Source organism: Flavobacterium sp. Arc2, assembly GCF_041431385.1.
GTDB lineage: Bacteria > Bacteroidota > Bacteroidia > Flavobacteriales > Flavobacteriaceae > Flavobacterium.
Window position 1 is genome coordinate 57,672 of the sequence record NZ_JASMRH010000004.1, and the last position, 115,343, is coordinate 173,014.

The following is a 115,343-nucleotide window of genomic DNA, read 5'->3' on the forward strand; positions in this document are numbered from 1 at the left end:
AAGCAGTAGTACTTTACAATTCAAGACGCTCAAATGGGTATGAAAGACAGCATCCTAATAATAATTTCTCAAGAAGAAACTCGAACGTTTCAAATCGTCATGAATTAGAACAAAGAAGAGATACTCGAAATGTAGCGTCCAGAAGCGAAGTAGGTTATTCTCAAAACAGAAATCAATCACCAAGAGCGACTGAATCTCGAAGAAATACAAATCAAAGAGACTATTCTCAAAACAGAGGTACTACTTCAAGAGAATCTACTCCGGAAAGATCAACAAATCAGAGAGATTATTCTCAAAACAGAAGTGCGACTTCAAGAGAAAATACCTCACAAAGAACTGGACCAGAAAGAGAAAATACGAAAAACAGATCAAATACTTCAAGAGAAAATGCCCCACAAAGAACTCAAACGCAGAGAGACAATTCTCAGAACAGAAATAATTCTTCTAGAGAATCTGCTACAGAAAGAACTAATGCGCAAAGAAGCGACACTCAAAACAGAGTTAATCAATCTAGAGAAAGTGCACCACAAAGAACTGAAACGCAAAGAGACTATTCTCAAAACAGAGCAAACACTTCTAGAGAAAGTACTCCACAAAGAACTCAAACTCAAAGAGGAGATTCTCAAAAGAGTGCTCCACAGCGAACCGAATCAAGAGGAGAAGGTTCTTCCCGAGGAGACAATAGACGATCTTAAAAACAGTGAAATAAAATGATTTTAAACACGCTCAACTGAGCGTGTTTTTTTTTTGTCTTTTTCTAAATAAACAGGCCTTTTATATTTAAAAAGAGTAAATTTGACACGTTTTTTAAAAGTACTACATGAGCGCATCGCATAAAAACCTACATTCCAAATTATCATTAGGCGGATTATTGATTACATTGGGAATAATATATGGTGACATTGGAACATCCCCACTATATGTAATGAAAGCCATTCTTGGCGAAAATATTATTGATGCCGATATTGTTTTAGGAGGAATTTCAGCAGTATTTTGGACTCTTACCTTACAGACTACCATAAAATATGTGATCATTACTTTAAGCGCAGATAACCACGGTGAAGGTGGAATCTTTGCTTTGTATGCCTTGGTAAAAAAAACAAAAATTAAGTGGTTAATCGTGCCCGCCATTATTGGTGGTAGCGCATTGCTTGCAGACGGTATAATCACCCCTCCTATTTCCGTTTCCTCTGCGGTGGAAGGAATTAAAACCTATTACCCTCAAATAAATACAATACCTATCGTTATAGGCATTTTGTTTGTGCTATTTAGCATCCAACAATTCGGGACAAAATTAGTCGGCAAGTTTTTTGCGCCCATGATGCTTATCTGGTTTAGTATGCTTGCTGTCCTTGGTTTAATACAAATCACAAAGCACCCTGAAGTTTTTAAAGCATTTAACCCCTATTACGCCTATCATTTATTATCGATACATCCCGACGGTTTTTTCGTTTTAGGTCTTGTATTCCTATGTACGACAGGTGCCGAAGCATTGTACTCTGACATGGGACACTGTGGAAGAAAAAATATTCGAATCAGTTGGATTTTTGTAAAAACTACTCTAGTGTTAAATTATTTTGGGCAAGGCGCCTATTTAATCCATCACGAAGGAGAAACTTTGACTAGCTTAGGAGGGCCAAATGGTAATCCGTTTTATCTGATTATGGCGGATTGGTTTCAACCTATAGGTATTGTAATCGCAACACTTGCTGCCGTTATAGCCTCTCAGGCGCTTATTAGCGGTTCATTTACATTAATAAATGAAGCAATGCGCTTAAATTTCTGGCCAAAAGCAAAAATAAAATACCCCACAGAACTTAAAGGGCAATTGTACATTCCATCTATAAACTGGTTGTTGTTTTTTGGGTGCGTTGGTATAGTTTTGCATTTTGAGGAATCTGCCAACATGGAACATGCTTACGGTCTGGCCATAATTCTATGCATGATAATGACTACTATTTTACTTAACTTTTATTTAATTATGAAAAGAGTAAAGTTATATTTTATTGTTCCTTTGATAACCGTTTATCTTTTGATTGAGTTCAGTTTTCTAGCGGCTAATATTACAAAATTTGCTGACGGAGGTTATGTTACATTGATTATTGCTTTAATGCTAATCTCAATAATGACCACTTGGTATCTAGCCAAAAAAATAAGTAAGAACTACACTAAAATAGTTAAGATTGCTGATTATCAAAAAGTCTTAATGGAGCTTAGCGCCGATTTATCAATTCCAAAATATGCGACACACTTAGTTTACATGACTAATGCTAACCGTGTTGATGAAATTGAGGAAAAAGTAATGTACTCTATTTTACAAAAAAGACCGAAAAGAGCCGATATATACTGGTTTGTACATGTTAACATTTTAAGCGAACCTTATAAAACAGAATATAAAGTAACTGAAATCCTTAAAGATGATTTGTACCGCGTAGATTTTAATCTAGGATTTAGAGAGCCTACTAAAATCAACTTAATGTTTAAGGAGGTAATTAAGGATATGGTTAAAAAAGGAGAAGTCGATATTACAAGTAGATATGAATCTTTGAATAAAAATAATATCATTGGTGACTTTAAATTTGTACTATCCGAAAAATTCCTTTCAAACGATAGTGACATGAGATGGGACGAAAAAATTGTAATGAATTCCTATTTCTTAATCAAAAAACTAAGCTTATCAGAAGAAAGTGCCTTTGGACTTGATAGTAGCTCTGTCAAAATAGAGAAATTCCCGATGGTATTACATGCACCCGAAAACATAGGATTAACCCGAATTAAATAGTTCGGTTTACAATAAATTAAGAAAAACACTGTGTTATTGCAGTGTTTTTTTTTGATAATGAAAATATAAAACAACATTCATTATTTAAAATTTAAGTTTCGACCAATTAATAGTACCTTTGCACCTCAATTATTTAAAATGAGATTACACAGAAATTTAGTTTATACCACCATTGATTCCCTAAATGCAATATTTAACGAAGGGGAATATGCAGATAAAGTGGTTGCAAGAGCCTTAAAGAAAGACAAACGTTGGGGAAGCTCTGATAGAAAATTTGTTGCCGAAACCATCTACGAAGTAGTACGATGGAAAAGATTATATGCTGAAATTGCAGAGGTAAAGGCACCTTTCGATAGAGATAATATTTGGAGAATGTTTGCGGTATGGGCGGTTTTAAGAGGCTATCCTATTCCAGACTGGCGCCAATTAGAGGGAACTCCGGAAAGAAAAATAAAAGGACGCTTTGATGAATTATCAAAAGTAAGAGCATTAAAAGAATCTATTCCAGACTGGATGGATGAGATGGGCGTAAAAGAATTAGGAGAAAAGGTATGGGCTACAGAAATAACTGCTCAAAACCAACCCGCAAAAGTAGTTCTTAGAGTAAACACACTTAAAACTACCAAAGAGGTTTTAAGAGCGATCCTTATGGATTTAAACATCGAAACAGATTATTTAAAAAATCAGCCCGATGCTTTAGTTTTAAAAGAAAGAGCTAATGTCTTTATGACTGATGCTTTTAAACAAGGCTTTTTTGAAGTTCAAGATGCCAATTCACAACTAGTTGCTGCTTTTCTTGATGTTAAGCCAGGAATGCGCGTAGTGGATACTTGTGCAGGTGCAGGTGGTAAAACATTGCATATTGCAGCTTTGATGGAAAACAAAGGGCAGTTAATTGCTATGGATTTATACGAAAGTAAATTAAAGCAATTAAAAATAAGAGCTAAAAGAGACGGAGCATTCAACATTGAATATCGCATTATTGATACTACAAAAGTGATCAAGAAATTGCATCAGAAAGCAGATCGCGTTCTTATTGATGCGCCATGTAGTGGTTTAGGAGTTCTTAAAAGAAACCCTGATGCTAAATGGAAATTGCAGCCTGAGTTTATCGATAATATTCGCAAAATACAAGCAGAAGTTTTAGAAAGTTATTCTAAAATTGTAAAACCAGGTGGAAAATTAGTTTATGCTACTTGTTCTATATTACCTTCTGAAAATCAAGAGCAAGTTGCTCGTTTTTTAACAACAGATATCGGAAAAGAATTTAACTTTATTAAAGATCAAAAAATTCTAGCTGCTGAGTCTGGTTTTGATGGATTTTATATGGCGCTTCTAGAAAGAAAAGAAGAAGCAGTAAAACCAAAAGAAGCTAAAGAAGCAAAAAAAGATACTAAAGAAATAAAGGAAGAAGTAAAAGAATAACATTTACTTCCGCCTTAATACGACAAAAAATGCCTTCACTACGAAGGCATTTTTTTATTAACAGAATAATTATCTAAAATAAAAATCCACTAAATAGTAAATTACTATTTAGTGGATTTTATGTTTGAAAAATAAACTAATCTATTTTCTTAATTCTATACTCTGCCTTAATCGTTCATAGAGATTAAAAACTCTTCATTATTTTTAGTTTGTCTAAAACGATCGTTTATAAAACTCATGGCTTCGACAGGATTCATATCTGATAGGTATTTTCTCATGATCCACATTCTTTGTAATGTTTTTTGATCTAATAATAAATCATCACGTCTTGTACTAGAAGATGTCAAGTCAATTGCAGGGAAAATACGTTTATTAGCAATTTTTCTATCTAATTGTAATTCCATATTACCAGTACCTTTGAATTCTTCAAAGATCACTTCATCCATTTTAGATCCAGTTTCCGTCAATGCAGTTGCAATAATACTCAAAGACCCACCATTTTCCACATTACGAGCAGCTCCAAAGAATCGTTTTGGTTTTTGTAGCGCATTAGCATCTACTCCCCCACTCAATACTTTACCTGATGCCGGTTGAACCGTATTATATGCTCTAGCCAATCTCGTAATAGAATCTAGAAGAATCACTACATCATGCCCACATTCTACTAATCGCTTTGCCTTTTCAAGCACGATATTAGCAATTTTAACGTGTTCTTGAGGCTCTCTGTCAAAAGTAGAAGCAATCACTTCACCACGCACACTACGTTGCATATCTGTAACCTCTTCTGGACGTTCGTCAATCAATAAAACAATAAGATAAACTTCAGGATGGTTAGCAGCAATTGCGTTTGCAATTTCTTTCAGCAACATGGTTTTACCCGTTTTTGGCTGAGCGACAATCATACCACGCTGTCCTTTTCCTATAGGAGAAAACAAATCAATAATTCGAGTTGAAATTGTACTTTGTCTCGCCGCTAAATTAAATTTTTCTGAAGGAAAAACAGGTGTTAAATGTTCGAATGAAACTCTATCACGAACAACCTGCGGGTCATGTCCGTTTATTTTTAACACTTTTACTAAAGGGAAGAACTTCTCGCCTTCTTTAGGAGGACGCACCACACCTTTTACAGTATCTCCGGTTTTAAGTCCGAATAGTCTGATTTGAGAAGTTGATAAATAAATATCATCTGGTGAAGCGAGGTAATTATAATCTGAAGAGCGCAAGAAACCATAGCCATCAGGCATCATTTCAAGAACACCTTCACTTTCTATTATTCCATCAAATTCAAAATCAGAATCTCTAAAGTTACTTTTCTTACTTTTAAAATTCGGGTTTTGATTTTGTTTATTTAATTGATTTGGATTTACTTTTTTTGCAGGAGCAGCAACTTCTGGAACTTCAGTAGGTTCAGTAGGTTCAGTAGCGACAACCTCTTCCGTTTCTTTATTTAATTCTTTTGCCTCTTCTTTATCCTTTTTTAAAGCAACTTTCTTTTCGTATGCTGATTTATTAAACTTAATAATCTTACCTACTTTTTTTTCTGGCACTGAAGATTCTTTTACTGACTCAGCTTCATTAACAGCTTCTACTTGAGAAAGTACTTCTGCAGGAACATCTATAGTCGCCTGAAGATCTGTATCGACTGTAGCATCTTCTTTAGTAGTAGGAGTTATTTTTGCTTTTTGAATGGCCACTTTTTTAACAGGAACGATACGCGCTCTTTTAGGCTTATCGTCCTCCGCAATGGATTCTGATTTTAAATCTAAAGTTGGCTCAACTTTAGTCGTTTGATGTTCTAAAATGTGACCTATCAAGGTCTCTTTTTTAACACCGTTAAACTTTATGGTTTTAGCTGCTTTAGCTATAGCTTGAAGCTCAGAAAGCTTCATTTCTTTTAATGCAGAAATATCAAACATGAATGTTCTATTAGTTTAATTAATTTGGATAATACTAAAAAGATAGGTAGTAATTATTTATCTTGAACTGACCGCAGTATGAAGTGCTTACGGTACTGTTATGCAATAATACGAATAAAATTTAATGATACAATAGTATTTTAAAAAAAGAAAATATATTTTTGTACAACAAATTAAAAAAAATGATACAAAGAATTCAAACGATATATTTATTTCTTGCTTTTGTCGTGACAGGAATATTGCCTTTTTTATTTCCACTATGGACAATGAATGATGGAAGGGAATATTTTTTTGTGCAAAATCAGATTTATGTTATACTTTTGGGTTTAACCACGACACTTTCAATAGTGAGTGTTGTTTCCTATAAAAAAAGACAAAATCAATTTGTAATTGGCAGATTGAATATAATTTTAAATTTAATTTTATTGGGATTATTTGTATATCGTTCACTAAACATATCTGGAGAATCAGTTCTTGTTTCTGAGAAAGGTATTGGGATGTTTCTACCTATTGTCGCTATCGTATTATTAGTATTAGCTAATAAGGCCATCAAGAAGGATGAAGATCTTGTAAAATCTGTGGATAGATTGAGATAAACCCATAACATTAGTTTATTAGTGCGAAGAAAACCCGAATTAATTTTCGGGTTTTTTTGTGCTTATTAATGAGAATAACGCAACAAATAAAACTTTTTAAACATATTATTGTCGTTTTTTTTCATATTTTTGATCCATCTCTATATAATATGACAAATAAGATACGAATACACCTTGCAGATGATCATCAAGTACTAATAGACGGTATGCGTACACTATTAAATACGATTTCTAATTTTGAAGTAATCGGCTTTTCTCTAGATGGCAGCATGCTATATGATGATTTAACAAACAATAAAGCTGACATTCTTATTCTTGACATTAGCATGCCAAAAAAAGACGGCATACAGGTAATTAAAGAGTTTTCTAAAAAAGGATATCCTTGTAAAGTGATTATCCTATCTAGTTATGACGACTTAAAGATTATCCAAGAACTCATGAAATTAGGAGTAAGCGGTTATTTAACCAAACAATGTGCTGGAGAAAATATCGTAGAAGCGATACAAGCAGTTATAAATGGAGAAGAATATTTCTGCAATACTGTGAGAGAGAAAATATTTAACTCAGCAACCAAAGACAATTCAAAATTAAATAAGCAAAATCCAGTAGCAGATTCCATCTTGACTGGAAGAGAAGTTGAAATCATCACTTTGATTGCTCTAGAGCATAGCGGGAAAGAGATTAGTGAAAAATTATTTATTAGCACTAACACCGTTGAAACTCACCGTAAAAACATAATGAAGAAGCTAAAAGCAAAAAACACCATAAGCTTGGTCAAATTTGCTATTAAAAACAAATTGATTAAATGATAGATCGGTCTAAAAAAAAAACCTACACAATAATAAATCGTTCCTCATCATTCACTTTTAACAATGAATAGGACATACAAAATACTACCCTTCTATCTATGTTAAAAATCCGATTATTGTTTTTGTTATCACTTTTATGTCTTTCTTGTTCTCCTTTATTTTCTCAAAAAAAAATTCCATCAATAGAAGAAATTACAGCGCTAACAAATGAAGCTACCACGCTGATGCACGCTGGGAAATTTGAAAGATCTTTAATAAAATCAAGAAAAGCTTTAAAATTTGCCATCATTATTAAAGACGATAATAGTATCGCCACTTCTTATAATACTATTGCAGCAAATTTTGATGAACTGAGTGAATATGACAAAGCTTTTTTCTATTACCAAAAAGGACTCGTCTATGCAGACAAAACTAATAACAGTGAATTAAAAAATTGGCTTTACAACAACTTAGGAAACATCTATTGTTTTGATAAAAAAGAATACAAAAAAGGCATCTATTATTATAAAAAGTCACTTGATTATAGCGGAAAAATTGGCGATTCAGTCCAAATAGTTTTTACAAACCTGAATATTACGTGGGCCTATTTTGATATTGGAGATTTTAACTCAGGGGAATCACATCTAAAGTTGATTAATAAATACCATTCAAAATTTGGTGACGAATCAACAATTGTAGCCTTAAACATGCTGAATGGAATGTATTATGGTTACAAAAACGAAACTAAAAAAGCAACTACATTCTTTGAAAAAGCTCTTCTACTAGGCAATGAAGGGAATGAAAAATCAGACTTATCATTTGCACATCAAGAATATTCTAAGTTTTTATTAAAAAATGGTGACTTTGAAAAAGCATATCAGAATCTAGCATCTTACAATACAATCACGGCTTCCCTAAATTATGAAGAGAAGCTAAAAAAAATCAATGTTGCAGGAATAAATCTCGAATTAGATGAGTATAAAAGAGAGATCGATAATATCGAAATAAAATACAAAACGAAGCAAGAGTATCTGATAGAAAAACAGACCAAAAACAAACAAATAAGCATTATAATTATCTCTATACTGCTATTTGCAATTATTCTTTTCTACTTTTTCTTTCAAAACACAAAACTGAAACAAAAAAATAAACTCAACGACATCCAGAGTCAAATTCAGGAAAACATGATCACCGCATCCATCAACGGTCAAGAACTAGAACGAAAAAAAATAGCCAATTTTTTGCATGACAACATAAGTGCTTTGCTTTCATCGGCTGGCTTACATTTAAGCGTATTTACTTCTAAAAACAATATCGAGTCAGAAGAAATAGTAAAAACGAAAGCCATTTTAAAAGAAGCTCATGATAAGGTACGCGATTTATCACATGAACTTTTGCCTTCATTATTAGCGCGTTTCGGATTGTTCTATGCACTTAATGATTTGTGCGAGAAAAACTCAAATTCCAATATTCAGTTTGAATATTCTAGTACTATAGATGAAAAGACACCTTACAATGATGAATTTGAAATGAAAATGTACTTTATAATTACGGAGCTACTCAATAATATCAATAAACACAGTGGTGCAAACAACGCAACACTAAACTTACAAGAAATAAATAACACACTAATAATCCATGTATGGGACAATGGAAAAGGCTTTGACACCAATGAATACAATACCATTCAAGGTTTTGGACTAAATCAAATTCATGCCAGAATAAACAATATGAAAGGCGAAGTAGTTGTAGAGTCCACGCTAAACGCTGAAACGTCGATACATATAAAAGTACCTATTTTACATACTTTATAGTTATACCCTCTTTTCAATTTCAATAATTTCCAAGTCTTTTATTTTATCCCCCTCAATCACAAAACGTAGCATGGTGCGTACTTGATGAAACCCACTTTTCCCACAAGCACCTGGATTCATATGCAGCAAATTGTTTTTCTTGTCAAACATAACCTTCAGAATGTGTGAATGCCCACAAATAAATAATTTAGGAGGATTAGCTACCATCTCCGTTTTAATAGCAGGATTATATTTCCCCGGGTAACCACCAATATGTGTGATCCAAACATCTACCCCTTCACACATAAAACGATTGTGCAGCGGAAATTCCAAACGTGCTTTCGCATCATCAATATTTCCATAAACCGCCCGCAACGGCTTTAGTTTTTTCAACGTATCCGTTACAACTAAATCCCCAATATCTCCGGCATGCCAAACTTCGTCAGCCTGAGCAACATATTTCAATATCGTTTCGTCAATGTGACTGTGTGTATCAGAAAGCAAAAGAATTTTTTTACTCAACATTTTATGTTTTTTACAGGTGTTTGTGGAATTCGAAATTTATTTTTCTGGAGCTAATCCAGCTATCCGCTACTATCTTTTTATTTTTTGAAAGAAAAAAAATAAAAAGGATAACGCTTCTATCTGGGCTAGAAATTCCAGTAAAATTAGACATTCCTATTCCAAATAAAAAATAAGTTTCAACTCAAAAACATTCTGACTTTGCCTCTACTTGAAAAAAATTAAATAAGTATCTTTGCTTCTTTAAATATGTAAACACGATTTCCTTCGGCGCAATATGATTCTGAAGTACAGTAGGGAAATCTGAAAGATCAAATGAGGTATTTTATAAAATTAGCATATAACGGAACTCTTTACCACGGCTGGCAATACCAACCGAACGCCTCGTCAGTTCAAGAAACACTGAACAAGGCAGTTTCTACTATACTCAACTCAGAAATCAGTATTATGGGAGCTGGACGGACAGATACCGGAGTCCATGCAAAGGAAATGTATGCTCATTTTGATTTTGAAACCTCTTTTGATATTCCGAGTTTAATCCATAAACTCAATTCTTTTTTACCAAAAGATATCGCAGTTTATGATATTATTGCAGTTACAGATGAAGCCCATGCTCGTTTTGATGCCTTAAAGAGAACCTATGAATACCATATTAACACTTTTAAGGATCCATTCTTGCAAGAGCAAAGTTGGTACTTTCACCAAAAATTAGATGTTGAGTTGATGAATAAAGCAGCAGAAATATTGTTTAATCACATCGATTTTCAATGTTTTTCGAAGGTAAACACAGACGTAAACACCTTTGATTGTACGATTTTTGAAGCTAACTGGAAACAAAATAAGAACCAACTTGTATTTACGATTTCGGCCAATCGTTTTTTGAGAAATATGGTTCGTTCCATTGTGGGAACACTTGTAAATGTTGGGTTGCATAAGATTACAATTGATGATTTTAATACCATCATACTAAATAAAAATAGAGAAAAAGCTGGGTTTTCAGTACCGGCACATGGTTTGTATCTGACTGAAATAGAATACGATTATTTATAATATAAATGGAGTTGAAAAACCATTTGTAAATTAGGAACACTAAATACGCTAGCCCTGATAGCAATGAAAATCCTTAATATTTTTTCTTTAAAAACATTAAGATTGAAATGAATAGCAGGAATAGCTTCAAATAAAAACTGAAATAAATTCAGCTTAAAAAAAATGAAAGCAAAAGCATTCGACACCCGATTATTCAAAAGAATATTACAATATACCAAACCGTATCAATGGCGTTTTAACGGCGTAATTGTGTTTGCCATTTCCTTATCAGTATTTGCTGCCTTACGCCCGTATTTACTGAAACAAACCGTAGATGGATACATTCAAACCGAGGATGCCAAAGGTCTATTATACTACATTACCTTGATGGGTATTGTGTTATTATGCGAAGTTTTCTCCCAATTTTACTTTGTTTTTTGGGCAAACTGGCTAGGTCAGGATATCGTTAAAGACATTCGAATTAAATTATTCAAACACATATTAAGTTTCAGAATGAAATACTTTGATTTGGTACCAGTAGGTCAACTGGTAACTCGATCTGTATCTGATATTGAATCAATTGCACGAATTTTTAGTCAGGGATTATTTATGATTATCAGTGACTTAATGAAAATGGTAGTCGTTCTGATTTTTATGTTCTACATGAACTGGAAACTAACTTGGATTGTGATTGTTGCGATGCCTGTTTTAGTATTTATCACTAGAATATTTCAACGCAAGATGCAAGTGGCTTTTGAGGATGTGCGAAACCAAATTTCAAACATGAATTCCTTCGTACAGGAACGTGTGACGGGAATGAAGATTGTACAACTGTTCAACAGGGAAGAAATTGAAGCCGACAAATTTAAAGAAATCAATGACAAACACAAAAAAGCGTGGATAAAAACAATCCTTTATAACTCCATTTTCTTTCCAATTGCCGATATTATTTCGTCGTTAACCCTTGGTTTTATTATATTTTACGGTGGAATCAAGATTCTAAACGGTGATAATTTCACCACTTTTGGAGATTTATTTTCGTACACGATGTTTATTGGGATGTTATTTAACCCTTTGCGCCAGATTGCTGATAAATTCAATGAGATGCAACTGGGAATGATTGCTGCCAATCGTGTTTTTGCCATTATCGATACCGAGGATCAAATTCAGGATACAGGAACTGTTGAAGCACCAGTTTTCCTTGGAAACATTTATTTCAAAGACGTTCATTTCAGCTACATCCCTGATGAAGAGGTAATAAAGGGAATTGATTTAAATGTCAAAGCGGGAGAAACAGTTGCTATTGTAGGCTCTACAGGTGCTGGAAAATCGACTATTATCAATTTGTTAAATCGTTTTTATGAAATCAACAGCGGTACCATTTGCATCGATAATGAAAATATTGAAAACTACACTTTAGGTTCACTGCGTAAGCAAATTGCGGTAGTACTGCAAGATGTATTCCTATTTGCTGACACTATTTTCAACAACATAACGTTGAACAATCCTGAAATTACAAGAGAAGATGTTTTGGCTGCGGCCAAAGAAATCGGTGTGCATGACTTTATCATGAGTTTGCCTGACAATTATAACTTTGATGTAAAAGAACGCGGTGTTATGTTGTCTTCTGGACAACGTCAATTGATTGCTTTCTTAAGAGCTTATGTGAGTAACCCAAGTATTCTTATTCTGGATGAAGCGACTTCTTCGATTGATACCTATTCTGAAGAATTGATTCAACGTGCTACCGAAACCATTACAACTGGAAGAACTTCGATTGTGATTGCCCACAGACTGGCAACGATTATCAATGCTGATAAAATTGTGGTCATGGACAAAGGATTGATTGTAGAACAAGGAACGCATCACGAATTAATCAATAAAGAAAACGGTTACTATAAGAACCTATATGATTCTCAATTCTCTGTTGCTAATTAATTTTATTAACCGCGAAGAACACAAAGATGTCGCAAAGGCTCCATTTTTGTCTTCTCTAAATATTGAGAATAAACTATGCTTCACCCCTTCCGTCGAACTTTTATAATTTCAAACAGAAAGAGACTTTATCTCTTTATTGATTAAGCATCTTTTGCGTTTAAATAAGGTTGCTATTTAATGACATGAAGAATGAGATGACTTTAAAACGATATAAGCCATCTATGTTTCTCTGTGTTTTTACAAAGAAAATCTAACCACATATATCGTGGATGAAACCAATCTTTTTAACACATAGGCCGTTATTATTATTCCTATATTGATTAGGAAGGAAAATTTCTAAAACTTATATGACTTCTAGGTTTTTATGTTTTCTAACGTCATTAAAGCTAAATTCATCATTTTTACGCAGCTTCACCCCCTCTTTTACCCCACTACCCTTCCTTCAAACCCACTACTAAACCTCTCTTTTTCAATCTTTAAAACTTTGTTACTCCTAATGTTTCCAAAAACAGAATAAATCCTTAAATTCGCCAAATCAATTAATTTAGAAAAACTTGTAAAATGAAATACGATATCATTGTTTTAGGAAGTGGGCCAGGCGGATATGTTACTGCCATTAGAGCATCGCAATTAGGCTTTAAAGTAGCCGTAATTGAAAAAGAAAGCTTAGGTGGTGTTTGTTTGAACTGGGGTTGTATCCCAACCAAAGCATTACTAAAATCAGCTCAGGTTTTTGATTATCTAAAACATGCTTCTGATTATGGATTGACAGTTTCATCATTTGACAAAGATTTCCCTGCCGTAGTACAACGCAGTAGAACTGTTGCTTCAGACATGAGCAAAGGAGTTCAATTCTTGATGAAAAAAAATAAAATCGACGTAATTAATGGTTTTGGAAAACTAAAACCAGGTAAAAAAGTTGATGTTACTGATAAAGACAATAAAGTTACAGAATATAGCGCAGATCATATTATCATTGCTACCGGAGCTCGCTCTCGTGAGTTGCCAAGCTTGCCACAAGATGGCGTAAAAGTGATAGGTTACCGTCAAGCAATGACTTTAACTACCCAACCAAAATCGATGATTATAGTTGGTTCTGGAGCAATTGGAGTAGAATTTGCACATTTTTACAATTCAATGGGTACTGATGTAACTATTGTTGAATTCATGCCTAATATTGTTCCTGTTGAAGATGAAGACATCTCAAAACAAATGGAACGTTCAATGAAAAAAGCTGGAGTAAAAATCATGACCAACTCTTCTGTTGAGAAAATTGATACTACAGGAGAAGGTGTAAAAGCATTTGTAAAAACTGCCAAAGGAGAAGTAGTCCTTGAAGCAGACATTTTACTTTCAGCTGTTGGAATTAAAACCAACATTGAAAACATCGGACTGGAAGAAGTAGGAATTGCTACTGACAGAGATAAAATTCTTGTAAACGCATACAATGCAACTAACATTCCTGGATACTACGCCATTGGTGATGTTACACCTGGACAAGCATTAGCTCACGTAGCTTCTGCTGAAGGAATCAACTGTGTGGAAAAAATTGCAGGAATGCATGTAGAGCCTATCGATTACGGAAACGTACCGGGTTGTACTTATGCTACTCCTGAAATTGCTTCTGTAGGTTTAACTGAAAAACAAGCTAAAGAAAAAGGATACGAATTGAAAATTGGTAAATTCCCTTTCTCAGCATCAGGAAAAGCAAAAGCTTCTGGAACACCAGACGGATTTGTGAAAGTGATTTTTGATGCTAAATATGGCGAATGGTTAGGATGTCACATGATAGGTGCTGGGGTTACTGATATGATTGCTGAGGCAGTTGTAGCACGTAAACTTGAAACTACAGGACATGAAATCCTAAAATCAATTCACCCTCACCCTACAATGAGTGAAGCAGTGATGGAAGCAGTTGCTGACGCATATGGAGAAGTGATCCATTTGTAGGTTAAAATTTAAAGTTATGGAGTAAAAAAACACTCCTCTTAAATATAGAAATCCGATTGGTGTACGCCAATCGGATTTTTTTATGTCTGGTTCTATTGGGCATATCACCAACACTCCGTTGCAGCTAGGTCTGGCTATGCGTTATAATCTCTTTTACTATGGTGAAGTTACTCTATGCGGGAATGCATTTTTTTAATTATCAGTAAGTAAAATCTAAATTCGTTAAATTGCGCTATACTAGCTATATCATTTATCCATATGCAACTACAAGAAAAAAGCCTTAGTAACACTAACCAATTCTTTAGTCTGTTCGGGTAAATCTGATCCTAAACAAGGATGTGAGCCTCCAAAAACATGATTTGCCTCTGCAATAACATGACTTTTTGCTTTACTAAAATGTTTCTTTAGCAAATTGAATTCTTCCATTTTAACCGCTTGGTCATCTGTTCCTTGAATAATGAGATACGGGATCTGGAGGCTTTGACCTGCATTTATCAAACTGTACTTTTCTTTATTGGTTTCCAAATCCATTAAAACCGAAGGGTCCAAAGGCATCATTTGATTGGTTCTCGCATTTTTAATATATTGGACACCATCAGCTCTCCACTTGTCTATAAATTTTGAGTTCCAAGAACGGTGAAAATCAAACGGACTCGCCCATGTACATACTTTCTGGATTTTAGTATCATATTGTGTGCAATACAATAATGCGGAAACGCCTCCTTTACTATGACCGATAATAAAAATTTTATCCGTGTTAATTACGGGTAAAATCGCTGGTAATTCGGTGACTATAAATTGCTCCACACTCTTGATATCTTCCATTTCCTTTCCTAAAGTATTAGTAGCAAATTTATCAAGATCCGTAAATTCGACTGAATCTTCTAGTCCCATTCCGTTATGCGAAAAATTAAACTTTAAGAAAGCAAAGCCATTTTCTACGAAATAGTCGGCGACCATCTGCCAACAACCCCAGTCTTTAAAGCCTTTAAATCCATGACAAAAAATGATTACCCCTTTTTGTTGCAGAGATTCAGAATAACTAAAATCCACTGCAAATTTTTGCTGTAATGCTCCTTCTAGAATAAATTTTCTATTTAATATCATGATTTTTATTTTTAGACTTCAATAAAGTAGTCTAACAAAGATAAGAAGTTGATGGTGATTTTTTTTTATTAACCAATGGTTTTTAATGACCTAAAAAGACAACGTTGTATTAACGCAATTACCTTTCGTTTCAGCTTTTCGTAAAGCAAAAAAATTAGTAGTTCCATAGCTCATAACCTCACCAATCGCCAAAAAAGTGGTTCCTACCACCGCTAAAAAAACAAACAAAACAATTCAATAGTATAACCATTGTATTTAGTAACTTTGCGATTAATTATGAAAGGAATAACAATCATATTATCGCTGATAATACTTTTTTTGTCAATAAAACCTTGTTCTGACCTCAATAATGCGGAAGACCAACACCAGGACGAAATAAGTGTTAACCACAATCATCAAAACGACAGCGATGATTCATGCCCTGTTACTTGCATTTGCAGCTGTTGTGGGATGTCAATTACTTCTGAACCTATTATATCTTTTAATTTTGAAGTAAGTACAGAAATTTCAACAACAGTATTTTCTTCTTATCAATCAATCTACCGATTTGATTTAGATTCTAATATTTGGCAACCGCCACAATTGACTAGCTAATTAACTGACTATAAAGTCAAAAAATAATTTAGTTAATCAATTTATATCTTCAATGAAGAAATACATCTTGAGCGTAATGCTTATAATTACAGCGTGCTTTTCATTAAAAGCGCAAACGTCGGACGTGCAAATAAATGTAATTACAGCAACCGAAAACGAACCCTTATTAGGAGCAACAGTTTATTTTGAAGAATTAGAAAAAGGAGCAATAACCGATAGTGACGGAATAGCCAATTTTACCGAAATTCCAAATGGCCAACACATAATTACAATTTCTTATTTAGGCTATGAAACCCTAAAAACAAGTATTCTTACACCTAGCGTAACACCTTTACTTTTTAAATTAACAACTGACCACGATCAAGAACTGGACGAGGTTGTGGTACAATCTTCGAGAAGTACAAGAACCGTTAGAAAAATTCCAACAAGAATCGAATTTATTGGTGGAGAAGAATTGGGTGAAAAAGCGGCTATGAATCCAACCAATATTTCGATGGTACTTCGAGAAAGTACAGGAATACAAATGCAGCAAACTTCCTTAAGCAGCGGAAGTACAAATATTAAGATTCAAGGTCTTGATGGGCGATACACACAACTTTTAAGAGACGGATTTCCACTATACGGAGGATTTTCAAGTGGTTTGAGTATTTTGCAAATCCCACCCTTGGACTTGCAACAGTTTGAGATTATTAAAGGAAGCTCTTCTACGCTTTATGGCGGTGGTGCTATTGCAGGTTTGGTAAACATGGTATCAAAAACACCTGGTCACGAAGCTGATTTAGACATTATGCTAACGCAAACACAGGCGTTAGGAAGTACCGCCAATATATTTTATAGTAAAAGGAATGAGAGGTATGGTGTTTCTTTATACGGTTCAGGCCATTATCAAAAAGCATACGATACAGAAGACGATGACTTTAGTAATTTACCTCAAACGAAATCCATTTCATTTAATCCTAAATTCTATTACTACCCATCTGAAAAAACTACTTTTTGGTTTGGATTAAACGGAACTTACGATGATAGAATCGGTGGAGATATGACAGCAATTAAAAGCGGGAAAAATGGGATTCACCAATATACCGAAGAAAACATTTCAAAAAGACTGAGCAGTCAAGCAGTTTATCAAACTCAATTGGATTCAGTAAGTTCTTTTCATATTAAAAACAGCATTTCTTTTTTTGACCGTAATCTTACCGTTCCTGATTTTAATTTTGATGGCAAGCAAACCAACACCTTCACCGAAGTTAGCTATCAAAGAGAATCTCAAAGTACAGAATGGATTTTTGGAGCAAATTTATACTCCTCAAATTTTGATGAAAATGATAATGCTCCACTACAGCGCGATCAAAACGACCTTAGCTATGGAATGTTTATCAACAACATTCATGACCTTTCAGACAATTGGATTTTAGAAACGGGCTTAAGAGGTGATTACAATACTGATTTTGGATTTTTTCCACTTCCAAGGTTATCTTTACTATACAAAAATAACAGTGGATTTTCGAGCAGAATTGGTGGTGGTTTAGGCTATAAAATTCCTGATATTTTTACTGAAGAAGCCGAATATATTAATTTCAAAGATGTACTTGCTATCGATAAATCAATACTAAAACCAGAGCGTTCCTACGGTGCTAATTTTGATGTAAACTATAAAGCAAACTTATTTGGTGAAGTAGGTTTTTCCATTAATCAACTATTTTACGTCACAGCAATTAATAACGCATTGCTATTGAACAGTACAACCGATGGCTTTTTTAGCTATGAAAATGCAAAAGATAAAATTCTAAGCAAAGGAGCTGAAACTAACATCAAGTTCAGCTACAAAGATTTTATATGGTTTCTAAATTATGCGCTAATTGATACCAAATTAAATTATTTAGAAGGAAATCCACAAAAACCTTTAACTGCAAAACACAACGGAGGAAGTGTATTTATGTACGAATCAGAAAAATGGCGCATCGGCTTCGAAACCTTTTATACAGGAAAGCAGTTGTTATCAAACGGAACAGAGACAACAGATTTTGCTACATTGGGTTTATTACTCATGCGAAATTTCAAGTTTACCAGTGTTTTCGTTAATTTTGAAAACTTTACCGACAGAAGGCAAAGTAGATTTTCGCCAATTATATTACCTACACACGAAAATCCTGTATTTCCCAAGCTATACGCACCAACTGATGGGTTCATATTTAGTTTAGGAATTATTATAAAACCTTTTGGAAATGAAGAGCATTAGAACTAAATCGAGTTAGCAAGCTTAGAAGATAGCACGAAAGTATTTGTGTGCTAACAATCTCATCCCATAATTACAACAATCCGATTTGTGAAAGCAAGTCGGATTGTTGTATACTTTGCTTTTTATACATAAACTTTTCCCGTAAATCTTTTCAGGATAAGGTCGGGCTTCCTGATAACGATTTGTACTTTTTTATGTTTATATTAGCTTAATAGGTAACTCTGGGTTTGCAGAGCGCTACGCAAGTGAGATGTAATAGAAAAACAATCCTTAGAAATAAATGAAAATAGTATTATTCCTTAACAAGGATCTTCAAGCAAATATTGCTTATAACCTACTTAAATCAGAACTTTTAAAACATAATGTTCGAATTTATTATTCTGATACTGTTGGGAATTCAAATAACAAACCTTCCGATTTAATAAAACTAGAGTATTATGAAAAAGGATTTCTATTCGGCAAATTATCTAAATTCATAAATAAAAATAAAATTGACCACTCTTTCGAGTTCTTTGATTCTAATTTCAAATCTTTTCCATTTGAGAAGAGCTCTAATGTCAATTCTGTAGAATTCATAAATGAAGTGAAAGGTTTTAATCCTGATTTATTTATTTCAATTCGTTTTGGTAAAATTTTCAAGGATGAAATAATTAAAGTTCCAAAAAACGGTTTAATAAACCTACATTCTGCTATTTTACCTGACTATAGAGGAATTATGGGAACTTTACATGCTATTAAGGAGAAAAAAAGCAAAATTGGGTGTACTCTTCATACTATTCCGAATAGCGGAATTGATACAGGAGAAATAATAGAAATCGCTACGCTTGATATTAATCCTGAAAAATCACTGTTTTGGAATATTATTCAACTCTACCCTTTGGGAACTGAACTTATTCTTAAAAATTTAAAAATAATTGAACATAATAAATTTCTTAAAACTCAAAAACAAAATCTTCAAGAAGGGAGTTATTTTTCAGTACCATCAAAAAGTGATTTTGAACAAATCGAGAGTTTAGGAATAGAAATAATTTCAATAGAAGACTACACCCATGTTTTGACAAATTATATTTTGAAAGACTTATCTGAAATCGATAGAGTACAACTCATAAATTTTATAAAAAGTAGCTGGTAAAAGTTTCCCGAAACGCTGTTACTTATTTATAAAGACATTAGATAAACTTAAAAATAATTTTATTTAAACGAGCTCACCAAATTGTTAGATTCCCTTTAGATGGCAATAATTGAAAACTTAACGTTATAGTAAGTTGTATAAAACATTTGATTTGTTCTTCCAAAAAAATCTTATCTTTAACCAAAGTAAATCATACTAAGCGCACCTGAAACGTAATTATCTATAAAGCCTTAATGTTGCTATTAAAGTAAAATTAGCTATCCACCTAAATCAAAACAATGAAAATAATATATATCTCACTTGGAGTACTACTCATAGCCTTTATTGTCATACAAATTTATGTTACGAGGGAGCAAAAAAATATTGAAACCTATCCTTATGTTGTCGATAAAAAATATGACACATTTGAAATTCGTAGCTACGAGGCCAGTTTGTTTACCTCTGTCAAACTCTCCACAAAGGAATACAAAGAGGCATCCAGTAAAGGTTTCTCCATTTTAGCAGGGTATATTTTTGGCGGTAATGAAAGAAACGAAAAAATATCCATGACCTCACCTGTAGCGATGTCTCTCGAAGATTCTATGACGATGATGTTTTTAGTTCCAAAGAAATTCAAAAAAGAAACACTTCCTCAGCCTAGCCAATCGCAGATACAATTCATAGAAGAACCCGCAAAAACTGTTGCTGCAATACACTTTGGCGGTTGGGCTAATGATAAGAAAATAGAAAAGTATAAAGAAAAACTAAAGGCAGCTTTAGACGCCGAGGGAATAAAATACACTAACCGATTTTACTTTTTAGGATACAATCCTCCTTTTGAAGTTTTTAATCGTAAAAATGAAGTTATTGTCGAACTAAAGACAATCTCAAATTAGTAGTGCAAAAATCTGATTTTTGAAGGCAAGTCCGATTTTTGAAGTAATGATGTTCTGGGCGTATCCCCGCTTCCACTGCGTTTCAGCGCGGTCTGACTGTTTGCTATATCTTTTATTTCATTACATTCCATAAAAGGCTTCCATCCCTAACGCGAGGCCAGAACATACTAGATGACTTGTACTTTTTTATTTATATATTATCTTTTGGATTTAGTCTGCTTACTATGAGACTTATACTCCAGTTGCTTAAAATTTTGTCGGAAAACCAAAATTACAACGAAATCATATGCATATAAATACGTTTTGGAAAATTGTTATCAAGTCAATTGGATTATGGCTTTTGATAAATTGTGTTTGGATAATTCCTCAATTTACGTCAACTTTAAATTTTGTAGACGGTGAAATTGATTGGAATAGTTTGATTTTGGTCTGGTTTATGTCTCTTATAACTTTACTAATTTATGTTTTGGTTGTGAGGCTATTTTTATTTAAAACGGAATGGATTATTAAAATCTTAAAACTAGATCAAAAATTCTTAGACGAAAGAATTGAATTAGAACTTCCTGCGCAAACAGTTTTAGCAATAACCGTAACTATAATTGGAGCAATATGGTTTTTAAAATCATTTCCAAGTCTTGCTACTTCAATATTTGACTTTTTAAAACAAAAGGAACTGATTAGAAATTACCGTGAAACGGGCTATCTGATTTATTATTTCTTTTCAACAGTAATCGGATTTTTGATAATGACAAATGGAAAATCAGTAAGTAATCATATTTGGAAAGACATTTCAAAAAATAAAAAAAGCTAGTAACAAAGTACTAGACGACAGTTCCTGTAAAAGGCTTTAGTGGAATTATCGTCTCGCAACGATATCTATGTTAACCTAAAAGCGATGGGTTTCCACACCCTTGTGAATCGTGTACCTTTTCAACGTTAGCAGTAATTTAAAAAGAGGGTTGAAGCATGTGGAGAAAATTATAATTTGAAATTTTTATTTGTCTCTTCAATTATGTTATTTGCATGCTTTTGGTTTATTTTAGGACCTATAAAACGCGTGCTTTGAATAGAAATAAATACCCAAGAAATAAGAATACTAACATTCTATTTTCTGAAACAAAAATTAGCATAAGCACTTTTGATACTTTTAAAACTTTAATTGAAACATCTAGGGCGGTAAGATACGGAGCAGTGTATTTGATGAAAAATAAAAAAAGTCTGGTTCTTATATCCGAATTCCACCTAGCGAATTATAGAGAATTGAAAAGCTCTATTGAAACAAAAATAAGCAATTTAGGATATGTTCTTTTCTGTTTTTTTCCTGATTGGAAAACATATTAGTAAAAACAACCACCCACAGCTAAGGTGCAGTTGTACTCCAAAAGTTAGTACCCGAGCGATAGTGAATAAACGAAGTAATAATCTTTTATTGAACCCTCCACGGCGGTTAGAGGTCGCCAATAATACTTCCTTGTGTTATAGTAATCAGAATTTAAAGTATACAAGAGGCTCGAATACCTCTTCTTTTTTAGGGAAGACCTTAATAGCATGGTTTCCTTCTTTTCTTGGTATGCCCGTCTTAACCATTGCGTCAGCTTCTACACAGAAACCCAACTTAAACATTAAAAATTGCCATCTTTAGAATAAGATATGACTTTCCAGGATTAAGAATCGTTGAGAAAATGGATTAGTAAATAAATAAACTACTAATAATGAGACAAGTTGTGCCTAGGTTTTTGAAAGCCATTTTACCTCTAAAATGGGCTAATTTAAGAACAAGCGCTAGTACCTATTAAGTATCAATATTATATTTTGTTTAATTATTAATTATAAATGTTAAACAAAACATATAAATGTTTATCTTTGAATATCTTAATTTAATTTAAACTTAAAATATTAGCTATGAAATTAGTAAAAACAATTGGTGCATTTGTATTAGTAGGGTTAATAACTGCTTCTTGTGGTCAAAAAAAAGAAGCTGAATCGACCGAATTGATTGATTCAACAGCAGTAGCAGTGGAGACAACGGCAGTTGTTGAGACTCCAAACATCGTAGGTGTAGCAGCTGCAAATGCAGATTTCTCAACGCTTGTAACAGCAGTAACAGCTGCAGGATTAGTTGAAACTTTAAGCGGAGATGGGCCTTTCACCGTTTTTGCCCCAAATAACGCTGCATTTGCAAAGCTTCCAGCCGGAACTGTAGATAACTTATTGAAACCAGAAAATTTGGAAAAACTGAAAGCAGTATTGACTTATCACGTTGTGGCAGGAAAATTTGACGCTGCAACAGTAATTGATGCAATAAACAAAAATAACGGAAAATATAGTGTTACAACTGTTCAGGGAGGTACAATCGTTTTAAGCTTGAAAGACGGAAAAGTGATGTTGACTGACGCAAATGGTGGAACAGCGACAGTTATACTTGCCGATGTAGCTGCTTCAAATGGAGTTATTCATGCAATCGATACCGTGGTAATGCCTAAATAAAATTTTAACTTCTTCATTTAAAAACCGTTGCAGCAGTGTAACGGTTTATTCTACCACTAAGGTTGTATGTAAGTTGTTCGATCATACAACTCATTTGGCTAAATAAACTGGTATTATCATCTCATATTAAAGCAATCGCTTTAAAACGTGGAGTCCAGAACCCACTAAAAAAAACGGGGCGTCATCCCACAAGCCATACATGTAGGACTAAAATAATTAATAAAATATGTTTTATAAATTTAACTTGACTGATAAGTTGCTATTTATTGCGGCCTTTGCTTCATTAGTGTACTCTGAAATTTTATTTTTTAATGGCCACGAAAATCATGCGATTTTCATCGGACTTTGGGTACCCTCGATACTTTGTTTTGGCATTTACTTACATCTAATAAAAAGAAATAAAAATGACTGATTTTATACCCTATTTCGCAGGAATAATCACCTTATTGTTTGGTGTTGCATTTGCTTATGCTTTAACAAGTACTAGTGAAAAAGACGCAGAACTGGAAAAAAAGATTAAGGATAGTAAACTATAAACCAGTATATTAGAGGGCTTTACTTAACAATGAGTGAAGCACCTCTTTTATACCATCTTACAAAATTTGACATCGCAGTATCCTATCAACTAATTACACAAAATGTAGCTTTACGCTAATATGCGGGACGCTGTAAAACCAAACTATGAAAACGAAATCAATTCGTCCTTTCATTGGTGCTAAAGACTTTGAATTATCACGCCGCTTTTATCGTGAACTACGCTTTGAAGAAACCATTTTAGGCAATACGATGTCACTATTCAAAAGGAGGAATTAGCCTTTTATTTACAAGATGCTTACGTTCAGGATTGGATAGACAATTCTATGATTTTTTGAGGAAGTGGATAATGTCGATGATTTTTGGACCTCTCTTTTAGCGCTAGATATTACTACTTAATATACAGATGTAAAACTTGTTCCCATTCAGGAATACGATTGGGGAAAAGAATGTTTCTTACATGATCCCTCTGGTATCCTATGGCACATTGGAGAATTTTTTACTTATTAAAACTAAACAACGCACTTGAGTTGTACTTTCACTTTATTATTTCAGTAAAATTGGAACAAAAAAGATAATTTTTCCTATCATTCCCTACTTTTACGGTAAATGATCTTTTTGCTTAAGAATACAGTTATTCGATATCCTAAATCATAAAGAAAATGCACAACAAAAACAGGATAGCAGTATCCAATACAGTTACACTTACACCAATTTCAATTAATGACCGAGAAAAATTATTCTCGCTAATGACTAGAATATACCTACCCGAATACAGCCATTTGTGGTTTGATGCCGGTAACTGGTATATGAATAAGATATATTCCTCCGTTAATCTGGAAAGAGATCTTGCCACCCCTAATTCTTCCTATTATTTTGTTGATTATCAGTCTGAAACCATTGGTATATTAAAATTAGTCGAAAATGTTCCTTTGGTTGGATTTAAAGATCAAAAATCAGCTAAACTGGATCGAATTTATCTTGACCCCACTTTCCATAGTAAAGGCATCGGAAAAACCCTTATCCATTGGACAGAAAATAGAGTGGCCTCTAGTGGTTATACGATTCTATGGTTGGAAGCGATAGATACTCAGGAAAAAGCCCTGGCATTTTATGAAAAAATGGATTATAAAATTTGTGGTACATTCAAATTAGAATACGAATTAATACATCCCACTTTGAGAGGAATGTCCCGGATGTATAAAACTATTTAAGCCATAACAAAACAAATTCAGGAGGTAGCCTTCATCTTACATCTGTTAAAATACTGACCTGCAGACTACGACATCTATATTTTTTCCATAACTTTGTAAAGCAGTTAAGTCTGCTCCAAATCAAATACCTACATCAGTTACAAGGTAGCGGTACAAATAAAAACAATCTTAATTCCCCTACAGAATGAGAAAAATACTCTTTATTTTACTATCAATAGGTCTCTTCTTTTATAGCACTAACAGTTTTGCAAAAAAAGTTGATATCAATTCCTTTGGCTATTCTGAATTGAATAGTGCAACTGAAGAAAAACTTTTACAACACGTAAAAAGGATTAGGGACTTAGTCAGTCATAGTTCTAACTACAATCAAGAAATCGCCTTCTTCATAGATATGGAAGTGAATTCTGGAAAAAATAGGTTTTTTGTTTATGATTTAAAAAATGATATGCTACTAGATCAAGGATTGGTGGCACATGGTTTTGGTTCCCGAATAAAAAGCGATGGCATACAAAAATTTAGCAATGAAAGTGGCTCCCTTTGTACTTCTTTAGGTAGCTACAGTATCGGAAACAGTTATAATGGACAATTTGGTAAAGCATACAAGTTACATGGCTTAGACGCGACTAATAATAAATCATTCGCCAGAAATATTGTCTTACATAAAAGTAGCGATGTCCCTTATGAAGAACAGGGAAATCAAATAGGATACAGTTTTGGCTGTCCGATGGTAAATGAACAATATTATCAAAGAATTGAAAAACTAATTGATAATTCAAGAAGTCATATCATTTTAGATATTTACTATTAAACTACGCTATCGCAGCTTTTCTTAGCCTTCTATACACTTTTCTATATACCTAATTTATATACACTCCTATTGAGGACTAGTATTACCCTGATGTGTGAATCATGTAATTTATTTTTGGTTATATGTAATACTTTCCATCCAAGAATACTTAAATTTACATAATAACAAATTCAATGTGAAGAAGGCATTGCATCAAAAAATGCGGTAGCAAATTTTCTGTATTAGAGTGACAAGATATTATTCTAAATTGTAAATAAATAAATGAAGGAAAATAATATCTTCTTACTTTGAATACCTTCTTTCAACCAAAAAATTAATAACAAAAAAAGTACATTTATGACTATTCAATTAAATTCAGACAACAACTTAACATTACACGAAGCATTCAGAGTACAATTAAATACCCTACTAACTGAAGAATTAAGTAGATTTGGTGCACACATCACAAGGATCGAAGCTCATTTTTCAGATGAAAACGGACACAAAGAAGGTCAAAACGATAAACTGTGTAAACTTGAAGCACGTCTAGAAGGAATGAAACCAATCGTTGTCTCAAATCATGCAAACAATCATGAATTAGCCGTAAAAGGTGCAATTAGTAAGTTAAAAACGTCACTTGACAGCACACTTGGTCGTTTGAATAATCATTAATTGATCATTGTGGATCTTACTAGTTTTAAATACTACAAAGAACTACATCTTAATATTGAGGTACTTAAGCAGTTCCTTAATCTATAAAAAAGCGAGCTCATTTATTAAAGTAAATGAGCTCGCTTTTTTTTCTATTATCTCAACCTAAAAAAGTTTTACATATAAAAGTTAATAGTGCATATCTAAAGAGTTATTCGATTTTTTTAAAATCCATAACCATGTTAAATCATTTGACACAAATCCTAAATTACTTCGGATTTAGTTAGCAGCCACTTTATAAGTAGGATCCTCGATGATATTAATGTCAATTACATCGTCTGCAGCATGTAGCAACTGACGGCAGTCAGCACTTAAATGTCTCAGATGAATCTTTTTACCCACTTTTGCATAGCGTTCTGTTAATTTATGAACGGCGTCAATTGCGCTCATATCGGTAATTTTGCTTTCTTTAAAATCAACAATTACTTCATCAGGATCATCAAGCACATCAAATTTTTCGGCAAAAGCAGTAGTGGAACCAAAAAATAATGGTCCGTATATTTCATAATGCTTAACACCTTTCTCATCGATATATTTTCTAGCACGAATGCGTTTTGCACTTTCCCAAGCAAAAACTAAAGCTGAAATGATAACCCCGATTAAAACGGCCAAGGCTAAATTATGCAACATAATAGTAATTATTGCCACTAAGACTCCAACAAATATATCATGTTTTGGCATTTTATTTATTATTCTAAAACTAATCCATTCAAATGTACCTATCGCCACCATAATCATAACCCCAACCAAAGCTGCGATTGGCAATAGTTCAATTACTGGCGCTCCAAACAAAATAATAACAAGAATTGCTAGTGCAGCAACTATACCTGATAAACGAGCTCTGGAACCAGCAGAAAGGTTTACTAAAGTTTGGGCTATCATTGGGCAACCTCCCATTCCGAAGAAAAAACCATTTAAAACATTAGCACTTCCTTGAGCAATACATTCGCGATTTCCTTTCCCTTTTGTCCCAGTTATTTCATCCACTAGGTTTAAGGTCAGTAATCCTTCTGTTAATCCTACTGAGGCCATAATTAAGGCATATGGAAAAATTATTTTTAACGCTTCTAAGCTTAAAGCAATCTCAGGAATATGAAATGGTGGAAATCCACCGCTTATGGAAGCAATGTCAGCAACTGTTTTTGTTTCAATTCCCAATCCTAAAACCAATCCAAAAACCACAATAATCGCTACTAGCGAAGCTGGAACAGCTTTAGTTATTTTAGGAAGAAATATAACAATGGCAATGGTTAACGCCACCAAGCCCAGCATAATATACATAGGACTTCCTGACAACCAAACACTTTCACCATTTACAACCGTTTTAAATTGCTCCAGCTGCGACATAAAAATAATGATCGCTAAACCGTTAACAAAACCAAACATTACGGGTTGTGGTACTAGGCGTATAAACTTGCCTAGCTTAAACAAGCCTATCAAAATCTGTATTACCCCAGCCAAAGCTACCGCTGCAAAAACATACTCTAAGCCATTTGACTTCATTAAAGCAATTAAAACAATCACTGTTGCCCCAGCTCCACCCGATACCATTCCTGGTCTACCTCCAAATATAGCGGTCACTAAACCCATTATAAATGCCGCATACAACCCAACTAAAGGTGGAAATCCTGCTAATATTGCAAATGATAATGACTCTGGAATCATGGTCATTGCAACTGTTAAACCGGCTAAAACTTCGGTTCTGTAATTTACTTTTTGTGTAAAGTCGAATAAGTTAAAATACTGTTTCATTTTATTTTATAAAAGAATTGTGAGATTATGGTCTGGAAAGGAATTAGCAAAAACACACCAACTTCTAAAACCGATAAAAAAATGACAGTTAAGTCAATTAACGAAATCGCATAATCAATGCGTGCCTTTTAACAAAAATTATTTTTGCCGTTTAGTTTGCAAATGTACTTGTTTTTTTTTCGTGTTCAAAAAGGAATGTCGAAATGTAAAACAGAATAAATATTAAAACAGCACTTAGTACAAAAATAGCAATACAAACAAATAGATTACAGACACTTACAACACATCCGACTATTCCATTTTTTTTCATTTCTATTGAGCATAAAAAAAATCGTTACTTATCGTAACGATTTTTTAGTCTATATGAAAGGATTAGTGTTGAGCTACTCGCTACGACTATTCTCTATACTTTTAACATAAGTCTCCTTATCCTGACTATTAACTCGTTTGGACTAAACGGCTTAGTTATAAAATCATCTGCACCTAATTCAAAAGCTTCCAAGACCGTTTTCTCAAGACCTACACCAGACAATACTATTATAGGAATGTTTAGTTTCAATTCGGCTTTTACTTTTCTGACCATTTCAAGTCCATTAATTAATGGCATCATAATGTCAGTAATTATTACATCTGGATTTTCCGTTTTAATTTTTGTAATTGCTTCTTCACCATTGGCACAAGCAATTACAGTAAATCCTTCTTTTTTTAGCTTAAACTCCATTGTTTTAAGCATCATTACATCATCTTCGGCTATTAGAATTTTCATTTGTCTTAATTTAATTATTATTTGGGGGAAATAATTACATAAAAACTGATTTATATACAGCTATCTCTAGAGTACACTTTTTAAAATTAGCATTTGTAGGTTATTAATTTTAATGGCTTCGAAATAAACGATCTCGATAATTCTGGTCTATATCATTCTAGTCGCAAAATTAAACTATATTTTTGAAAAACCATGCAATGACTCCAATTCAGTAAAAACAGATTGGCAAATTTCATTAAGGCGGTTCACTTCTTCTTTTCTCTTTTTTCCATGTGGATTAGTATTAATCTCTTCCTCAATAATTTCAATACTTTGTATTGCTGAACTAATTCCTAACAAATTGATAGAAGATTTCAATTTATGTACTTCATTTTTTAGAACATTTAGCTCGTCTGCCTCGTTTGATTCTAGTATTATGTTTAATGAGATTGGCGAATTTTCCATAAATAGATGCACCATTTGTTCCATAAAATCAGTGTCTCCATCAGTAAATTCATTTAAATAGGTAAAATCAATTAAATTTTCAGTTTCAACTTTATCCAAAACTTTATCAGAAGAAACAGTATTGTTTTTTTTCATTAAGTTTTTATTTAATTTTTCTAATAACTCGTCAAAATGGAAAGGTTTTGATAAATAATCATTCATACCATTTTCTAAACAGCGCTTTTCTTCTTCTAATGTAGCATGTGCCGTCATCGCAATTATTGGTATATTTGATTTAGCTCCCATTTCAGTTCTAATATATTTCGCCAGTTCATTCCCATCCATTTCTGGCATTTGAATATCCATTAAAATAATATCATAATTGTTTTTTTCAATTTTATCAATGGCTATTTTACCGTTATTGGCAATTTCAATTTCTTTGTTCCATTTCTTAAAAACTTTTACGGCTAAAAGTTGGTTTAGTTCATTATCCTCAACCAATAGTACCCTAATATCTTTTAAGAAATCATAAGTCAGCTTTTTGCTTTCTACAATAGAGACATTAGCTATTCCTTTTTTATCTTTTGGGTATTGAATTAGGAATGAAAATTCACTTCCTTTTCCCATTTCACTTTTTACAACAATCGTCCCCCCTTGAAGTTCAATCAGTTTACGGGTTATCGTTAATCCTAACCCTGTGCCTCCAAATTTTCTGGACGTTTCATTAGAAGCTTGATTAAAACTTTCGAAAATCGAATCAATTTTGTCTTTTGGAATACCGATTCCTGTATCAGTGACTGTAAACTTTATAAAAGTATCTGTTTCAGATTCTCTTTCTTGCGAGACAACTAACTCAACATATCCTTTTTCAGTAAATTTCAAGGCATTGCCTAATAAATTAATTAAAATTTGGGACAATCTTGTGGGATCTCCAATCAACGAATTATTAATTTCGGGGTCAATTTCATGAAGTAATTTTACGTTCTTTTCTTCAGCAATTGTAGAAAGTAATTCTACAACACTTTTTATATTTTTTGATAAAGAAAATTGCACTTCTTCAATTATCATTTTATCAGCTTCAATTTTTGAAAAATCAAGGATGTCATTAATAATAACCATCAAGTTTTTTCCTGCCCTTTTTATCGCTTTTACACTTTGTTCCTGATCGCTATCTAAATTTGTTCCTTCCAGGATTCTTGCAAAACCTATAATACCATTCATTGGCGTACGGATTTCATGACTCATGTTAGTAAGAAACTGCTCTTTTATTCGTACCGATTGTTCTGCCAGTTCTTTTGCTTTTATAAGTTCCGTTTCAATATGTTTTTGATCGCTAACATCTTGAATGGTTCCTAAAATCTTTAAAGGCTGATTATATTCATCATTCAAGCACTTTATGTACTGATTAATGTATTTAACTTTCCCGTTTTTAGCTGTTAAACTATGACTGAACTTAACTTCTGAATTATTCTTTTCAACCAAGCTAAGTTTACCTTCAAAGAGTTTAATATCCTCTGAATTAATTAAACGAGATTTTAAAAGAGCTAACGAAGGAGTACTGTCTTTCTCTATTTCAAAAATGCTATAAAATTGTTCTGAGAAAAAAACTTTCTCATCTACTAGATTTAATTCCCAACTTCCAATTTTGGCCAGTTTTTGAGCCTCTGAAAGTCTATTCGAATTAATTTTTAACTCTAATTCTGTTTTCTTTCTTTGTTCAAGGCTTTCGTGAAGTTTAAGTGCGTTTCTTATACTTTGCGAAACACCATCAGGAGTCAATAATGATTTTGGTATGTAATCTGATGCGCCTCCCAAAATAGCCTGACTGGCAATTTTTTCATCTCCTTGTGAGGTGACAAAAATTACCGGTGTCGCTATTCCTAGACCCTTCAATATTTTGAGAAATGAAATCCCATCACTGTCTGGCATCAGGTAATCCAAAAAAATCAAGTCATAACTGAATGATTTAATCTTTTCGATTCCATCTTTGGCAGAAAAAGCACTTTCCACATTGGCTAAGATGCCAGAATGCGAAATAGAACGAATTATAGTAATCAAATCAACCTTGTCATCGTCGATTACTAATATATTTAAGGCTACAGCCATATTATTTTATTTTTTTTCACTTGAATACTCAATAATATTCCAATAATTATATAGGATTGAAAAAAAATCAATCATTTCATCGTTACCAATTGGTTTATGTAGGTAACCTGCGATATTTAAATCTAAAGCATCGATTCTATTTTTTTCATTATCAAAACTCGTAATTACAAATATTAATATTGATTTTAAATCGGAGTGGTTTCTTATCTTATTAATTAAAGCGATACCATTAACCCCTTCCTGATTAATATCAATCAAAATAATTTTTGGTATGGGAGAAATTTTATGATCCCCCTGAAGCTTATTCCATGCCTCCAAATCATTTTCAGCAAAATGTAAAACGGTCTCAAGACCTAGAGTTAAAAGCGCTTTTTTTGCGTTTTCAACATAAACCTTACAATTATCTACTAACAAGATGTTTGAGTTGATCATAATTCACGATTATTGCTATTCTATGTTACATTTCACACAAAGACCAAAAGTCTTTTAGCGTGGCAACTGATTCAATAAATTTTTCAAAAGATAATGGTTTTAAAATATACCCAGCAACATTAAGGTTATAGGCATTGATTTTATCACTATCCTCGTTTGAAGTAGTCATTACAAATACAGAGATATTTTTAAGATTATCATCTACTCTCAATTCTGTAAGGAATTCTATGCCATTCATCTTAGGCATATTAATATCTAATATGATAATTCGCGGTAAGGGAACAATAGAGTTACGTAACATTTCCAGTGCCTCAACACCATTTCCAGCTACAAAGAGGTCATTCTTGATATCATTTTTTGAGAATGCTCTTTTTACATTCATTACGTCTACCTCATCATCTTCGACCAATAAAATATTTACCAATTTCTGCATCATAATTTAATTATTTATTGTTATTGTTTTAGGCCAATTAAACTTAAAAACGGAACCTCCATTTAATCCAGGAGTATATTGTATTGTTCCTCCTACCATTTTCAATATTTTATCACATATTGCTAAACCCGCTCCAGTTGAGTCGACAACATCCTTAGAACTAACAGTATAGAAAATAGAAAATATCTTACTTTTTACCTCTTCTGGAATACCAGGTCCATCGTCGCTGATTGTAATTTCAAAATCCATTTCATTTTCACTTACTTCAATAGACACATTCTTTTTTTCTTTGTCATTAAATTGAATGGCATTATGGAGTAAACTGTAAATTACTTTTTCTAATTTTTTTCCTAAAGTAATGCATTTTTCATCAATTAAATTATAACTAATATGAAATTCTAGGTTTGTTTTATCACCCAGCATTTCAATACAGTCATTTACTAATTTTGGAATACTTACTTCAAATAGCTCCATTTTTGTTCTATTAACATGTGAGAGCTCTAACAAAGCATTCATCATGTTTTCCAGACGCCCCACTCTATTTTTTAATAGACTAAAATTATCTAAAATATCCTGATCTACATTTGCGCCTAAATCATCTTCAATCCAAGTAGCTATGTTTACAATAGCTCTCATTGGTGTTTTTATATCGTGAGAAACAATGTAAACAAAATCTTCATATTCCTTCTTGAGGGCTTTTAATTCCTCTTGACATTTTTCTTGCGATTCAATCATTTTCTATTTTTTAGGAATTGTAAAGATAAAACTTGCGCCTTTATCTTCTTCTGATTCAATACGAATAGTTCCTCCCATTTCTTCAATTATTTTTTGTACAATTGACAACCCAACACCTGTACTTTCTTTTTTATCTCGAGCTTCAATAGTTTGAAAAACTTTAAATACTTTTTCATGGTATTTTTCAGCTATTCCTGGGCCGTTATCTTTTATGGTAAATTGGTAAAAGTTAGGTAATGATTCATATTGACACTCTATTTTTCCTATTGGTTTGTCATTATACTTTACTGCATTACTAATTAGGTTAGCGAATATCTGCTCAAATAGTATTCTTGCAATTTTTATTTCAGGAATAGTATCTGCAATATAAACTTCATATCCTTCAGTAGGAACAACCGTTTCAACAATCTGATGTAGCATTTTTTTCAAGTCCGTCATCTGCCCTTCAATTGACGTTTTACCAATACGGGAATAATCTAAAACTCCATTAATTAAATTCTCCATACGCATAATACGACCTCGTAACAATCCAAAATTAGCACTTACGTCAGCCGGCATCTCAGGCATATCTTCCATAATCCACTCCGAAAGATTATTAATAGCTCTAAGAGGAGCCTTAAGGTCATGTGAAACGACATAAGCAAACTGATCTAATTCTTTATTCTTTTTTTCAAGATCTGTTAATGCATTGTTTAAATTTTTCTGCGCTTGTTTTTGTTCTGTAATATCAGAACTTATCGCAATATATTGATAGGGCTTTCCTTCACTGTTTAAAAAAGGAACAATTGTTGAATGGACCCAATACCACGATCCGTCTTTGGCGACATTCATAATCTCACCCTTCCAAATACGCCCATTACCAATAGTTGTCCATATATTTTTAATGAACCTATTTAATTTGTAATGTGGATTATCCAGATAATGATAGTAACCTAGAAGTTCTTCTTTTGGATATTTAGAAATGGAACAAAATTTATCGTTCACAAAAGTAATAATACCTTGATGATCTGTAATTGTTACTATCGAAGATTCATCTAAAGCTGACCTGACATCATTTATTTCTTTAGCTTTCTCGATTATAATTTGTTCGGCGAGTGTTTTCTCGGTAATATCCTGGACCGTACCTTGAATACTAACAACTTCTCCCTCCTCATTTTTATATGCTTTTCCTATTCCAATCAGATATTTAAAACTACCGTCAGGCAGCAAAAATCTGTGATTGTAATGCAAATTATCTCCAGTTTTTAATGTATGTGCAATAATATCATCCAAAGCCGCTAAGTCATCTGGATGAATTCGATCTCTATATGCACTAAAAAGTTGATCAGAAGGTAATTCTTCTAAACCAAAAATTTGATAATGCCCTTTAGACCATGTTAAATCATTGGTGATTAAATCAAGTTTCCAACTTCCAATCTTAGCTATACTTTGAGATTCGTCTAATAGTTTGTTACTGTTAATTAAATTTAACTCTGCTTCTCTTTCCTTTGTAATATCTTGGATTGTCCCCTGCATTCCTATTATTTCCCCTTTTTTATTCCTATAGGGTTGGCCTATTTCTAAAATTTGTTTTACTCTATTATCTGGAAATAATACTCTGTAACTAATTTTAAAATCATTCCCTGTTTCCATCATAATTTTATCAGACTCTTCAAGTACTGATAAATCATCTGGATGGATTCTTGATTTAGAAATAGCGTTGAGCTGATTTGGAGGTAATTCCTCTAGCTCAAAAATTTGATAATGTCCTTTTGACCAGTACAAATCGTTTGTAACTAAATCATATTTCCAACTTCCAATTTTAGCAATGGTTTGTGATTCGTCTAATAGTTTATTGGCATCTATTAAATTCTGTTCGGCAGTTTTTTCATCAGTAACATCCTGAATCATCCCTTGCATTCCCACTACTTCACCCCTTCTATTTTTATAAGGTTGGCCTATTTCTACAATTTGCTTTATTCTACCATCGGGTAAGACTATTCGATAGTTAATTTTAAAATTATCACCAGTCTTAACGACAATGTCACTTAACTCATCTAAAATTATCAGATCCTCGGGATGAATGCGACTGCGATACGCATCGTTAAGTTCATTTTTAGGTAAATGAGGAAGCTCAAAAATAGCATAATGCCCTTCTGACCAAACCAAATTATTTGTTGCGATATCATATTTCCAACTTCCTATTTTCGCTATCCGTTGGGATTCATCTAATAACATGTTACTGTTAAGTAAGTTATGCTCTGCTTCTTTTTCCTTTGAGACGTCCTTGGCTATTCCTAAGTAGCCCGTTATTTCCCCTAAGCTATTTCTTATGTCTGTAACTGATAATTGTACTGGAAAAGCACTACCATCTTTACTTAAATAAGTCCAATCCTGAGTATCTGCAATTCCAAATTTTAAAGCTTTAGTAAAAAACACTTCAAATCCTGGTTCAATAAATTCACCAAATTCCTCACTTAATTCCTGGGAACGTTGTACAACCTCATTTACCATATGAAAAAGAGTTACTGATTCTTTTCCTACAACTTCCTCTGCTTGATAACCTAGTAAATTTTCAGCTCCCTTATTAAATTGCTTCACCGTCCCGTGAAGGTCGGTTGCTATTATTGACAATTCAGAGGAATTAAGTATCGCCTTTAATTCATTTTTAGTTTGTACTACAATTTCTTGCTGCTTTCTATCAAAAGTAATATCTCTTGCAGTGCAATATAGATTACCTGTTTTAGGGTCAGGTGATGTATTCCAACTTAACAAAACATACGCTCCATTTTTACATAGGTAACGATTTTCAAAACTAATCGTTTTGTGTCCAAGTGCGAGTTTTTCTATTTGTTTATAAGTTTTATCTAAATCATCGGGATGAATATAATCTAGAAATGACCCTCCTTCTAATTCCTCTTTAGCATATCCCAGAACAGTTGTAAAAGCTGGATTAACTTTTTGAAATGTACCATTTACATTAGCAATACAAAGTAAATCTTTTGAGAGTTCAATAAAATTTTTAAATTCTAGTTGAGTGGTTTTAAGATCTACATTCTTTTTTCGCAGATCCAATAATAAAATCACTTGATTCGCCAACAATTTTAAAGCACTTTTCTGTTCTTTAGAAAGTATCCTTGGCTTCGTATCAATAACGCAAAGTGAGCCCAAATTAAATCCATTAGCATCATGCAGTGGAGCACCTGCATAAAACCGAATATCAGGGTATCCTGTTACCAAGGGATTATTAGTGAAAATCTCATTTTCTTCTGCATTATTAACTTCATAGACATCCTCTCCCATAATTGTATATTGGCAAAAGGAGATATCTCGTGGAGTTTCAGTAACCCCTACCCCTATACTTGATTTAAACCATTGTCGATTCTCGTCTAATAAAGTTATTAACGCTATTGGAGTACCACAAATGTAAGAAGCTAACTGTGTAATGGAATCATACTCCTCTTCAGGTAAAGAATCCAAAATCGAATAACTTTCAAGGGCCTTGATTCTTTCTGATTCATTTAATGGCAATATAGGTTTTTTCATTATTTTGATGGGGGTATTCATTTGAGGTTAATCGTTTAAAAAAGCACCTTTTTTGCACTTATTTACAATGCTTTCTTTACAAAAAGCATACTCACGATATCTTACAAAAATAAAATAATAATTTAATTAAACTCTTTTTTAACTGTTAATTATAGTACTATACGATGCGCCTTATAGCACTATCTTACTATCGTAATTACAAAAAAACTAGTGATAACTCTAAAATTTAACAGAAACAATGCTCTGCTTTATTAAAATTAAAAAAAGATAACGCTCACAAAACAAAAACGCAAACCACTGTTAACTAATTAATTAAATTTAAATAATTTTAAAATAAACATACTTTCTGTGCCTAAAATATTTTTTTTTGATTAAATTAGTAGTACACTAAAATATTAGTATGAGAGCACACCTACATTGCTCTCTCTTTAGTTCCCAAATCGTACTTGTAATTCTCAAAATGAGTTTAAAAATCATTTTGAGGTTTCGAATAATAGAATCCTACTATTACTATTTTTCAATTGCATTTATGAAACATAGACAGTCGTCTGTTAAAAAGAAAATATAAAAAAATGGAAAATTATAAATACATCTTGTTTTTTAACCAAATTGACATTAATGCAATAGATCTGGTTGGTGGTAAAAATGCCTCACTTGGTGAACTATATACGCAATTGAATCCTATTGGTGTCAATGTTCCTAATGGATTTGCTGTTACCGCAAAAGGGTATCGTCTGTTTCGAAAGCAAAACAATTTAGAAAAATCATTGGCTACTGTATTGAATCTATTAGACACAAAACAGTACACTAACCTGTCTGAAATTGGCGAAAAAGCAAGAGCATTAATTCTATCAGCAACTATTCCTGACGAAATACGTACGGAAATTAGTACTGCGTACCAATCGCTAAGCAAACAAAGCGAGACAAAGAATCTTGGGGTAGCCGTTCGAAGTAGTGCTACAGCAGAAGATTTGCCATCTGCAAGTTTTGCCGGACAAATGGAGTCTTTCCTTAATATTAACGGTGAAAATCAATTAATTGACGCAGTACATCGCTGTTATGTATCTCTATTTACAGATCGTGCTATCAAGTACCGCAATGATATGGGTTTTACAAATCTAGACATCGCAATCTCTGTAGGTGTGCAACAAATGGTACGAAGCGATAAAGCGGCTTCGGGTGTTGCTTTTACTATCGATCCTGACAGCGGTTTTCATAACACAATAATCATTAACGGTAGTTGGGGTCTTGGCGAGAATATTGTCCAAGGTACCATAACACCAGATGAATGGATGGTATTTAAGCCCACTTTAGAAAATTCAAAACTAAATCCCATTCTAAAAAGGCATTGCGGCCGAAAAGAATTTACGATGATTTATGCCGAAAGCAGCGAAGAAACCTCATCTCAACATACCATCATAAATACCCCTACAACTGTAGAAAAACAAAATCAGTTTTCCTTAAGTGACAAAGAGGTCATCCAACTTGCACACTGGTGTTATACAATTGAAAAACATTATAAAAAACCCATGGACATCGAATGGGCAAAAGATGGACTAAATAATCAGCTCTATATTGTTCAAGCCCGTCCTGAAACGATTTACGGGAAAGATATAAAACAAGTCAGAGAGATTTATAAACTCACAGAAAAAGGTAACCTTATTACAAAAGGTATAGCATTGGGCGATAAAATAGCTACAGGAAAAGCACGCATACTCAATAGCCCAGAGGAAGGGAATCAATTATTAGAAGGAGAAATTCTCGTTACTGATTTAACGAATCCCGATTGGGATCCAATTATGAAAAAGGCAGCCGCCATTATTACTAACAAAGGGGGACGTACCAGTCATGCTGCTATTGTAGCACGCGAACTGGGCGTAGTTGCTGTAGTAGGTTGTGGAGATGCCACTACAGTAATAAAAAACGGACAGCAAATTACCGTATCCTGCGCTGAAGGTAAAGATGGGAATGTTTATGATGGGAAATTAAAATGGGAAATAACAGAACATGACTTCAGTCAATTATCCATGCCAGAAACTGATCCTATGTTCATTCTTGCAGATCCTGATAAGGCGTTTGAATTGAGCAACTATCCCAATAAAGGCGTTGGTTTGATGCGATTGGAATTTGTCATTTCTAATAGCATTAAGATTCATCCGCTTGCACTTCTTGAACCCGATAAAATAACTGATAAAGCGGTAATTAATCAAATATCTGAATTAACTAAAGGATATAAAGACGGTAAAACTTATTTCATTGACAAACTAGCGGAAGCTGTTTCAATAGTCGCAGCCGCTTTTTATCCAAAAGATGTAATTGTGAGAATGAGTGATTTTAAAAGCAATGAATACGCCAATCTAATTGGCGGAAAATACTTTGAACCTCATGAAGAAAATCCGATGATCGGTTTTCGAGGGGCTTCCCGTTATTACAGCGATTTTTATAGAAATGGCTTTGCCTTAGAATGTGAAGCTATGAAAAAAGTACGAAACGAAATGGGATTTCACAATGTAAAATTAATGATTCCTTTTTGTAGAACTATCGAAGAAGGCCAAAAAGTACTTGCAGAGATGGCTACCAATAAATTAGTGAAAGGCGAAAATGGTCTTGAGGTATACGTTATGATAGAAATACCAAGCAATGTGATATTAGCAGATGAATTTGCCCAACTTTTTGACGGGTTTTCTATTGGTTCCAATGATTTAACTCAACTCACCCTTGGCCTAGACCGTGATTCTGCATTAATTAGTTATTTGTTTAGCGAACAAAATCCAGCAGTAAAAGCTTTAATTAGGGAAACAATACATGCCGCCAAAAGAAATAAAATAAAAGTAGGATTGTGTGGTCAGGCACCTAGTGATATTTCAGAATTTGCACAGTTTCTAGTGGAGGAAGGAATCGATAGCATTTCATTTAATCCTGATGCCATTATCAAAGGCATTGAAAATATTTTGGCAACCGAAATTAAAAACACAGTACGGCTATGAATAATTTTTAAATAAATCAATTATGGAAACTGAATTCAAAAATAAAGTGGCAATCGTGACCGGTGGTTCATTCGGTATTGGAAGGGCAACCGCTCTGGCTTTTGCCAAAAAAGGAGCAAAAGTCGTTGTGGTGGATTGGAAAGAAAATACCGAAACAATTGACCTCATCAAAAAATCGGGAGGAGAAGTCCTATTCGTTAAATGTGATGTGTCAAAATCTTCAGATGTAAAAGCGATGATAGCCACAACAATTGCCACTTTCGGACGATTGGATTACGCTTTTAATAATGCAGGAATTGAGGGCGAATCTGCTCCTGTCCAAGAGTGTTCAGAAGAGAATTGGGACAAAACGATTGGGGTTAATCTAAAAGGAATTTGGCTTTGCATGAAATATGAAATTCACGAGATGCTAAAAAAGAGTAAAGGAGTGATTATCAACTGTTCCTCAGTAGCTGGATTGGTTGGTTTTGCAGGTTTACCAGCTTATGTAGCGTCAAAACATGGTGTTATAGGCTTAACTAAAACTGCAGCTTTAGAATATGCAAAAGATGGAATTAGAGTAAATGCAGTTTGTCCAGGTGTAATAAAAACGGCTATGATGGACCGCTTAACTGGAGAGAAAAAAGAGGTCGAGGAAGAATTTATTAGTTTAGAACCTATGGCCCGCATGGGAAAACCTGAAGAAATTGCAAATACTGTATTATGGATGTGTTCTGATGAAGCTTCATTTGTGACTGGACATGCTATGGCTGTAGATGGTGGCTTTGTCGCTCAGTAACTAATTTTTTAAAATCGATTTTAATCATGACTACATCTAGCAAAATGAATTTGAAAACTAACAGATTTTATCTGTTTATGATCTTTCTGATCTTTCAAGGATGTCAGGCCCAAAATAAAGAAAACGAAAAAGGTACTGAAACGATTCCGAATTCAGCAACTGGCATTACCGCTAAAATATCTTACACTGGGATTGTAGATTTTAGATATGCTGCAAAAATAGCCACCCCCACCGTAGTCAATATTAAGAGTCTCTTTAAATCTAAAGTACCACAAAATCAAAATGGTGATGAAAACGAGTTTTATAATTTGCCTGACCCTCTAAAAGAGTTTTTTCAAAGCGATCCTTTTTTAAGACAATTTAAATTTCAGACCCCTAATTCGTCCGAATATAATTCGATGCCACGAGTGGGAAGTGCTTCAGGAGTACTATTGACCGCTGACGGATATATAGTAACCAACAATCATGTGGTAAAAGGTGCTGACGAAATTAATATCACCTTGTTTGATGGACGTACTTATACCGCTAAAATAGTGGGCACTGATCCCCTTACTGATTTAGCACTCCTTAAAATCGATGAAAAAAATCTCTCCTTTATATTATTTGGCGATAGCGATGTAATAGAGATTGGAGAATGGGTCGTTGCTGTTGGAAACCCATTTAATCTGGCATCTACGGTCACAGCTGGAATTGTAAGTGCCAAAGCGCGAAATATCAACATATTACAAGATCAAGGAGCCATTGAATCCTTTATACAGACTGATGCAGCAGTTAACCCCGGAAATAGCGGTGGAGCATTGGTAACATTAGAAGGGAAACTGATTGGAATAAATACAGCCATAGCAACACCTACAGGAGTTTATGCAGGATATGCTTTTGCTATTCCTGTGGACATTGTAAAAAAAGTCACCAATGACCTAATGAAGTACGGCGTTGTTCAAAGAGCTGTTCTGGGAATCAGCATCAGAGATTTAAACAGTGAACTTGCCAAAACGATCAACATTAACCGTGCTAATGGTGTATATGTAGATGCGGTAATGGACAATGGAGCCGCAAAACAGGCTGGAATCCGAGCCAAAGATGTAATTGTCAGTATTGATAATATCGAAACGATTACGTCCTCAAAATTACAAGAGATTATCTCGCGTAAACGTCCAGGAGATATGGTTAGCATTATGGTAATCAGAAATGGCAAAGACAAAAAAGAACTTACCGTAATACTAAAGAAATATACTCCCGTACCCATTGTTCTAAGTGCCGATTTATTGAAAGAATTAGGTGTCGAACTACAAGAAATCAGCGCAGACGACAAAACCAAATATAATGTTAGAAATGGACTAAAGGTCAAGAAATTATATGATGGAAATTTAAAAGAGTATACAAACATTCGAGAAGGTTTTGTGATTACCGCTGTCAATAAAATACCCGTTACTACTGTAAAATCTTTCATTGAAGTGTTACAGAACCACCAAGGAGATATAATGATTCAAGGAAAATACACTGGGGACCCTACTTTCTATTATTATGTATTTGGGATGTAAAAAATTAACAAATGATAGTGTATTAGTATATTGAAAGCCATTGAAAAAAAAATCCTTGTAACGGATTAAACTAGATTAAAAACATATCAATTGAACTCTTAAAATCAGAAATTATGGAACCAAAAATATTATGTCAAAGTTGTGGAATTCCACTTGACAAAGAAAGTTTAAAAGGAACCGAAGCAAACGGTTTAAAAACGGATAACTATTGTAAATTTTGTTACGATGCAGGTTCATTTGTAAAGCCAAATATGACGTTCGGCGATATGAAGGAAACGGTAGAAACCCAAATGAAGAAATTGAAACTGTCTGAACATGCTATACAAGATACTATAAACATTCTACCCACTTTAAACCGTTGGAAATAAAAAACACATCATGAAAATTTTAATGTACAGCATATACGAATTCGACAAACCATTTATTGAGAATGCCACACACGGGAAATTAGAAATAGAATATACCAACCAACCTTTAAATGAAAATACTGCGAAACTAGCAGAAGGTTATGAGGGTATTTCTCTATTTACACCTGATAATGCCTCTGATACCGTACTTGAAAAATTATATTTCTACGGTGTTAGATATATTGCCTTACGCTCTGTAGGCCATGATTACATTGATTTAAAAAAAGCCCGAGCTTTAGGAATCAAAGTAACCAATATAACAGCATATTCTCCTTACTCAGTAGCGGAGCATGCGGTAACATTATTACTAGCGTTAAACAGGAAAATTATTCTGGGTCAAAAACTCATGCAAATGGGTGACTACCGTCTTGATCATTTAGTTGGTTTTGATTTGCATGGTAAAACGATTGGGATTATTGGAACTGGAAGAATAGGTACTGCTTTCGCAAAAATAATGCTTGGTTTTGGTTGCCAAATTTTGGCCTACGACTCACATAAAAATGAGGAATTACTCCAGCAAACAGCTGTCACTTATACCACACTCGAAAATCTTTGTGCAACTTCAGATGTGATTTCTGTTCATTGTGCACTTAATCATGAAACAAAATACATGTTCAACAAAAGCAGCTTTAACCTGATGAAAAAAGGAGTTATCTTTATTAATACTGCAAGAGGAACTATCGTGAACACGGAGGATTTAATAGATGCAATTAAAATTGGACATATTGGCGCAGCAGGTTTAGATGTTTATGAAAATGAAAACACAATCTTCTTTGGTAACCACATTAATAAAAAAATTGAGGATCATATGTACATTATACTTCGCTCCTTCCCTAATGTTTTAATTACAGGACATCAAGGTTTTTTGACCAAAGAAGCATTAGAGAAAATTGCGCACGACATCATTGCTAATTTTAATGCTTGGGCATACAATGGCGTCTCTCAAAACGAGATCTATTGATTTGTTTAGAATAAAAAAAAACTTCGAAAAATAAAACATATACACTTAATAAACAATAACTTAATGTCAAAATTTATTTTTCCCTCCGAAAGAAGTAAATCTCCATTTTGTAAAAATTTACTTTTAGAATTTTGAATTCTTTATCTACTTACTAATATAAATATCTTTAAATAATTACCTTTTTGGGTTTAATTAATCCTTATCTTGATTGAAATTTAAAAACGAAAGAACGGTTAATTAAAATAAAGTCAGATGAATATGAATTGGCATTTACTTTCTCTTTCTGAAGTGTCCGAAAAGTTGGAGACATCCGCAACAGGCCTAGATGAAAAAAATGTTAAAGACTGCCAGGCCAAGTATGGTAAAAATAAGATTGACTTTAAAAACAAGAACTCTGTTTTACGGATGATACTTCATCAATTGTCCAATTTTATGATTCTGATTCTTATCCTAGCGGCAATTGTCTCAGGTATAATGGGTGACTTAACTGATACTGTTATTATTCTTATCATCATTATTGTCAATGCCGTAATCGGTTTTGTGCAAGAATACCGAGCTGAAAAGGCGATGGAAGCGCTTAAGAATATAATTCCTGAAGAAACAAGGGTAATTAGGGCGGGAAATACTATAAACATTGCTTCTACTGAGATAGTTCCCGGTGATTTGGTTTTGCTTGAAGCCGGAAACAGGATTCCAGCTGATGTTCGTTTTATTGAAACCCACCAATTAAAAGTAGATGAATCAACGCTTACGGGCGAATCAAATACCATTGATAAAATGGCCGAAAAACTGCCTGACGGTGACTACTCCATTGGGGAGCGCAGCAATTTAGGCTTTAAAGGTACTTTTATCACAAAAGGACATGGCAGCGCCTACGTTACGACAATTGGTATGGAGACAGAACTTGGTCACATTGCCCAGATGATTCAAGTAAATGAATCACAAACTCCACTGCAAATACGGTTAGCAGCATTTGGCAAGCGGTTGTCCATAGTAATCTTAATAATTTGCACCTTGATTTTTATGATAGGCTGGTTTAATGGCGAAAATATATTAACCATGCTATTAACATCTATCTCTCTTGCTGTGGCTGCCATTCCAGAAGCCTTACCAGCTCTTGTTACAATTGCACTTGCCTTTGGTGCCAAACGACTTGCAAAAAATAATGCTTTGATAAGAAAACTTCCAGCCGTGGAAACACTAGGGTCGGTGACGTACATCTGCACTGATAAAACAGGAACGCTGACTAAGAATCAAATGACCGTTGAGCAAGTTTATGTGACTCCCAATGTAAAAACGGAAACTCTGTTTGTTGAAAACACTGCCTTACTCACTGCAATGGTATTAAATAGTGATGTCTCAGAAAAAGAAGACGGAAGTTGGCATGGCGATTCAACGGAGATCGCTTTAGTACAATATGCATTAAGTAAAAACAGGAATAAAAAGGACTTGGAAAAAGAATTTCCAAGAGTGGCAGAATTTCCATTCGATTCTTCAAGAAAATGCATGACAACGCTACATCAAACAGAAAAAGGAATACTCGTTATCACTAAAGGGGCTGTCGATGTACTGTTAAATAAAATCGCTAACGAACAAGAACCGCTTATTTCTGAGTTTGATCAAAAAGCAAATGAAGGCTATCGCGTTATTGGCTATGCCATAAAAGAAATGAAAAACTTGCCAGAAACTTTAAATATAGATGAAATAGAATCATCATTAACCTTTATAGGATTTGCAGGAATGATTGATCCGCCTAGAAGTGAAGCAAAGAACGCAGTTTCAGAATGCAGACAAGCTGGAATTATCCCAGTAATGATTACTGGCGATCACAAACTCACCGCAAAAGCCATTGCAAAGCAGCTGGGTATTATCACCTCAGAAGAAGATATTATATTGAGCGGAACAAAACTGGCAACGCTATCAGAAGAAGAGTTTTCAGATATGGTTGAACATGTTCGTGTTTATGCTCGTGTGAACCCAAAGCAAAAATTAAAAATCATTAAAGCACTACAAGCAAAAGACCAATTTGTAGCGATGACCGGTGACGGAGTAAATGATGCACCTGCCCTAAAAAGCGCAAATATTGGGATTGCTATGGGAATCAATGGAACAGCCATTACCAAAGAGGCAGCTGATATGGTTTTACTTGATGATAATTTTGCTACCGTTATGATTGCCGTAAAGCATGGTCGAGTTATATTTGATAATATTTTAAAATTTATAAAGTACATTATGACGGGGAATTTTGGAGAAATCTGCGCGATTTTCCTTGCCCCTTTCTTTGGCTTACCCCTTCCTCTACTCGCCATTCATATTTTATGGATTAATCTTGTAACGGACGGGCTACCAGGTTTGGCATTGGCTTCTGAACCAGCGGGAGATAGTATAATGAGCCGCCACCCAAGAGATCCAATGCAAAATATTTTTGCAGGAAAGATGGCATTACACATACTAAGTGTTGGCCTGCTAATGGGCTTGGTAACTCTGGGAATTCAATACTGGGCAATACAAGCAAACATTCAACACTGGCAAACCATTGCTTTTACGGTTCTTTGTTTTAGTCAGATGGGACATATTATGGCAATTCGTTCAGGACGCGAATCTCTATTTAAAATTGGAGTTTTTTCGAATAAACCTCTTTTAGCGGCACTGCTGCTAACTGTTTTACTCCAAATGATGATTATCTACGTTCCTTTCTTTAATATGGTTTTCAAAACACAACCGTTGTCGTGGTACGAGTTACTAATAACATTACTAGCATCAAGTATCGTTTTTTGGGCCGTAGAAATAGGGAAATGGATCATTAGAAGTAGTAAATAAATGTAATACGAGCATACCCCTTAGGTTTAAGATCGAGACAAAAAAACTTGTCTGTCCTATATTACCTTTAGTATCATTTCTTCAGAAAAAAAATTGTACTTTAGTGTAAGAACAAAACCCCTTCCCTACACAAATTAAATAATACTCTGATTTTTAAATACTTAATAATAATTATATTGAAATTTATAATATTACTAAACAAGGAAAAATGAAAGGAAAATTCAAAATTGGAAAAGTAGCTGGTATTAATCTTTTTGTGCATTGGACATTTTCGTTACTTATTGCCTTTATTATTTTTATAAACTATCGAACAGGTTATAATGCCGTTCAGATACTGTGGTCAGTAGTTTTCGTTCTATGTGTTTTTATCACGGTTATAATGCATGAATTAGGGCATGCGTTAGCCGCTAAAAACTATGGAATACAAACTAAAGACATCACTTTATTACCCATTGGCGGTTTAGCACGATTAGACAGAATGCCTGAAAAACCACTAGAAGAATTAGTAGTTGCTTTTGCCGGGCCAATGGTAAATATTTTTTTAGCAATAATAACAGGTATTTTCATAACTCTTCCAGACTCTCCGGAGGCACTTGCAGCACAATTATCAGCTGGCGTAAATGCAAGTAATTTTTTCCTTAATTTCTATATTGTAAACATTGTATTAGCCGTTTTTAATTTGATTCCGGCCTTTCCTATGGATGGAGGACGAGTTCTTAGGGCATTACTATCCTTTAAATTTAAAAGACATGTAGCGACCAGAATAGCAGCAAGAATTGGTCAATTTATAGCTGTGGGGTTTATTTTTTTAGGATTTTTTTCTAATCCTTTTCTAATTGTCATAGGGCTGTTTGTTATTATAGCTGCCCAAATGGAAACAGAACACGTAGCTTCCAAATTTATTCTCAAGGGGTTTAAAGTGCGAGATGTAATTATGAAACAATATCAAACTATCGATGCAGATGAGCCGATCAAAAAAGCTATTGCGTTACTACTGGACAGTCAGTCCAAGATATTTATGATAGTCGAGAACAAAGAACCCGTTGGAACTCTAAATCGGGATCAAATTATAGCAGCTCTTTCTGAAAAAGGAGAGAATCTTGCTATACGCTATGCAATGAACAAAAACTTAATCTATTTGGATGCAGAAACTCTTCTGGAAGATACCTTTGAATTGGTGTCTGCTAATAAATCTAACTTAATGCTGGTTATGGAAAATGGCCAACTTATTGGGGTACTTGACACTGAAAATCTTTTGGAGTTTCTTTTAATAAAAGGGGTTAAATCAAAATAAGCATATGCCTAAAACACAAAATACAACCGATCCCGATTACCTAGAACTAGTGTATAGTGGTGAAGACTATTTTACCCGACTCGAAAAAATTATTGAAAATGCGAAATATGAGATTCATCTTCAATTTTATATTTTTGAAAACGATGCTACTGGAGCCAAGATTATAGAAAAACTGAAGGAAGCGGCAGCGCGTCGTGTGGAGGTATATCTATTATTGGACGGCTTCGGTTCCCTTTTATTTCCTAAAGAAGTAGAGGAAGAATTAAGAGAAAGCGGAATTCACTTTCGCTTTTTTTCTCCTTTTTTTTCTGCTAACTCTTTTTATATCGGTCGAAGACTGCATCATAAAGTTGTAGTTGCGGATGCACAGATACTATTAATTGGCGGAATAAATATTGCCGATAAGTACTATGGCAAATCTGGAAAAGAACCATGGTTAGATTACGCTGTTCAGATAGATGATTTGATAATTGCAAAGAAACTTCAATCGGTATGTAGAGACCTCTTTTTAAAAAAAAAATATTTTTTCAAAAAGAAGAAACAAGCGCCTTTAAATACAAAAGAGGGAATGGTAGTCAGTATTATTCAAAATGACTGGCTGAAAAGAAAAAATGAAATCTATGACGCTTATATTAATGCGTTTTCTGCAGCCAAAAAGGAAATCGTCATCGTAGGAAGTTACTTCCTACCTGACCGAAAGATGAAAAATGCACTGAAAAAAGCAGCAAAAAATAAGGTTAAAATTAAATTAATCCTCGCTGGCATCTCAGATGTTACACTTTCTAGACGCGCAACTTATCATATATACGGTGCTCTTCTGGCCAATAATATTGAATTGTACGAATGGAATAAAACTGTTTTACATGGAAAAGCGGCAGTGGTTGATGATTATTGGTCTACCATTGGTTCCTTCAATCTCAACAATTTAAGTACCTACGGGAGTCTGGAAATGAATGTAGAAATTAAATCTGCCACATTTTCTAGTGTCTACTCCACACATCTCAAAGAGATCATTACACACTGCCAAAGGATTACTCCGGAATCCCTTAAAAAAAGGAACACCATTTCTTCCGGTTTCATCAACTGGATATCCTATTGGACTGCAAGAATGATATTAAACATTATGACCTATTTTCCTCATAAGCGACTCAAAAAGTTTTACTAATTCATCTGATTGATTTTTCATTTCTATGGATGAATGCACGAACGAGTCTTCTAATTAGTATATCACTTTCTAATTAAATAGGAATAAGTCTTGCTCCTATTTTTCTAAAATGGTAATGTAAATGCGGTAATAGCGCAATACCTAACATGATAAAAAATATCACAAGTCCCATATAATAATAGTAATCTCTAGCAAACAGAATATTAGTGTGGTTCGCTACCGCTTTACCAAGCATTTTTTTAGCCATTACTTTTGATTTTAGTGTTGAAGCTCCTTTTGCTAAAGCGATATTTTCATACAATTGCAAACGTTTACTTGATTCTATATTTAAAGTAGTGACAGTATTTCCTAATTCATGATAATGCACGCTTGTTTGCCTTAAATTCATAAAAGAAATCAACGCTAAACTGATCGTAAAAGAAAAAAAACGAAAAGAAACCCCACTCAAAGAAGCTGAAAAACTTTTGCTTTCTGGTACCGAAGTTATCAAAAAGAGAACAATTGAAAGCATAAGGATTCCGTTTCCCATTCCTTGAAAAAATAACGGCAACAACACATTTTGCTCATTGGCCTCCGAGCCAAAAACATAAAACATTTGAATATGATAGATTAATAAAAAAGCAAAACCAGTAAGCCAAATTAAGCGCATATTGCGTTTTGTTAAAATAAATCTTGCTGTTATACTTATCCCTATAATGATCCCTAAGGCATTAAAAAACATGATATAAGCATAATGATAAGAGTCTAGATGCATCTTTTCCAAAAAGAAATTATTAGCTACACTTAAATCTCCTTTGCAAATGTAATATAACATAAGCAACAGTGCTCCTAACCTAAAATTACGGGATTTATAGATTGCTAAATCAATGAATGGTCGTTTACTCCTAAGTTGAATGGTAATAAAAATAGTTAGCAATCCCACAATTATAGCGACGCAAATCCAAATGCGTATACTATCAAACCAGTCGTAATATTGACCATACAAAATCACGTAAGCAATTAAAATTAACACTGTAGTGTAAATCAAAAAACTCCTCCAGTCTAAATTAAACAAAGGCAGTCTTTTAGTAAGCAAACGCATGTTTCTTTTTAGACAAAGGAAAAGCAGTAAAACTCCCGGAATTTGAATGTAAATAATAGCTAAATACAGTACATTAAAATCAAAATTTTGAAATATATAAGCATTAAGCAAATAGGTAAAAGCATTTGCAATTAATAATGTTCCGTAAAAAACGGCATATCCCAAAACTCGTGATCTCTCGGAGTGATATTGTGCAAAAATTAAATTTAGAGAAACACTAATTAAAGCGACTGTAACGGCTCCCCCTAGATAACGAAAAACCATAAAAATCATTACGTTATCAGTAAGATAAAGCGTTAAATTTATTGCTGTAAACAGCAACACGCTCATCAAAAAATACGACTTAGAAGCAAAATAGCTAAAAAACCTTCTTTCTAATGGAAAAAAACTAGCAATCCCAATATAGTATAAAACAATCGAAAACTGAATATCTGTAGGGTCTAAACCATAATAACTCGCAGCACTACTTATTCCGCCAATGTAACCTGCCAACATAGAAACTGCAGGTAAAATTGTCAAAAAAATAATAGCTTTAATGCTCCACTTGGGAACCCAACTTTTAAATATACTTGCTGACTGATCCATATTAGTTATAATTTAGGAACCAAAACCTCAGCATTCATTCCTGCGCGAAGATTTTTTGTTTTTGCAACAGCATCAGTCAAAAGTATTCTTACTGGAAATCGCTGAATAATTTTCACAAAATTACCAGTTGCATTATCTGGAGGTAAAAGTGAAAAACGAGATCCTGTAGCGGGAGCAAGAGATTGTATTCTACCATGAAAAGTTTCATTTGAATACGCATCTACATTAATTTCTACCTCCTGTCCTTCTTTCATATTTGCGATTTGGGTTTCCTTAAAATTAGCTACAATCCATTTCCCTTGCTCTTGGTCTACAATAAAGCCTAAGGTCTGTCCTTTTTGAATCAACTGCCCCACTTGTAACGTCTTATCCCCCATAATCCCGTCAGCAGGAGCAGTAATTAAAGCATACGTTAAATTAAGTTTTATACTGGCTACACTAGCTTCTCTTTGTTGGACAGTCGCTTTGGCTACAGCCAACTGAGAATCGGCATCATTAATTTTTCCTTTTGCCGTTTTATACGAGTTTTGAACCGCCTTATATTCTGCTTTTGCAATGTCAAAACTAGTTTTTATAGCTTCAAAATGTTGTGGTGTTACGGCTTCCTCAGCTAATAATTTTTTGTAACGATTGTATTCCTGTTCTTGCTGCCATAGTTTTGCTTTGGCGCCAGCAATACTTGCTTCACTAACTGACGCGCTACTTGTGGTAGTTACCGCATTACTTTCTAAAACTAACAAAGATGCTTTTGCGGAGCTCAACGTCGCTTCTGCTTCTTGCAATTGCATTATGGTTTCATTTTTATCAATTACTAATAAAGTATCTCCTTTTTGTACTTTTTGATGGTCTCTAAATTTAATTTCTTGGACAAAACCAGTTGTTCTGCTAAGTATTGGATTAATATATTCTTCTACTTGCGCATCATTTGTTTCTTCATAACGATACATTTTTACCAATGTAAAAGCGCCGTAAACCAATAATAATAGTAATACCACAGCAGCAATACTGTACGTTATTTTAACTGTTATTCTGTCTATGCGTTCGTGTCTTTCTGTTTTTGTAGCCATGATTATAGGTTTCCTGTATTTTTTTGTAGTTGATAATAATGTAATTGTTCTGAGATTCTGGCTGAGATAAGTTCAAATTGTGCTTGTAATAATTGCCTATCGGCGTCAAGTAAATCAGTTATCAAGGAAAGTTGATTAAAATAAGTCTGGTTGAGAATGCGGTAATTCTCTGTAGCTTGTTTTATATTCAATTCTAACTCTTCAATTTTTTCTTGATCTTCCTGATAGCGTTTGTACGCTTTATTAATGTCTTTTCGCAAATTATCCTGTACATTCTCTTGTGCTAATTTTTGTTCTTCATACAGTATTTTTGCCTCTTCCTCTTTATGGAAATCATGATAAATCGATGAGATATCATACGACAATTTTACCCCTACAACACCTAATAAGTAAGGCGCATTTGCATAAGGATACAGCTTAATTTGCGGATAAGAATAATTATAATCTCCAAACAAACCAATTCTTGGCAATTTATCCGCTTTTAATCCTTCTATATTTAATTTGCTTAAGGCTACTTTTTGCTTTGCAATTTTCTGCAAAGGCGATTTCTTTATTGCTTCATCAATATATTCATCATAACTCAGAAATTTACGACTGTCTATCAAACCTATTTCATCAGTAGGCTTCAAGAGTTGCTCATCAGGGTCACCCATGAAAATATTCAATTCTTGCATGGTTAATTGTTCATTATTGCAAATAGCAGTTAAAGCCGTTTTTTGTTTAGACAATTGCAGTTGTGCTCTGAGCACATCACTTTTTAAAACCACACCTCCATTATATAGTTTTTGGATTAGTTTTAAACGTTCTTCGTTTTGATGAATATTCTGCTTTACTAACTTCTCAAATTGTAAGTACAGTTGTAACTTTAGATATGATTCGGCAACTTGATAATGAATAGTCTCTATCGTTTCTTCTTCTATATACTGAGACAGTTCTTGTTTTACAGCTTCTTTTTGAATGTTTGTTTTAAGCTTATGGCCGTTATAAATATCAAAATAAGCATCAAGAGTAGCACCATAAATGGAATGATCTTCCAGCGGAATAAAGTCGGCTTTGTTCAAAATTCCATTAGTAAAAACTGGAATATTTGCCAGTTTACCATAATTAGCATTAAAACCTATTTCTGGTAATTGTTTGCTTTTTGCGTTTTTCACCGCTTCGGCACCAGAGGCTGTGTGCAAATGGTTTATCTTGATTTCTTTGCTATTTGCCGCCACTTTTTCCCAGACTTTTTCTAAAGAAATAGGAATACTATCTTTAACAACTTCCTGACTCTGGGCTACAGTTGAGCAAAGTGCAAATAAGAATGAAGGCACTACCGTTTTATAACAATTAAGATGCATATTTTTCTCTTAAATTAAAAAGCAAAATTGCGACATATTTTTAGGTCTTATTTTCTCAAATAAGCCATATATTTGTTAATTCGAGCCAAATCAATCTAAACGCTATGCCAGCATCAAAAACCCTGAGTTTTTTAGAAAAAGTGAACCAATATCCTAAGACTACTTATATCTACCATACTAAGATTGAAGAGCGTCTTGCAATGCACAGTCATAATAAACATCAACTTACCTACGTAGAAGGCGGCATGGCTTATCTAAAGACCAATGACAATTCCTATTTTTTACCTGCCAGACATTATGTGTGGATTCCTGCGGGTATGGAGCATTTCATCGATTTAAAAACACAGGTAAGTATGATACGTAATATATATATATCCCAACTCATATTTTAAATAGCAATGAATTTTATTCGAAAATGGGAATTTATCCTGCCTCAAATTTGATCATGGAAATGATACTGTTCACCGAAAATTGGAGTGAAAATATTTTTAAAAAAGAAAAAAGCAAATACCAATATATAAAAACTCTAGGAACCATTATTGCAGAAATCAGTAAAAATCCGCTGCCTGTAGTTCTTCCCACAACAACAAACGAAAGATTAAGTCCTATCTTACAATACATCCATCTCAATGTACACCAACCTTTACTTTTAAAAGAAGTTGCAAAATTATTTGGTTTAAGCAGCCGAAGTCTTTCGCGCTTATTTAAAGACACTTTAGATATTTCATTCTTGCAATATGTAAAACTTACACGAATCATTCGCAGTATGGAAAAACTATTACAAACCCAAATGTCAATAAGTGAAATTGCTTATTTATCTGGATACAATAGTCCTGCTACTTTTAGTAATACTTTCTATAAATTAATAAAGCTAAGGCCCGTGGATTTTAGAAAAATCAATCGAGAGATTTCAGAATAAATTAGTTAACTGCTTTTAATCTTTAAAAAGCAATTACATAACTGAGACCAATTTCAAAATAAGATTTATTTATAACAGAAAACCCTATAACACTCCATTAATAAACTGAAATAAAACATTTTATTACAATTTATCATCTAAAAATTGAGTAAATTTGATAGTATAAGATATCCACTATCCGTTTGCTTTTAACATGCATAATAGGAAGCATTATTGAATATCAATAACTAAAATAGTAATTGAAAATAATTTAAAATGGCATTTATAGACTATTACAAAGTATTAGGGGTCGATAAAAAGGCAACGGAATCCGAGATAAAAAAGGCATATCGTAAAATGGCCCGAAAATACCATCCGGACTTGAATCCAAACGATAAAGAAGCCGAAAGAAAATTCAAGGAATTAAATGAAGCCAATGAAGTATTGAGCAATGCTGAAAATCGTAAAAAATACGATGAACATGGCGAAAACTGGCAACATGCTGAACAGTATGAACAACAGAAAAGGCAACAGCAACAATACCAAGGAAGTGGACAACAAGCCAATTATGGCGGTGGTTTTGGCGACGGTGGAGATTATTCAGACTTTTTTGAATCCATGTTTGGCGGGCGATCTGCAAGAGGTGGTGGTGGCCGTACTGCGCAATATAAGGGGCAGGATTTTAATGCTGAATTGCATCTTGACTTAAAAGATGTTTACACTACCCACAAACGTACCCTTACTATTAACGGCAAAAACATTCGACTAACTATTCCTGCAGGAGTAGAAAATGGTCAGGTTATAAAAATTACAGGACATGGTGCTGCAGGATCTGGAGGTGGCCCAAAAGGAGATTTATACATCACTTTTACCATAGATAATCACACTGCTTTTAAACGCGATAAAGGCAACCTCTATGCAAATGTAGATTTAGACTTATATACAGCCATTTTAGGAGGAGACATTACTATAGACACTTTTGATGGACAAGTGAAATTGAAAGTAGCACCTGGAACTCAAAATGGAACAAAAGTAAAACTGAAAGGAAAAGGATTTCCTGTTTATAAAAAGGAAGACCAATTTGGGGATTTATACATTACCTACGAACTAAAAATTCCAACAAGTCTTTCTGAAAAAGAAAAAGAATTATTCACTGAACTTTCTAAGCTAAGAACCTTATGAATACAGAAAATTTCATTCCCCTAGAAACCTTACGTACCCATTATAACGTTGAATTATCCTTTTTCTCTAATTTAAATGAAATTGGATTGATCGAAATCCAAGTCGTTGAACAAACCCAATATATTCACCAGGATTCCATTTATGAAATTGAGAAAATGATTCGAATGCATCAAGAATTAGATGTTAATCTCGAAGGTATCGATGTGGTTTTTAATTTACTACAAAAAATAGATTCTTTACAAATCGAATTGGTCGCGGTCAAGAACAGGTTGCGCCTATACGAAAAATGAAAAAACAAAGAAATAGCTGCCCTCTCTTTTGAAATATGCTATGGCAATTAATTCGAGCCCTTCCCTAACGTCTAATTTTAAGATTATATATTGAACTCAATACTTAGTCGCAGCATACAGTACTTTTTAACCCTTTAGCACTGCCTTCTTTTATTTAAGCTTTAATTCTCATTTAAATTAATTAGAATGGAAACCACATTTAATACTCTAAAATTAGTTCATCTTGGTATTGATACCCAAAGGGAACATGTGGTTTTCATGCGTAAAGATTGTAATATCTGTACATCGGAAGGTTTTGAAGCGCTAAACAGAGTATTAGTAACCGTGAAACAAAAATCTAAAATAGCCACTTTATATATTATTACAGATGGAATTTTAAAATCCGGAGAAGCAGGATTGTCAGAAAGCGCTTGGAATGATTTAAATGCTAAAGAAGGAGACGAAATTAGTTTTTCACATGTTCAGCCTGTAACCTCAATGAGAAGTATTAGAGCCAAAATGTATGGCAATCAACTGAAGTATGAGGACTTGCAAAATATTATAAACGATATTGTTAAAGGCGAATATTCTAATATTGAGATTGCAGCATTCATAACGGCTTGCGGTGGAGATAACCTCAACATTCAAGAAATCATAGGGCTTACCAAAGCGATGGTGGGTGCGGGACAAAAACTTTCCTGGAACAAAAAAATTGTGGTTGACAAACACTGTGTGGGAGGTCTTCCTGGAAATAGAACAACCCCTATCGTTGTAGCTATAGTAGCCGCCTTTGGACTTACAATACCTAAAACTTCTTCCCGAGCAATTACTTCCCCCGCTGGTACCGCTGACTGCTTAGAAACGATGACAAAAATAGATCTTACCATCCAGCAAATCCAAAAAGTTGTAGAGTTAGAAAATGGATGTTTTGTATGGGGTGGCTCTATAAAACTAAGCCCTGCAGATGATATTATAATCCGTGTAGAGAGAGCGCTTGATGTAGATAGTGAAGGTCAAATGATAGCTTCGGTTTTATCTAAAAAAATTGCTGCGGGTTCCACACATGTGGTTATCGATATCCCTATAGGAAAAACGGCAAAAGTACGAACTGAAGAAGATGCCGAAAAACTAAAATATTACTTCAATGTCGTAGGAAAAGCAATGGGCATCAAGGTAAATGTTATTTTTACTGATGGCACACAGCCCATTGGTCGAGGAATTGGCCCAGCACTAGAAGCTATGGATGTGTTGAGTGTTTTACGAAACGAAAAGGATGCACCTAAAGATTTAAGAAATAAAGCATTACTTCTTTCGGCAAGTATTATTGACATGGTACATGGCACAAAAATTAAAAGTGGATTAGAGCTTGCAAAGGAAATTCTATCATCAGGAGAAGCATACAAGAAGTTTCTTGCGATATGTCATGCACAAGGTGGCTTTAGAGAACCTGAATTTGCCATTTATAAAGAAGAAGTGAAAGCTGAAAAATCAGGCATTGTAACTGAAATCGACAACAGGAGGCTTGCCAAAATCGCAAAACTTGCCGGCGCCCCGCACGACAGTAAAGCGGGAGTATTACTGAACACCCCCTTAAACACAAAAGTGCAAAAGGGTGATGTATTGTACTGTATTTATTCAGAAACAACAGGTGAACTGAAATACTCGATAGACTACATGAAATCACAAAAGAATATTATTTTAATTCAATAAAGGTTATGAAAAAAATATATTTTCCTTTACCTGGAAATGAAGATTTGACAGAAATACTTATTCATAAAGAAAAGGCTGAAAAAGGTATCGTTACCATACGCTCTTTTCCTGATGAAGAAACGTATTTGCGAATTCTATCTGATGTCAAGGATAAAGAAGTGTTTTTAGTTTGTACCCTTCATCAACCAGACACTAAATTATTACCGCTTTACTTTTTGGCGAAGACCGCAAAAGAATTTGGTGCAAAAAGCATTTGTCTGATCTCACCTTATCTAGCCTATATGCGTCAAGACAAAGCCTTCAATACGGGAGAAAGCGTTACTTCAACCTATTTTGCAAATTTGATTTCTGGATTTGCAGACACATTAATCACGATTGACCCCCACCTACATCGAAGAAGTTCTTTATCTGAAATATACAGCATACCTACAACAGTTTCACATGCCGCAGCTCATATTTCAGCCTGGATAAAGTACACTATTGAAAAACCAATTTTAATTGGTCCTGATAGCGAAAGTGAACAATGGGTGTCTGAAGTTGCAAAAAATGCCAATGCACCTTATGTAATTTTAACCAAAGTTCGTCATGGTGATAGTGATGTAGAGGTTTCCATACCCCACCTCGAAAAATACAAAGATTACGTTCCCGTTTTAGTTGATGATATTATTTCAACAGGACGAACTATGATTGAAACAATTAGTCATTTAAAAAATGCCGGAATGAAACCACCTATTTGTATCGGCGTACATGCAGTATTTGCTAAAAATGCTTTTGAGGAAATTAAAAAGGCTGGTGCCCAAGAAATTATTACCTGCAACACAATACTGCATGAAAGTAATCGCATTGACATCAGTGATTTGTTGATTCTTTAATATAGAAATTACAAAATACTCGCCGTCGCTATCCTAATAATGAGTTTGTTCTTCTACTTTTTTGAATAAACACCTCTCCCTTTATTATTAGGATTAAGCAAGCCCTTATGGCTTCATAATCGCTGCAATATTTAAAAAACTAATTCCCTTTAAATACAAACTTCTGTTTTTACGCTTTTTATAAGAGTGCATTTACTAAATATGAAATTATTCAGGCAAAAGATTCTTTTTCCTCGATTAAATCATCAATAAATCAGTTTTACAGCATTTCTAACATCTGATAATCAATATAATAGTTGTATATTTGAGTAGTTCCTTTTTGCGAAAATTAATTCATGATACCTATGAATACTATTTTTAAGATAATTAAATTAATCAAATCTTTCTTACTTGAAATAGGCGAACTCTCCTATTTTGCCAGTCGCTTTTTCAGAGAGGTTTTCAGACGTCCTTTTGAATTTAAAGAGTTTCTTCGTCAATGTTATTATATGGGGAATCGTTCTTTATTGTTGGTAGCTGTTACTGGATTCATCATAGGTTTGGTTTTTACTTTACAATCACGCCCTACTCTACTGGAGTTTGGTGCCGTTTCTTGGATGCCATCTATGGTGAGTATTTCAATAATTAGAGAAATAGGTCCTATTATTACAGCTTTAATTTGTGCAGGACGAATAGGCTCTGGTATTGGTGCTGAATTAGGCTCCATGCGCGTTACGGAACAAATTGATGCGATGGAGGTCTCTGGTACCAATCCATTTAAATACTTAGTGGTTACTCGAATTATGGCTACTACTTTAATGCTACCGATACTCATTTTTTTTGGCGATGCTATTGCTCTATTTGGATCGTATTTAGTTGAAAATGTAAAAGGGCACGTCTCTTTTTTATTGTATTTCAATCAGGTATTTAATGCTTTGGAATTTGGAGATATAATACCCGCCACAATCAAAAGTTTCTTTTTTGGGTTTGCTATAGGACTAGTGGGGTGTTTTAAAGGATACTATTGCAAAAAAGGAACAGCAGGTGTGGGTATCGCAGCAAACTCTGCAGTAGTTTATACCTCCATGCTCCTTTTTATTATTGATTTTATCGCTGTTTTTGTAACTAATATATTTTATGATTTATAACTAATTATGAATAGCACTATCCAAAATAAAAAAAATATTATAGAGATTAAAGACTTGAAGAAAAGCTATGGAGACAATCATGTCTTAAATGGTTTTAACATGACTCTATATGAAGGTGAAAATTTGGTCATTATGGGAAAATCAGGCTCTGGTAAATCTGTAATGATTAAATGCCTCATTGGATTAGAAAAGCCCGATAGCGGTTCCATATCGGTCATGGGAAAGAAAATTGCAGACCTCAACCGAAGCACATTAGATGAACTCCGAACTGAAATTGGTTTTCTTTTTCAGGGAAGTGCCTTATATGATTCCATGACCGTTAGAGAAAATCTAGAGTTTCCGTTGCGTCGTCACACTAAAAAATTTGGAATACTAAAAGACACCACACCTTTAGTTATGCAAGCACTTGAAAATGTTGGACTAGCAAATGCCGTAAACTTGATGCCTGCAGAACTTTCGGGCGGAATGAAACGTAGAATCGCATTAGCGAGAACACTAATTCTACAACCCAAAATCATTCTTTATGACGAACCTACCACAGGATTAGATCCCATTACGTCCAAAGAAATATTAATATTGATGAAATCAATTCAGGAAAAATACAACACATCATCAATTATCATTACTCATGATGTCGATTGTGCCAGAGTGATTTCAAACCGAATGATCTTACTGATTGATGGTATTAATTATGCCGAAGGTACTTTTGATGAATTAATAGCTTCGACAGACCCAAAAGTGCAGGCTTTTTTTAAATAAATTTAGATATGGAAAAAACGACAACACAAAAAATAAGATTAGGCCTTTTTGTAATAATTGGGTTACTTATATTCATATTAGCTACCTATCTTATTGGTGACAAGCAAAAAATGTTTGGAAATACAAGTCATTTGGAGACTATTTTCAGTAATGTAAATGGTTTACAAATAGGGAATAATGTACGCTATTCTGGTGTAAATGTGGGGACGGTCCGCGCGATAGAAATGATCAATGACACAAACATTAAAGTGGACATGATTATTGACAAGACCATCTTTAAACACATAAAGAAAGATGCAGTAGCAACGATAGGTTCTGATGGGCTAGTGGGAAGTATGATTATAAATATTCTACCAGGAAAAGGAACCCAAACGCCTGTTGAGCCAGGAGACGAAATTAGCTCTTTAAACCGCGTCAGTACGGATGATCTTTTAAAGACCCTAAGCAAAACCAACAATAACGCAGCGCATCTTACAGAAAATTTACTCACAATCACAGAAGAAATCAATCAAGGAAAAGGAACTCTAGGACTCTTATTAAATGATGCTGAAATAGCAAGAGATTTAAAAGAAACCATGAACTACTTAAAAATCTCAGGTAGAGAAACTTCAAATGCCACAAAAAATTTAAATAACCTTCTTGAAGCGCTGAACAGTAATAACAATGTAATAGGCGTTTTAAAAGATACTGCTGTTGCCAATAGTATAAAGAAGATCGTTAATAATTTAGATACTTCAAGTGTAGAAATAAGTAAGGTCGTGACTAACCTTAACAAAACTATCTTAAACATTAAAGACGGTAAAGGGGCACTGAACTATCTTTCTAATGACCCCAATTTAGTGCGCAAAATTGACTCTACCATGACTAATGTCAATCAATCCAGTGCTAAATTGAACGAAAATCTAGAAGCCTTAAAACACAATTTTCTGTTTCGAGGATACTTCAGAAAATTAGAAAGAGAAAAAATAAAAGCAAAAAAAAAGTAGCACGCAAAAAATGTAGAAAAGAAATTATAAAATAGTCCATTATGATTACTATAGAAAAGTTAGGAGTAATTCTTAGTCCCACCAATTTAGAATTTGAAAATAGCGGCGTGATAAACCCCGCTATTTATCAAGATGGAAATACAGTCCATATTTTATATAGGGCCGTACAGGAAGGAAACTTATCTACCATTGGCTATGCAAAAATGGAAGGACCTACGAAAATAGTGGAAAGAATGGAAACGCCACTTATTTCTAGAGAATTTGATTATGAAAAACAAGGAGCCGAAGATCCTAGAGTTGTAAAAATTGAAGATACCTATTACATCACCTATACCGCTTATGATGGCGTTAATGCTATGGGAGCATTAGCTACTTCCAAAGATTTAATTCATTTTGAAAAGCATGGAATAATCACACCTACCGTGAACTATGAGGAATATGAAAGTCATGTAAATAAGTGTAATGCCGCCAAGCTAAACCCAAAATACCACCAATATTATAATCTTTTCTCCCAAATTGGGTTAGTTGGTGATGAAACCCGTTTATTACGTGATAAAGATGTACTACTTTTTCCAAGAAAAATAAACGGACAATTTGTTCTTTTACATCGAATTTGGCCAGGAATTCAAATTGTTAAGTTTAACAAGTGGGAAGACCTAACCAAAACCTTTTGGGAGGATTATCTAATGCATCTCACAGATCATATTATTCTGGACCCTAAAGATCCTTATGAAATTAATTATATAGGAGGTGGTGTGCCTCCCATTGAAACTCCTTGCGGATGGTTATTAATTTATCATGGTGTACAGGAGACTACGACCGGAAAAATGTATCATGCTAAGGCTGCTTTACTGCATTTAGAAAAACCTGAAATGGAACTGTCGAGATTACCTTACCCTCTCTTTTCGCCTACAAAAAAATGGGAAAAAGAGGGTATTGTTAATAATGTTGTATTCCCTACTGGTTCTGCATTGTTTGAAAATGACCTTTATCTCTACTACGGCGCCGCTGACAAACATATTGCAGTCGCAAAAATGAATATCAATGAATTACTTCTTGAATTAAAAAAACAACCATAAATATACTATTGTCATGAGATTAGAGAAAGGATTAAAAATGCTGATTGTAAGTTCTTATCCGCCTCGGGAGTGTGGATTAGCTACTTTTTCAAATGATATCATTAACGCCGTAAAAATCGTCTTTGGGGACACTCTTCCTCTTGAAGTATGCGCCTTACAGAATAATGAAACTGAAAATAAATACAGTCAAGAAGTAACTTACACCCTTTCGGCAGCTAATCTGGATGATTATCGGTCCGTAGCTGAGAAAATAAATAAACGCAAAGACATTGGTCTTGTTTGTATCCAACATGAGTTTGGCCTTTTTGGAGGTGAATACGGTGATTACATCCTTGCCTTTATATTAGCTTTAAATAAACCAATTGCCACGATATTTCATACTGTTCTCCCTAATCCTGATGAAAAGAGAGAAAAAGTAGTTAATGCTATAGTTGATCTATCAGACTTAATTATTGTTCTCACAAAGAAATCAAAAGAGATTTTGACGATTTTTTATGACTGCCCCACTACAAAAATTCAAGTAATTCCTCATGGCAACCACAATGTATTGTGGGAACAAAAACAGGAGTTAAAAGACAGCTACAATTATTCTAACAGGATTGTGCTTTCCACCTTTGGACTTATCAGTGAGAATAAAAATATCGAAACAACCTTGTCAGCATTACCTCAAATCGTAAAAAAACATCCCAGTTTACTCTATTTAATAATTGGGAAAACACATCCCGAAATCATCAAAAAAGAAGGGGAAAAATACCGCAAAAAACTGGAGAAGATTGTGGAAGAAAACGATTTAGAAGATAATGTGATTTTTATTAATGAATACGTGGAGCTGAAACAACTGTTGGAATATTTGACATTATCTGACATCTATTTATTTTCATCGAAAGATCCAAACCAAGCTGTCAGTGGAACCTTTGCTTATGCCATGAGCTGTGGTTGTACTGTAATATCAACACCAATACCGCACGCAGTTGAAATGCTCTCGGATAGTACAGGAATTTTACTAACTAAATTTGACGACTCCGAAGAATTTAAAGAAGCAATATTAAGACTTATTGAAAATAAAGAGCAAAGGATTAATATGGGTAAGAATGCTTTTTCTGAGTCACACAGTACCTCTTGGGAAAATATTGCAATTCAATACAGGCTGTTATTTGACAAATTGACTAATAAAGAAGAGGACTTAAACTTCTGTTTTCCACCAATAAAATTGGATCATATAATAGAAATGACAACTGATTTTGGCATACTCCAATTTTCGAAATTTAGCCAACCTGATCCTGAATCAGGATACACATTAGATGATAATGCAAGAGCTTTAATAAATATGGTAATGTATCATAAAATTAAGCCTGACGATGAAACCTTGTCATTAGCAAACACCTATTTAAAATATATAGAAGGGATCCAAAGACCAAACGGCTGGTTTGATAATTACAAAGACTATAACAACGAATTAACCAGTCAAAATTATGACGTCAATCTCGAAGATGCCAATGGAAGAGCTTTATGGAGTCTAGGAACGACCCTCGCACATAAAAACACACTCCCAGTGGAAATAGTTGTAAGAGCAAAAAGATGTTGGGACAAAGCGATTGTACAAATCGATGAATTCAGTTCTCCAAGAGCAATAGCTTATGCTCTAAAAGGTCTTTATAACTACTATTCTGTTTATAAAGATCCGGAAATTGAAAAAAAAATAGGGAACCTGGCAGACGAATTATTGCGCCATTATCATATTAATTCAGATGCAAATTGGTGTTGGTATGAAGATTATATGACCTATGCTAATAATGTATTACCTGAAGCAATGATGCATAGTTACCTAGTTACCGGAAAGATGAAGTATAAAAAAATAGCACTAATTACATTTGACTTTCTGCTATCCCATTATTTCATGAAAGGACAACTTAAGGTAATCTCAAACAGAGGATGGTTTAAAAAACAAAACGAAAGAAATTTTTATGGAGAACAACCCATTGAAGTAGCGACTACAATTATCGCTTTAGATTTATTTTATGAGGTTACCAAAAATACAAAATACAAAGATCAACTAAAGTTAGCGTTCGTTTGGTTTTTAGGTAATAATCACCTGAAACAAATTATGTATAACCCAGAAAATGGCGCTTCGTATGACGGACTTGAAGACAAACACATCAATATAAATCAAGGGGCTGAGTCAACCTTGTGTTTTTTTAAAGCTCGTTTAATAATGGAAAAACATGCTTAATTATAACTACCTTTAGTTCTTTATGCAAAAAGAAGCGATTGCATAATTTAGAAACTAGAGTATTCACTTACAGTTTATTAGTCTCAAAAAACAAGACTAATCCACAAATATATCATTATATTTAAAAATATATTTATGTTTTGACAAGCTAATGTATTATATTTCAGAAAATAGATCTCCATTATCACTAGTGGAAACCATTAAAAATTAAAAAATATAATTAATTTTCTATGACAATTATAATTTCACTTTGCCTACTGTTGCTTATCGCATACTTATTTGACCTTACGGCATCAAGGACAAAAATACCTTCAGTTATATTACTGTTACTGCTAGGCTGGGTCGTTAGAGAAGCAACACTTTTACTTGATATAGATTTACCTGACCTTTCTGCTACTCTACCTGTATTAGGTACAATTGGACTTATACTAATTGTATTGGAAGGCTCATTGGAACTGGAACTCAACAAATCTAAAGTGAGTTTGATAAAAAAATCATCTATAGGTGCTTTCCTTCCTTTGATTGTATTAGCTTTTTCTCTTGCCTACTTACTGCAGTATTACGGAGGATATTCCTTTAGATCCAGCCTGATCAATGCGATCCCATTTTGTGTGATTAGTAGTGCCATTGCGATTCCAAGCGTAAGAAACCTTTCTTCGAGCCAAAAAGAATTTATCATTTACGAAAGTAGTTTATCTGATATTTTTGGTGTGGTTTTTTTCAATTTCATAGCATACAACACCAGTTTTGGCTTAGAAACATTTGGCTATTTTTGTTTAGAAATACTAATTATAATTGCAATCTCTTTTGTAGCAACGATATTACTGTCGTTCCTTCTAAATAAAATCGAACATCATATTAAATTTGTTCCAATCGTGCTGCTAATTATATTAATTTATGAAGTATCAAAAATATTCCATTTACCGGCACTTATTTTTATTCTGGTATTTGGATTGTCAATTGGTAATTTAGATGAATTAAGACACTACAAATGGACTCAACAGTTTAGACTTGACCTATTGAACAAGGAAGTTATTAAGTTTAAAGAATTGATAATTGAAGCGACCTTCTTAGTTAGAGCATTATTCTTTCTTTTATTTGGGTATTTGATTAAAACTACTGAAATTGTAAATCCAGATACGTTTATCTGGGCTCTAGGAATTGTAGTAATGCTTTTTATTTTACGTTTCATTCAGCTAAAAATTTCTAAAATGCCTTTATTTCCTTTGCTTTTTGTAGCACCTAGAGGGCTTATTACAATCTTGCTATTCCTAGGTATAGCTCCAGAACATTCGATCTTGTTAGTTAACAAATCATTGATTATTCAGGTAATCCTGATTACGGCAATTATAATGATGATTGGTTTAATGATAACAGCTAAAAAGAGAAAAACAATTCTAGAAGAAAAAAGGAAAGCAAAAGAAGCCGAACTTGGTGAAAACGTAGAAGTATAAAACATAAAAATCCGCCACTTGGCGGATTTTTTCATTTAAATACTTTTTAAAGCATCTATCAATAAATCTATATCTTCTTTAGAATTGTAATGACTAAAAGAAATGCGCAAACTTGGTTTTCTTAAGTCTTCATCAGAAAGCATTTCAGCTAATACATGAGAAGCTCTAATACTTCCGCTCTGACAAGCACTTCCTCGAGACACTGCAATGCCTTTCATATCTAAGTGAAATAATATCATAGCCGTTTTTTCCTTAGTAAAAGGCAATAAAACATTCAGCATATTGTAAAAACCGTCTTGACTTCCATTGACAATAAATCCAGGAAAATCTATTTCAAGTCGTTCAATTAAATACTTCTTCAATTCGGAAATATGAGTTCTTTCGGTCTCTAAATTGGTATAAGAAACCTCCAAAGCTCTTGCCATACCCGCAATTTGGTGCACTGCTTCTGTCCCTGCACGCAATCCCTTTTCTTGCTCGCCACCATAAAACAAAGGCTGTAAACCCGAATTTTTTCGCACAAATGCAAATCCCACTCCTTTTGGTCCGTGGAATTTATGAGCACTAGCTACCAAGAAATCAATAGGTAACTCCTGCAGGTCAATTTCTTTCTTTCCAATGGATTGAACTGTATCAGAATGCAACAGCGCATTGTATTGCTTGCATATAGGCGCGACTCTACTTAGGTCTAAAACGGTTCCTATTTCATTGTTAACATGCATTAGACTCACTAGAGTCTTCTGATTTTGTGACAACAATTCTACCAAATTGGTGATATCAACTTCTCCATTTGGCTTGACCGCGACATAATCTACTTGAATATCAAATTCTTTTTGCAAAGCCTGAACCGTATATAAAACGGCATGATGCTCAATTTTACTGGTTATAATCCGTCTTACTTTCAAATCTGCTACAGCAGATCGAAGGATCCAATTATTAGCTTCCGTACCACAAGATGTAAAAATAATTTCTTGTGCAGCAGCATTCAACTGCTTGGCAATTGATTTTCTAGAAAGTTCTAAAATACTTTTTGCATTCCTACCAAAACTGTGTGTTGAAGAAGGATTTCCAAAATCTTCTGCCATTACTTTCATCATTTCTTGAATGACTTCAGGTCTTATAGCTGTCGTTGACGCGTTATCGAGATATGTTTTTTTCATTACTGCAAAGTTATGAAATATCAATTGTGTATTCTCCAATATCAATTGTCATTTTTTTAGCTATTTTTGTAAAAATATATTTTACGATGAAAAGAGTTTTGAGCCTATTGGTTTTTGTGTTGTTATTAAATGGTTGCGATGACGGTAATTTAATTCAAGAAGACATTGATTTTGAAGATGTAACAACCCAAAGTTGCACTGATAACAATCTTATTTACAAATTAAATGATAAAGAAGCACTGATTCTTGATATTCCTTCTACCTCATTTACAACTGAACCTTCAGCCACAGATACCCCAACTATAATTGATATAAGCTCAACAAATAGAGTTGTTTACCGACTTTATAACGGTACAGTCTCTACAGATAACATTTGCGAAACAATTCCTGCCGCAACTCCTTACGTAACAGAACAATGGAGTGCAACAGCTGGCAAAATACAAATTTTCACCACGGCGGTAAAAACAGTAAACACAACGACAAATAGCACCCGAATTACAGGCTATAATCACAACATCGTTTTCAAAAACATCACTTTTGCTACCACTAACGGGAACCAAGTTTATGAAACATTCGCTTTTGGAGATTACGTAACTACAGCAACAACTTTACCTTTACTTTTTGATGAAACTGTAGAAAAATGCAGCTCTTCTAATTTAGTTTACAACTACACTACTAGCGAAGCATTAATGCTTAATATAGACCCAAGTCTAATTGTTAACGAAGTAACACCATTAAATACTCCACGCACAGGAATTATTGGAACGACTAAAAACATCCTTACCTACCGTTTATTTTCAGGGTTACTAACCTCCTCTTATTTTTGCAATACAACAACTCCTACTACTCCTAGTGTAAGTCAAGAATGGAATGGTGTAGCTGGTGTTACAGGAACAAGTGGTATCATAGAAGTAACTACTACAACGAATGGACCTGGAAATTACAAACATACTATTATCATTAAAAAAGCAACTTTAAAGAAAGGGACTAATAGTTTTTTATTGGGTGATAGTTTCACTTACGGAGTCTTATTAACCTCTAATTAACTGACCTGTTTTACCCTCAAAAACAACCATAAAAAAGTTCCGTTTGTACATTACAAACGGAACTTTTTTATTTAAAAGGTAGCGCTTTATTTGCTGTTTTGCTTAATAAAAACCTCGGTGGCACCCTGTCCATATTTTTGATAATTACCTTCCTGAAAAGCAATATTGTCATAACGACCTAATAAAAAATCCAGCTCTGCTTTTAGCACTCCTTCACCAACACCATGAATAAAAACAATTTTCGGAATACGGTTGCGAATAGCAAATTCGATATGACGTTTAGCAGTTTCAGATTGCAAAGTAAGAATGTCATAATTTGACATCCCATGTTTGTTAGGCACTAGTTTTTCAATGTGTAAATCGAATTCTGGCGCTGATCTTTCGTTTTTATCTTTGCGTTCTTTAACAAAACTTCTCGGTTTTGGGATCGCTTTTTCCCTTTCGATTTCATCTCTACTAATTCTTCTAATAGAGTCCATTAAATTACTGGTTTCGTTCATGTTAAGTAATTCATTGACAAAAAATGTCATCATGAATCCGTCCTCTGTTTCGATCGTAACTTCTTTATCTTTCACAGATACGACTACTCCATTTATGGCTTCGTCAAGTACTGAAACTTTATCTCCTTTATTAAACATCTTTATCTTCTTTATCTTCTTTATCTTCTTTATCTTGATTTTTACTTGGCGTTTTAGCACTCAGTTGCATCATGCCAAACATAAACACAGCAATTGCTACTACGGTTATATAAACATTTTTTTCGGCACTTACCTGCTCAAAGAATGCAACAAGTATTGCAATAATCATCATTGGAATTATTAATTTTTTCATTTCTTTACCTATCAGATTCCAAATGTAATAAATTAAAAATTGACCCTCTTTTTTATTAAATGGTTTGCTGAAAATTTGTAAATTGTAAAAAAAATAAAACCCTTGAATTTAGAAAAATATATGATTCCTTGTCTAAGCAAAACACTCTTTGGAGTGGAGTGTTTGGGTTGCGGTTTTCAACGTTCATTCTTATTACTTTTACAAGGAGATTTTACCGCTTCTTTCCAAATGTATCCTGCCCTATTTACCTCGCTTTTATTTCTAGGTCTTCTTGGTTTTCATCTTATTTACAAAGGAATTATTTCTCAAAAATTAATTCTAGTCGTGGCTCTTATTAATGTTCTATTTATGATTGCTGGTTACTTTTACAAACACTTTTAAATAAGTTCGAATGCCAACAATTCATCTCCTTTATTTACTGACCTTATTAAAAATATTATTCCTCATCTCGATTTGTATCTTTTGAATTTCTATTAATTCTTCTTGTGGGTGTCGGATTAAGTGATTCAGTTTTTCGTGAAGCATTCTAAATTCAAGTTCCAATTTTAGATTAATCATTTAATCCCTTCTCTGGCTTTCCCAGTCTTTTCTTCTTGGTGGTTTTACCTCATCATAATAACACGAGCTTGCAAATTAGCTAAATCGCTTGAAATCTATTTCTCCATAAATAGATTCAGTGCTGTAGCAAATAAAGATAGCACCTTCGTAAAAAGTGGAAAGTCATTTTGTATTAATGATAAAATTGGATTTTGAATTATTTCCCCTGATTTTTAATCTTCTAAAGGGAATTCGACATTTGAGAAATCACAACCAAAAGCAGAAATACTTGACATCTTTGTTTTTTTTTACTGGGATAATTTAAGTATTTTAAAAATAACAGCTCCTGCACGTATTAAAACTTAAATCAGCACTCTTCTACTCAGACTATGAGTCGTTATTAGAGTTTAATTCAAAATAGTTCAATATATTTGTTTCGTCTAATTTTTTTAAGATAAAAAAAACAAAATAATGAGCAACAAGCACCTTCATTTTCACTTTAGCCTATCAATTTCTTTAGGAAATTGTTGTTGCCGTTACTAATTACGTCGTACTTTAGGCCTTTTCTATTAACCATTCAATCTCATAATCATGACAAAAGATCTGATTATTAAAAATATAATCTCATTAAAGAAGCATTCCTCAATTAATTATGGAATCAAAACAAAAATAGAAAATTTTACTGAAAAATTATTCTATACTTTATTCGATTCTAATGCTCATTTGAGCGAAAGCATTGACGAACTTGAAATTTTTTTCAAAGAAATTTCAATAATTGCCTGTAAAAAACCAAAAGGAATCTGTGATTCCATATGGGATCAGTTTTTGGAAAAATTGCCTTTAGTTCTTGAAAAGATAAATCAAGATGCTAATTTTTTTCTAGAAAATGACCCTGCCTCTAATAGCATCGAAGAAGTATACCTTGGCTATCCTGGATTCTATGCCGTTGCGATTTATAGACTGAGCCACGAGCTCTATCTTCTAGACCTACTCCTGTTTTCCAGATTGATGAGCGAATATGCGCATCGAATTACTGGAACGGATATTCATGCTGGTGCCAGCATAGACTCACCCATTTTTATCGATCATGCCACTGGTATCGTCATTGGAGAAACAACAGTCATTGCAAAATATGTAAAAATATACCAAGGAGTTACCTTAGGGGCACTGAGTGTCAGCAAAGACATGAAAAATGCAAAAAGACATCCTACGGTGGAGGAAAACGTTTGTATTTATGCTAACGCTACCATATTAGGAGGAAACACCTTAATAGGTAAAAACAGTATCATTGGTGGAAACTCTTGGGTTACTAAATCTATTCCAGAAAATTCACTCGTTACAAACACTACAACTACAGAAGTAAAAATAAAAGAATTAAGATAGCATGGACCCTAAAAAACTATTAGACCTGATTGGCAATACCCCCTTGGTAGAAAGCGTCAATTTGATTAAAAATAAGAATGTGAAATTATTGTTGAAGCTCGAAGGAAACAATCCTGGAGGTTCTGTAAAAGATCGTGCTGCCTATAATATGATTGTATCCGCTTTAGAAAGAGGCGACATCAAAAAAGGAGATAAATTGATTGAAGCCACTAGTGGAAATACGGGAATCGCATTAGCTATGATTGCCCAATTACTAAATATAGATATCGAACTCGTATTACCCGAAGATTCGACTAAAGAACGTACTCAAACCATGCGTGCTTACGGCGCAACAGTAATCCTTACTCCTGCCAAAGAAGGAATCCTAGGCTCTAGAGATTATGCTGACAAAAAAGTAGCTGAAGGCGGTTATATCATGTTAAACCAGTTTGCTAATGACGACAACTGGAAAGCCCACTATAAAACGACTGGTCCAGAGATATGGAATGATACACATGGTACCGTAACTCATTTTGTTGCTGCCATGGGGACTACAGGTACCATTATGGGAACGTCTACCTATTTGAAAGAACAAAATTCAAATGTACAGATAGTTGGTGCACAACCGAGCGATGGTTCTCAAATTCCGGGTATTCGAAAATGGCCTCAGGAATATTTGCCTAAAATATTTGATGCTTCAAAAGTAGACCGTGTTATGGAAGTAAGCGAAACTGAAGCACGGGCAATGACTAAGCGTCTCGCACTCGAAGAAGGTGTTTTTGCAGGTATGAGTAGCGGGGGTTCTGTGGCAGCAGCCGTAAAAATAGCCGAAGAACTAGAATCAGGTGTGATCGTAGCTATAATCTGCGACCGCGGCGATCGTTATTTGTCTTCTGATTTATTTGACTAATAGCCACATTTCATGATCCAAATTATACGAACAACTCCAGATAATCCTGATTTTATTAAATTAATTGCGCTTCTTGATAAAGACATTCAACTTCGAGATGGCGAAGACCATAGTTTTTATGATCAATTCAATAAAACCGACAGTATAAAAAACGCAGTAGTTGCTTATGAAGATGATAAAGCGTTAGGCTGTGGTGCTTTTAAAGTATATGAGGGCAGCACTGCCGAAGTAAAAAGAATGTTTGTCATTCCAGAGAGTCGCGGCAAAAATATCGCCTCTAAGGTATTGGCAGAATTAGAATCTTGGGCCAAAGAATTATCGTTTTCCAGTTGTATTCTGGAAACAGGTAAAAAGTATCCGGAAGCTATTGCCTTATACAAAAAGAACGGTTATTCTATTACCACTAATTATGGTCAATATAAAGATATAGACGATAGTGTTTGTTTTAGCAAATCAATCTCCTAAAAGGTTTTCCAATAAAAAAGTCTCCATTTAGTAAAATGGAGACTTTTTTTCTTATAATTTAAACTACTATTTTACAACAACGTGGCAGTTGTAGAAATGGCAGCGTTCAGTAATTTAGAAATTGGGCAATTTTTCTCTGCTTTTGTAACGTGTTGTTGAAAAGCATCGTCAGAAATCCCTTTTATTTTAGCGCTTACCGTTAAATGAGAACTAATAATTGCTCCATCCACTAAATCAATATCGCATTTAGTCTCAATACTTTCAATTTCAAAACCTTCTTCTGTAATATAAGCAGAAAGTTGCATTGTAAAGCAACCAGAATGAGCCGCAGCTACTAATTCCTCAGGATTCGTCCCTACTCCTTCTTCAAAACGGGATTTGAATGAATATTGTGTATTTTCTAATGTTTTACTTTGTGTTGTCAATTTTCCAGCTCCTTCTTTAAGAGAACCATTCCATACTGCTGTTGCGTTTCTTTTCATAATTCTGATTTTTTTAATTTACTCAAATTTAAGACTTTAAAAATGTAGTACTTTAACTTAACTATTATTTTAACTAAATTTTAAAAGTTATTAAAAACCAAAACTGACTAGAAGCAGATTAGCCCTTACAATAAGCGAATCACTTAATCACCTTAATTATTTTTATAGCGGTGAAAGCAGTTCTAAAAGAATTTTGAGAGAATCAACAACTTATCCATCAAAGGATATTGTAAAAATTGCACCTTTATTTTTGCCTCGACTTGAAGCCTCAAGTCGTCCTAGGTTTTTTTCTATAATTTTGCGACACAAATACAGTCCTATTCCCGTTGATGCTTCATTTGAAGTTCCCAGCTGGCTCATCATCGTGAATTTCTTGAATAACTCCTCACTTTTGCTTTGTTCAAAACCGATACCATGGTCCATAACGGCGACATATAACTTTTCTTTCTCGAAATAGATTCTCAGAGTAATAACGCTATCAGGAAAAGAGAATTTTATAGCATTATCAATTAAATTAACTAAAACACGAATTAATAATTCCTGATCAATTTTTAGCTTCAATTTGTCAACTTCTATAAATGTGTTCAACTTGATTCGTTTTATCTTTAATAAACGAGCTACTTGACTCTCTACATAAGCTACCACACTATAAAAACGTATTGTTTTGTTTTCTACGGGACCTTTCAAAACCTCATCTTGTTCCTTCAATAATTTTATTATATTTTCGATATACTGAAACTGCTGATTACCCGATTGATATATTAACTCAGCTAATTCTTTAATGGATTCTGATGGATTCTCCTCTAAAATAAGCATTGCTAAAGACTGTGGATTTCCTGCAAAATTTTTAAGATCATGAGAAAGCAAATAGATTAAATCCTGTTTCTCCTGAATGAAGTTTTCATTATCCTGAATCGTTTCGTTAATATTGCGCATTAACAAACCGGCTTGATCATAATATTTAGCAGGTAAAAAAGAGAACGTTCTATCCTTCCTGTATTCTTCTAATGCAGTTGAAGCCAACCCTATTGGTTTTATCAAGCGCTTTAAAAGAAACAACGTAATTCCGGAGGCAACGATTGTAACAACCAATGAAAAGATAAAAATAGTATTCGCTGACACTGTGAAATTCCCATAAAGAATAAAAAACAACATCATGATCAACGGAAGGTGAATTCCAACAAAAGCAACAAAAAGAAATTTAGAGGCATAACTTTTCTTCAAAAAGCGAATTTTTGATAGTTTTTTATAGAAGCTAAGGTTGTCCATCTGTATTTTGATTTACTTAAAGAGATGTACGATAAAAGAAACCTTTTAGATTTAGCACCCATAAAAATTATTCCACTAAAAGTATTAAGTTTGTTTATCAAAACACATTGTTTAATGGCAACTAACTAAATTGTTTCCTATGAAAAATTTCAACTCTCTTTTTGCAATTCTACTTTTAACTTTCTTTATGACACAAAAACTAAAGGCACAAGATTGGCCCAATTTAAACAAATACCAAAAAGAAAATTTAGCATTGTCAACACCCACAGTGGGACAAAATAGAGTTGTATTTATGGGAGACTCAATAACAGAATTTTGGAGCACTGTTGACGGAACTTATTTTCAAGGAAAACCTTATGTAAATCGAGGTATCAGCGGACAAACAACACCGCAAATGCTGATTCGATTCAGAGCTGATGTTATTGACTTAAAACCAAGTGTAGTGGTCATTCTGGCTGGAATTAATGATATTGCCGGAAACACGGGACCAGCAACCTTAGATATGATTACAAACAATATTTTTTCTATGGTAGAATTGGCGAAAGCCCATAAAATTAAAGTTGTACTTTGTTCCGTTTTGCCTGCTTTTGATTTCCCATGGAAGCCTAATCAACAACCCGCTGATAAAATCACCGCATTAAATGAAATCTTAATCAATTATGCTGATACAAACAACCTTGTTTATCTTGACTATTATGCTACTATGGTTGACGAACGTAAAGGTTTACAAGCTGAATATTCTGAAGATGGAGTACACCCAAATAAAAGAGGTTACCAAGTAATGGAGCCTTTTGCAGATAACGCCATTGCACTGGCACTATCCATGAAATAATTATTTATTATTTTTATTGTTTTTATTAAGAAAATTACTAGTTTTGAACCTGCTAAAATCAGCCAATACAAAATAACCTATTTATGAAAATTTTAAAAATTATTCTCTTATCATCTTGTGCTTTATTATTAAATAGCTGCGCATCAAGCTTCCATCCCATCAATCCTCCAAGTTTGAATTATCTTTCAAAAAACACAAATAGCGGAGTCACTTTTGAATATAAATACAATTTGCTGGAAAAAAAATACGCCAAAAAGGAGCACAAAAAAAACGTAAAACTAGTTGCAATTAAAATCACTAATAATACAGAGAATGATTTAGTCTTTGGAAGGGACATTACCTTAACGTATGACGACAATACTATGCTTTCTATAATGGAAAAAGAAACAGTCTACAGAATGTTAAAACAAAGTCCTACTTCTTATTTGTGGTATTTACTTTTGGCTCCAGTACAATTTATGAAAACCGAAACCAATTCCTACGGCTATAGCGAAACCAAGAGTTCGTTTCCTATAGGTTTAATTCTTGGACCAGGTTTAGCAGGTGGAAATATGATTGCTGCAAGTTCTGCCAATAAAAAATTCAACACTGACTTGAATGACTACAACATCAATGGAAAAACTATAAAAAAGGGAGAAACTACCTATGGCTTAATTGGTGTCAACTCTACCAATTTTGATTCTATAAAAATAAAAATGTAGTGGTTCTAAATGGTTAACTACAATCTTAATCGCTATTTTTAAAATAAAGCATAAAAGCCCAAATCACACGATTTTGGGCTTTTATATTTTAAACCAATGTGCTTTAAAATTGGTTTATAACATCGTTTTTTGAGAAACAATACTTTTACAGTCGTTACTGACTAGAAATTAAAACCTCCTAAAAACAAAAACCCAATCCGTAATGAAAAGGATTGGGTTTTTAGTATAAAAATCATTTGCTATTATTTCACAACAGAAAATATAATTTTAGAATCATCATATACACGTTGTGTTTGCTTTTTAAAATCTTCTGGCTTTGCATAAAAGATATTCTCTACATAAGTTTGCGGATTCAAGTCTATCAATGGAAACCAAGTGCTTTGAATTTGGATTTGAATTTTATGTCCTTTCTTGAATGTGTGCATCACATCTTGCAATTTGATATTCACCGCTGTTTTTTGATTTGCTATAAAAGGTTCCGGATTGATGAAACTATTTCTAAAACGACCTCTCATCACTTCGCTGCGCACCATCATATGGTAATTACTCATTTTTAAATAAGGAGCTACTTCTGGCGTTTCTGGTTCATCATTAGGAAAAACATCAATTACTTTTACAATCCAGTCAGAATCTGTTCCTGTAGTAGAAACCTGCAATTGTGCTAAGATATCGCCGGCCAAAGTCATATTGTTTTCTAAAACCTCGGTTTCATATACCAAAACATCAGGGCGACGTGCGGCGAAACGCTGGTCATCGGTCATGTATTTTCTTGGCGTGATTCCTTTTTGATTGATATCTTCGGTAAACGGAACTGGTTTTTTAGGATCACTGATGAACTCTTGAAGACCAACACCATTTTGTGATGCGGTCATTAATTTATCCTGTGCCAAATAAAAGCTTTCTTTAGCTGCATTTTTTGGTGGCCAAACATTATACGATTTCCAATCTTTAGATCCAGTATCAAAAACATAAGCCTCCGGTAGCGTGTTTTCTCCTTTGCCATTGTCTTTTAAGAAATGACGGAAAAATTTAGCTTCAATATTTTTTTGAAAAAATCCAGAAATACTATCCCCAAAGTTTATGTTACCAATAACAGCTTGCGCTCCATTTCTTGCCCAGTCACCATGACTCCAAGGTCCCATAACAATCGTATTGTAGTTTTTACTACTTTTTTCAATCGCCTGGTACGTATTTAAAGGACCGTATAAATCCTCGGCATCAAACCAACCTCCTACAGTCATAACTGCAGGTTTAATATCTTTTAAATGTTGCAGAATCCCACGCTTTTGCCAAAAATCATCATAACTAGAATGGTCTTTTAGCTGTTGCCAAAATTCATTGTCTTTGCCATAGAATTTATCTAAGTTAGACAAAGGTCCTGCATCCAGAAAAAACTGATAATCATCTTTAGTTCCTAAGTCAGGCAATTGGTACCAAGATTTGCTGGTTTTTTCTGATTTTTGGATACCAAATAAAGGTGTCGCTTTCCAATAGCTCAATAAATAAGCGCCATTGTGATGAAAATCATCAAAAAAGAAATCGCTAATACAAGCCTGAGGCGAAACTGCTTTTAAAGCAGGATGATTACTCAACAACGAATAAGTAGAGTAAAATCCAGGGTATGAAATTCCCCAAACACCTACATTCCCGTTATTGTTTCCCACATTTTTAACTAACCAATCGATCGTATCATAAGTGTCTGACGCTTCATCTATTTGGCTTTTTCCTTTTTTATTAGGGATAAAAGCACGCATGTTATCATACAAGCCATCGCTCATCCAGCGCCCGCGTACATCTTGATAGACCACAATATACCCTTCTTTCATCATGGTTTCACTGGGACCTATGCTCTTTTTAAATTCATTTTCCCCATAAGGAGCGCAGCTGTAAGGCGTACGTTGCATAATGATTGGGTACTTTTTTGAAAGATCTTTTGGTGTGTAAATGGCCGTAAACAAAGTAGCTCCGTCTCGCATTTTTATTTGCACCTCTTTCTTAGTGTAGCTTTCGCCAACTTTGCTTGGTGTATTGTCTTGGGCAAAAACGCCAGTTGTAATTGCGAAAAACGCAATGAATAATAGTTTTTTCATGTAAATAGTAGCTAATTATAGAACCGTAAAGATATTTAGAATAATAGTATAATAAAACATCCTGTGAGAGAATTTTGAGATATCATTAAAAGTGGGTATTGTGGGAGTGGTTTTTAAATTGTCTATTTACGTTTAAGTAAATAATGTATTAAAACACGTATGTTCTTGATGTTATTTACGAGTTACCAGCAAGCAAAAAAAAAAACAGACGTACGTCCAAAAATTATAAAAATGAGTATTAGACATTTTGATATTGAAATTGAATCTGGAAATCCCTTCGCTAACTGTAAATTAGATAGACAAAAATACGCAAATGTATTACTAGATTTAGTTAACTCTTATTCAAGTGGTTTTGTTTTAGCTATAAACAATAAATGGGGAACTGGAAAAACTACATTTATAAAAATGTGGGAGCAAGATTTAAAAGATAAAGAATACCAAACTGTTTACTTTAACGCTTGGGAAAATGATTTCGAAAACAATCCATTAACAGCTTTAATGGGCGAGTTAAAAAATATCACAACTACATCCACTGAACCTAAATTTAAAGTTGCCTTAAAAAATGCTTCCATATTATCAAAACACATTGCTCCTATTATAGTACAATCAATTGCTGATAAATACATAAATACAAAGGAAATTAAAGATGCCATAGTCAATGTTACAAAAGGTATAAATGATGTTTTTGAAAATGAGGTTAACGATTATGCGAAAAAGAAAAAAGGAATTATAGATTTTCGCAAAAGCCTTTCAGAATTTATTACAAAGACAAATAAGGATAAACCACTTATATTTTTAATTGACGAACTTGATCGTTGCAGACCAGATTATGCCGTTTCTATTTTAGAGCAAATAAAACATTTTTTTTCAGTACCAAATATTGTTTTCGTACTATCAATTGATAAAATTCAGCTTGGAAATTCAGTCAAAGGAGTTTATGGAAGTGACCGAATTGACGCTGATGAATATTTAAGACGATTTATCGATATTGAGTATTCTATTCCCGAGCCTGAAAGTGAAATATTTCATAAATATTTGTATAACTACTTTGAATTTGATCAGTTTTTTATTTCTGAAAACCGAAAAAAATTCAGAGAACTTGAAAATGATAAAAGTAATTTTCAAGGAATCTGTTCTGTGTTATTTTCAAATGGTTTAATATCATTACGCCAACAAGAAAAAATATTTTCACATTCAAGACTAGCTTTACGTTCATTTGAAAGTAATAACTACGTCATCCCACAACTTTTTCTATTTTTGGTGTATATCAAAACAATTCATGAAGATTTATATCAGAAAATAAATAGCAAAGCATTAACCATTGAAGAATTACAAAAAGATTTTTTTGAAATTATAAAAGGAAAAACTAATGACGATAATGAGAGAAAAGTTATTCAACTTGAAGTTTATTTAATAAATACCTACAATAATTATATAAGCTTTCCATATTCAAGAAAAAGGATATATGAATATGATAATAGTACAAATAAGAATAAACTTTTAATTAAGTCAATAATAGATAAAACAGAAAATGGAGATTATTTTTTAAGTATACTAGAGAATATGAGTAGATATGAAAGTATTGAAGGTGTAAGTATTGAACACCTTTTAAAAAAAATAAATTTAACAGAAGTATTTAAGTAACGCCCTAATTGCCAGCTGGTAACCGCCATTTTGATATAGCTGGAATTTAGTGGAATTATCGTTTCGCATCAAGTTTTCGTTAAGCCGAAAATTGAGCGGTTACGAACTTCCAGCCATCTCAAAGTGGCATAACGTTGGCAATAACATTAACCCCCGCTACCACACGAATCCTTTAGTGTGGTACGTTGTCAGAAAACAAAGTATTACTTTATATGAGACAATGTCATTAAGGTGACGAATAAATAATACTGATTATGCGATTTCTGCTGATGGTCAAAATTACAAATAAACCTCTAATGCGTAGAAATACAAATATAACGACATCAATGATTTTCAACTTGTTGCCAGAAAAAAGCACGTAAAATGCTGTAACAAAATAGCCACAACTTCGTCTTGTTTATAAATAACCTCTTACCTATGAAAACTACGTTAATTTCTACATTTTTTACTTTGCTTTTGTTCCAACTAGCATTAGCACAAAATACAAAAGGTAAAATCATTGATGCGGCAACAGGAGAAAGTATTCCGTATGCTAATATTAAGGTAAACGAATCGGAGAACTTAGTTTCTAATGGTGAAGGCTATTTTACACTCTCAGAAAATAACAGTCAAGATGCAACGCTGCTTACAATTTCGTATTTGGGTTTTGTTAATCAACAATTAACTGTGGCCGAATTAAAAAAGCTTGATTTTACAATTAAACTCCTGCCTGGCGTTTACGAACTGGATGATGTTGAAGTGTCTAACAAAAAACCAAATCCCTACGAGATTATGGCAAATGTAAAAGCCAACTTGAGTCGTAATTATACAACTGGGGAGAAAGGGTCTAAAGAAATGTTCTTTTATAGAACCTCTAGTTATTTTAATCCTTCTATCATTGATGTCGAAATTGACAAATCAACTGGTTTTAACAAGCAAGCATTATCAAAAATCAACAATGACCTGCAGTCTTTTTCTACTAAATTAATTAAGCATCCACCAGTATCATTTACTGATATCCTTTGTAATTACTATTCGGTTAAAACAAAAAAAGCAGATAAGTTTGTGTTTACCTCAAAACTAGATGTTTTAAAGGCAACTGTTTTAAAAAATGAAGGAGAGTCTACTTCCTTAGACGATTTAGAAAAAAAAGGAAGAAACCTGATGCTACAGCACCTCGATACTACTAAATTTTACCGCATAAAAAGCGGACTTATAGGATCAAGAGATACTATTTCGCTACGTAAAGACTTCAATAGAAAGAAAAAAACAGGTATTAATATAGAAGTAAGCAGCCAGCTAACTGCTACCAAAAGTAATCTGAACAGCTTTATGTATCAAAACAATTTGTTAAACAACAAGAGGTTTGATTTTATACAAAAACCAGAGTTATATGACTATACTTTTGAAGGCACGACCTACACTAATGAAAATGAATTTGCTTACGTTCTAACTTTTAAACCTCGAAGAAGCAAAGCCATGTATGTGGGTAAACTCTATATTTCTGAAACTGATTATGCGGTACTACGAACCGATTATGTCCTAGACGAAGGAGAAAAGGTGCATAATTTTAATATGAAGTTTCTTTTGGGAATTAAAGTATCTGAGAATGTTAGTAAAGGAACGATTATTTACAAAAAAAGAGCCGAAGACGACAACTACTACATGCAGTATGCCGCTACCGAAACTGGAAATTACTTTTATCTCAATCGTCCATTGAAGCTTATAGAGTTAACCAGCGGCGAAAAAGATGTATTGGCCCTTGATTTTAAAATAGAAGCCAATACTCGCAATAAAACAGAATTCCTAAATATGTCGCGTGCTGAAGCAACAGTTGCTGCCATTGAAAAAATTAAGGAACAGGACTTCAATTTTATAACTATTAAATCGTATGACCCAAAGATTTGGAAAGACTACAATGCTATTGAACCGTTACAAGAAATGAAACAGTTTAAAGCAATTAATTAAATTTAGCGACAGCATTAAAATCAAATACACTAATTTGAAAAATTAAAACAGCATAAATGATTTAGGGTCAAAAACCTAATCAGACAACAATCTTCACTTGAAATCTTATAAAATCAAACCTTTCTTGTAACAAAACATCCAAAACTTAAATAAAATGAAAAAAAGTAACTTCTTTCTAACTCTATTTATTATTGTTAGCATTTCGATTGTTTCTGCCCAAAAAAAGGAAGTTTATGTAAATGATGATTTAGAGTTGATCAGTAAACAAGAATACGACCGCAATTCAGGGGATGATTATTTTAATTTAAAATTTGATGCTGATTCTATTTACTTAAATGTTAGCGTTAAAAGAATTAAAAAAAATAAAATAAGTAACAGTCAACTCAATGCATTAAAATCAAATTTAGCCACTAGTTCTGCCTATTTTGATAAAGACGATATAATAGTTATCAATTATTACCCTGGTCAAGATGCCTATAATAGTAGCGGGGACAAAGAAATGACGAGAAAGAACTATCAAGAATACTTAAAAAGGCTTAAAAAGAACCAAAATATTAAACAGTTTTTCGTCTACAAATCACCCGAAGGAACAGCAGCATATGGAAATATTAACTGGATTAAGGATAAAAACAAATTAATAGAGACCATTTTTTTTGCCATTCATTACCCTTGTAATAGCACAGTTATAATAGATTCTAACGGTAATTATTATTCACATCGCGGAGAAAATAACGTTAGTGCAGTTTTTAAAATTTTGAAAGAAAAGAAAACATTCAAAAACACGGCAAACTGAATAACAAGTAAATTCACACCCTGTTTTAAAGTCCTTAAATCGTTTTCTTACAATTATAAAGTAAAAAGCAGTCTGTTCTCCTACTGCAGATATACTTTTAACTAAGTCGTATTGTTGTTTAAGTTGTTCATTTCTGATTATTATTGTCTTCCTTTTTTTCTCAATACTTTTTAAAGAGTTTTTAAAATTATGGATTTTTTTTATATTTATAAGGTCTATTTCTGTGTACACGACTTAGATATTAATCCATTATTTTCCATTGATGATACAACGAGAAGAAACACTCTTACTAGTTTTTCTCTTTCGATAAAAACTAATTTCAATTGTTGAATCTCCCTTTCTGGAACTGATGAAAGATTTAATTTTTCAAATCGTATGACCCAAAGATTTGGAAAGACTACAATGCTATCGAACCGTTGCAAGAAATGAAACAGCTTAAAGCGATTAATTAACGTGGTGAAATAGCTCACACTAACAATCTGGATATTCCGCTGCAAAGGTCGCCACGATTCCGCTACAAAGTACGCCACCCATTCCGCTACAAAGGTCGCCACGATTCCGCTGCAAAGTACGCCACTTATTCCGGAGCAAAGTACACCACTTTACTCCTGATTTAATACTTGTAAAGGACTGACATTCCGACACAAAGTACACCACTTTTCACAAGTCCATTATCTTACTAAGTAGAGATTTAACCGCCATTTAGCATAAGTTTGGTTTATAATCAAAAAACCGCTTGCATTATGGCAAATAAACCACTTAGTATGATTAAAATAAGGCAGATACTCTTATTCTTAGAGCGCGGTGTTTCACAGCGTACAATAGAAAAAGAAGTCAGGATTTCTAGAAAAACAATCGCCCTTTATTTGCTAAAATTTACGCAAACAGGAGTTGATTTTAAAGAATTATTAAAGCGTTCAGATCAGGAGCTTGTACAAATACTAGGCCTTTTAAAGCCTGTTGTATCGGAAAATACTGATCCCCGAAAAGTTCATTTTAATAATCTGATCGGTTACTTTAGCAAGGAACTTAATCGAACTGGTGTAACACGTCTATTACTTTGGGAAGAATATATTAAAGAATATCCTGAAGGTTTTCAATATTCTAGATTTTGTGAACTCTTACAGGATCAGGAGAAGGTAAACAATGCTGTAATGCATTTTGTCCATACTCCTGCAAAGCTGCTTGAAGTTGATTTTGCTGGGGATATGCTTCATTATGTTGATACTTCAACAGGTGAACTAATTGCATGCCCTGTATACGTTGCCATTCTTCCTTTTAGCGGTTATGGCTACGTAGAGGCTTTACCTGATGCAAAACTACCTCAAGTAGTTAAAGCCTTGAACCATACCATTGAATACTTTGGAGGAGTTCCCTTAACTGTTAAATCAGATAACATGAGGCAATGGGTATCCAAAAGTTGTAAATATGAACCTGTATTTACTGATATGCTCGAGCAATGGGCCAACCACAATAACATTGCTCTGCTCGCTGCCCGCCCGTATAAGCCCAAGGACAAGCCCTCTGTTGAGAATAATGTAAAGATTACCTATAGACGTATTTATGCCAGTCTACGAAATGATACTTTTCATAGTCTTGCTGAACTCAACAAGGCCATTAGAGAAAAACTTGATTACCATCATCAACTGAACTTTCAGAAGAAGGTATACAGTAGGCTTGAGTTGTTTAATAGTCAAGAGAAAACACTACTACAACCCCTTCCAGAATCCCCATACAGTATCAGACATTATACCAAAGCAAAGGTTCAGAAACATTACCATGTACTGGTGGGTGAAGACTGGCACTTTTATTCTGTTCCCTACCGCTACATTGGGAAGGAAGTACGTATTGCTTATGATCAGGATGTCGTAGAGATCTATTGCGATGCACAAAGGATTGCTGTACACACCAGGAATTATACCAGCCATGGTTATAGCAGCATCACAGAACATATGCCCGAGAGGCATAAGATCATTAAGAATCAACGAGGATGGAGTCCTGAATATTATCTCAAAAAAGCAGAAGAAAACGGTCCTTATACTTTTGATTTTTTTAAAAAAGTGATGAACAGTAAGCTTATAATTGATCAGGCTTATACAGCTTGTTTGGGGCTGTTGAGACTCATGAGTTCCTATGGTAACATTCGAATGGAAGCTGCATGTAAACGTGCATTAAGTGGTCACAAATTTAGCTATGGTGTTATCAAAAACATTCTTGAAAACAATATGGATTTACTAGAAGAAGAGGCTCCTATCGAGTTCCGTATCCCTGATCACAGTAATATCAGAGGCCCTGAAGCCTATAATTAAATAACTTATAAAACCTTTATAAATGAACACACAAAACACATTAGAACAGCTCAAAGGTCTTAAATTGACAGGCATGGCTAAAAGGTATGAAGCTGCATTATCTCTTCCTGTACATGAACAAGAGGATGTTCATTCTCTCATAGCCATGCTTACTCAAGCCGAAGTGGAATATAGAGATTACTCCAGAACACAGAAGTATCTAAAAGCAAGTAAACTCCGTTATCATGCCTTACCAGAAGATATCATTTGTAATACAGAAAGAGGTATTACCAGAGAGCAACTACTCAGACTATCTGACGGCATGTTTATAGAAAAGGGAGAGAATGTCCTGATAACTGGTGCCACTGGTTGTGGTAAATCTTTTATGGCCTGCGCCTTGGGGCGCAGTGCTTGTTTACTTGGCTATCGAACCTTATATTTTAGCATGAACAAGTTTATGGATGCCTTGACTCAAGCTCGACTTGATGGATCGTACTTAAAATGGATCAAGAGTATCTCATTAAATAAGCTTCTAATATTGGATGATTTTGGACTAAAACCTTTGAATAATGATGCAAGGATTGCCTTACTAGATATCCTTGAAGATCGATACGGAATAGGATCAACTATGATTACTTCGCAGCTACCAGTAGACACTTGGTATAACTTCATCGAGGAACCAACTCTGGCCGATGCTATAATGGACAGATTGTCAGCTTCAGCACACAGAATTGCACTAACAGGAAAATCATTGAGAACTAAAAAAAATTATTAACTTTGAAAAAAATCATCTTTACCTAGTGATGATAAAGGACGATTTGACTGGCGTACTTTGCTCCGGAATAAATGGCGACCTTTGTCGCGGAATCGTGGGGTACTTTCGTCGGAATATCTACAATCCCTGTAATTTTTTAATACTGTTAAGAAAAACCCAATCATCAGGTTCTGTTCTTGTCTTCAATTGTGAATGTTACCTTTGTACAAAACAAATTAAAGTAATGATTCTACCCGACGAAAAATACTCCTACATAAAACTAGACCCTAGCTGGTTAACTGATTATTTTGGTATAGAACCTCAAATTGCGCATTACATCAATCTTCCAATACTCCTTTTAGGATTACTTCTTCTTTGTTTTATCGCCTGGCTTTTAACTAAGAAAATCATTGTTGGCTCCATACACAAACTATTTTTAAAAACGAAGATTACTTGGGACGACATCTTAGTTGAAAAAAAAATATTTGATAAACTCGCCTATATCATTCCAGCGCTTCTTGTCATTCTTACCGTGCCTTCCATTTTTGTAGAATACCCAGTAGTTTCAAATTACATTGTCACGCTTGCCATGATTGTAATTCTTATTGTTATTATCTGGACGATTATTGCTTTACTGGCGGTATTTGATGAAATTCTATCGAAGTCTCCTATTTTTAAGGACAAACCCATCACGAGTTACATTCAAGTTCTGAATATTATTGTTTATTTCGTAGGCGGAATTCTCATTTTGTCTTTACTTTTAGGAAAGAGTCCTTTTTACTTTCTGGGAGCGATGGGAGCGATGACGGCTATTTTATTATTAATTTTCAAGGATACCATTTTAGGTTTTGTTGCGAGCATCCAAATGTCAGTATATGATATGGTACGCGTAGGCGATTGGATTGCGATGCCAAAATATGATGCCGATGGCGATGTAATGTCCATTAATTTAAGCACCGTTAAAGTTCAAAACTGGGATAAAACGATCACTACAATTCCTACTTATGCTTTCATTACTGATTCCTTTAAAAACTGGCGCGGTATGAGTAATTCAGGAGGTCGAAGAATAAAAAGAGCCATATATCTAAAGGTAAGTAGTTTTTGTTTTTGTGATGATCAAATGTTAGAGCAATTTAAAAAGTATACGCTTATCACGGACTACATCCTTGAGAAAGAAAAAGAAATTAAAAAGACCAATTCTGCGTTAATTGATAATGAATCTAACCTAGTTAACGCCAAAAGCTTGACTAACATTGGCGTTTTTAGAGTTTATGCCGAAAACTATATTCTTTCAAATCCAAATATCAATATAGAAATGACCAACATGGTGCGGCAATTAGACCCCACTTCTAAAGGGATGCCACTAGAAATCTATTGTTTCACTTATGAAAAAGAATGGGAAAAATATGAGGTAGTCAAATCTGATATTTTTGATCATTTATTAACGATTACCTCTCAATTTAAATTAGAAGTTTTTGAAGAACCTACGGGAAGGGATTTTCGGAATTTAGTTGATGTTAAGGCTCCGAAAACAGAGGCTCCCCGTTTTAACTCCCAATCCTAAATTTACAAAAAGATCTTGCATTATCGTTTGTCATTTGCTTTTAGTTCCATCAAACAAAATCGATACAGCAATTGCAGCTTTATCAAAATACAAAGCTTGTGACAATAGTCATTCCTATTGCCCAGAAACAATTTTACTTTTCCTAACCGTAATTTTGTCTAGTTTTGTCTTTCATTAAAGTAGCAACCCGCATTTATGCTTTCTAAAACACAGTTTAAAGAATGGTTTGATCGTTATAAGTATGCCGAGTTGTCGGCTACAACGGCTGCATTATTGGGTTCCCAGTTTAGCAGAGTCTTTAGTGGTTTGACAACCGCTTACCTGATTACCTTTGTCGAGTATTTTGCCTTTTACAGCGTGATTATTAGCATGGCGTACTGGCAGCGTACCAAAAAGAATAAAGCAATACAAAAAAAGACAACTTTCAGCGACGTGCTGATGATTATCAAAAACCTATTACTGGAATTTGGCTATCCTGCGGTATTAGATATTCTATTTATTCGTCCCTTTTGTATGTATTGGTTACCTATCCTCACTGGAAACCCATTAACTGGTATTATAGCTGGAAAAATTTGTGCTGATGTTGTTTTTTATTTTCTGACGATTGTTAATTACGAATGGATGAAAAGTAAAAATCATTTTTAACTCAAACTACAATTGAAAGTGACAATAAGGAGCATAATTATGGTTTTGTGTTTTTTATAAAATCTCCCTCTTTAGAAAAAACTTGTATCATATATTGATTATCAATATAAACGCCTATTTCATAAGTAACTTGATTTTCATTATCTGTAACCATTAAAGCTTCCACAATTGGGAAAAAGGGATATTTTTCTTCCATATATTTACGGGCACCTTCAGGTAATTCACGATAGTCTACGGTAGCTGCAAAAACAATTTGATTGCCATTAAAATCATATACTGATTTACAATATCTGTTGTTAAATATAAATTTAGCTTCATACACTAATTCTTGATTATTCTCGCCCTGATATCTAGTAAACCAGACTGGATCTTTGGCAGAGAAAACTGCATTAAATGATTCGGCTACAACTAGTGGCACATTTCGTTCTATTCTTGAACGACCATCATTTTGAGCTTGGGATACTAACCCGCAAAATATAAAAAACAATAAAAATAAATTCTTAAAAGAAGTTTTCATAACTAATATTTTTTATTAAAATTACTTCCTTTTATTGGAAATCAAAAATATTCTCTTTGGTTTAGCTAAATATTATAATTTTGACTTCTTTTCTATCTAATCGTAATTACAACATAAACTGCCCCTGATTCTAGCGGAAAATCCGTAGTTAATTTTTTTTCATCTTTTGATAAGGAATACTCAAAATACATTTCGATTTTAAATGAAAATACAATCTGATTCCAGAACGATCTAGAAATAGTAATTAATTATTTTTTGTATTACTATTCGTATTTTTTTAACTATGTTTGAAATGAAATAAATTCTCTCCAGAAGATACAAACCCTACTTTAAACAACTGAAATAAATTAGATACAGTATTCATCTAGATTTTTTTCAACAAGACTAAATAATAAAAAGAGCAAAAGAAAATGTTGAAAACAATAAAAGAAACCTATTTTGAATTAATGGATTTTTTACGAAATCCCAAAGACGAAGCGGCACCAGAACTTACAATTGTCCGAAAATTTAAAATCCTTTTTTCATTACTATTGCTTGAAATTCCTTTAATGGGAGCTTTTTCCTTTATAATTAGCGGATTAGAAGAGTTAGGACTAGTAAATCTTGAAGGACACAAAATGGTAGAATTATTCAAGTCGTTACCTATTGCAGTCCTCTTAATCTCAACTGTCATTGTTATTCCTTTTTTCGAAGAATTAATTTTTCGATTGTATCTACGCTATAAAAATAATTATTTGTTTCACTTTATCATTTCTCTAATTTCTCTTAGTGGCGCTAGGAATGAAAAAAAAGCAGAAACAGCACTGACTTCTGTATGGAAAAAAAAATACACATACCTATTTTACTTTTCTGCCATACTTTTTGGTATCGTGCACATTACAAATTATAAATTATCGTATACCATTTTACTTTTATCCCCAATATTAATAGCGCCACAAATACTATTGGGCCTTTTTATAGGTTTTCTTAGAGTTCGTTATGGGTTTGTCTGGGGTTATTTACTTCATGCGCTTCACAATGCTGTATTTATAAGCATAGGAATCCTTTCTATGTCGAACCATTCGGAAATTATAAATACCGAAACCCGTTTGTATTCCATCAAAATAGAAGAAACAAATGACTTGCATGGTTCAAGTACTTTAAAAAATTATCCTGACAGCATTGCCTACAAAAACGTTAATCTTAAAACTACGCTATCCAATTTACTCCAAATCAATGAAATATTAATTGACACGAATGATGAAAAGCAATTGAACAAAACAATAAACTTCAACTTTAAGAATAAATCCAAAGACAGTTCCCAAACAAAAAATAGTGCTTTAAATCGATTAGTCGAAAGTTATAATTTTAAAATTAAAAAAAATAAAGTATCGACAACAGTATGGGGTCTAAGAATTAGTAATCCCGATCTTTTTTTGAAATCCAAATCCAAAAATAACAGCGCGGCGAATATAGTTACTATAAAACCGGCACAAATTGTAATAGAAAACGCTACCCTTTCTTCACTTGTTTATGCGTTGACAAATCAAAAAAAGGAAATAGTGTACGATAAAACAGATAGCAAAGGCATTTATAGTTTCAATCTTGAAAGCAAAAATTTTGAAAGTATAGGGACCCAACTAAAAGAAAAATATGGACTTTCATTAGTGAAAAGGAAAACAAATATAGAACACATCCTAATCCTTTTTCCTAAGTTAAAGTAAACCCACTCAACCCTAACTCCCCCTGCCCCTGATTCTAGCGGAAAATCCGTAGTATTGCAGGCATTTGTAACCCTTGCTTGTACAGAGCGACCGCAGGAAGCTCCTTTACAAGCGTAAGGTTACTGCCTGCAATGCGAGGATTTGTAGCGGAAAGCAGGATTGGGCCCAAATAAAAATCACTTCTTTTTGAAAATATTTCCTATTTTGAATTTATAAAAGAATACAAACGCTTATTTTTGCGCCATGGCAAAGAAAAATACAGATAAGGTGGTGTTTCACCAGATAAAAGTCATCGATGCAGGTGCAAAAGGAGTATCAGTAGCAAAGGCTCCTGATGGGAAAGTAGTGTTTATCCCAAATGTAGTTCCAGGTGATGTGGTTGACGTGCAAACTTTTAAGAAGCGCAAGGCCTATTACGAAGGAAAAGCAATTCATTTTCATGAATATTCAGAACATCGTATAGAACCTATTTGCGAACACTTTGGTGTTTGTGGGGGTTGTAAATGGCAAAATATGAAATACAGCCAACAGTTGTATTACAAACAAAATGAAGTGCTGAACCACTTGCAACGCATTGGGAAAGTAGAGCTTCCTGAATTTGAACCCATCTTAGGTTCAGAAAAGCAGTTTTTTTACAGAAATAAAATGGAATTTTCGTTTTCTAACAGCCGTTGGTTAACTGAAGCCGAAATTGCAAGTACCGAAGATTTAGGAAACAGAAACGCATTAGGATTTCATATCCCAAAAATGTGGGACAAGATCCTAGACATCAACAAATGTCATTTGCAGGAAGATCCATCAAACGCAATCAGAAATGAAGTGAAGGATTTTGCTAATGCAAATGGTCTGACTTTCTTTAACCCAAGAGCGCACGAAGGTTTGCTACGTACTTTAATGTTGCGTACGTCTTCTACGGGTGAAATCATGGTTTTGATTCAGTTTTTTGAAAACGACAAAGCAAACAGAGAATTGATCTTAGATCATCTTTATGAGAAGTTCCCACAGATTACTTCTTTGCAATATGTGGTCAACAATAAAGCGAACGATACTTTATACGACACCGATATTAAACTATATAAAGGACGTGATTATATCTTAGAAGAAATGGAAGGTTTGAAATTTAGCATTAATGCCAAATCATTCTACCAAACCAATTCTGATCAAGCGTATGAACTATACAAAATAACGAGAGATTTTGCTGGTTTAACCGGAAATGAAATCGTTTATGATTTATATACTGGAACAGGTACCATTGCACAGTTTGTTTCTAAAAAAGCAAAAAAAGTAATTGGTGTAGAAAGTGTTCCTGATGCCATCAAGGATGCTAAAGCTAATGCAGTACGTAATAGTATTGATAATTGTGAGTTCTATGTAGGAGACATGAAAGTCGTATTTAACGATGAATTCATTGCACAACACGGACAACCTGATGTTATCATCACTGACCCACCAAGAGACGGAATGCACAAAGATGTGATTGAACAAATCATGAAAATTGCTCCTGAAAAAATCGTTTATGTAAGTTGTAACTCAGCTACACAAGCTCGCGATTTAGCCTTGATGGACGAGAAATACAAAGTAGCTCGTGTACGTCCTGTGGATATGTTTCCACAAACGCATCACGTAGAGAATGTGGTTCTTTTAGAAAGAAGATAAGATTTCTGATTTAAGAATAGTGATTTTTGATTGCTGATTTTTTTTAAAATCTAAAATCAGCAATCGTTAATCGACAATCTTCATTCAATAAAATTTTTATGAAAAAAATAATTCTTTTAATTTTTGCAATTGCCTTCTCTTTCTCCAGTTGTGAGAAAGATGATATCTGTGATGCCGATACGGTTACCACTCCCCGATTAGTGATTTCGTTTTATGATATCACAAATTCTTCCGTTTTAAAAGAGGTAACAGATTTAACCATAATAGGCGAAGGAATGACTGAAGGTATTACTTATGACAGTAGTACTTTAATCAACGGAAGCACTGTTTCAATTCCGTTAAAAACGGATGCAGACGCAACTAGTTTTAGCTTTATTTTGAATTATGGTAACACGGATGCGAGCGTGGTAAATCAAGATGAACTGAAATTTAATTATTCCAGGGAAAATATTTATGTTTCGAGAGCTTGCGGTTTTAAAACCGTATACACTTTAGATCCAACAACACCTTATGTTCATACCGATGCAGCTGTAGCTGATGAAAAATGGATTGAGTATATTGCAGTAAAAAATAGTACTATCGATAACGAAAATGAAATACACCTTGAAATATATTTTTAGTATTTGCCTCATTTTTTCATTGTTTTTAGCTCAGGCGCAAGACACTACTACTCTAAAAAATGTAGCTGACAGTACAAGTACTAAAGCTATAATTCCTGATAACGGGAGCTTAAAAACAGTAAAATTACCCAATGAGAAACAAACCACTGCCGTTCCTGCTAAAACAGATCGTTACGGATTGCGTGTGGGGGTTGACTTATTCAAATTAACCCGTTTTTTATATGACAAGGATTACAAAGGAATTGAATTTGTGGGAGACTATAGGTTGACAAAAAAATATTTTTTGGCTGCCGAAGTTGGAAGTGAAAATAAAACGACCGATGACACACGACTAAACTCTACTGCCAAGGGATCCTATATTAAGGCAGGGTTTGATTACAACGCATATGAGAACTGGCTTGACATGGAGAACATACTTTCAGTAGGAATGCGCTATGGATTTAGTACATTTAGTCAGCAATTAAATACGTATAAGATTTATAATGCTAATCCTTATTTTGGAGAGGTTCCAGTGATTACATCTGGAGAAAAGTATAGCGGACTTACATCCAGCTGGATTGAAGTCGTTGCAGGAATAAAAGCAAAAGTATTCAATAATGTTTTTGTGGGATTTAGTTTCCAACTGAAAAAATTAGTTTCTAATAAAACACCTGATAATTTTGACAATCTTTATATTCCTGGATTCAACAGAACTTATAATGGTGATTTTGGAGTGGGTTTTAATTATACTGTTTCCTATTTCATTCCTATTTATAAAAAGAAAGTGATTCCTGTTATAGCTCCTAAAAAAGGAGACAAGAAGAAATAAAGTTTCTAAATCTTGTTTTAATCAGATAGAAACATAGTTTTTTATACGTGTTTAAAACCGTTTGATTTGAAAGAGACTCCTTAGAATTAGAATATGATTCAAAATAATAAACCGCAGTTTCATGATTATAATAATCAGTGAAACTGCGGTTCTTTTTTGATGTGTTTTTAGGATAAACGTTATCCTATTTCTTTTACTCCTTTTGTAAAAATCCATTTCATATACAGCTTCTCTCCATCTTGGGTTTTAACGGCTTGGAATTTTGGAGACAAAAGCGTTCCAACAACAAAAGCGGTCAAAGGAATCCAAAAATCAGTTAATCCGGTATAACGCTCCACAAGATAACGTGCTGAGATGAATAGTATGGCAAAACAGCCTAATTGGTATAAAAATGCTCTTACTTGTAATTTAGTCATTGTATTTTTTTTTCGTTTAAAGTTTAAGGTTTTAAAAGTATAAAGGTGGAAAATATTTACGAACTAATCCTTTCTACAATCCCTCTTTCTACTCTCTCGCTTCTTTATTCTTTATTCTTTACTCTCTTTTTTCTCAATGTCACTCTCCCCTTCAGTCACCTGAAATTTAGTTCTCTTACTTCCTTCGTACATTTCGTATTTCACCAATCGGGCTTCAATACTAGCGTTGAAAAGTTTAATTTTTCTCGAAGGTTTTAGTCCCACAAATTTCAATGCATCTAGATTACCAGTGATAAACCAGGCATTAGTTCCAGGATAGTTTTTCTTTAAAGTATCACCAATGTTTTTATAGAATTCTTCCATGTGAATATCCAGTCGCTCATCATAAGGAGGATTAAATACCATATGTAATTTCCCTTGCGTCGTTTTCTCTGTATCAAAGAAATTTTTCTCTTCGATCGTGATATACTCGTCTAAATTAGCATTCTTAATATTGTCTTTGGCTTTGCTAACTGCAGATGGAGCTTTGTCAAAACCTTTTATAGTGTAATGGAATTCTCTTACTCTCTTCAATAAACTGTCTGTGATATTGTCAAACAAATCATTATCCCAGTCATGCCATTTTTCGAATGCAAATTCTTTACGGTTAATGTTTGCCGGAATATTACAGGCAATCATTGCTGCCTCAGCCAAGAATGTCCCTGAACCACACATTGGGTCTAAGAAATCACCTTGTCCGTCCCAACCCGAAAGTAATAAAACACCTGCTGCCAAAACTTCATTTATTGGCGCAATATTAGTTGCTGTTCTATATCCACGTTGATGCAGTGAGTTTCCTGAAGTGTCTAATGCTACAGAAACCTGGTCTTTGTCGATATGAATGTTGATTCTTAAATCTGGGTGTATTTTATCGATGCTTGGACGTTGTCCTGTACGTTCTCTAAACTGATCTACAATTGCATCCTTACATTTTTGCGAAACAAATTCAGAGTGATTGAAATTATCGGAATGCACCGTAGCATCAATTACAAAAGTTTGATTGGCACTAATATATCTTGACCAGTTTACACCAGAAATTCCTTTGTATAAAGCTTGTTCGTTGTTTGCTTTAAAAAAATAAATAGGCTTCAAAATTTTTAAAGCGGTGCGCAATGACAAATTAGCTTTGTACATAAACCCTTTATCCCCTTTAAAACTTACCATTCTTACTCCTTGTTCTACGTCTTGTGCGCCTAACATTTGTAATTCCTTTGCTAATATTTCCTCAAAACCAAAAAAGGTTTTGGCAACCATCTTAAAATTATTTTCCATTTGTGTGTATCAATTAAAACAGACCTTTTTCTGCTTTATGTTTAAGCCGTAATAAAAATTAAAGATTTCTCAACGAGAATCTCTGTGTATCTGCACGGTTTCGTTATTTTTCAGCAAAAATACACTAAATTTGCCGGACTTGAATTAATTGAAAAAGAATAAATGTCTGAAGAACAAAAACCAGCGAATATAAATCCAGAACAACCAACAGAAACTTGGTTCAGTTCTTGGTTTGATACACCTTATTATCATATCCTTTACAAAGAGCGAAACTACAGCGAAGCGCAGCTTTTTATGGACAACATAACAAACTACCTCAATCTTCCTGAAAAAGCCAAAGTACTTGATTTGGCTTGTGGTAAAGGCCGTCATTCTATCTATTTGAACCAATTGGGATTTGATGTTTTAGGTGCTGATTTATCTGAGAACAGTATTGACAAGGCAAGCGAAAACACGAATGACACTTTGCATTTTAAAGTGCATGACATGCGAGAGCCTTTCGAAGAAAAGTACGATGCCATTTTTAATTTGTTTACCAGTTTTGGTTACTTCGAAAATGACCAAGATAATCTTACGACTTTAATAGCGATTAAAGAAAGTTTATCTGAATATGGTTTTGCCGTGATTGATTTCATGAATGTAAACCAAGTACTAAACACCCTTGTTCCAGAAGAAACAAAAACGGTAGAAGGAATTGATTTCCACTTAAAGCGCTATTTAAAAGACGGACATATTTATAAAGAAATTGACTTTGAAGACAAAGGACAAAAATTTCATTATACCGAAAAAGTAAAAGCCTTAACCCTTCAAGACTTTGAAGCCTTAATGGAAGAAGCTGGAATCTATCTGTTAGACATTTTTGGAGACTATAAGTTAAAAAAATTCTATAGAAATGAAAGCGAGAGATTAATTATGATTTTTAAATAATATATTCAGCCCTTCGATAATTTGTATAATCATCCACTAACAAGGAACGATTGAGCAGCGAAGCAAAACAACAATTCGACAAATTAGCATGAATTACCTTTTACCTTTACTCTCGGTATTACTAGGATATGGTATAGCCTTGTTTTTAAAACCTAAAAACAAAACCAACCTAAAGTTACTATTGGCTTTTAGCGGTGCTTTTTTACTGTCTCTGACTGTAATGCACCTATTGCCGGATGTTTATGAAAGTAAAAATCCAAACATAGGAATTTGCATTATGCTTGGAATTCTATTCCAGATTATACTTGAATTTTTCTCAAAAGGCGCAGAACACGGTCATACGCATGGTCATTTAAACATGTCTCACATCCCGTGGTTACTGTTTATCAGTCTTTGCATACATGCATTTCTGGAAGGTTTTCCAGTAAGTCATCACCATGATTTGGCAGTTGGCATAGCCATCCACCATTTACCGATCGCGATTATCCTAACCACTTTTTTCATTAATTCGCATCTGAATAAGAAAGCCATTTTTGGCTTTATGATGACTTTTGCATTAATGACACCGTTAGGAACTTTTGCATCTGATTTTTTACCAATACTCAATGATTACTACACTGAAATCACGGCCGTTGTAATTGGGATATTATTTCATATTTCCTCCACTATTATTTTTGAAAGCAGTGAAGGGCACAAATTCAATATTGCCAAGGTTTCTATGATTGTTTTGGGAATTACATTGGCATATTTTTTATAAATTTACTGTGTGGATGTGTCCATAAAAATCGGACTTCCCGATATTAATTGGGACGTTGTAATCTTTTTTATTTTGTTATCTCCATATGAAAAAGATTTCTCCCGAGGCTTCAGGACTATACCTCACATACGAAAAGGACAACTTGCGAGTTATTCCTAAAAGAGTTATCTAAGGTTACGCATACAAAAATTGAATATTAAAGAAAAAATGACATTTACGAAAACCACCGAACAATCCTCAAAATACGAACATCTGGAAAAAATGTCTGTACAGGAACTGCTTGCTAATATCAATCAGGAGGATAAAACCGTTCCTTATGCTGTTGAAAAAGCTCTACCTCAAATTGAAACTTTAGTAAGTCAAATTGTAGCTAAAATGAAATTGGGTGGAAGGTTATTCTACATTGGTGCCGGAACTTCGGGACGATTAGGCATCTTGGATGCTTCAGAATGTCCACCTACTTTTGGCGTTCCTTTCGACTTGGTAAACGGGATTATCGCCGGTGGAGATACGGCAATTCGCACAGCCGTAGAAAATGCTGAAGACAACGCTACGCAAGCTTGGAAAGATTTACAACAGCATAATATAAATGAGAATGATATCGTGATAGGTATCGCTGCATCAGGAACAACACCTTATGTTATTGGTGGATTAGAGGCCTGTAACCAACATAATATTATAACAGGAAGTATTTCTTGTAATGCAGGAAGTCCGCTTTCACAAACAGCACAGTTTCCTATTGACGTTGTGGTAGGACCGGAATTTGTAACTGGAAGCTCCAGAATGAAGGCTGGAACAGCACAAAAATTAGTTTTAAACATGATTTCGACAGCTACGATGATCCAACTCGGCAAAGTAAAAGGCAACAAAATGGTCGACATGCAGCTTAGTAATACTAAACTCATTGATCGTGGGGTAAAAATGATTATGGGAGAAATTCCCGTGAGTTATGAAGAAGGTTCCACCTTATTACAAGAACACGGAAGCGTTAGGAAAGCAGTTGAATTTTATAATAATAAACAGTAAATAGTTTTCAGTTTACAAAACAACTTGAAACTTTAAACGGAAAACAAAAAAAACAATGGCAACCAATAAAGAACTTCTATCCAAAGGAATTAAATATTTAACTGGTGCTTTGCCTCTGTTATTTATAGGTCCGTCAATTATTTACAACGCCTTCAGCAACAAGGAAAACGGCTGGCATTATCTCGTTTTAGCAATCGGTATTGCCGCCTGTCTGGGAGCCATGTATTTAATGTATTTAGGATTAAAAACAATTATGAAAGGCATATTCAACGACTAATGGAAGACTTAATTCACATTCAAAAAACATTTGAAAAAATTGTTTTTATCGACAAAAAAGTCAGCAATCGCGAATTTGAAGACTGTGTCTTTAAAAATTGCGATTTATCTAATAGTGATTTCTCAAATAATACTTTCATGGATTGTGAGTTTATCGATTGTAATCTATCGATGACTAGCTTAATGGGAACGAGTTTAAAAACAGTGCATTTTAGCAATTGTAAATTATTGGGAATTCAATTTAACAGCTGTACTGATTTTTTATTTACGGTAAGTTTTCACGATTGCGTCCTAGACTATTCTTCATTTGCTAACAAGAAAATGCCAAAAACGAAATTCAATTCTTGCTCGATGAAAGAGGTCAGCTTCATTGGTGCCAATCTTTCCAATTCGGTTTTTGAGAATTGCAATCTAGACAACGCTATTTTTAATGATACACAATTAAAGGAAGTGAATTTCTTGACGGCTTACAATTATAAAATTGATCCTGAATTTAACCCGATGCGTAAAGCCAAATTTTCCACACAAGGAATACCTGGGCTTCTGGATAAATATGATATTAAAATTCAGTAACTATGAGTACAAACGAACTCTATCTTTCAAGTGTAAAAAAGCAGTTTCTGTATTACAAAACATTGGGAGAAAAAGCAATGGATCAACTGGAGCCAGAACAACTTTTTACCACTACAAACGAAGACACTAACAGTATTGCAACAATCGTGGAACATATTTCAGGAAATATGCTCTCTCGTTGGACTGATTTCCTTACTACCGATGGTGAAAAAGAATGGCGAAATAGAGATCTAGAATTTGCACATAATTTGTTATCAAAAGAGGAAATATTAAATTCCTGGGAAAAAGGATGGGAATGTTTATTTACCGCTTTAAACAACTTACAACCAGAACAATTATCAGATATCATATACATTCGTAATGAAGGCCATTCAGTCATTGAAGCAATCAATAGGCAATTAGCACATTACCCCTATCACATAGGGCAAATAGTCTTTTATGCCAAACAATTAAAAACCAACGATTGGGAGAGCTTATCGATTCCAAAGAATAAATCAAACCATTATAATTCAGGAAAATTTGCTCAGGAAAAGAGCATTAAAAATTTCACTGACGAAGAATTAAGACGATTAAAATAATCTAACGTGAGTGCTGATAACGGTGAAAAACCTTTTTTCATGAAGCATTAAGTAATCCCTACAAAAGATTGCTTCGTTCCTAGCAATTATAGATCGTAACTAATAATAGGACAAAGTTCCAACAAATAATTTAAAATGAAAAAATTACTCCTACTTCCACTACTTCTAGTATTTATTTCCTGCTATAATGTAGAACGCAATTGCAAAGATTTTAAAACCGGTAAATTCAGTTTTGAATATGAAGTGGATGGTGTTAAAAAAACAACCATTTTTGAACGTAATGACAGCCTCGAAATTGAAACTTACGATGGAAAAACAGATACGGCATCTATACGATGGATTAACGATTGCGAGTATATTTTGAAAAAATTGCATCCAAAAAATATGGCTGAGGAAAAGTCAATAGACATGAAAATTTTGACAACTTCAGGAAATACATATACCTTTGAATTTGGCATGGTAGGAATACCTGGAAAACAAAAAGGAACCGTAACAAAATTATCCGACTAAATACCCGGAGCCGAAGCTGTAATAATCACCAATTCATAATAAACTAAAATGGAAGTATTTTTAAATCCTGATGCTTGGATCGCCTTGTTAACATTGACATTCCTGGAAATTGTGCTAGGAATAGACAATATCATTTTCATTTCAATTGCCACGGGTAAATTGCCGGTAGAAAGTCGTAAAAAAGCAACCAAAATAGGAATGTTTCTTGCCATGTTTATGAGGATTGCCCTTTTGTTTGGTATTAATTTATTAATTCAAATGAAAGAACCGTGGTTCACAATTGATTTAAGGTGGTTTTCAGCCGGAATTACGGGGCAAAGTATAATTTTACTTCTTGGTGGTCTATTCCTTATTTATAAAAGCACCAGTGAAATCAGGGAAAAAGTGGATGAAAAAGGACATGAAGAAAAGGAATTAAGTAAAGCTGCCACAAAATCTTTTCAAAATGTGCTTGTGCAAATCATTATGATTGACCTAGTTTTCTCTTTTGATAGTATTCTAACCGCAGTAGGTATGACTAATGGTGTAGAAGGAGCCTTATACATCATGATTACAGCAGTGGTAATATCAGTTCTTATCATGATGCAATTTGCTGTTCCTGTAGGTAGTTTTGTAAACAAACACCCTTCGATACAAATTCTGGGGTTATCGTTTTTAATACTTATTGGTTTTATGCTACTTACAGAAAGTGCTCACTTATCAAACGCGCTTATTTTTGGAAGTCACGTAACTCCAGTACCAAAAGGGTATTTGTATTTTGCAATCTCTTTCTCATTGATGGTAGAAGTCATAAATATGAAAGCCTCTAAAAAGAAATAAAATAATAGTAGATATAAAAAAAGCTCCATATGGAGCTTTTTTTATATCTACTAATTAAAACAAGTTGACTTGTCCGTCTCCATCGAGTTGAACGTCAGTACCATCATCATTTGTAACTCTGCGTTCAGGAACAATTTCTTCTGGAACTTCAAAAGGTAGTGGCTCTAACATATTTACCTGTTTGATCTTATCAGTCGTTAATTGATTTCCTAAAGCCTTAAATCCTTTCACCGCGATAAAGTCTTCAATATCTACTGTTATTGCTTCCTTTTGAACTCCTTTTATCTTTGGAAAAACAAGCTCAACTACCGGACGATAATCAGTCGATACAATTTCTAATTGTGAATTGGGATGCTCTGTTATAAAAAGTTCTTCTTTATTTTCGGTTTCTACCAAAAAGCGTTTGATGTAATAGCGCTCTTTTTCTCCATCATAATAAATGGCAGAAATCGGCTTTTTTGGAACCCATTTTTCTAATACCACCATATCCGAATCGAAATGAGTAGATAATTCTGGTGTAATTACTTTTAGTTTCCCTGACTGCTGAATGATCAAAATTTTATCATTAGGTCTAAATTCCCCTAACAATTCTCCTCTTGCATCAACATTTAGTCTTTGTACCGTATCGTCGTACCAAACTTTTCTTGGTAGTAAAGTTGATATTCCTTTTTCTTTAATTTCAATTTTCTTAATTGGATATTTAGAAACTAAATTCCCTTTAGAACTGCGTCCCTTAATAGCCATCTTGGCAAAATCAATATCAAATTTTAATTTCTTAATACTTCCTATCTGACGCAATATAATCGTTATCACTTCGGCCTCTCCGTTTGGATTGCAAGTGAAATACAGAATTTGCGAGCCTTTGGTTCCATTTGCTAAATCATACAATTTGTCTCTGGTAACCGCTGAAACATTAAATCTCTTTATATAAGAAGGTCCTGATTTACCGTCACGATAAATCACATTATAAATGGTGCGTTTGTCGCTTTTGTCAAAAATAGCGATGTGAATAATATCTTTACCCACAAAGGTTTTGGCATCCACTTTGGTCACCATCATACTTCCGTCACGAAGGAAAACAATAACATCATCGATATCTGAACAATCCGTAACGTATTCGTCTTTTTTCAAACTCGTACCTAGAAATCCTTCTTCTTTATTAACGTATAATTTAGTATTTCTTAAAACTACTTTTGTAGCTTCAATATCATCAAAAACACGCAGTTCAGTTTGGCGTTCACGCCCTTTTCCGTACTTCTCTTTCAGCTTGGCAAAATAGGCAATAGCAAAATCAATTAAATGTTCTAAATCGTGTTTTACTTGCTCTATACTTCCTTCTAAAGCTTCAATTTTATCTTGTGCTTTATTGCTGTCAAATTTAGAGATACGCATGATTCGGATATCTAATAATCTCAGAATATCTTCTTCTGTTATCGCACGTTTTAAATGTTTAATGTGTGGTTTTAAACCATCGTCAACTGCTTGTAGCACATCTTCTCTCGTGGTTTTTTCCTCGATATCACGATAGATTTTGTTTTCGATAAATATTCGCTCCAAAGACAAGAAGTGCCATTGCTCTTCCAGTTCACTCAGTTGAATTTCGAGTTCGCTTTTAAGTAATTGAACCGTTCTGTTTGTCGAAATTTTCAACATATCAGAAACACCTATAAACAAAGGTTTATTATCTTCAATCACACAGCCTAAAGGCGCTACAGATGTTTCGCAGGCTGTGAAAGCAAATAAAGCATCAATGGTTTTATCTGGAGAAACGCCTGGGAAAAGATGAATTAAAATTTCAACTTCGGCAGCAGTGTTATCTTCAATTTTTTTGATTTTGATTTTCCCCTTATCATTGGCTTTCAAAATACTGTCAATTAAAGTAGTCGTATTTGTCGAAAACGGAATTTGGGTAATCACTAAGGTATTCTTGTCCAGCTGGGCAATTTTCGCACGCACACGCACACGACCGCCTCGCAATCCATTATTATAGTTTGAGATATCTGCGATACCTTGGGTCATAAAGTCCGGATAAATCGTAAAAGGTTTCCCTTTCAATATTTTTATCGAAGCATCTATTAACTCATTAAAATTATGTGGCAATACTTTTGTCGAAAGTCCTACTGCAATACCTTCAGCACCTTGAGCTAAAAGCAATGGGAACTTAACGGGTAGGTTGTTGGGTTCTGCTCGTCTTCCATCATAAGACATTCCCCAATCTGTAATTTTCGGACTATAAATAACCTCTAAAGCAAATTTAGACAATCGAGCTTCAATATAACGCGAAGCTGCCGCACTGTCTCCAGTAAGGATGTTCCCCCAGTTACCCTGGCAATCAATCAATAATTCTTTTTGACCTATTTGAACCATGGCATCACCAATACTCGCATCACCGTGTGGGTGATACTGCATGGTGTGTCCTACTACATTAGCTACCTTGTTATAACGGCCATCATCTAACTCTTTTAGAGAGTGCATGATTCTACGTTGAACAGGTTTAAAACCATCTTCAATAGCAGGAACTGCACGCTCCAGAATTACATAAGAAGCATAATCCAGAAACCAATCCTTATACATTCCCGTAACTTTGGTTATGGTATCGTGACTGTCTTCATTATTGTCATAAAAGTGACCGCCATCAAATGATTTAGGATCCACTTCTATAATTTCATCTTCCTTTTCTTCACTAGATTGCTCCTTAGCACTATTCTCTTCGTCTGAACTGGGTATGGTATCGTCTTCTTCTTCGTCTTTCATTTATGCTGAATTTATTTCAGTATCTTTTTATATGTTATATTTTTCTTTACAAACATGTTCTGTTATTTTTTATTACTTCACGTCCATTTTCATCTAATGACTTTTTCGTCACAATTTCACATTCTTTATGATCATTACTTTTTATTATAAAAAAGATAGCTGAAAAAGCAATACCAAATGTTAAAGCAATATAGAGAAGATGTGTTTTTTTGATCATGTTCTTGCCATTTTTAATTTTAAACGGCGTCAATCACGTCCAACTCCACCTTCAAGTTTTTGATGATAAATTCTTGTCGGTCTGGCGTATTTTTCCCCATGTAGAAAGACAACAATTGTTCAATAGAGGTATTTTTATCCATCATAACGGGATCAAGACGAATCGTATCTCCAATAAAGTTTTTAAACTCATCTGGTGATATCTCTCCCAAACCTTTAAATCGGGTGATTTCTGGTTTCGGTTTTAGTTTTTCAATGGCTGCTTTTCGTTCGTCCTCAGAATAGCAATAAATAGTTTCTTTCTTATTTCGAACTCTAAAAAGAGGTGTTTGCAAAATATACAAATGCCCATCTTTTATTAATTCAGGAAAAAATTGTAGAAAGAAAGTAATCAATAATAAGCGAATGTGCATTCCATCGACATCGGCATCCGTTGCAATCACAATATTATTGTAACGCAAGTTTTCCATATCATCTTCAATGTCTAACGCAGCCTGCAATAAATTAAATTCCTCATTTTCATAAACAATTTTTTTGCTCATGCCGTAGGAATTCAACGGCTTTCCACGCAAACTAAAAACGGCTTGTGTATTCACATCCCTAGATTTCGTAATCGAACCCGATGCAGAATCTCCCTCTGTGATAAAAAGCGTACTCTCTAAATTCCTTGGGTTTTTAGTATCGGTAAGGTGCGCACGACAATCTCTTAGTTTTTTATTGTGTAAATTCGATTTTTTAGCTCGGTCTTTGGCTAATTTTCGAATACCAGACAATTCTTTTCGTTCGCGTTCTGCCTGAAGAATTTTGCGAAGCAAAGCATCGGCAGTTGCGGTATTTTTATGTAGGTAATTGTCTAATTTAGTTTTCACAAAATCATTAACAAAAGTACGTACAGAAGGCATCCCTGGTTCTGATCCAATATCAGTAGAACCCAATTTGGTTTTCGTCTGAGATTCAAATACCGGCTCCATCACTTTTATACTAATCGCACTCACGATCGATTTTCGCACATCTGAGGCTTCAAAACTTTTGTTGTAAAACTCACGGATGGTTTTTACAATAGCTTCACGATAAGCCACAAGATGCGTTCCTCCTTGTGTGGTATTTTGTCCGTTTACAAATGAATGGTATTCTTCGCTATATTGCGTTTTACTGTGTGTTAATGCGATCTCAATATCCTCTCCTTTCAAGTGAATGATCGGGTATTCTAAATCATCAGCATGAATTGTTTCTTCCAATAAGTCTTTCAGACCATTTTCAGAAAAATATTTTTCTCCGTTAAATACTATCGTCAATCCATTATTTAGGTAACAATAATTCTTCAACATCTTAATTACATACTCATAACGGTATTTGTAATTTTTAAAAATGGCTTCATCCGGGATAAAAGTTACCTTGGTTCCTTTTCTCTTCGTAGTATCAATCACATCCTCTTCCAACATCAAATTACCTGCTGAAAATTCGGCGGCTTTTTGTTTGTCATCGCGAACAGATTCAACACGAAAGTAATTAGACAAAGCATTTACTGCTTTTGTTCCTACTCCGTTCAAACCAACAGATTTCTTAAACGCTAAGGAATCGTATTTCCCACCGGTGTTCATCTTAGAAACGACGTCAATCACTTTTCCTAGAGGAATTCCACGACCGTAATCCCTAACGGTAACCGTTTTATCCTTAATAGTTACTTCGATGGTTTTACCAGCTCCCATAACGAATTCATCGATACAGTTATCTAGCACTTCTTTTAGAAGAATATAAATCCCGTCATCTGCCGAAGATCCATCTCCCAATTTCCCAATATACATACCAGGACGCATACGGATGTGTTCTTTCCAGTCGAGCGATCGAATATTATCTTCGGTATACTGATTTTGATCTGACATTTTAAATTTTGTGGATTTTGTGCTAATATAGGATATCTCAATATATTTTAAAAGAGTAAGCCCTCAAAGTTATTAAAAATGATATTGACAATCGCTTTTACAAACAATTTTACACTTAAAGAGAACAATTATACGTTTAAATTTGGAAATTTATCACAATTTCTTTCAACTGATTATCGAATTCGGGATTGGTAATTTCACCGTTTTTAATATCGAAATTAGCATCAAAACTAGGCAGTAAGAACGTTGCTTTGATATTTCCACCGTAATAAGGGAAAGCGTCTTTAGCTATTCCCAATACATTTGCGCCCGCTTTTGCTCCAGTCGAAGTCGCCATAAGCAACATGGGTTTCTCTTGAAAAACTTTGGCATTTATTCTGGTACACCAATCAAAAACATTTTTGAAAGCCACAGAATAATTTCCGTTATTTTCCGCCATTGAAACCACTAAAACATCCGCAGTAGCAATTTTATCCAAAAATTTTTGTGCCAAAGGATGCTGCCCAATTTGCTCTTCAATATCTACACTAAAAAGAGGCATCTGGTACGCGTTTAAATCCAGCACTTCTATTTCCCCGTTTTTAAATAAACTGGCAGCGTAGGTAGCTAATTTTTTATTAATGGAGTTTTTACTGGGGCTTGCGCCAAAGGCTATAATCTTCATAGTTCTAGTTTTTTATAAAAATAATGAAATTAGATCACAGATTGAGTAGGCTTTTCGTTTTATTTACTGCTAATTCGCTGATTTTTAAAAAACTCTCTTTTCTCTTGCTTCTTTACTCTTTCCTCTTTACCCGCGATTGAAACGAAAAGCATATTGACAGGATTGCCTATTTTTTTATTGGCAAAAAAGAGCAACCAGAGGAAGCCCTTTTTTTGCCTTATAAAAAAAGCAAGATGGCAAAATCTTGTAGTGGAAAGCGGGAAATGGGTACAAAAAAACCCGCAAAATTACTTTTGCAGGTTTCTTTCTATATTCTATCTTCTTTGCTCTATTTTCTGTTTTCCAGAAACTACACGTTAAATCTAAAATGCATTACATCGCCATCTTTAACAATATATTCTTTTCCTTCTACTTTGAATTTTCCTGCTTCTTTACATTTTGCTTCTGAACCGTAATGAACGAAATCTTCGTAAGCAATTACTTCGGCGCGAATAAATCCTTTTTCGAAATCGGTATGAATTACTCCTGCAGCTTGTGGCGCAGTAGAACCTACATCTATTGTCCAAGCTCTAACTTCTTTTACACCAGCTGTAAAGTAAGTTTGTTGTTTCAATAATTTATAAGCAGCTCTAATTAAAACAGAAGCACCCGGCTCACTTAAACCCATATCTTCAAGAAAAACTTGACGCTCTTCATAACTTTCTAATTCTGTAATATCAGCCTCTGCTCCTACCGAAAGAATAATAACCTCAGCATCTTCGTCTTTTACTAATTCACGAACCTGATCTACATATTTATTTCCGCTTACAGCTGAATTCTCATCTACATTACATACATACAAAACTGGTTTTGCCGTAATCAATTGAAAAGCTTCCATTAAAGCTTCTTCATCATTATTTTGAGGTGCTACCGTTCTAGCTGATTTAGCTTGAAGCAAAGTCTCTCTAATTCGGTCTAAAAGTGCTTTTTCAACTTGCGCTTCTTTGTTTCCAGTTTTGGCAGCACGGTTTACTTTTTCTAAACGTTTTTCTACGTTCTCAAGATCTTTTAACTGCAACTCAATATCGATAGTTTCCTTATCTCTAATTGGGTTTACATTCCCATCAACGTGAACGATGTTGTCATTATCAAAACAACGCAGTACATGAATAATAGCATTACACTCTCTAATGTTACCTAGAAATTGATTCCCTAAACCTTCTCCTTTACTGGCTCCTTTTACTAATCCTGCGATATCTACAATATCAACAGTCGCCATTTGCACACGCTCCGGTTTAACTAGTTCCTCTAATTTTTCAATTCTTGGGTCTGGTACATTTACAACACCTATATTAGGTTCAATTGTACAAAAAGGAAAATTTGCACTTTGCGCTTTTGCATTTGACAAACAATTAAATAATGTTGATTTTCCAACATTTGGTAATCCTACAATTCCTGCTTTCATGATAGTTATGTTTACATATAACATTTTACCGTTATAAGTTCTAATGTTTACTTTAAAATTTTGCAAATATAATATTTAATAAATCTTAGACAGCATAATCAATAGATTAATGTAATTGCAAAGTATATTTTAAAGTTTTACATATTTAATAATTAAAATTACTACAATTTATCAGTATAATAAATTAACATTTAGAAATAACTAATATCACATTTTTTGAATAAAACTTTAATATGCTCTTAATTTTTTGTTAAATAAAATGTATCTTGCAGTGAATCAAACCAAACAAAAACCAAATTAAATTTATTATGAAAAAAATCACATTATTATTTTTACTGTTAAACGTCAGTTTTCTTTTTGCACAAAAAGAAATTTCTGGGGTAGTAAAAGACAATTCAGGCGCTCCTCTTCCTGGAGTTAACATCGTCGAAAAAGGAACCAACAACGGAGTTTCTACTGATATTGATGGTGCTTATAAAATGAAAGTAAAAGAAGGGGCAACAATCGTTTTTAGCTACATTGGTTTTGCCAAAGTAGAAAAAGTTGCCATAGGTGCTAAAATTGATGTTGTCCTGTCAGAAGAAGGAGGACAAGCATTACAAGAAATTATAGTAACAGGATCAAGAACGGCTCAAAGGAGTAATACAACAACTGCTCTACCTATTGATGTAATTTCTGCCAAAGACTTAGCGTCAACTGGACAAGCGTCATTTGACAAAGCTTTACAATACAAGATTCCTTCTTTTAACACGGTACAAACTCCTGTTAATGATGCGACTTCTTTATTAGATCCTTATGAAATTAGAAACATGGGGCCAAGTAGAACTTTAATTCTTATTAATGGAAAGCGTAAGAACTTAAGTTCATTACTTTACGTTCAAACATCTCCAGGACGTGGTGAAACAGGTGCTGATATCTCAGCTATACCTACTGACGCTATCGAAAGAGTAGAGATACTTCGTGACGGTGCTTCGGCTCAATACGGTTCTGATGCAATTGCTGGGGTAATGAATATTATCTTGAAAAAAAGCACAAACGGCGGATCAGTAACAGTAAGAAGTGGAGTAACTTCTGAAGGAGACGGTGAAATGTACGGAGTAAGTCTTAACAATGGTTCTGAAGTAGGGAATGGTAAAGGTTTTATAAATTATACATTAGACTTTTCAAAAGTAAACCAAGCAAACAGACCTGGTAAAGTTGATGGAGGAACAACGAATCTTGGGCCAGACAACAAACCGCTTTCAGGTGGAGAATATGCTGATTTTATTTACGTTAATCCTAATGATCCTAATAATTATGTGAACGGCGCAACTTCAACATCTATTAAAGCAGATAACGCTGCCGGGATAGTACAAATAAATAATTTCCTTGCTACGACTCCAGATGCTGGAAACATTAACGGTTCTCCTGAAACTGCTGCAGCAAAATTCTTAGTAAACGGTGGATTTGATTTATCTGAAAACACTCAAATGTACTATAATGCAGCCTATGTTTACAAAAAAGTAAACTCGTTTGCTAACTACAGAACTCCATATTGGAAACAATTATCAAGCCTTCCTTATTTAAAGGATTTCTTTGGAGACGGAACTGCAGCATCTTACAAAGGTTATGTTCCTACATTCACAGGGGACTTGAACGACTATAATGCTACTTTAGGTTACAAATCAGTTCAAAACGGTTGGAATACTGATGCAAGTGTTACAGTGGGTGGTAATACTCAAAGGTATAATGTAGACAACTCTCACAATCCATCTGACACAAAAGACGCCGATGGCGAAAATGTATATAGAGAATATAGTCCTATTTCTTTCAATCCAGGAGGAACTTCTTTCAATCATATTGTAGGTAATTTAGATATCTCTAAGATTTTATCAGACAAAATAAGCATTGGTTTTGGTTCTGAGATCAGATCAGAAACATTTGAAGTTATCGAAGGCGATAAGGCTTCATGGGATGGATCTGGAGCTGATTCATTTGCTGGAAACAGACCTGAAAACTCAGGTAAATGGAACCGTTACAACATAGGTGGTTATTTTGATGTTGCGTATGATGTAACTGAAGATTTCTTAATCAACGGTACAGTTCGTTATGAAGATTATAGCGATTTTGGTGGAGCTACTGTTTGGAAATTAAGTTCTAGATATAAGTTTGCAGACGACAAAGTAACATTAAGAGGATCTTTGTCTACAGGATTTAGAGCACCTACCTTACACCAAATTTACACTCAAAAATCACAATATTCTTTCGTTGCAGGACAAGGAATTCAAGTAAGTGGTATTATTAATAACGTTTCTCCTCAGGCACGTTTAATTGGTGTTCCAAAATTAGATGCTGAAAAATCAACTAACGTAACGATTGGAATAGGTGTTAAACCTTCTAGAGACTTTAATTTCACAGTTGATTATTACAATATCAAAGTAGAAGACAGAATTATCTTAGGAGATATTGTTGAAACACCTTATGGTAATGTAGCTTGGTTTGAAAACTCATTCGATTCAAGAACTTCTGGATTAGATGTAGTTGCTAATTACAATAATATTTTATTAGGTAAAGGAAAATTAGGATTCAATTTATCTGGAAATATCACTTTTCAAAATGAAAGAATTTCTCCAGTAAAAAGCGAGAACTTCAGTCAAACACTTGAGTCTTTAATGTTTACTTCAAGACCAGAAACAAAATGGATCTTAGGATCGAACTACGAAATTGGAAAATTTGGTTTTTCTCTTAACAATACTTATTTTGGAAAGACTACATTTAACCAAGCTGGTCTGAGTTCAGACTTAAGAACTGAGTTTATTCCTAAAATCGTTACTGACTTAGGAGTTACATTTTCTGCTACAGAAAAACTTACTTTATCATTAAATGTAAACAACTTATTAAATGTTTTACCAGAATGGGAATTCAAAGCTGAAAACGCAGCTGGTACTGTACTATTAAGCGATCCTTTACTAGTACAAAATCAATCTAACTTGATTACTTTTAACCAACGTTATTCTCAAATGACGTATGATGGATATCATTTTAGTCAACTAGGAACAATGTTTAACTTATCATTGAACTATAAATTCTAATTCGATTATTGAATAAATCAAAAGGGCTATCCATCGGATAGCCCTTTTTTTATATACTATTTTTTCATAAATTTATAAAGCGTTTAAAACCTATTGTTTATGCTCCATATCCTGCACTGCAATATCACTTCAAACGAAAGTAATATACAATTCTAAACGAAAAAATATGGCAACTCTCTACCACGGAAAAATGGCCGAAATATATGATGCCATGTATCAGACCTTTGTTGATTATGATGAAGAGTATGAATTCTATAATACTTTTATTAAGGAAAACAATTGCAAATCCATTCTAGAAATAGGCAGCGGAACAGGCAACCTAGCCAAAAGATTTAAAGAAAACCAGCAAGATTATATAGGACTTGATTATAGCGAGAGTATGATCTCTATTGCAAGAGAACGAAATAAGAATTGCACTTTCATTCAAGGAGATATGCGGGATTTTAATCTTGAAAAAAAAGTAGATGCTATAATTATCACTGGCAGATCCACCAGCTACTTGACGACAAACGAGGATATGGAAGAAACCTTCGCTTCACTATATAACAATATTACTGAGGAAGGAATAATTGCATTTGATTTTATTGATGCCAATCGGTTTATCCCTTATATAAAAGAAAATCAAAAAATCATACATCAAGCACAGTACGAGGGAATAAATTACATAAGAGAAAGCCACTGGGAAACGACTACCGCAGACAACTTTATGGTGGAATGGCGAGCAAAATACTACACTGATATAAATGGCGTAAAAAACCTAATAGCTGATGATTTTTCTAATGTTCGTGTATTTACACTAAATGAAATGCAACTATTCCTATATTTAAATAATTTTGAAATAATAAAAACCATAGACCGAAAAACCTATGCTTACGACACTTACGTAATTATAGCAAAAAAGAGAATGTGAATATTATAACCTTTTACATAAATTACGTAACTGTTTTAAAACCAAATAGTTTTAAATTTGTAAAACACAAAATTATTAAAATTAAATATCATGAAAAATATAATGTTAGGAATGGCCGTTTTATTATTTTCTTTAAATATCCAGGCACAGAAAAAAAATGTAAAATCAGAAATCAAAACTAATATCACTACAGTAAAAGATTCTGATGGTGCTAAAAAAGTAATCCAAACTAAAGAAATAGAAGAAGTTCAAGCAATTGAACTTAAAGATGCTGATTCTAAAGTTTTAAATAAGGATGTAAAAGAAAGTCCGGTAGAAGTTACCTCTACGACTAAAATCACAGAAAACGGAGTTACCAAAATTATTTCTGTTGACCGATCAGCTTATTATGAATTAGATGGCAAAAAATATCAGGTTACAAGTGACAATGGTGGATATACAATGTTCTCACCTAACGGTACTAAATCAGCCGTTTTAAGAAAAACCTCAAACAATAATTATATCTACAAAGCAAAAGATAAAACCTCTTATGGTTATTTTACTGCAGATGGTAATCTAGTTTTAGAGAGTTATGATGAGGCTACAGATACAGTAACTATTTCTACGTATATTATTGCAAAATAATGACAAGCCTATTATAAAAATTTAGTCTTTAAATAAAAAATCCTGTTCGCCGTAGCGAACAGGATTTTTTTATTTCTATTCTGGTTCTTACAATCAAAGAATCTATTCATTATGTAAGAATGCTTGTCTACTCAATAATGTTTCTTCTGTTTCCACATGATCATCATCAGGAATACAACAATCTACCGGACATACAGCGGCACATTGTGGCTCATCATGAAATCCTTTACATTCTGTACATTTTCCTGGAACAATGTAATATACTTCATCAGATATAGGCGTTTGCGCATCATCAGCATCCACCTCAGTACCATCCTGTAAAATTACTTTCCCTGATAATTTAGTACCATCTTTATATCTCCAATCATCTGCACCTTCATATATTGCTGTATTTGGACACTCTGGTTCACAGGCCCCACAATTAATACATTCGTCAGTTATTATTATTGCCATTTTGCTATAGTATTTATTATTCGAGCTAAAAAGAACCTTGGTAAGTCACTTTTGACTTTAAGACTTTTGACTTTCGAGTTATTAAAGCTTATTTTTGTGCAAAATTACAATCAAAACAATTCATAAGCAAACATTATGACATTAGAAACAAAAAAAAGTATTTTTGTTGAATTAGGAAAATTCTTAAGCCAATTTTCTGAAGATAATACCATTGAAAATCCTGACGTTTTAAACAACGATCTGTTTTTTGAGTCCTTTATTGATCTGATTAAATTATCGCAGTCACATAATGGTTGGTATACTCCAGAACAGGTTTATTTTTCCATTCAGTCTTGGGCCAAAGCACTTACAGAGGAAAACTTAAATCAATGGCTTTCCGCTTACACTATAGATACGACAAAATCTAAAAACATCGCTTTAATTTTAGCGGGAAACATTCCATTAGTTGGTTTTCATGACTTTCTATCTGTTTTGATTTCTGGAAATAATGTTTTGGTTAAAACATCTTCTAACGACCAACACCTGCTCCCGTTTTTAGCAAAATACATTATATCAATTGAACCAAGATTTGCTGATAAAATAAGTTTTGTCGAAGGGAAATTAGAAAACTTTGATGCCGTAATAGCTACCGGAAGCAATAATACGGCTCGATATTTTGAATATTACTTTAAAGACAAGCCTTCAATAATAAGAAAAAGCAGAAACTCAGTTGCCGTTTTAAGCGGAAAAGAAACCAAAGAGCAGCTAGTTGCTTTAGGGGAAGATATCTTCCGTTATTTTGGTTTAGGATGTCGCAATGTATCTAAACTGTTTGTACCAAAAGGATATTCTTTTGATGCTTTTTTTGAAGCTATTTTTGAATATCAGGATGTTATCCATTATGAAAAATATGCTAACAATTATGATTACAACAAGGCTGTTTTTCTAATGAGTAATTTCAAACTATTAGACAATGGTTTTTTGACTTTAAAAGAAGATAAAAGCCCTGCCTCTCCTATTTCGAGTGTGTTTTATGAATTCTATGATGACATCAACGATTTGAAAACGCGATTAGAAGCTGAAAGCGACCAAATTCAATGTATTGTAAGTGATAAATTGATTGAAAACAGTATTGATTTTGGACAAACACAACATCCTGAATTATGGAATTATGCAGATAATGTCGATACTATTTCGTTTTTGTTAACAACATAGTGGAAATATGTTTAATAATTCCGAAATAATTAACGCTTTTTAAAGTCCTATTGCCGAAATTTGCGTTTTAATTTTTTGGACACAAACTACACCATGAAAAAACACAACTACAGCGCAGGACCATGCATTTTACCGCAAGAAGTTTTTGAAAAATCAGCACAAGCAATATTAGATTTTAACGATTCTGGTTTATCAATTTTAGAGATATCGCACAGAAGTAAAGATTTTGTAGCGGTAATGGATGAAGCCAGAGCACTTGCACTAGAATTATTAGGATTAGAAGGCAAAGGATACAAAGCACTTTTCCTTGCAGGAGGAGCAAGCTTAGAATTTCTAATGGTACCTTACAACTTAATGAAAGAAGGTGGTAAAGCAGCTTATCTTGATTCAGGTACATGGGCTAGCGGAGCAATAAAAGAAGCAAAATTCTTTGGAGAAACTGTTGTTGTTGCTTCTTCAAAAGAAGAAAACTACAATCACATTCCAAAAGGATATACAGTACCTGCTGATGCAGATTATTTTCACTGTACGAGTAACAACACCATTTTTGGAACTCAAATAAAAGAATTTCCATCATTAGACATGCCAATTGTATGTGATATGAGTTCTGATATATTTTCCAGAGTATTGGACTTTACAAAATTTGACATAATCTATGCCGGAGCTCAAAAAAACATGGGTCCTGCAGGAACTACTTTGGTTATCGTAAAAGAAGAAATTCTAGGTAAATCAGGTAGAACTATTCCAAGTATATTGGATTATGAAAAACATATTAAAGCAGAGAGCATGTACAATACGCCTCCTGTTTTTCCTGTTTATGCTTCACTATTAACTTTGCAATGGTTGAAAAAACTTGGTGGAGTTGCTGCTGTTGAGAAATTAAACAACGCAAAAGCGGCATTATTATATGGCGAAATAGATAGAAACCCATTATTTAAAGGAGCTGCAGCGGTTGAAGACCGTTCTAACATGAATGCAACTTTCTTATTAAATGATGCTGCACATACAGAAACTTTTGATGCGATGTGGAAAGCTGCAGGAATATCTGGACTTCCTGGACACCGTTCAGTAGGTGGTTACAGAGCGTCTATGTATAACGCATTGCCTATTGAAAGCGTTCAAGTTTTAGTTGATGTCATGAAAGAATTGAAAAACAAAGTTTAAAGTTTAAAAGTTTAAAGTTAAATTAAACAACTTTAAACAAATTAAACATTAAACAAATTAAACAAAAAAATATAATGAAAGTATTAGCAAACGACGGAATTTCAAAAAGTGGAATTCTAGCTTTAGAAAAAGGTGGATTTGAAGTAATTACAACAAAAGTAGCACAAGAACAAGTAGCTAACTTTGTAAACGAAAACAACGTAGACGTAGTTCTTGTAAGAAGCGCAACTAAAGTTCGTAAAGATATTATTGATGCTTGCCCAGGCTTAAAAATCATTGGTCGTGGTGGTGTAGGAATGGACAATATTGATGTGGATTATGCTAAAAGCAAAGGGATTCATGTTATCAATACGCCGGCATCTTCATCAGAATCAGTGGCTGAATTAGTTTTTGCTCATTTATTTTCTGGTGTACGTTTCTTGCATGATTCTAACAGAAATATGCCTCTTGAAGGAGATTCAAACTTTGATGGTTTGAAAAAAGCATACGCTAATGGTGTTGAATTAAGAGGAAAAACTCTTGGTATTGTAGGTATTGGTCGTATTGGTCAAGCTACTGCTAAAATGGCTCTTGGATTAGGTATGAAAGTGATTGCTGCTGATAGTTTTATTCCGCAAGTTGATGTAAAAGTTGCATTCTTTGACGGACAATCTATCACAACAACAATCGTTTCTCAATCATTAGAATCTTTATTTAAAGAAGCTGATTTCATTACTTTACACGTTCCTGCTCAAGATGGTTACATCATTGGAGAAAAAGAACTAGCCATCATGAAAGATGGTGTAGGTATTGTAAACTGTGCTCGTGGTGGTGTTATTGACGAAGTAGCATTAGTAAAAGCATTAGACAGCGGAAAAGTATTATTTGCTGGATTAGATGTTTTTGAAAACGAACCAACTCCAGAAATGACTATTTTAATGAATCCTAAAATTTCATTGACTCCGCATATTGGAGCAGCTACCGGAGAAGCACAAGATAGAATTGGAACAGAACTTGCTTCACAAATTATCAGTTTATTGAAGTAATTATTTCACTTATATACAAAAGGGGATTATTAATTTTATTTAATAATCCCCTTTTTTTTGTAAATTGTGGTGAACCAATAAAAAAACTAAAAAATGTTCGAACAATTAACACAATTAGCACAACAGTTTGGAGTAGATGCGGTAGTCAAAAATGATGCTATCCCAAATGAACAAAACGAAGCAGTAATAAATGAAGCAAGCTCTTCAATAGTTACTGGACTACAAAAAGTAGTTGCAGAAGGTAACATAAGCCAATTAGGAGAGTTATTCCAAGGAAACAATGCTCAGGATAAATCAAATCCGATAGTACAAAAACTTACGGAACAACTTACGGGTAATTTAGGAGAAAAATTTGGATTGAATAGTGTAGCTGCGTCTGAAGTAGCGGCTACTTTAATACCAAAAATTTTGAATGCACTTGTATCGAAAGCAAAAGATCCTAATGACTCAAGCTTTGAAATTTCCGATATTATTGGAGCTATATCTGGCAACGGTACTAATGCTGGAATTATGGATACCATTTCTAAATACGGAGGTCAATTTGGCTTAGACCAAAATGCTGATGGAAAAGTTGATGTTGCCGATGCCATGGAAGCACTTAAAAAAAATGGAGGCGGCTTAGGTGATTCACTAGGAAGTTTATTTGGAAAATAATAAAAATTAAACTTTTAAAAAGCCAGCTATCATAGATTACTGGCTTTTTTTATGTTAAAATACTAACTACCAGTAATTTAATTTTGTAATTTTAAGATTAAATCATACCATTATGAAAAACATATCGTACATCTTACTAATTCTCTTAGTTACTTTAATAGGTTGTACCTCTGTAAAGAATACTGTCGCAAAGTCTGATGACTTAAGTCCTGCAATGGCAAACGACACAGTAAGAATTGCTAATGATGCACTGGAATATGAAGTAATTATAATTGACCCGGGGT

Annotated in this window: 101 protein-coding genes (2 of these 101 cut by a window edge); 73 read left to right on the plus strand and 28 right to left on the minus strand. The window is 33.8% G+C overall.

What is annotated here, in order from left to right:
- From QO182_RS03545 to QO182_RS03555, 3 genes are all read left to right on the plus strand, one after another.
- A protein-coding gene (locus QO182_RS03545) for a hypothetical protein (protein ID WP_371559938.1) crosses the window boundary here: on the plus strand, positions 1 to 695 show its 3' portion. The gene continues 616 nt to the left of window position 1, outside the view; 695 of the gene's 1,311 nt are visible here — the last part of the coding sequence; the start codon falls outside the window, past its left edge; its stop codon occupies positions 693 to 695.
- A 125-nt stretch (positions 696 to 820) separates the two neighbouring features.
- Positions 821 to 2,782 (plus strand): KUP/HAK/KT family potassium transporter, encoded by a 1,962-nt coding sequence (locus QO182_RS03550; protein ID WP_371541629.1) that lies wholly within the window; start codon positions 821 to 823, stop codon positions 2,780 to 2,782.
- A gap of 138 nt (positions 2,783 to 2,920) precedes the next feature.
- Entirely contained in the window at positions 2,921 to 4,207 is a 1,287-nt protein-coding gene (locus QO182_RS03555; protein WP_371541632.1) for an RsmB/NOP family class I SAM-dependent RNA methyltransferase, read from the plus strand.
- A gap of 167 nt (positions 4,208 to 4,374) precedes the next feature.
- On the opposite strand, the gene rho is transcribed toward QO182_RS03555, so the two are convergent.
- A complete protein-coding gene (rho, locus tag QO182_RS03560) occupies positions 4,375 to 6,123 on the minus strand; it encodes a transcription termination factor Rho (protein WP_371559939.1) in 1,749 nt (582 codons plus the stop codon).
- Positions 6,124 to 6,305: 182 nt separating this feature from the next.
- Here rho and QO182_RS03565 point away from each other — a divergent pair, with 182 nt between their 5' ends.
- The 3 genes from QO182_RS03565 to QO182_RS03575 all read left to right on the plus strand — a co-directional run bounded on the left by QO182_RS03565 (position 6,306) and on the right by QO182_RS03575 (position 9,321).
- The gene (locus QO182_RS03565; RefSeq protein ID WP_371541637.1) at positions 6,306 to 6,719 is read left to right on the plus strand and encodes a DUF4293 domain-containing protein; all 414 of its coding nucleotides are present in this window, start codon (positions 6,306 to 6,308) and stop codon (positions 6,717 to 6,719) included.
- 149 nt (positions 6,720 to 6,868) lie between these two features.
- Positions 6,869 to 7,528 carry a response regulator gene (locus tag QO182_RS03570; RefSeq protein ID WP_371559940.1) on the plus strand — a complete coding sequence of 220 codons (660 nt, stop codon included), beginning with the start codon at positions 6,869 to 6,871 and terminating at the stop codon, positions 7,526 to 7,528.
- 98 nt (positions 7,529 to 7,626) lie between these two features.
- Positions 7,627 to 9,321 carry a sensor histidine kinase gene (locus QO182_RS03575; RefSeq protein ID WP_371559941.1) on the plus strand — a complete coding sequence of 565 codons (1,695 nt, stop codon included), beginning with the start codon at positions 7,627 to 7,629 and terminating at the stop codon, positions 9,319 to 9,321.
- Here QO182_RS03575 and QO182_RS03580 read toward each other — a convergent pair whose 3' ends face one another.
- The gene (locus QO182_RS03580) at positions 9,322 to 9,825 is read right to left on the minus strand and encodes a metallophosphoesterase (RefSeq protein WP_371559942.1); all 504 of its coding nucleotides are present in this window, start codon (positions 9,823 to 9,825) and stop codon (positions 9,322 to 9,324) included.
- A 312-nt stretch (positions 9,826 to 10,137) separates the two neighbouring features.
- Between QO182_RS03580 and truA the strand changes: the two genes are divergently transcribed.
- The 3 genes from truA (at position 10,138) to lpdA (ending at position 14,739) form a co-directional block, all read left to right on the plus strand.
- Complete coding sequence (gene truA / locus QO182_RS03585) at positions 10,138 to 10,872, plus strand: tRNA pseudouridine(38-40) synthase TruA (protein ID WP_371559943.1); 735 nt, start codon at positions 10,138 to 10,140, stop codon at positions 10,870 to 10,872.
- 162 nt (positions 10,873 to 11,034) lie between these two features.
- On the plus strand, positions 11,035 to 12,789 hold the full coding sequence (locus QO182_RS03590; RefSeq protein WP_371541651.1) for an ABC transporter ATP-binding protein: 1,755 nt from the start codon (positions 11,035 to 11,037) through the stop codon (positions 12,787 to 12,789).
- Positions 12,790 to 13,350: 561 nt separating this feature from the next.
- Positions 13,351 to 14,739, plus strand: a complete 1,389-nt coding sequence (lpdA, locus tag QO182_RS03595) for a dihydrolipoyl dehydrogenase (RefSeq protein WP_371559944.1) — start codon at positions 13,351 to 13,353, stop codon at positions 14,737 to 14,739.
- Between the two features lie 264 nt (positions 14,740 to 15,003).
- Here the strand turns inward: lpdA and QO182_RS03600 are convergent, their stop codons facing one another.
- Positions 15,004 to 15,846 (minus strand): alpha/beta hydrolase family protein, encoded by an 843-nt coding sequence (locus QO182_RS03600; RefSeq protein ID WP_371559945.1) that lies wholly within the window; start codon positions 15,844 to 15,846, stop codon positions 15,004 to 15,006.
- A gap of 276 nt (positions 15,847 to 16,122) precedes the next feature.
- Between QO182_RS03600 and QO182_RS03605 the strand changes: the two genes are divergently transcribed.
- From QO182_RS03605 to QO182_RS03650, 10 genes are all read left to right on the plus strand, one after another.
- A complete protein-coding gene (locus QO182_RS03605; protein ID WP_371541659.1) occupies positions 16,123 to 16,440 on the plus strand; it encodes a DUF6660 family protein in 318 nt (105 codons plus the stop codon).
- 52 nt (positions 16,441 to 16,492) lie between these two features.
- On the plus strand, positions 16,493 to 18,679 hold the full coding sequence (locus QO182_RS03610; protein WP_371559946.1) for a TonB-dependent receptor plug domain-containing protein: 2,187 nt from the start codon (positions 16,493 to 16,495) through the stop codon (positions 18,677 to 18,679).
- Between the two features lie 280 nt (positions 18,680 to 18,959).
- Entirely contained in the window at positions 18,960 to 19,811 is an 852-nt protein-coding gene (locus QO182_RS03615) for a formyl transferase (RefSeq protein ID WP_371559947.1), read from the plus strand.
- Between the two features lie 278 nt (positions 19,812 to 20,089).
- A complete protein-coding gene (locus QO182_RS03620; protein WP_371541665.1) occupies positions 20,090 to 20,686 on the plus strand; it encodes a heme-binding protein in 597 nt (198 codons plus the stop codon).
- A 286-nt stretch (positions 20,687 to 20,972) separates the two neighbouring features.
- On the plus strand, positions 20,973 to 21,497 hold the full coding sequence (locus tag QO182_RS03625) for a hypothetical protein (protein ID WP_371541668.1): 525 nt from the start codon (positions 20,973 to 20,975) through the stop codon (positions 21,495 to 21,497).
- Positions 21,498 to 22,588: 1,091 nt separating this feature from the next.
- Complete coding sequence (locus QO182_RS03630; protein WP_371559948.1) at positions 22,589 to 23,173, plus strand: fasciclin domain-containing protein; 585 nt, start codon at positions 22,589 to 22,591, stop codon at positions 23,171 to 23,173.
- Between the two features lie 404 nt (positions 23,174 to 23,577).
- Entirely contained in the window at positions 23,578 to 23,709 is a 132-nt protein-coding gene (locus QO182_RS03635) for a hypothetical protein (RefSeq protein ID WP_262488538.1), read from the plus strand.
- Between the two features lie 660 nt (positions 23,710 to 24,369).
- Positions 24,370 to 24,921 carry a GNAT family N-acetyltransferase gene (locus QO182_RS03640; protein WP_371559949.1) on the plus strand — a complete coding sequence of 184 codons (552 nt, stop codon included), beginning with the start codon at positions 24,370 to 24,372 and terminating at the stop codon, positions 24,919 to 24,921.
- Between the two features lie 184 nt (positions 24,922 to 25,105).
- Positions 25,106 to 25,729, plus strand: a complete 624-nt coding sequence (locus QO182_RS03645; protein ID WP_371559950.1) for a murein L,D-transpeptidase catalytic domain-containing protein — start codon at positions 25,106 to 25,108, stop codon at positions 25,727 to 25,729.
- 336 nt (positions 25,730 to 26,065) lie between these two features.
- On the plus strand, positions 26,066 to 26,380 hold the full coding sequence (locus tag QO182_RS03650) for an HPF/RaiA family ribosome-associated protein (RefSeq protein WP_371541680.1): 315 nt from the start codon (positions 26,066 to 26,068) through the stop codon (positions 26,378 to 26,380).
- A gap of 258 nt (positions 26,381 to 26,638) precedes the next feature.
- On the opposite strand, the gene QO182_RS03655 is transcribed toward QO182_RS03650, so the two are convergent.
- The 7 genes from QO182_RS03655 to QO182_RS03685 form a co-directional block, all read right to left on the minus strand.
- Complete coding sequence (locus QO182_RS03655; protein ID WP_371559951.1) at positions 26,639 to 28,171, minus strand: SulP family inorganic anion transporter; 1,533 nt, start codon at positions 28,169 to 28,171, stop codon at positions 26,639 to 26,641.
- A 403-nt stretch (positions 28,172 to 28,574) separates the two neighbouring features.
- Positions 28,575 to 28,937: a response regulator transcription factor gene (locus QO182_RS03660; RefSeq protein WP_371541685.1), complete on the minus strand. Its 363-nt coding sequence runs from the start codon at positions 28,935 to 28,937 to the stop codon at positions 28,575 to 28,577.
- A gap of 174 nt (positions 28,938 to 29,111) precedes the next feature.
- Entirely contained in the window at positions 29,112 to 31,466 is a 2,355-nt protein-coding gene (locus QO182_RS03665) for a response regulator (protein WP_371559952.1), read from the minus strand.
- Between the two features lie 6 nt (positions 31,467 to 31,472).
- Positions 31,473 to 31,898: a response regulator gene (locus tag QO182_RS03670; protein ID WP_371541691.1), complete on the minus strand. Its 426-nt coding sequence runs from the start codon at positions 31,896 to 31,898 to the stop codon at positions 31,473 to 31,475.
- 25 nt (positions 31,899 to 31,923) lie between these two features.
- Complete coding sequence (locus tag QO182_RS03675) at positions 31,924 to 32,334, minus strand: response regulator (RefSeq protein WP_371541693.1); 411 nt, start codon at positions 32,332 to 32,334, stop codon at positions 31,924 to 31,926.
- Between the two features lie 3 nt (positions 32,335 to 32,337).
- The gene (locus QO182_RS03680; RefSeq protein WP_371559953.1) at positions 32,338 to 33,066 is read right to left on the minus strand and encodes an ATP-binding protein; all 729 of its coding nucleotides are present in this window, start codon (positions 33,064 to 33,066) and stop codon (positions 32,338 to 32,340) included.
- Positions 33,067 to 33,069: 3 nt separating this feature from the next.
- Positions 33,070 to 36,591, minus strand: a complete 3,522-nt coding sequence (locus QO182_RS03685) for a PAS domain S-box protein (protein WP_371559954.1) — start codon at positions 36,589 to 36,591, stop codon at positions 33,070 to 33,072.
- 572 nt (positions 36,592 to 37,163) lie between these two features.
- Here QO182_RS03685 and ppsA point away from each other — a divergent pair.
- The 8 genes from ppsA (at position 37,164) to QO182_RS03725 (ending at position 48,544) form a co-directional block, all read left to right on the plus strand.
- Entirely contained in the window at positions 37,164 to 39,578 is a 2,415-nt protein-coding gene (gene ppsA / locus QO182_RS03690) for a phosphoenolpyruvate synthase (protein ID WP_371559955.1), read from the plus strand.
- 22 nt (positions 39,579 to 39,600) lie between these two features.
- On the plus strand, positions 39,601 to 40,356 hold the full coding sequence (locus QO182_RS03695; protein ID WP_371541765.1) for an SDR family oxidoreductase: 756 nt from the start codon (positions 39,601 to 39,603) through the stop codon (positions 40,354 to 40,356).
- A 26-nt stretch (positions 40,357 to 40,382) separates the two neighbouring features.
- On the plus strand, positions 40,383 to 41,897 hold the full coding sequence (locus QO182_RS03700) for a trypsin-like peptidase domain-containing protein (protein WP_371559956.1): 1,515 nt from the start codon (positions 40,383 to 40,385) through the stop codon (positions 41,895 to 41,897).
- Between the two features lie 113 nt (positions 41,898 to 42,010).
- A complete protein-coding gene (locus tag QO182_RS03705) occupies positions 42,011 to 42,265 on the plus strand; it encodes a zinc ribbon domain-containing protein (RefSeq protein WP_371541706.1) in 255 nt (84 codons plus the stop codon).
- Between the two features lie 10 nt (positions 42,266 to 42,275).
- Positions 42,276 to 43,265: an NAD(P)-dependent oxidoreductase gene (locus tag QO182_RS03710; protein WP_371541709.1), complete on the plus strand. Its 990-nt coding sequence runs from the start codon at positions 42,276 to 42,278 to the stop codon at positions 43,263 to 43,265.
- A gap of 252 nt (positions 43,266 to 43,517) precedes the next feature.
- Positions 43,518 to 46,085 (plus strand): cation-translocating P-type ATPase, encoded by a 2,568-nt coding sequence (locus QO182_RS03715; protein WP_371559957.1) that lies wholly within the window; start codon positions 43,518 to 43,520, stop codon positions 46,083 to 46,085.
- A gap of 208 nt (positions 46,086 to 46,293) precedes the next feature.
- On the plus strand, positions 46,294 to 47,379 hold the full coding sequence (locus QO182_RS03720) for a M50 family metallopeptidase (RefSeq protein WP_371541714.1): 1,086 nt from the start codon (positions 46,294 to 46,296) through the stop codon (positions 47,377 to 47,379).
- 4 nt (positions 47,380 to 47,383) lie between these two features.
- Positions 47,384 to 48,544, plus strand: coding sequence for a phosphatidylserine/phosphatidylglycerophosphate/cardiolipin synthase family protein (locus tag QO182_RS03725; protein ID WP_371541717.1), 1,161 nt, complete (start codon positions 47,384 to 47,386; stop codon positions 48,542 to 48,544).
- Between the two features lie 73 nt (positions 48,545 to 48,617).
- Here the strand turns inward: QO182_RS03725 and QO182_RS03730 are convergent, their stop codons facing one another.
- From QO182_RS03730 to QO182_RS03740, 3 genes are read right to left on the minus strand one after another with little or no spacing between them, the layout of a single operon-like run.
- Complete coding sequence (locus QO182_RS03730; RefSeq protein ID WP_371559958.1) at positions 48,618 to 50,210, minus strand: MFS transporter; 1,593 nt, start codon at positions 50,208 to 50,210, stop codon at positions 48,618 to 48,620.
- Between the two features lie 5 nt (positions 50,211 to 50,215).
- Positions 50,216 to 51,277, minus strand: coding sequence for an HlyD family secretion protein (locus QO182_RS03735; protein WP_371541723.1), 1,062 nt, complete (start codon positions 51,275 to 51,277; stop codon positions 50,216 to 50,218).
- 2 nt (positions 51,278 to 51,279) lie between these two features.
- The gene (locus QO182_RS03740; RefSeq protein WP_371559959.1) at positions 51,280 to 52,620 is read right to left on the minus strand and encodes a TolC family protein; all 1,341 of its coding nucleotides are present in this window, start codon (positions 52,618 to 52,620) and stop codon (positions 51,280 to 51,282) included.
- A 104-nt stretch (positions 52,621 to 52,724) separates the two neighbouring features.
- On the opposite strand from QO182_RS03740, the gene QO182_RS03745 reads away from it, so the two are divergent.
- The 12 genes from QO182_RS03745 (at position 52,725) to QO182_RS03800 (ending at position 65,186) form a co-directional block, all read left to right on the plus strand.
- Positions 52,725 to 53,012, plus strand: a complete 288-nt coding sequence (locus tag QO182_RS03745) for an AraC family ligand binding domain-containing protein (protein ID WP_371559960.1) — start codon at positions 52,725 to 52,727, stop codon at positions 53,010 to 53,012.
- A gap of 53 nt (positions 53,013 to 53,065) precedes the next feature.
- On the plus strand, positions 53,066 to 53,539 hold the full coding sequence (locus QO182_RS03750; protein ID WP_371559961.1) for a helix-turn-helix domain-containing protein: 474 nt from the start codon (positions 53,066 to 53,068) through the stop codon (positions 53,537 to 53,539).
- Between the two features lie 255 nt (positions 53,540 to 53,794).
- Positions 53,795 to 54,700 (plus strand): DnaJ C-terminal domain-containing protein, encoded by a 906-nt coding sequence (locus tag QO182_RS03755; protein ID WP_371541732.1) that lies wholly within the window; start codon positions 53,795 to 53,797, stop codon positions 54,698 to 54,700.
- Positions 54,697 to 54,990: a chaperone modulator CbpM gene (locus QO182_RS03760; protein WP_371541735.1), complete on the plus strand. Its 294-nt coding sequence runs from the start codon at positions 54,697 to 54,699 to the stop codon at positions 54,988 to 54,990. Before QO182_RS03755 ends, QO182_RS03760 begins: the two co-directional genes overlap by 4 nt.
- 186 nt (positions 54,991 to 55,176) lie before the next feature.
- The gene (locus QO182_RS03765; RefSeq protein ID WP_371559962.1) at positions 55,177 to 56,679 is read left to right on the plus strand and encodes a thymidine phosphorylase family protein; all 1,503 of its coding nucleotides are present in this window, start codon (positions 55,177 to 55,179) and stop codon (positions 56,677 to 56,679) included.
- Between the two features lie 5 nt (positions 56,680 to 56,684).
- Positions 56,685 to 57,551, plus strand: a complete 867-nt coding sequence (locus tag QO182_RS03770) for a ribose-phosphate pyrophosphokinase (RefSeq protein ID WP_371559963.1) — start codon at positions 56,685 to 56,687, stop codon at positions 57,549 to 57,551.
- Positions 57,552 to 57,886: 335 nt separating this feature from the next.
- On the plus strand, positions 57,887 to 58,678 hold the full coding sequence (locus tag QO182_RS03775) for an MlaE family ABC transporter permease (RefSeq protein ID WP_371541743.1): 792 nt from the start codon (positions 57,887 to 57,889) through the stop codon (positions 58,676 to 58,678).
- A 6-nt stretch (positions 58,679 to 58,684) separates the two neighbouring features.
- Positions 58,685 to 59,437, plus strand: coding sequence for an ABC transporter ATP-binding protein (locus tag QO182_RS03780; protein ID WP_371541746.1), 753 nt, complete (start codon positions 58,685 to 58,687; stop codon positions 59,435 to 59,437).
- 8 nt (positions 59,438 to 59,445) lie between these two features.
- Positions 59,446 to 60,423, plus strand: coding sequence for an MlaD family protein (locus tag QO182_RS03785; protein WP_371559964.1), 978 nt, complete (start codon positions 59,446 to 59,448; stop codon positions 60,421 to 60,423).
- Positions 60,424 to 60,464: 41 nt separating this feature from the next.
- Positions 60,465 to 61,502, plus strand: coding sequence for a pesticidal protein Cry7Aa (locus QO182_RS03790; protein WP_371559965.1), 1,038 nt, complete (start codon positions 60,465 to 60,467; stop codon positions 61,500 to 61,502).
- Between the two features lie 13 nt (positions 61,503 to 61,515).
- Positions 61,516 to 63,732, plus strand: coding sequence for a glycosyltransferase (locus QO182_RS03795; protein ID WP_371559966.1), 2,217 nt, complete (start codon positions 61,516 to 61,518; stop codon positions 63,730 to 63,732).
- Positions 63,733 to 63,962: 230 nt separating this feature from the next.
- On the plus strand, positions 63,963 to 65,186 hold the full coding sequence (locus QO182_RS03800; protein ID WP_371541757.1) for a sodium:proton antiporter: 1,224 nt from the start codon (positions 63,963 to 63,965) through the stop codon (positions 65,184 to 65,186).
- A gap of 35 nt (positions 65,187 to 65,221) precedes the next feature.
- On the opposite strand, the gene QO182_RS03805 is transcribed toward QO182_RS03800, so the two are convergent.
- Positions 65,222 to 66,346 (minus strand): cysteine desulfurase family protein, encoded by a 1,125-nt coding sequence (locus QO182_RS03805; protein WP_371542345.1) that lies wholly within the window; start codon positions 66,344 to 66,346, stop codon positions 65,222 to 65,224.
- Between the two features lie 86 nt (positions 66,347 to 66,432).
- Here QO182_RS03805 and QO182_RS03810 point away from each other — a divergent pair, with 86 nt between their 5' ends.
- Positions 66,433 to 67,392 carry a hypothetical protein gene (locus QO182_RS03810; RefSeq protein ID WP_371559967.1) on the plus strand — a complete coding sequence of 320 codons (960 nt, stop codon included), beginning with the start codon at positions 66,433 to 66,435 and terminating at the stop codon, positions 67,390 to 67,392.
- Positions 67,393 to 67,478: 86 nt separating this feature from the next.
- On the opposite strand, the gene QO182_RS03815 is transcribed toward QO182_RS03810, so the two are convergent.
- Together QO182_RS03815 and QO182_RS03820 are read right to left on the minus strand one after the other, a co-directional pair.
- Positions 67,479 to 68,030, minus strand: coding sequence for a Smr/MutS family protein (locus QO182_RS03815; RefSeq protein WP_371559968.1), 552 nt, complete (start codon positions 68,028 to 68,030; stop codon positions 67,479 to 67,481).
- On the minus strand, positions 68,023 to 68,223 hold the full coding sequence (locus tag QO182_RS03820) for a hypothetical protein (protein ID WP_371559970.1): 201 nt from the start codon (positions 68,221 to 68,223) through the stop codon (positions 68,023 to 68,025). Before QO182_RS03820 ends, QO182_RS03815 begins: the two co-directional genes overlap by 8 nt.
- A gap of 102 nt (positions 68,224 to 68,325) precedes the next feature.
- Here QO182_RS03820 and QO182_RS03825 point away from each other — a divergent pair, with 102 nt between their 5' ends.
- The 4 genes from QO182_RS03825 to QO182_RS03840 all read left to right on the plus strand — a co-directional run bounded on the left by QO182_RS03825 (position 68,326) and on the right by QO182_RS03840 (position 71,497).
- Positions 68,326 to 68,604 (plus strand): DUF2752 domain-containing protein, encoded by a 279-nt coding sequence (locus tag QO182_RS03825; protein WP_371542334.1) that lies wholly within the window; start codon positions 68,326 to 68,328, stop codon positions 68,602 to 68,604.
- Between the two features lie 747 nt (positions 68,605 to 69,351).
- On the plus strand, positions 69,352 to 70,143 hold the full coding sequence (locus QO182_RS03830; protein WP_371542331.1) for a serine O-acetyltransferase: 792 nt from the start codon (positions 69,352 to 69,354) through the stop codon (positions 70,141 to 70,143).
- A 1-nt stretch (position 70,144) separates the two neighbouring features.
- On the plus strand, positions 70,145 to 71,032 hold the full coding sequence (gene cysM / locus QO182_RS03835; protein ID WP_371542329.1) for a cysteine synthase CysM: 888 nt from the start codon (positions 70,145 to 70,147) through the stop codon (positions 71,030 to 71,032).
- A gap of 12 nt (positions 71,033 to 71,044) precedes the next feature.
- Entirely contained in the window at positions 71,045 to 71,497 is a 453-nt protein-coding gene (locus tag QO182_RS03840; protein WP_371559971.1) for a GNAT family N-acetyltransferase, read from the plus strand.
- A gap of 71 nt (positions 71,498 to 71,568) precedes the next feature.
- Here QO182_RS03840 and QO182_RS03845 read toward each other — a convergent pair whose 3' ends face one another.
- Both QO182_RS03845 and QO182_RS03850 read right to left on the minus strand, forming a co-directional pair.
- Positions 71,569 to 71,979 carry an OsmC family protein gene (locus QO182_RS03845; RefSeq protein ID WP_371542325.1) on the minus strand — a complete coding sequence of 137 codons (411 nt, stop codon included), beginning with the start codon at positions 71,977 to 71,979 and terminating at the stop codon, positions 71,569 to 71,571.
- Between the two features lie 210 nt (positions 71,980 to 72,189).
- On the minus strand, positions 72,190 to 73,203 hold the full coding sequence (locus tag QO182_RS03850) for a sensor histidine kinase (protein WP_371559973.1): 1,014 nt from the start codon (positions 73,201 to 73,203) through the stop codon (positions 72,190 to 72,192).
- A gap of 184 nt (positions 73,204 to 73,387) precedes the next feature.
- On the opposite strand from QO182_RS03850, the gene QO182_RS03855 reads away from it, so the two are divergent.
- The gene (locus QO182_RS03855) at positions 73,388 to 74,080 is read left to right on the plus strand and encodes an SGNH/GDSL hydrolase family protein (RefSeq protein ID WP_371559974.1); all 693 of its coding nucleotides are present in this window, start codon (positions 73,388 to 73,390) and stop codon (positions 74,078 to 74,080) included.
- An 83-nt stretch (positions 74,081 to 74,163) separates the two neighbouring features.
- On the plus strand, positions 74,164 to 74,781 hold the full coding sequence (locus QO182_RS03860; RefSeq protein ID WP_371542318.1) for a hypothetical protein: 618 nt from the start codon (positions 74,164 to 74,166) through the stop codon (positions 74,779 to 74,781).
- A 242-nt stretch (positions 74,782 to 75,023) separates the two neighbouring features.
- On the opposite strand, the gene QO182_RS03865 is transcribed toward QO182_RS03860, so the two are convergent.
- Positions 75,024 to 76,871 (minus strand): CocE/NonD family hydrolase, encoded by a 1,848-nt coding sequence (locus tag QO182_RS03865; protein ID WP_371559976.1) that lies wholly within the window; start codon positions 76,869 to 76,871, stop codon positions 75,024 to 75,026.
- 168 nt (positions 76,872 to 77,039) lie between these two features.
- Here QO182_RS03865 and QO182_RS03870 point away from each other — a divergent pair, with 168 nt between their 5' ends.
- From QO182_RS03870 to QO182_RS03900, 7 genes are all read left to right on the plus strand, one after another.
- Entirely contained in the window at positions 77,040 to 78,515 is a 1,476-nt protein-coding gene (locus tag QO182_RS03870; RefSeq protein ID WP_371559978.1) for a P-loop NTPase fold protein, read from the plus strand.
- A gap of 417 nt (positions 78,516 to 78,932) precedes the next feature.
- The gene (locus QO182_RS03875) at positions 78,933 to 80,462 is read left to right on the plus strand and encodes a carboxypeptidase-like regulatory domain-containing protein (protein ID WP_371559980.1); all 1,530 of its coding nucleotides are present in this window, start codon (positions 78,933 to 78,935) and stop codon (positions 80,460 to 80,462) included.
- 154 nt (positions 80,463 to 80,616) lie between these two features.
- Entirely contained in the window at positions 80,617 to 81,255 is a 639-nt protein-coding gene (locus tag QO182_RS03880) for a hypothetical protein (protein ID WP_371559981.1), read from the plus strand.
- A gap of 743 nt (positions 81,256 to 81,998) precedes the next feature.
- Positions 81,999 to 83,564, plus strand: a complete 1,566-nt coding sequence (gene istA, locus QO182_RS03885) for an IS21 family transposase (RefSeq protein ID WP_371559983.1) — start codon at positions 81,999 to 82,001, stop codon at positions 83,562 to 83,564.
- 22 nt (positions 83,565 to 83,586) lie between these two features.
- Positions 83,587 to 84,318 carry an IS21-like element helper ATPase IstB gene (istB, locus tag QO182_RS03890; RefSeq protein WP_371559985.1) on the plus strand — a complete coding sequence of 244 codons (732 nt, stop codon included), beginning with the start codon at positions 83,587 to 83,589 and terminating at the stop codon, positions 84,316 to 84,318.
- Between the two features lie 223 nt (positions 84,319 to 84,541).
- Complete coding sequence (locus QO182_RS03895) at positions 84,542 to 85,861, plus strand: mechanosensitive ion channel family protein (RefSeq protein ID WP_371542296.1); 1,320 nt, start codon at positions 84,542 to 84,544, stop codon at positions 85,859 to 85,861.
- A 195-nt stretch (positions 85,862 to 86,056) separates the two neighbouring features.
- A complete protein-coding gene (locus QO182_RS03900; protein ID WP_371559987.1) occupies positions 86,057 to 86,506 on the plus strand; it encodes a hypothetical protein in 450 nt (149 codons plus the stop codon).
- Between the two features lie 37 nt (positions 86,507 to 86,543).
- Here the strand turns inward: QO182_RS03900 and QO182_RS03905 are convergent, their stop codons facing one another.
- On the minus strand, positions 86,544 to 87,023 hold the full coding sequence (locus QO182_RS03905; RefSeq protein ID WP_371559989.1) for a hypothetical protein: 480 nt from the start codon (positions 87,021 to 87,023) through the stop codon (positions 86,544 to 86,546).
- A gap of 410 nt (positions 87,024 to 87,433) precedes the next feature.
- On the opposite strand from QO182_RS03905, the gene QO182_RS03910 reads away from it, so the two are divergent.
- From QO182_RS03910 to QO182_RS03925, 4 genes are all read left to right on the plus strand, one after another.
- The gene (locus tag QO182_RS03910) at positions 87,434 to 88,726 is read left to right on the plus strand and encodes a type II CAAX prenyl endopeptidase Rce1 family protein (protein ID WP_371559991.1); all 1,293 of its coding nucleotides are present in this window, start codon (positions 87,434 to 87,436) and stop codon (positions 88,724 to 88,726) included.
- A gap of 243 nt (positions 88,727 to 88,969) precedes the next feature.
- Positions 88,970 to 90,382 (plus strand): 23S rRNA (uracil(1939)-C(5))-methyltransferase RlmD, encoded by a 1,413-nt coding sequence (gene rlmD / locus QO182_RS03915; RefSeq protein ID WP_371542287.1) that lies wholly within the window; start codon positions 88,970 to 88,972, stop codon positions 90,380 to 90,382.
- A gap of 98 nt (positions 90,383 to 90,480) precedes the next feature.
- Complete coding sequence (locus tag QO182_RS03920; RefSeq protein ID WP_371542284.1) at positions 90,481 to 91,002, plus strand: DUF6452 family protein; 522 nt, start codon at positions 90,481 to 90,483, stop codon at positions 91,000 to 91,002.
- Entirely contained in the window at positions 90,974 to 91,810 is an 837-nt protein-coding gene (locus QO182_RS03925; RefSeq protein WP_371559992.1) for a DUF6048 family protein, read from the plus strand. The genes QO182_RS03920 and QO182_RS03925 overlap by 29 nt, the downstream gene beginning before the upstream one ends.
- 179 nt (positions 91,811 to 91,989) lie before the next feature.
- On the opposite strand, the gene QO182_RS03930 is transcribed toward QO182_RS03925, so the two are convergent.
- Both QO182_RS03930 and QO182_RS03935 read right to left on the minus strand, forming a co-directional pair.
- Entirely contained in the window at positions 91,990 to 92,226 is a 237-nt protein-coding gene (locus QO182_RS03930) for a hypothetical protein (protein ID WP_371542279.1), read from the minus strand.
- A gap of 111 nt (positions 92,227 to 92,337) precedes the next feature.
- A complete protein-coding gene (locus tag QO182_RS03935) occupies positions 92,338 to 93,537 on the minus strand; it encodes a class I SAM-dependent RNA methyltransferase (RefSeq protein ID WP_371542276.1) in 1,200 nt (399 codons plus the stop codon).
- Between the two features lie 162 nt (positions 93,538 to 93,699).
- Between QO182_RS03935 and QO182_RS03940 the strand changes: the two genes are divergently transcribed.
- The 8 genes from QO182_RS03940 (at position 93,700) to QO182_RS03975 (ending at position 99,003) form a co-directional block, all read left to right on the plus strand.
- Positions 93,700 to 94,464 (plus strand): class I SAM-dependent methyltransferase, encoded by a 765-nt coding sequence (locus QO182_RS03940; protein WP_371542273.1) that lies wholly within the window; start codon positions 93,700 to 93,702, stop codon positions 94,462 to 94,464.
- 88 nt (positions 94,465 to 94,552) lie between these two features.
- Positions 94,553 to 95,221: a ZIP family metal transporter gene (locus QO182_RS03945; RefSeq protein ID WP_371542269.1), complete on the plus strand. Its 669-nt coding sequence runs from the start codon at positions 94,553 to 94,555 to the stop codon at positions 95,219 to 95,221.
- A 207-nt stretch (positions 95,222 to 95,428) separates the two neighbouring features.
- Positions 95,429 to 96,247 (plus strand): N-acetylmuramic acid 6-phosphate etherase, encoded by an 819-nt coding sequence (gene murQ / locus QO182_RS03950; RefSeq protein WP_371559994.1) that lies wholly within the window; start codon positions 95,429 to 95,431, stop codon positions 96,245 to 96,247.
- 55 nt (positions 96,248 to 96,302) lie between these two features.
- Positions 96,303 to 96,524 (plus strand): DUF6095 family protein, encoded by a 222-nt coding sequence (locus QO182_RS03955; RefSeq protein ID WP_371542266.1) that lies wholly within the window; start codon positions 96,303 to 96,305, stop codon positions 96,522 to 96,524.
- Positions 96,524 to 97,096 (plus strand): pentapeptide repeat-containing protein, encoded by a 573-nt coding sequence (locus QO182_RS03960; protein WP_371542263.1) that lies wholly within the window; start codon positions 96,524 to 96,526, stop codon positions 97,094 to 97,096. The genes QO182_RS03955 and QO182_RS03960 overlap by 1 nt, the downstream gene beginning before the upstream one ends.
- Before the next feature lie 2 nt (positions 97,097 to 97,098).
- Positions 97,099 to 97,674, plus strand: coding sequence for a DUF1572 family protein (locus QO182_RS03965; RefSeq protein WP_371559996.1), 576 nt, complete (start codon positions 97,099 to 97,101; stop codon positions 97,672 to 97,674).
- Positions 97,675 to 97,809: 135 nt separating this feature from the next.
- Positions 97,810 to 98,184, plus strand: coding sequence for a DNA topoisomerase IV (locus QO182_RS03970; RefSeq protein ID WP_371542257.1), 375 nt, complete (start codon positions 97,810 to 97,812; stop codon positions 98,182 to 98,184).
- Positions 98,185 to 98,232: 48 nt separating this feature from the next.
- Positions 98,233 to 99,003: a TerC family protein gene (locus tag QO182_RS03975; protein WP_371559999.1), complete on the plus strand. Its 771-nt coding sequence runs from the start codon at positions 98,233 to 98,235 to the stop codon at positions 99,001 to 99,003.
- Between the two features lie 54 nt (positions 99,004 to 99,057).
- Here the strand turns inward: QO182_RS03975 and QO182_RS03980 are convergent, their stop codons facing one another.
- From QO182_RS03980 to ychF, 5 genes are all read right to left on the minus strand, one after another.
- Positions 99,058 to 101,757, minus strand: a complete 2,700-nt coding sequence (locus tag QO182_RS03980; protein WP_371542252.1) for a DNA gyrase/topoisomerase IV subunit A — start codon at positions 101,755 to 101,757, stop codon at positions 99,058 to 99,060.
- A gap of 46 nt (positions 101,758 to 101,803) precedes the next feature.
- A complete protein-coding gene (locus QO182_RS03985; protein WP_371560001.1) occupies positions 101,804 to 101,974 on the minus strand; it encodes a hypothetical protein in 171 nt (56 codons plus the stop codon).
- A gap of 19 nt (positions 101,975 to 101,993) precedes the next feature.
- The gene (locus QO182_RS03990; RefSeq protein ID WP_371542247.1) at positions 101,994 to 103,856 is read right to left on the minus strand and encodes a DNA topoisomerase IV subunit B; all 1,863 of its coding nucleotides are present in this window, start codon (positions 103,854 to 103,856) and stop codon (positions 101,994 to 101,996) included.
- 136 nt (positions 103,857 to 103,992) lie between these two features.
- Complete coding sequence (locus QO182_RS03995; RefSeq protein WP_371560003.1) at positions 103,993 to 104,520, minus strand: NADPH-dependent FMN reductase; 528 nt, start codon at positions 104,518 to 104,520, stop codon at positions 103,993 to 103,995.
- 349 nt (positions 104,521 to 104,869) lie between these two features.
- A complete protein-coding gene (gene ychF, locus QO182_RS04000; protein ID WP_371542242.1) occupies positions 104,870 to 105,964 on the minus strand; it encodes a redox-regulated ATPase YchF in 1,095 nt (364 codons plus the stop codon).
- A 308-nt stretch (positions 105,965 to 106,272) separates the two neighbouring features.
- Between ychF and QO182_RS04005 the strand changes: the two genes are divergently transcribed.
- From QO182_RS04005 to QO182_RS04015, 3 genes are all read left to right on the plus strand, one after another.
- Positions 106,273 to 109,035, plus strand: coding sequence for a TonB-dependent receptor domain-containing protein (locus QO182_RS04005; protein WP_371560005.1), 2,763 nt, complete (start codon positions 106,273 to 106,275; stop codon positions 109,033 to 109,035).
- A gap of 166 nt (positions 109,036 to 109,201) precedes the next feature.
- Positions 109,202 to 109,945, plus strand: a complete 744-nt coding sequence (locus QO182_RS04010) for a class I SAM-dependent methyltransferase (protein WP_371542236.1) — start codon at positions 109,202 to 109,204, stop codon at positions 109,943 to 109,945.
- Between the two features lie 90 nt (positions 109,946 to 110,035).
- Complete coding sequence (locus QO182_RS04015; RefSeq protein ID WP_371542233.1) at positions 110,036 to 110,569, plus strand: hypothetical protein; 534 nt, start codon at positions 110,036 to 110,038, stop codon at positions 110,567 to 110,569.
- Positions 110,570 to 110,671: 102 nt separating this feature from the next.
- On the opposite strand, the gene QO182_RS04020 is transcribed toward QO182_RS04015, so the two are convergent.
- Entirely contained in the window at positions 110,672 to 111,022 is a 351-nt protein-coding gene (locus QO182_RS04020) for a 4Fe-4S dicluster domain-containing protein (RefSeq protein ID WP_371542230.1), read from the minus strand.
- A 135-nt stretch (positions 111,023 to 111,157) separates the two neighbouring features.
- Between QO182_RS04020 and QO182_RS04025 the strand changes: the two genes are divergently transcribed.
- The 5 genes from QO182_RS04025 to QO182_RS04045 all read left to right on the plus strand — a co-directional run.
- On the plus strand, positions 111,158 to 112,216 hold the full coding sequence (locus QO182_RS04025) for an acyl-CoA reductase (RefSeq protein ID WP_371560008.1): 1,059 nt from the start codon (positions 111,158 to 111,160) through the stop codon (positions 112,214 to 112,216).
- A 93-nt stretch (positions 112,217 to 112,309) separates the two neighbouring features.
- A complete protein-coding gene (gene serC, locus QO182_RS04030) occupies positions 112,310 to 113,380 on the plus strand; it encodes a 3-phosphoserine/phosphohydroxythreonine transaminase (RefSeq protein ID WP_371560010.1) in 1,071 nt (356 codons plus the stop codon).
- A 74-nt stretch (positions 113,381 to 113,454) separates the two neighbouring features.
- Positions 113,455 to 114,405 carry a D-2-hydroxyacid dehydrogenase gene (locus tag QO182_RS04035; protein WP_371542222.1) on the plus strand — a complete coding sequence of 317 codons (951 nt, stop codon included), beginning with the start codon at positions 113,455 to 113,457 and terminating at the stop codon, positions 114,403 to 114,405.
- A gap of 93 nt (positions 114,406 to 114,498) precedes the next feature.
- Positions 114,499 to 115,059, plus strand: coding sequence for a DUF937 domain-containing protein (locus tag QO182_RS04040; RefSeq protein ID WP_371560012.1), 561 nt, complete (start codon positions 114,499 to 114,501; stop codon positions 115,057 to 115,059).
- 112 nt (positions 115,060 to 115,171) lie between these two features.
- Positions 115,172 to 115,343, plus strand: the start of a protein-coding gene (locus QO182_RS04045; RefSeq protein WP_371542216.1) for a DUF6146 family protein. Its footprint extends 266 nt past the window's final position; the window shows 172 of its 438 coding nt (coding positions 1–172); the start codon lies at positions 115,172 to 115,174; the stop codon falls past the right edge of the window.

Coding starts and splice junctions, on each gene's coding strand:
- QO182_RS03550 (WP_371541629.1), top strand. CDS start 821: ATGAGCGCATCGCATAAAAACCTACATTCCAAATTATCATTAGGCGGA.
- QO182_RS03555 (WP_371541632.1), top strand. CDS start 2,921: ATGAGATTACACAGAAATTTAGTTTATACCACCATTGATTCCCTAAAT.
- rho (WP_371559939.1), bottom strand. CDS start 6,123: ATGTTTGATATTTCTGCATTAAAAGAAATGAAGCTTTCTGAGCTTCAA.
- QO182_RS03565 (WP_371541637.1), top strand. CDS start 6,306: ATGATACAAAGAATTCAAACGATATATTTATTTCTTGCTTTTGTCGTG.
- QO182_RS03570 (WP_371559940.1), top strand. CDS start 6,869: ATGACAAATAAGATACGAATACACCTTGCAGATGATCATCAAGTACTA.
- QO182_RS03575 (WP_371559941.1), top strand. CDS start 7,627: ATGTTAAAAATCCGATTATTGTTTTTGTTATCACTTTTATGTCTTTCT.
- QO182_RS03580 (WP_371559942.1), bottom strand. CDS start 9,825: ATGTTGAGTAAAAAAATTCTTTTGCTTTCTGATACACACAGTCACATT.
- truA (WP_371559943.1), top strand. CDS start 10,138: ATGAGGTATTTTATAAAATTAGCATATAACGGAACTCTTTACCACGGC.
- QO182_RS03590 (WP_371541651.1), top strand. CDS start 11,035: ATGAAAGCAAAAGCATTCGACACCCGATTATTCAAAAGAATATTACAA.
- lpdA (WP_371559944.1), top strand. CDS start 13,351: ATGAAATACGATATCATTGTTTTAGGAAGTGGGCCAGGCGGATATGTT.
- QO182_RS03600 (WP_371559945.1), bottom strand. CDS start 15,846: ATGATATTAAATAGAAAATTTATTCTAGAAGGAGCATTACAGCAAAAA.
- QO182_RS03605 (WP_371541659.1), top strand. CDS start 16,123: ATGAAAGGAATAACAATCATATTATCGCTGATAATACTTTTTTTGTCA.
- QO182_RS03610 (WP_371559946.1), top strand. CDS start 16,493: ATGAAGAAATACATCTTGAGCGTAATGCTTATAATTACAGCGTGCTTT.
- QO182_RS03615 (WP_371559947.1), top strand. CDS start 18,960: ATGAAAATAGTATTATTCCTTAACAAGGATCTTCAAGCAAATATTGCT.
- QO182_RS03620 (WP_371541665.1), top strand. CDS start 20,090: ATGAAAATAATATATATCTCACTTGGAGTACTACTCATAGCCTTTATT.
- QO182_RS03625 (WP_371541668.1), top strand. CDS start 20,973: ATGCATATAAATACGTTTTGGAAAATTGTTATCAAGTCAATTGGATTA.
- QO182_RS03630 (WP_371559948.1), top strand. CDS start 22,589: ATGAAATTAGTAAAAACAATTGGTGCATTTGTATTAGTAGGGTTAATA.
- QO182_RS03635 (WP_262488538.1), top strand. CDS start 23,578: ATGACTGATTTTATACCCTATTTCGCAGGAATAATCACCTTATTGTTT.
- QO182_RS03640 (WP_371559949.1), top strand. CDS start 24,370: ATGCACAACAAAAACAGGATAGCAGTATCCAATACAGTTACACTTACA.
- QO182_RS03645 (WP_371559950.1), top strand. CDS start 25,106: ATGAGAAAAATACTCTTTATTTTACTATCAATAGGTCTCTTCTTTTAT.
- QO182_RS03650 (WP_371541680.1), top strand. CDS start 26,066: ATGACTATTCAATTAAATTCAGACAACAACTTAACATTACACGAAGCA.
- QO182_RS03655 (WP_371559951.1), bottom strand. CDS start 28,171: ATGAAACAGTATTTTAACTTATTCGACTTTACACAAAAAGTAAATTAC.
- QO182_RS03660 (WP_371541685.1), bottom strand. CDS start 28,937: ATGAAAATTCTAATAGCCGAAGATGATGTAATGATGCTTAAAACAATG.
- QO182_RS03665 (WP_371559952.1), bottom strand. CDS start 31,466: ATGGCTGTAGCCTTAAATATATTAGTAATCGACGATGACAAGGTTGAT.
- QO182_RS03670 (WP_371541691.1), bottom strand. CDS start 31,898: ATGATCAACTCAAACATCTTGTTAGTAGATAATTGTAAGGTTTATGTT.
- QO182_RS03675 (WP_371541693.1), bottom strand. CDS start 32,334: ATGATGCAGAAATTGGTAAATATTTTATTGGTCGAAGATGATGAGGTA.
- QO182_RS03680 (WP_371559953.1), bottom strand. CDS start 33,066: ATGATTGAATCGCAAGAAAAATGTCAAGAGGAATTAAAAGCCCTCAAG.
- QO182_RS03685 (WP_371559954.1), bottom strand. CDS start 36,591: ATGAAAAAACCTATATTGCCATTAAATGAATCAGAAAGAATCAAGGCC.
- ppsA (WP_371559955.1), top strand. CDS start 37,164: ATGGAAAATTATAAATACATCTTGTTTTTTAACCAAATTGACATTAAT.
- QO182_RS03695 (WP_371541765.1), top strand. CDS start 39,601: ATGGAAACTGAATTCAAAAATAAAGTGGCAATCGTGACCGGTGGTTCA.
- QO182_RS03700 (WP_371559956.1), top strand. CDS start 40,383: ATGACTACATCTAGCAAAATGAATTTGAAAACTAACAGATTTTATCTG.
- QO182_RS03705 (WP_371541706.1), top strand. CDS start 42,011: ATGGAACCAAAAATATTATGTCAAAGTTGTGGAATTCCACTTGACAAA.
- QO182_RS03710 (WP_371541709.1), top strand. CDS start 42,276: ATGAAAATTTTAATGTACAGCATATACGAATTCGACAAACCATTTATT.
- QO182_RS03715 (WP_371559957.1), top strand. CDS start 43,518: ATGAATATGAATTGGCATTTACTTTCTCTTTCTGAAGTGTCCGAAAAG.
- QO182_RS03720 (WP_371541714.1), top strand. CDS start 46,294: ATGAAAGGAAAATTCAAAATTGGAAAAGTAGCTGGTATTAATCTTTTT.
- QO182_RS03725 (WP_371541717.1), top strand. CDS start 47,384: ATGCCTAAAACACAAAATACAACCGATCCCGATTACCTAGAACTAGTG.
- QO182_RS03730 (WP_371559958.1), bottom strand. CDS start 50,210: ATGGATCAGTCAGCAAGTATATTTAAAAGTTGGGTTCCCAAGTGGAGC.
- QO182_RS03735 (WP_371541723.1), bottom strand. CDS start 51,277: ATGGCTACAAAAACAGAAAGACACGAACGCATAGACAGAATAACAGTT.
- QO182_RS03740 (WP_371559959.1), bottom strand. CDS start 52,620: ATGCATCTTAATTGTTATAAAACGGTAGTGCCTTCATTCTTATTTGCA.
- QO182_RS03745 (WP_371559960.1), top strand. CDS start 52,725: ATGCCAGCATCAAAAACCCTGAGTTTTTTAGAAAAAGTGAACCAATAT.
- QO182_RS03750 (WP_371559961.1), top strand. CDS start 53,066: ATGGAAATGATACTGTTCACCGAAAATTGGAGTGAAAATATTTTTAAA.
- QO182_RS03755 (WP_371541732.1), top strand. CDS start 53,795: ATGGCATTTATAGACTATTACAAAGTATTAGGGGTCGATAAAAAGGCA.
- QO182_RS03760 (WP_371541735.1), top strand. CDS start 54,697: ATGAATACAGAAAATTTCATTCCCCTAGAAACCTTACGTACCCATTAT.
- QO182_RS03765 (WP_371559962.1), top strand. CDS start 55,177: ATGGAAACCACATTTAATACTCTAAAATTAGTTCATCTTGGTATTGAT.
- QO182_RS03770 (WP_371559963.1), top strand. CDS start 56,685: ATGAAAAAAATATATTTTCCTTTACCTGGAAATGAAGATTTGACAGAA.
- QO182_RS03775 (WP_371541743.1), top strand. CDS start 57,887: ATGATACCTATGAATACTATTTTTAAGATAATTAAATTAATCAAATCT.
- QO182_RS03780 (WP_371541746.1), top strand. CDS start 58,685: ATGAATAGCACTATCCAAAATAAAAAAAATATTATAGAGATTAAAGAC.
- QO182_RS03785 (WP_371559964.1), top strand. CDS start 59,446: ATGGAAAAAACGACAACACAAAAAATAAGATTAGGCCTTTTTGTAATA.
- QO182_RS03790 (WP_371559965.1), top strand. CDS start 60,465: ATGATTACTATAGAAAAGTTAGGAGTAATTCTTAGTCCCACCAATTTA.
- QO182_RS03795 (WP_371559966.1), top strand. CDS start 61,516: ATGAGATTAGAGAAAGGATTAAAAATGCTGATTGTAAGTTCTTATCCG.
- QO182_RS03800 (WP_371541757.1), top strand. CDS start 63,963: ATGACAATTATAATTTCACTTTGCCTACTGTTGCTTATCGCATACTTA.
- QO182_RS03805 (WP_371542345.1), bottom strand. CDS start 66,346: ATGAAAAAAACATATCTCGATAACGCGTCAACGACAGCTATAAGACCT.
- QO182_RS03810 (WP_371559967.1), top strand. CDS start 66,433: ATGAAAAGAGTTTTGAGCCTATTGGTTTTTGTGTTGTTATTAAATGGT.
- QO182_RS03815 (WP_371559968.1), bottom strand. CDS start 68,030: ATGTTTAATAAAGGAGATAAAGTTTCAGTACTTGACGAAGCCATAAAT.
- QO182_RS03820 (WP_371559970.1), bottom strand. CDS start 68,223: ATGAAAAAATTAATAATTCCAATGATGATTATTGCAATACTTGTTGCA.
- QO182_RS03830 (WP_371542331.1), top strand. CDS start 69,352: ATGACAAAAGATCTGATTATTAAAAATATAATCTCATTAAAGAAGCAT.
- cysM (WP_371542329.1), top strand. CDS start 70,145: ATGGACCCTAAAAAACTATTAGACCTGATTGGCAATACCCCCTTGGTA.
- QO182_RS03840 (WP_371559971.1), top strand. CDS start 71,045: ATGATCCAAATTATACGAACAACTCCAGATAATCCTGATTTTATTAAA.
- QO182_RS03845 (WP_371542325.1), bottom strand. CDS start 71,979: ATGAAAAGAAACGCAACAGCAGTATGGAATGGTTCTCTTAAAGAAGGA.
- QO182_RS03855 (WP_371559974.1), top strand. CDS start 73,388: ATGAAAAATTTCAACTCTCTTTTTGCAATTCTACTTTTAACTTTCTTT.
- QO182_RS03860 (WP_371542318.1), top strand. CDS start 74,164: ATGAAAATTTTAAAAATTATTCTCTTATCATCTTGTGCTTTATTATTA.
- QO182_RS03865 (WP_371559976.1), bottom strand. CDS start 76,871: ATGAAAAAACTATTATTCATTGCGTTTTTCGCAATTACAACTGGCGTT.
- QO182_RS03870 (WP_371559978.1), top strand. CDS start 77,040: ATGTTATTTACGAGTTACCAGCAAGCAAAAAAAAAAACAGACGTACGT.
- QO182_RS03875 (WP_371559980.1), top strand. CDS start 78,933: ATGAAAACTACGTTAATTTCTACATTTTTTACTTTGCTTTTGTTCCAA.
- QO182_RS03880 (WP_371559981.1), top strand. CDS start 80,617: ATGAAAAAAAGTAACTTCTTTCTAACTCTATTTATTATTGTTAGCATT.
- istA (WP_371559983.1), top strand. CDS start 81,999: ATGGCAAATAAACCACTTAGTATGATTAAAATAAGGCAGATACTCTTA.
- istB (WP_371559985.1), top strand. CDS start 83,587: ATGAACACACAAAACACATTAGAACAGCTCAAAGGTCTTAAATTGACA.
- QO182_RS03895 (WP_371542296.1), top strand. CDS start 84,542: ATGATTCTACCCGACGAAAAATACTCCTACATAAAACTAGACCCTAGC.
- QO182_RS03900 (WP_371559987.1), top strand. CDS start 86,057: ATGCTTTCTAAAACACAGTTTAAAGAATGGTTTGATCGTTATAAGTAT.
- QO182_RS03905 (WP_371559989.1), bottom strand. CDS start 87,023: ATGAAAACTTCTTTTAAGAATTTATTTTTATTGTTTTTTATATTTTGC.
- QO182_RS03910 (WP_371559991.1), top strand. CDS start 87,434: ATGTTGAAAACAATAAAAGAAACCTATTTTGAATTAATGGATTTTTTA.
- rlmD (WP_371542287.1), top strand. CDS start 88,970: ATGGCAAAGAAAAATACAGATAAGGTGGTGTTTCACCAGATAAAAGTC.
- QO182_RS03920 (WP_371542284.1), top strand. CDS start 90,481: ATGAAAAAAATAATTCTTTTAATTTTTGCAATTGCCTTCTCTTTCTCC.
- QO182_RS03925 (WP_371559992.1), top strand. CDS start 90,974: ATGAAATACACCTTGAAATATATTTTTAGTATTTGCCTCATTTTTTCA.
- QO182_RS03930 (WP_371542279.1), bottom strand. CDS start 92,226: ATGACTAAATTACAAGTAAGAGCATTTTTATACCAATTAGGCTGTTTT.
- QO182_RS03935 (WP_371542276.1), bottom strand. CDS start 93,537: ATGGAAAATAATTTTAAGATGGTTGCCAAAACCTTTTTTGGTTTTGAG.
- QO182_RS03940 (WP_371542273.1), top strand. CDS start 93,700: ATGTCTGAAGAACAAAAACCAGCGAATATAAATCCAGAACAACCAACA.
- QO182_RS03945 (WP_371542269.1), top strand. CDS start 94,553: ATGAATTACCTTTTACCTTTACTCTCGGTATTACTAGGATATGGTATA.
- murQ (WP_371559994.1), top strand. CDS start 95,429: ATGACATTTACGAAAACCACCGAACAATCCTCAAAATACGAACATCTG.
- QO182_RS03955 (WP_371542266.1), top strand. CDS start 96,303: ATGGCAACCAATAAAGAACTTCTATCCAAAGGAATTAAATATTTAACT.
- QO182_RS03960 (WP_371542263.1), top strand. CDS start 96,524: ATGGAAGACTTAATTCACATTCAAAAAACATTTGAAAAAATTGTTTTT.
- QO182_RS03965 (WP_371559996.1), top strand. CDS start 97,099: ATGAGTACAAACGAACTCTATCTTTCAAGTGTAAAAAAGCAGTTTCTG.
- QO182_RS03970 (WP_371542257.1), top strand. CDS start 97,810: ATGAAAAAATTACTCCTACTTCCACTACTTCTAGTATTTATTTCCTGC.
- QO182_RS03975 (WP_371559999.1), top strand. CDS start 98,233: ATGGAAGTATTTTTAAATCCTGATGCTTGGATCGCCTTGTTAACATTG.
- QO182_RS03980 (WP_371542252.1), bottom strand. CDS start 101,757: ATGAAAGACGAAGAAGAAGACGATACCATACCCAGTTCAGACGAAGAG.
- QO182_RS03985 (WP_371560001.1), bottom strand. CDS start 101,974: ATGATCAAAAAAACACATCTTCTCTATATTGCTTTAACATTTGGTATT.
- QO182_RS03990 (WP_371542247.1), bottom strand. CDS start 103,856: ATGTCAGATCAAAATCAGTATACCGAAGATAATATTCGATCGCTCGAC.
- QO182_RS03995 (WP_371560003.1), bottom strand. CDS start 104,520: ATGAAGATTATAGCCTTTGGCGCAAGCCCCAGTAAAAACTCCATTAAT.
- ychF (WP_371542242.1), bottom strand. CDS start 105,964: ATGAAAGCAGGAATTGTAGGATTACCAAATGTTGGAAAATCAACATTA.
- QO182_RS04005 (WP_371560005.1), top strand. CDS start 106,273: ATGAAAAAAATCACATTATTATTTTTACTGTTAAACGTCAGTTTTCTT.
- QO182_RS04010 (WP_371542236.1), top strand. CDS start 109,202: ATGGCAACTCTCTACCACGGAAAAATGGCCGAAATATATGATGCCATG.
- QO182_RS04015 (WP_371542233.1), top strand. CDS start 110,036: ATGAAAAATATAATGTTAGGAATGGCCGTTTTATTATTTTCTTTAAAT.
- QO182_RS04020 (WP_371542230.1), bottom strand. CDS start 111,022: ATGGCAATAATAATAACTGACGAATGTATTAATTGTGGGGCCTGTGAA.
- QO182_RS04025 (WP_371560008.1), top strand. CDS start 111,158: ATGACATTAGAAACAAAAAAAAGTATTTTTGTTGAATTAGGAAAATTC.
- serC (WP_371560010.1), top strand. CDS start 112,310: ATGAAAAAACACAACTACAGCGCAGGACCATGCATTTTACCGCAAGAA.
- QO182_RS04035 (WP_371542222.1), top strand. CDS start 113,455: ATGAAAGTATTAGCAAACGACGGAATTTCAAAAAGTGGAATTCTAGCT.
- QO182_RS04040 (WP_371560012.1), top strand. CDS start 114,499: ATGTTCGAACAATTAACACAATTAGCACAACAGTTTGGAGTAGATGCG.